The following is an 81,995-nucleotide window of genomic DNA, read 5'->3' as shown; positions in this document are numbered from 1 at the left end:
TGAGCTGTAACCCGTTAGAGACAAACCTTTTAACCCGCAAAACACGACATTTCTATTTAGCTGCGAACGCGACATCTTGAAATGGCTACGACATTGCATGTTAGTCCAAAGTTCAGATGTCGTGTTTCCGCTAAATAGAAATGTCGTGTTCCGTGTAGGTTGAGCGCCGGACATCCACCTGGAGAGCGCCGCCGATAAACGCGACCAGGGTGATCACCACGACGGACTCGCGCGCAAAAGCATAGGAGTATGCGGCGACGATTGCGCCAGGACAAACCACGCATGCATGGACCTATTGCAGGTTTCCTTCTTTGACCGCGCTTCGGCGGCCTGCTGATAATCGGCCGATTACCCGGTCGGTTTTCTTCGCAACGATTCATCGCAACAATCGACCGCATCCCGACAGCACTCAGGCAAAAAGAGAAGCCACCATGCGACATCGGCTAGTGTTTCAAACCCTGCTTTCCGCCCTTGCCTTCCTCGCACTGCAATCGCAGGCGGTTCAAGCGGCCGACAATACCGCGCACATATTGCGCGTGGGCTTCGTACCCGGCCCTTATGCCGACGAATTCCGCGAAGGCGTCGAGCCGCAACTCAAACGCAAAGGCTATACCGTGCAGTACGTGAACTTCAGCACGGGGCTCGAAGCAAATCAGGCCGTGTGGCACGGCGAAATCGCGGCCGATGTGATGCAGCACAGTGTCTATCTGAACGCATACAACAACCGCAACGGCACCGATCTCGTCGGCGTCGTGCAAGTGCCCACGCCGCCCATGGGACTCTATTCGACCCGCCATCATTCACTCGTCGAGGTCAAGCCGGGCGCAACGGTCGCGGTGCCGAACGACCCCGTCAACCTGGAGCGTGCGCTCAAGATCCTGCAGGCGGTGGGCTGGATCCGTATTCGCGAGAATCCCAATCCCGTCGATGTCTCCGAGCATGACGTGGTCGCCAATCCGGCAGGTATCCGCATCGTGCCGCTGGATACCGCACAGGCCCCACGCGCGCTCCAGGACGTGGATTTCGCAGCCATTCAGGGCAATTTCGCGATTTCGAGCGGTCACCGCCTCACCGAGGCACTGGCGCTCGAAAACATGCAGTCGCCCTATGTAAATCAGGTGGTGGTCAAATCGGCGAACCGCAATTCGCAGGCGACCGCCGATATCGTGGCGGCCTATCGCGCAGATGAATTCCGCACGGCGATTCTGCGCAACGCGACGTACAAGGGTTATCGCCTGCCCGATTATTTTCCGCACTGATGTGCGCTGCAACGCCACGGCGCGAATACCGGGTGCGCTTTCCAGCGCTCACGGATTTCATCCATTAAAAGATCGGTTCCTTCGCGCCTGCGGGTTGTCTAGTCTCTGTGATGGCTACGCCAGAGATTCATCAGGCGATCCGGTAACGAATAACTGAACCAAGGATATCGTATGGCTCTCATCAACACCCAGGTCAAGCCGTTCCAGGCAACGGCCTATCACGCCGGCAAATTCGTGCCGGTCAGCGAAGAAAACTTCAAGGGCAAATGGTCGGTGGTGGTCTTCTATCCGGCCGACTTCACCTTCGTGTGCCCGACCGAACTGGGCGACCTGGCCGAGCACTACGCCAAATTCCAGAAACTCGGCGTCGAAATCTATGGCGTTTCCACAGATACGCATTTCACCCATAAGGCCTGGCACGATACGTCGGAGACGATCGCCCAGGTGCAATACCCGCTCGTCGGCGATCCCACCGCCACGCTCGCGCGCAACTTCGATGTCCTGATCGATGACGAAGGCCTCGCGTTGCGCGGCACGTTCCTGATCGACCCGGAAGGCAAGATCAAGCTCTACGAGATCCACGACAATGGCATTGGCCGCGACGCGAACGAACTGATCCGCAAAGTGCAGGCTGCACAATATGTCGCCTCGCATCCGGGCGAGGTCTGCCCCGCCAAATGGACGCCAGGCGCACAAACCCTCACACCTTCACTCGATCTGGTCGGCAAGATCTGAAGTCGAACGCGCGCGCCGCGTGCGTTGCGTCCCGCGTAAAAGCCTGCTTAGCGAAGCATCTGCCGAACGCCCAGCGCAATGATGAGGCCGCCGCACAGGCGGTCGATCCAGGCTTTTGCGCGGCGATACGCCAGCGCGATCGAGGGATGCGACAGCACGACGGCGACGGCGCCATACCACGCCGTCGCCGTCACGCCGACCGTGGCAAGCATGGCGAAGAACGTCGGCACACCAACGTGAGCAGGCGCCGCCGAGGAAAACACCGCCGCGTAAAACGCAATGGATTTCGGATTCGCAATGTTGGTTGCCACGCCTTGCAGGAAAGCACTTCGTTGCAGGGGCGGCCGGGCAACGGTGCGAGAGGCCGGTGCGCCTGCGCGCGCCGATACGATCAGACGCAGACCAAACACGATCAAATAGGCCGCACCGGCCAGCTTCACGCCGAACGCGAGCCACGGAAACACAGCAAACACCGCGCTCATGCCGAGAATCGCGCAAGTGGCCCAGAACAGGTTGACCGCAACGATACCCGCAACAAGTGCGAGCGCTCCGGCGCGCGTATCCGACACCGCCTTGTGCACGACGGCGACGAAGTTAGGGCCGGGTATGACGACGCCAGCCGCATAGACCGCAAATACCGTCGCAACAGCCGATGAATCGATCATTTATCCCCCATTTAAATCAATATGGCCATTCGGGCGCGAGGATTATCTCATTTCCAGTGTTTACGCATGATTGGCGCCACATTGACTCAACACCTGATAACCATATGACGTTTCGTTCTTTTCCAAATCGCCGCGCGAGCGCTAGCGTGAATCATTATGAGTGAACTTTCCAATTCTTCTGCGCCGACTGCATGGATTGCCGGCGTCGGCGCGAGCGCCGGACTGGGTGCCGCTCTTGCGCGTCGTTTTGCGCACGAAGGCTACACGGTCATTCTCACCGGACGCACGACGTCGCGTGTCGATACCATCGCCGCTGAAATACGCGCGCAAGGCGGCCATGCCGTGACGGCGGCCGCTGATGTGACGAACGAGGCACAGATCGCGCAGATCGCCGCGCAGGTCCGCGAGCAAGGCACGTTGCGCAGCGCGATCTTCAACGCGGGCAATGCCGTGCGCGCCCCCACGCTCGAACTGGAAACCGCCCAATTCGAACAGGCCTGGCGCACCAATGTGCTCGGCGGCTTCGTTTTCGCGCGGGCGGCCTTGCCGCTGCTGCTCGATGCGCCCGACGCCACGACCGCCCCAACGGGCGCCGGCAGCCTGATCTTCACGGGTGCAACGGCCTCGTTGCGCGGGCGGCCGCCCTTTGCCGCGTTCGCATCGGCAAAAGCCGGTTTGCGCTCGCTTTCGCAAAGCCTCGCACGCGAGTTCTCGCCGCGCGGCGTGCACGTCGCACACGTCGTCATCGATGGCGGCATCGACGGAGAGCGGCTGCGCAGCGCGGCACCGCAACGCGTGAGCGACGCGGGCCCGGACGGCCTGCTGCACATTGACGCCATCGCCGAAAGCTACTGGCAGTTGCATCGGCAGAATCGCAGCGCATGGACCCAGGAAATCGACCTGCGCCCTTGGCGCGAACCGTTTTGATCGGAGCCTTCATGAGCACTGTGCTTTCGGAATCGCCTTCTGTTTCGCATGTTTCGCATGTTTCGCCCATTTCAGCCATTCCGGCCGTTCATGCGGTCGAGGCCGAACTCAACTATCTCGCGCCTGGCACACCGAGGCCCGTGAACTACACGTTCGAGCCGCCCGAAGGGACGCCGTGGCAAACGGGCGTGCTCGAAGCACGCCGCGTGACCATTCAGGACGCGCGTCCGCTGGCGCAAAGCGGCGAACTCAGGCTCGACCGGCAGGGCTTTCAACTCATCGCGCACCGCAGCGCGCTGAACGACTTCAGCGACGACGAGCGGATTCGCAACATCTACTACCCCGAGGCCGAAGCCTTGCTGCGCGCCACCACGGGCGCCGCCAAAGCCGTCATCTTCGATCACACGCTGCGCGACAGCGCGCAAGGCTCGCGCGCCAATGCGGCGCTGCGCGAGCCGGTGCGGCGCGTGCACAACGATCAGACCTTTGTTTCCGGGCCGCGACGCGTGCGCGATCATCTGAACGCCGAGGAAGCGCGCCAACGCCTCTCGCGACGTTTCGCCATCGTCAACCTGTGGCGGCCCTTGAGCGAGGTCGAGCAACTGCCGCTGGCGCTCTGCGATGCGCGCTCGATCGTGCCGGAGGATCTCGTTGCCTCCGACCTCGTCTATCGCGACAAGGTTGGTGAGACCTACTCGTTTCTCGCGAATCCGCAGCATCGATGGTTCTACTTTCCACGCCTGCGCCCCGACGAAGCGCTGCTGCTGAAAATCTACGATTCGCTGGAAGACGGCACGGCGCGGCTCACCGCGCACACGGCCTTCGACGACCCCGAAACGCCAGACCACGCGGCGCCCAGACGCAGCATTGAACTGCGGGCGCTCGTTTTTTGGGAGTGAGGCGAAATTGAGCCGCCCTGCGTCTCAGTGAGTTCTCCTTACATCACCACGGTCAGTCGTGCGTAGTAATACGCGCCATTGATGCCGTACGGCGAGAGGTGCGGGTACAGATCGTAGTTCGGCCGCGCATTCGGATTGGTCTGGTTCGGATACTTGTTGAAGAGATTGTTCGCGCCGATGGCGATCGTCGTGTGCCGTGTGATGCGATAGGCCACGTCCAGGTCCGTAATAAAGGCCGGATTAATGTTGTCGGCGTAGAAGCCGCTATAGTCGGTCGCCCATTGCGTCTGCGACGACTTTCCGTAATACGTCTCGCGCAGCGTCACATGCCAGGGGCCATAGGTATAGGCGCCCGTTCCCGAAATCACGATACGCGGCGTCGCCGTGGTGAGATTCGAGACCTGGATCGAATCGAGCACCGCCACGCCAGCGGCCGCAAGCGATGCCGGCGTATTGACCGAGCGGATCGTAGTGCGGTTGTAAGTGGCGTTCAGATTCCAGTCGATCCGGCCAAAGCGGCCGAAGTCCGAGCGATAGTCCAGCGCGGCATCGATGCCTCGCGTGCGCGTATTGGCGCCATTGGTGAAGAACTGCGCGTAGGTATTGTCGATGGCGTCTGCGGGCACCACCGTGCCGTTGGCCGCGATGGCCGCCGCGGCCAACGAGCCGGAAATCTGCCCCGAATCGACGATGCGGTTGTTCACGTCGATCTGATAGGCGTCCACACTCAGATGCAGCCCTGTGAGCGGCTGCGCAACGAAACCGATACTGAACTGCTTCGAGGTCTCGTTCTTGAGCGCAGGCGCGCCGAGTATGCGTGCGCCCGCCGAATCGAGCGGGATCTGTATCGTCGCGCCGCCGGTGGTGACGTTCGTTGCCGAGTAGTATTCCTGCACCAGTGTCGGCGCGTGGGTGCCCGTGCCGGCGGAACCGCGCAGCCCCAGCGCGGGGCTGAAGTCATAGCGGGTCGACACCGTGCCGTCCACGGACGCCCCCAGGCGCTGATAATCCTCCCCGCGCACGGCGGCATCAATCTGCCATTTGGGCAGAATATGCGTGGACACGTCCGCGTAAGCAGCAATGCTGTTGCGCTGGGCACTGGCCGCATCGGTGGGCCGGTAGCCCGGAAACGCCACTGCCCCACTGTCGTAATACGAAGCGGCATCGCCCGCATCGAGCGCGAAGGTTTCGTAGCGATGCTCAAGACCCACCGCGACGTTGACGGGCGAGGCCCAGTGCGGGACCGCAAAACTGTGCTTCAAATCGAGGTTCGTCGTGAGTTCGGACGAGGTATAGCTGCCCACCTTGAACTGGGTCGGCGTCGATCCCGTATCGGTCAGCAGGCTGTAGTTGGCCGTATTGACGTTCCACAGGTTGATCTCGTCACGGCCATAGGTCGTGCTCAGATCCCAGTCCCAATGCGAATCCGTCGTGCCCTTCACGCCGACCGTGAAGCTGTAATCGGTCTCGTGGCTGCGCTCGATTGGCGAAAAGCCATTCGGGTAGATGGACTCGAGCCCCGGCAGGCTGCTTGCGATGTACGAGGGTGAACGGTAGTCCTCGTAGGCGTGCACATCGCGGTCGGACACCGTGCCGAAGCTGTAGAGGGTGATATTCGCGTTGAGGGGCTTTTCGAAGTTATAGCCGAACGTGCCCAGATTGGTCTGCGGATCGCCCTGCACGCGCGCGGGTTCGGGACCGCCGCTGTCACTGCTGCGATCGGACGAACTATGGTGGCGCAGCGTCGCGCTCAGGGTGAGCGAACCGTCGTCGCCGATCGCCATGCCATGCGCGAGATCGATCTGCCCGGTCGCGCCACCGCCATTCAGATACCCGCCGCCGGAAGCGGTGATCGTCGTGCCTTCGCTCTGCTTCTTGAGGACGATATTGATCACGCCTGCAATCGCATCGGAGCCGTACTGTGCGGCAGCATCGCCCAGCAGCACTTCCACGTGATCGATCGCGGCAATCGGAATGAGATCGAGGTCAACGGCGTTGGCGCCTTGCGCGGGATCTTCGTCGGCATACAGGGATGCCGACAGATGGCGCCGCTTGCCGTTGACGAGCACGAGCGTCTCGGCCGGGCCGAGTCCGCGCAACTGGAAGGTCCGGGCCAGTGCGCCAGCGTCATAGCCGACGGCAGGCGTGGTCAGTGACGGCACGACGGTTTTCAGCGCGTCGAGCAGGGTCCCCTGCCCCGTGGCGACGAGTTGCTGCGCAGTCACCACCTGCACCGGCGTGCTGCTGTCGCGCTGGCGTTGGCTGCTCGCGCGGCTGCCCGTGACCACGACCGGGTTGAGCGACACGCTGGCTCCGTTATCCGTTGATGGAGCTGACTGCGCAAGCGCGGAGGCAATCGAACCGAGGCCCAGCAGCGAACCGATCCCGATGGTCAGCGTACCCCGTGAATTGTTCTTCTTCATTATCGAATACGGAGGAATATGTTTATTTATTCGGACTGCAAATAATTATCCATCAAAATCTGACCGGCCGAACCCGGCAAACTCGATGCAATAAAATCCGCGAGCGAAATATCAGGTAACGGATGCTACCGGCTTCGGCGCCACTCGCTAATACCTTATTCTGATATCGAAATGCGTATTTTTTCTTGACGGCGCAAGCCCGTCAGCTAGTCGGGCCAGAGGGATTCGCTTATCCTCTTGTTCCTCGCTTATGCCTTCTCCTTTCTCCCGATATCGCACCCACTCATGCCATCGCGCTCGACCCACGGCCATTCCATTGCACTCGAAGCGCGTCACGCCGCACGCTTTCGCGCGCGCGTGGCGCTGACCTGGCTGATCCTGCTGGGTGCGCTGGGCATGGGTTTATCGAGGCTCGGCCTGCAGTTTTCATTGGTCGAATCGAAGCTGCCCTTTCTGCTCGGCTTGCATCTTTCGCCGGATGGCTTCCTCGCAGGCGCGCCGCTCACGCTGCTGATCACGCTGGTTTCAATCGCCGGCAGCACGGCGATTGCCTTGCTGGTCGCCTGGGGCCGCCTGTCGTCGAATCCTTTCGCGTTCGGCCTCGCGACTTTCTACGGCTCTTGCCTGCGCGGCACACCGCTGATGCTGCAGGTGCTTGTCATCTATCTGGCGTTGCCGCAGGTCGGTGTCGTCATGGGTCCGATTACTTCCGGCGTGCTCGCGCTCTCGCTGAACTACGGCGCCTATCTGGCCGAAACGATCCGCAGCGGCGTGCTTTCCGTGCCGCACGGCCAGGTCGAAGCCGCGTTCGCCTTCGGGATGTCGCGTCGTCAGATCACCTGGCGCATCGTGGCGCCGCAGGCGCTACGCATCATCGTGCCGCCCGCCGGGAGCCAGTTCATTTCCATGCTCAAGGATTCTTCGCTGGTATCGCTGATGGGCGTGTGGGAATTGAATTTCCTCGCCCAGTCGTATGGCCGCAGCACCTATCACTACATGGAAATGCTGCTCGCGGCGGCCGCCATCTACTGGGTCATGTCCGTCGTCTGCGAACTCCTGCAGGCACGCCTCGAACAACGCTACGGGCGAGGCTTCGCGCCGCGCCCTTCGACCTGAGCCAGACCACCATGAAACGCCTGTTCCGAGTCCTTCCCGCCGCCTTGTGCCTGACGGCGGCCATCACCGCCGCGCACGCAGGCACAACGCTCCAGCGCGTCGAACAGTCTCATAGGCTGCGGGTGATCGTCGTGGACAACGATCCGCCATTCGGCTTTATCGACGACTCGAACCAGCTCGCCGGCTTCGACGTGGACGTGGCGAAAGCGGTTGCGCAGCGCCTCGGCGCGAAGCTGGTGCTCGACTCGCCATCGTGGGAAAACATCGTGGGAGGCCACTGGAACGGCCGCTGGGACGTCTGCATCTGCTCGATGACGCCAAACGCGGAACGCGCAAAATCGCTGGATTTCGCGGCGCCCTATTACAGTTCGCCCGCAGTGCTCGTCGTCAACCGGGCCGACACGCGCATTCATTCCGCCGCCGATCTCACCGGCCGCAAAGTCGGCGTGGGGTTCGGTTCGAGCTATGAGAGCTATCTGCAGAAGACCTTGTCGATACCGGGCGAAAAGCCCATTGCCTTTCCGTTCGGGGCGGTGCAGATCGTCCCGGACGATGAATCGGTGGCCTTCCAGAATCTGGCGCTCGGACCCGGCGTGCGGCTCGACGCCGTCATCACCGACGAAACCACCGCCAACCTGCGCATCAAGCGCACACCGGTGTTTCGCATTGTGAGCCGGCTCTACGCGGAGCCGAACTGGATCGCGGTCGATAAAGGCGATCCCGAATGGAACGCACGGCTGGCCGCGGCGATCCAGGCGCTGCGGGCCGACGGCACCTTGTCGCGGCTCTCCCTGCAGTGGATGCAGGAAGATACGACCCGCTGAAGCCTCAGCCCGGCAGGCGGAAGGCGTTGACTTCGGCGTGCAGCTTTCTGGCCTGATCGTCGAGCGATTGCGCCGCGGCGGTGGCCTGCTCGACTAACGCCGCGTTCTGCTGGGTCACTTCGTCCATCTGGGTGACGGCCGTGCCCACCTGATCGATGCCCTTGCTCTGCTCGTCCGAAGCGGCGGCAATCTCGCCCATGATGTCGGTCACGCGCTGAACGCTGCTGACGACTTCGTTCATCGTCTGGCCGGCCTCGCCCACCAGCGCGGAGCCTTTGTCGATGCGCGCCATGGAGTCTTCGATCAGCGTCTTGATTTCCTTGGCCGCCGCCGCCGAGCGCTGCGCGAGCGCGCGCACTTCGCCCGCCACCACCGCGAAGCCGCGTCCCTGGTCGCCGGCACGGGCCGCTTCGACGGCCGCGTTCAGCGCCAGGATATTGGTCTGGAAAGCAATGCCGTCGATCACTCCGATGATGTCGGCGATCTTCGCCGAGCTTTCGTTGATCTCGCCCATGGTGGCGACCACTTCGGCCACCACACCGCCGCCGCGCGTCGCCACGCCCGTCGATGCCTGGGCGAGCGCATTGGCCTGCCGCGCGTTGTCGGCGTTCTGCCGCACGGTGCCGGTCAGTTGCTCCATGCTCGCCGCCGTCTCCTGCAGCGAGGCGGCCTGCTCTTCGGTACGGCTCGACAGATCGATGTTGCCTGCCGCGATCTGCTTCGAGGCCGTGCTCACGGTTTCCGCCGAATCGCGCACCGTCGTCATGACCTCGGCAATGCGGGCCATCAACTGGTTGAACGCGCGCGCGGTGCGGCCGATTTCGTCGGCGTTCGTGCTGGGCGCGCGCAGCGTGAGATCGAGCGAGGCGCTTGTGCGCTCCAGCGTGTCCTCGATGCCGGCGAGCGAGCGGCCGATCGAGCGCGAGAGCACCGCGATCCATCCGACGACGATCACCATCGCCAGCGCGAGAGCGGCGATCACCGTGGTGTTGGCGATGGCGCTGGTGTGGTTGGCGCGCGCGAGCGCTTCGTCGCCACGCCGGTGGGCATCGGCGATGATGGCTTCGATCGTCGCGCGCAGCGGTTCGAACCCGGCGTGATAGAGCTCGATCACGCGCGCATTGGCCGTTTTCGGGTCCTGAGCCGCGAGGTCCATCAACTGGCGTGACTTGCCGTCGTAGTCGCTCCAATGCGCCTGCAGATCCTTGAGCCGCTCCTGCTGCTCGGCGGAATGGAACATCGGCGCGATCTTGCCGGTCCAGTCACCGATATTGCGCTCGGCATCGGCAAAGATCCGGCGCGTGTCGTCGGTGGAGGGATCGAGCTGGACGGTCGAAAATGCGCTGGCCTTGATTTCCAGGAGCCCCTGAATCTGCGCCTCGCGGCGGTGCGAATCGTCCTGCGCGTCGCTGACCGCGCTGAAGCCCAGCGCGGTCACGGTAATGCCGGCGCCGATCGAGATCAGCGTGGCAAGCATCAGCAGGCGTAATTTGAATTTGATCGTCATGGTATGTGCGCGAATCGCCAATCTTACGAAATGCTTAACAATAGGCCGAAGTGGCGACTCCTCCATAACGGCATATGCGTAACAGATCTTGAGACAGAATGATTCGCGACGATCGGACACCCTGGCTGACTTGCGAGGTAATCGCTGGTCGCCTCAATTCGAGGATGCCCAGCGCCGGTTGTGCATCGTGCCGCAAGTGCACCAGCAAGGCGTGACCGGGAAAATGAAAACAGCTGCGTCGTGCCCGCGCGCACGTTAATGGTGCATCGACTTTTTGCCGCCGACCATCAACACGATGTTGATGGCCTCACCCGGCGGAATATACGTGGACGCCGCCCATACATCCGGAAGGCCGGTCCAGCTTGTTTCTCGATGTCGCCGCTCAGGGCGAAGGTGCCGATCTCGGACGGCAGACGGTATTCGCCGCCCGCGTTGATCGTCGTATGCGGCGAGCGGGCAAACGAATTGCCCCCGGCCGTCGGCACATAATCGAATTTCGTATAGCGCGTGGACGGGCTGCATTCCAGTTCACGCTAACGCCCGAATTCCGTGCCGCTCACGGCCTCAAGCAGGTAGTCAACGAACGAGGCTATGCGCGCCGAAATCGCAGTGTTGCGATAGTAAACCGCGTTGATTGGCTGCCGGACGTCGTGGGTCTGACGCGAGAAAAGCGGCACCAGCGTCCCGTCGCGACGATCGCGCGCCGTCATGAAATCGGACAGGCACACAATGCCTGCTCCCGCCAACGCAAGCTGCCGAAGCGTTTCGCCGCTCGACGACCAGAGTGCCGGGGCGATCCGGTACAGCTCATTGTCGGGTCCCATAACGGGCCAGACATTGAGCGCCTCCGGCTGATTGAACCCCAGCAACGTATGCTTCGCCAGATCTTCGGTGCGCTTCGGGTGGCCATGAGCTTCCAGATACGCGGGACTCGCCAGAATGCGCAGGCGACTGCGGCCCACGGCCTTGCTGTGCAGCGTCGAGTCCTTCAGCGTGCCGATGCGGATGGCCACATCGGTGCGCCGCTCCAATAGATCGATGATCCCTTCGTTGCTGTTCAGCTCCAGCTCGACCTGTGGATAGCGCTCGCGGTAGCCCTGCACGACCGGCACGATCACATGAAGCATGAAGGGTGTGGCCGCATCCACCCGCAACCGTCCGGAAGGCCGTTCGCGGCGCGCGGCCATCTGCTCTTCCGCCCCTTCGACCGAGGCGATGATCGCCCTCGCATCGATCAGGAACGCACGGCCCTCCTCGGTCAGCTCCAGACGGCGCGTCGTGCGGCGCAGCAGCGTGGTCTTGAGCTTGTCCTCCAGCCTTCCGAGCGTGCGGCTCGTGGCCGAAATGGTGAGGCCGAGCTGCTCCGCGGCAGCGGTAATGGAGCCGGAATCGACAACGCTCACGAACGCCTGCAGTTCATCGAGGGTGACTTTCATTTTTTACTTAAAATCAAAAAATTTTGGTTTATACACGGGTTTTTAGTCAAAACTAAAGAGCGCACACTCCGTTCCGTCTTCAACGAAGCTCAGGACAGGATACGATGCCTCTCGCCCTTCTCGCGCTCACCATCAGCGCTTTTGCCATCGGCACGACCGAGTTCGTGATTGTCGGCCTGATGCCGACGATCTCGTCCGATCTCGGCATCGGCCTGCCGTCTGCTGGCCTCCTCGTCAGCATCTACGCGCTCAGCGTTGCCATTGGCGCGCCCTTGCTCACCGCGCTCACCGGCCGCGTTCCGCGCAAGCTGCTGCTCGTGGGACTCATGGCGCTTTTCACGATCGGCAATCTCGTCGCCTGGCGCGCCCCCAATTTCGAGTCGCTGATCGTGGCCCGCATTCTGACCGGCCTCGCGCACGGCGTCTTCTTCTCCGTCGGCTCGATCATCGCAACGACACTCGTTCCCAGGGACAGGGCCGCAAGCGCGATCGCGACCATGTTCAGCGGCATGACGGTCGCGTTCGTCGCAGGTATCCCGCTAGGTACGTTCATTGGTCAGCACTTCGGCTGGCGAGCCACGTTCCTCGTCGTCGCCGCGTTCGGCCTCATTGCATTTCTCGGCGCGCTGGCCTTCGTGCCCCGCCACCTCGCGCATACGCGTCCGGCGCCGCTGCTTCAGCAATTTCGCGTGCTCGCCCAGCCGCGTCTCGCGCTGGTCTATGCGATGACCGCCGTAGGTTATGGCGGATCGCTGATTGCCTTCACATTCATGGCGCCGCTGCTCGAACAGATCACCGGATTCTCGCCTTCGACGGTCAGCATGGTGCTCGTCGCCTATGGCCTGTCCGTGGCGGTCGGCAACGTATGGGGCGGCAAGCTCGCCGACCGCATCGGCCCGGTGCGGGCTCTCAAGCGCATTTTTCTCCTGCTCGCCCTCGTGCTGCTCGCCCTCACGTTCACGGTGCACAGCCCCTGGCTTGCCGTGCCCACCATGCTTTGCTGGGGCGCCGTGGCGTTCGGCAACGTGCCGGGCCTGCAGGTGTACGTCGTCAAGCAGGCACGCCACTTCGCGCCGGAAGCCGCCGACGTTGCATCGGGCTTCAACATCGCCGCGTTCAATATCGGCGTCGCAGGCGGCTCGTCGCTGGGCGGGCTGATTGTGGCGCACATCGGCCTCGGGCATACGCCGTGGATCGCCGCTGTCGTGACACTCGGCGCATTCGCGCTCACCGCGCTCAGCGGCCGCTTCGACCAGCGCGACGGCCTGCCCGAGCGTACCGCCGAGCCCGTGGCAGTCACGCACTGAGCCCCTGCTTCGTTTTCGAAAATCGCCAGTGAAGTTCTCCTCCCATTTCCATCGACATACTGGAGCCATCCGCATGAACCCCATTCCCGCATTCGGCCTGGGAACCTTCCGCCTGCAAGGCCAGGTCGTCATCGACTCGGTGCGCAACGGCCTGGAAGCTGGCTACCGCGCAATCGACACCGCACAGATCTACGGCAACGAAGCCGAAGTGGGCGAAGCACTCGCCGCCTCGGGCGTCGCGCGCAAGGAGCTCTTCCTGACCACCAAGATCTGGGTCGATAACTATTCCCGCGAAAAACTGATTCCGAGCCTCAAGGACAGCCTCAAGAAACTGCGCACCGACGAAGTCGATCTCACCTTGATCCACTGGCCCGCGCCCAACAACGGCGTCTCGCTCGAAGAATTCATGAGCGCGCTCGCCGAGGCGAAGTCGCAAGGCCTCACGAAGCAGATCGGCGTCTCGAACTTCAACATCGAGCTCACGAAGCAGGCGATCGCCGTGGTCGGCAAGGAAAACATCGCAACCAATCAGATCGAACTGAGCCCGTATCTGCAGAACCGCAAGCTCGTTGCGTTCCTCGCGCAGGAAGGCATTCACGTCACGTCGTACATGACGCTCGCCTACGGCAAGGTACTCGGCGATCCGGTCATCCGCGCGATCGCCGAACGCCGCCACGCGACGCCGGCACAGGTGGCGCTCGCATGGGCGCTGCGTCTCGGCTACTCGGTCATTCCTTCGTCGACGAAGCGCGAAAACCTCGCGAGTAACCTGCTCGCCCAATCGCTGCAACTGGCCGACGAAGACATGACTGACATCGCGGCACTCGAACGCAATGGCCGCGAAGTCAGCCCCGAAGGTCTCGCCGCGCAGTGGGACTAGTCAACACAAACGCATTTCGAACGTTCACGGCGCATGCGCCGTGAACCTGAACAGGAAATACATCATGAAACATGATCCGCTTTTCCAGCCGCTGCAGCTAGGCGCACTGACGCTGCCCAACCGCATCGTGATGCCGCCGATGACGCGCTCGCGCGCGAGCCAGCCCGGCGACGAAGCCAATGACCTGATGGCTCAATACTACGCACAGCGCGCCGACGCCGGGCTCATCGTCAGCGAGGGCACGTACATCGCGCCGCTCGGCAAAGGCTATGCGTGGACGCCCGGCATTCATACCGCGCCCCAGGTCGAAGGATGGCGCAAGGTGACGGATGCGGTTCATGCCAGGGGCGGCCGAATCTTCGCGCAGCTCTGGCACGTTGGCCGGCTGAGCCACACGAGCCTGCTCGGCGGCCAGCAACCGGTGTCGTCCTCGGCGCTTCAGGCGCAAGGCGTGAACGTGTTCATCGCCGGTGAAAATGACGGCGTGCCGGGTTTCGTTCAGGCATCCGAACCACGTGCGCTCGGCATCGACGAGATTCGCGAAGTCGTGAGCCAGTACCGCGCGGCGGCGCGCAATGCGATCGAGGCGGGCTTCGACGGTGTCGAACTGCACGCGGCGAACGGCTATCTCGTCAATCAGTTCATCGACTCCAACGCGAACACGCGCACCGACGAATATGGCGGCTCGCTCGAAAACCGTCTGCGCTTTCTCGGCGAAGTGGCACGCGCGCTCATCGAAGGCACGGGTGACGCGCGACGCGTCGGCATCCGCCTCGCACCGCTCACGACGCTGAACGGCTGCGTGGACGCCGATCCGGAGACGACCTATCTTGCGGCGGCCAGACTGCTCGGCGAGATCGGCGTGGCCTACATTCACATCGCGGAAGCCGACTGGGACGACGCGCCTCACATGCCGCTCGAATTCAAGCGCAGGCTGCGTGCCGCCTATCCCGGCGTCCTGATCTATGCAGGCCGCTATACGGGCGAACGCGCACGCGACGCCATCGAGAACGGCTGGGCCGATCTCATCGCCTTCGGCCGCCCGTTCGTCGCCAACCCCGACCTCGTGCAACGTCTGCATGTGGACGCACCGCTTGCGCAGCACGAGCGCGAAACGCTGTTCGGCGGCGGCGCGAAAGGCCTGATCGACTACCCTCTGCTCGACGGCGCCGCGGCTGCGGCCTGAGCGGCACGCAGGGACACACTGCAACTCATGGGTCCGACGAAATCGGCCTCATGAGGCCAGATGACCTGACCTGAAACATTTGAAGGAGCACTCATGCGCATCACCATTCCCTCGCGGATCGGCTTCGGAACGGCCCCGCTCGGCAACATGTATCGCGACATCCCTGAGGAAGAAGCGATCGCCACGGTTCAGGCCGCCTGGGATAGCGGCATTCGATACTTCGACGGAGCCCCGCTCTACGGTGCGGGGCTTGCGGAACTGCGCCTCGGCCAGGCGCTCGCCGGCTATCCGCGGGGCGAGTACGTCCTCGGCACCAAAGTGGGCCGCCTCATTCTGGACGAGGCCGAATCCACCACGGCGCGCGATCTGGGCGAAAAGGGCGGCCTCTTCGAGCACGGCCTGCCCAACCGCATCGTCTATGACTACAGCGCGGACGGCACGCTGCGCTCGATCGAGGACAGCCTCAAGCGCCTGCGCACGAACTATCTGGACTATGTTTGGATTCATGATCCGGCCGTGGATTTCCACGGCGACGCGTGGCGCAACGTGTTCGATACGGCCATGACGGGCGCGGCCAGGGTGCTCACCCGTTTGCGCGAAGAAGGCGTAATCAAGGGATGGGGACTCGGCGTCAATCGCATCGAGCCATGCGAGCTGGCGCTCGATCGCGCCGACCCCGACGGCTTCCTGCTCGCCGGACGCTACACGCTGCTCGACCACGCAAACGCGCTGGAAAAGCTGATGCCGGCAGCGCAGCAGCGCGGGCTGGGGATTATCGTTGGTGGTCCTTATAATTCCGGCGTGCTCGCCGGCGGTTCGCACTACGAGTACCAGAAAGCGTCGCAAGCCATGCTCGACCGCGTGGCGCAAATCAAGGCGATCTGTGCGCGTTTCGGCGTGGATATCCGCGCGGCCGCGCTGGCGTTCCCGCTTGCGCATGGTGCGGTGGCGGGCGTCATTCCCGGTGCGAGCCGCCCGGCGCGCATTGGAGAGAATCGCGCGCTCGCCAATAGCCCTATTCCCGCCGAGCTGTGGGCGGAACTGAAATCGGCCGGCGTCATCAGCGCCAACGCGCCGACACCGGCAGAACGGAATCGAGAAGGCAATGAGTATGGCAAGCGTTAATATATCCGTCGATATGGCCGCGCCCGTCGAGTGGGTCTGGGCCAAACTCGGTGATTTCAACGGGCTGCCCGGCTGGCTCGAATTCATCCGTTCCTCGCGCCTGTCGAACGGCGGCCGGCTGCGGCATCTGGAAACGATCGACGGCAAACTCATCGTCGAGGAACGGCTTGAGCATAACGATGCGCACAGGATGTACCGATACTCGATCGTGGATGGACCCGATCCGGTGACAGGCTACACGGCCACGCTCTGCGCACGGCAACGCGATGCGGACAGTACGACCGTCACGTGGTCGAGCCGCTTCGAGCCGTTGGACGCGCAAAACGCGGCGGCGCTGGTCGGGCATTACGAGGTGCTGTATCGTGCTGGGCTCGATCGTCTCAAGGTGCTCGTCGAATCACAAGGCTCGGCGCGTTGACGCGCATGGCGGACTGGCTCGCCTACGCGCGGGCCAGAAAACCCGTTTCGGTCAAATAAGAAGCTTAAGCGCATCGAAAAGCACGGTGTCTTCCCGGCGAGAGGACCTGGCCCGTTGCCGGATAACCTCCACAAGGCACTCGATAAAGCAGCGCGCGGACGCACTCGACACGGCATTCCTGCGCTTGATGATGCCGACTGTTTTCGGCTGCAACGCTTCTTTTAACTCCAGCCTGACAAGCGGTGTACCAGGGCCACTTATGATAAGCGGGGCTGGACAAGGTCCAATCATGTCAGCGTGTCCGATCAGGTCAAACAGGAAAGACGCCGAATGAGCGCAATGCAGCCGCCTTGGCTCGATATCGAAACCATGCTGCCAGAACAAATCCTGCATTTGCGCAGGATAGGTTGAGACGGTGAAGTTCACCGCCCAGTTCATTGCAAGCAGTTCGCCGATGGAGCGCGCATCGACGGCGGGGTGATCCGGACGCGCCACAACGTACGTATTGAACGACACGAGCGGTTCATTCTCGAACTCCTGCTCGGGCATGGCAGGAATCAGTGGAACGACAGCGAAGTCCAGCGCGCCGTCACGCAGGCGCGGCAGCGCGACCGCCGAAAGTCCTTCGAACAGTTCGACCTGCACATCGGGCATTTTCGTGCGAAACCGTTCGAGCGTCGCCGGCACAAATGCCCGCATCACCCATGGCGTGACCGCTATGGAAAGCTGGCCAATGTGCTCGCCACGCATCTCGGCCATTTCTTCTTCGGCCCGCTGCAACTGTCCGATTACCTGACGTGCGTGAGAGAGCAGCTTTTGGCCCGCTTCGGTAAAAGTGACCCCGCTCGCGGCGCGCATGAGCAACGTCATACGCTGCGTATTTTCGAGCTCGCGCAGTGCCTTGCTCACTGCGGTCTGTGAAATGGCGATCAGGCGCGCGGCCGCTCGAATGCTCCCCGTATCGGCCACCGCGACTAGCGCCTCGAGGTGATGAAGTTTCATGGCTGCTCAATCGCGTCAAAAGGGGGAAGTTGGCGAAATATAAATGAAAGTATTGGTGAAAACCAATGGTTTTCAGGATAACACTTTTGAGTCTTCCCTCCAAAATTCCGGCTCCCTACCATCCTGCCGAATGACGCCCCTGCGGGCGCAAGCACAAGTCATGAGGAGATGCAGATGGAGTTCGACACGGTTCCTCGCGGGATGCGAGAAATCCAGGATGAAATGATCGCGATTCGACGCCGGATTCACGCGATGCCGGAACTGGGTTTCGAAGAAATTCAAACTGGCAATCTGGTGGCGTCGTGCCTTGAGAAATGGGGTTATCGCGTCCATCGAGGTCTGGGCCGCACCGGCGTAGTCGGAACCTTGAAAAATGGCGAAGGACCGTCTCTTGCGCTGCGCGCGGACATGGACGCGCTACCGATCCAGGAGGAATCGGCGCTCCCTTACGCCAGCGCCATCGCCGGGAAAATGCATGCCTGCGGACACGACGGGCACACAGCCATCCTTCTGGCTGCGGCACGCTATCTGGCGGAGCATCGTCAATTCAAAGGCACGCTGCACCTCGTATTTCAACCCGCCGAAGAAGGGTTGGGTGGCGCGAAGGCGATGCTCGACGATGGGTTATTCGAGCTCTTTCCGTGCGATGCAATATTCGCACTCCATAATATGCCGGGCTTGCCAGCGGGGAAATTTGGCTTCGTTTCCGGCCCCTGCCTCGCTTCGTCCGATACGGTTACGATCCGCGTCTACGGTCACGGCGGACATGGCGCAATGCCCCATGTGGCAGTGGATCCTGTCGTCGTCTGTGCGTCACTCGTGATGGCTCTGCAGAGCATTGTGTCGCGCAACGTCAACCCGCTCGACAGTGCAATCGTCACCGTCGGCGAAATCCGCTCCGGCGACGCGCCCAATGTCATTCCCGACATGGCGCAGATGCGGCTTTCAGTGCGCGCCTTCAATCCCGAGGTGCGATCGCTGCTCGAACGTCGCATTACCGATTTGACGGAATCACACGCGAAGAGCTTTGGCGCGCGCGCAGAAGTCGATTACCAGCGGCGCTATCCCGTGCTCGTCAACCACGAGGCACAGACAGCACTGGCGCGCGAGGTCGCGCTCAACTGGCTCGGCGAGGACGGCCTCGTCCCGAACATGCGTCCGGTCACGGCGAGCGAGGACTTTGCCTTCCTTCTGGAAAAGAAGCCAGGCTGCTATCTGTTCATTGGCAATGGTGACGGCGAAGGCGGGTGCATGGTGCACAACCCGCGATACGACTTCAACGACGCCTGCCTGCCCGTGGCCGCGACTTACTGGGTCAAACTGGTCGAGCGCTTTCTCGGCTGAGGCGCGCTGCTTCCATCCTCGCCCGTCATGTTGCGCCGCGTAGTCATCGCTTCCGTAGCAGGAATTGCCCGCACGTAATACATAACAACGTTCGAACCTGGAGATTCAATTGAAGAAGTATGCGCGCATCTGTCTGAGCGCCCTCGCGCTCATGGGCTCGTTGACCGCCTATGCACAATCTTCTGTCACGCTTTACGGCAGTATCGACAACGGCATTACCTACGTGAATAATCAGGGCGGCAAATCGGTACTGATGGAGCAAGGCGGCGTCAGCAAGGTAAACACACTCGGATTCTCGGGTGTCGAGGATCTCGGAGCAGGCCGCAGCGCGCTTTTCAAGCTCGAAAATGGCTATTCCTCGACCGCAGGCACGCTGGGGCAAGGGGGACTGCTGTTCGGCAAGCAGGCGTATGTAGGACTGCGCGATAGTAGCATCGGGGAAATCACACTCGGCCGACAATACGACTTTACCGTGCAGCTCGAACCCTATATGCCTTGTCTTGGCTGCGGCATATACGCGGTCCAGAATGCCGATCTCGACCGCATTGCCGGCGAGCGGCTTAATAATGCCGTGCGCTTTTATAGCGCGTCTTTCACCGGATTCTCGTTCGGGGGCATCTACTCGTTCGCGCAAAACAGCGGTAGTTTAAGCACCAACGAAGGTCGGGCGTACAGCGCGATAGCAAAGTTCGAGCATGGCGCCTTCTCGTCCATGGCTGTCGTCACCGATATCAACAATGCGCCAATTGCGGTCGGCAGTCTGGGCGTCACGCAATTCCTCGGTCAAAACGTGGTGCCGGGGCAATCCGGCATCATCGTCGACAACCAGCGCGTCGTCTCGGTTGGCGCGCTTTACCATCTCGGTAAATGGACACCATCGTTCACGTACTCCAACACGCGATTGTCGAACAATGGTCTCGCCGCCACTGATCAGGTCTTGCGAGTGGGCACGACCTTTATGCCGCTCCCCACACTTACACTAGCCGGCCAATTGGCATTCGACCGCTTCGAATCATCGCGGTGGGAACAGATCAACCTTGGCGCCGATTATTTCCTTTCCGCTCGCACGGACGTCTACGTTGACGCCGCGGCGCAACGCGCCAGTGGTCCGGGGACCGTCGCTTCAGTGTTCCTGATCGGGCAGTCGTCAACTACAAATCAGATGGTATTTCGCGTTGGCATGAAACATCTCTTCTGATCGCAGCTTGTCGCAGCCCCCTTCCCGCCGAGCAGGCATCACCGAAACGTCGCCTTCTTCTGTACGACTTTTAACCTTCACGACGGCGTTTCGGTCAATCAATATCATGCGGCAAAGTTTTCTTCGCTCACGCTGAATTAGCGTTACGCACACAGCGAACGGAATCAACCGTAAATCGCGTCGGCGGGCCGCCTCGTGGCGCCCCGCCCGATTGTGTTCAACTGGTCGCGGGCTCGTCGATCCGGCGCGGATGGCCGCCGGTCAGTGCGAGTGTCAGGATCGAAAGCGCGGCGAGTCCCACGCCGAAGAACAGGGCGTTGAAGAGACCGAAGCCATCGACGATCCTGCCGCCGAGGAACGAACCCAGTGCAATCGAGATCTGGAAGTTGGCGACGAAAAGCGCCATGCCGCCTTCCCGCACTTCGCGGGTTGCCTGGGCCATCCACATCTGCAGCGCGACGGGTAGCGCACCATACGCGGTTCCCCACGCAGCCAGCGCGACCAGCACCCACGGCCGGCTCGCGCCGAGGGCCGGAAGCATGGCGAGCGGCAAGGCGATAAACAGGATGCTTCCGATCAAGGTCGCCCTGACGTTCCGTTGCGCCGCTGAACCGCCGATGAAATTGCCCAGCAGACCGATGAACGTATAGCCGAGCAGCAGCAGCGAGATGACCTTGCCGCCAAAACCCGACACCGTGGCGAGGAACGGGGTGATATAGGTATAGGTCGCAAACTGCCCGCACAGCGCCAGCGTCATCGCGATCAGCCCGATGCGAGCCGGCCGGGTACCGAAGATGCCGAGCAGATCGCGAGCACCGACCCGATGGGTGACGTGCAGGGACGGCAACGCAACCCACTGGGCCAGCAGCGCCGCAACGGACAGCGCGAGCGCGGCGCCAAACGCGGCACGCCAGCCCGCCAACTCCCCGATCAGCGCCCCGGCCGGGCCGCCGATCAGCATACCGAGCGAGACGCCCGCGAAGATCAGCGACGTGGCCCGGCCGACCTGCTCTTCCGGCACCAACCGTGAGCCGAGGCCCACGCTGATCGCCCAGAATCCGCCGATCCCGAAGCCGAACAGCGCACGCGCCGCGATGAGAATCGTGAAATTCGGCGCCAGCATGGCTGTCAGATTCGCGATCACGAGCAGCAGGCCGAGGCCCAGCAGCACGCGTCGGCGGTCGAAACGCCCGACCGCTACAGTCAAAAGCGGCGCGGCGATGGCGGCCAGCAGTCCGGGTGCCGTGACCATAATGCCGGCGGTCCCTTCGCTGACGCCCAGTCCCTGGCTGATATAGCGCAGTAGCCCGACGGGCAGAAATTCAGTTGTACAGAACACAGTCGCGCTGAGTGCGACCGAAAGAACCGCGAGCCAGTTTCGCGTGCGCGGGGGCTGGATTGAGGGGGTTTGCGTCATGATGTATTCCGGAGCGTGAGCCGTGCTGGGTTGCGGAAAGGAGTATCGCGATCAATGCGCCTGAAGCATCGAGCCGCCGTCCAGATTGAACGTCGTGCCCGTTGTCTATCTGAGGTGGGAGACGGCTTCGTGCGACTGATGGAATCGAACGATAGTTGGCGCTTGCCCGGCCGAAAAAGACTTTGTAAGTTGGACGCCATACCTGGCAGGCATGGCTCCCCGTCAAGGCCCACGCGCGTGGAACGGGTCATTCGCGTTATTTTTTTGCTCTGCCAGAAGAGGACTGCCTGACTGCCTTGAGCCAGGCTAAAGCCGCGAACTGATCAGCCGGGCTGCCGGGATGGGTGTCCGAGTCTTCGAACAGGCCAAGATACCGTCGAATAGTTGGTTGAAAGCGCGTGCGGCGTCCGCTGCTGGAAGCAGGACTACACCGTTAAGCGAGGCGCCTGAAGCACCGCCCGCATATTCCCCACGTCAGGTGCGCTCAAGCTCCGTGCCAGTCGCGCCCACGCGCACACCCGGCCGTTCGAGACCGAGATGCGAACGCAAGGTGTTACCTTCGTATTCGGTTCGAAAGAGGCCGCGCCGCTGCAGGATCGGCACCACGCCGTTCACGAACGCCTCCAGCCCGTCAGGCAGCGCGTCGGGCATGAGGTTGAAGCCATCGGCTGCCTCGCCCTTGAACCAGTGCTCGATATCGTCGGCGATCTGCTCAGGCGTGCCAACAATCACCCGATGCCCGCCGCCGCCCGCGAGCGTGCGGATCAACTCGCGTACCGTGTGGCCGCCACGCCGCGCCTCGGCAAGCGTGGCATGAAAGAACGTATGGTTGCCATTGCCGCCGTTGGGCAGCGCAAGGTTCTCCGGCAGGCGCGCGTCGAGGTCGAGCCGATCTGGCGAAATCCCGAGGATGCCGGCCAGTCGCGCGAGGCTGTAGCGCCAGGGGATCTGATCGACGAGTTCGTCGCGGCGTCTCAGCGCCTGGGCCTCGGTCGCGCCGATGATGGTCGTGAGGCCGGCGAGCACCTGCACGCCTCGCAGGCGCCCGTAGGCCGCGGCGCGCGCATTGAGATCGCGCCGGTACGCCGCCGATTCCTCGAACGATTGCGACGCGGAAAAAACGGCCTCCGCATGGCGTGCCGCAAGATCGCGGCCGTCCCCCGAACCACCCGCCTGCACGAGCACAGGATGACCCTGCGGCGGACGCGGAAGATTCAGCGGTCCCTGCACCTTGAAAAAGCGCCCCTCGTGAGCGACAGGCCGGACCTTCGCCACGTCGATGAAGCGGCCGCTCGCCTTGTCGCCAATAAAGGCGTCGTCATCCCAGCTATCCCAGAGGGCCTTGACCAGCTCCGTGAACTCCGCCGCGCGAGCGTAGCGCTGCGCGTGATCGGGCACCGCGTCGTGGCCAAAATTGCGCGCGGACGGCAGATCGGCCGTCGTCACGACATTCCAGCCCGCGCGCCCGTGACTCACATGGTCGAGCGTGGCGAAGCGCCGCGCGATGTTGTACGGCTCGTTATAGCTCGTCGATGCCGTCCCGATCACGCCGATGTGCGTGGTCGCCGCGGCGATGCTGGCCAGCAGCACCGTGGGTTCGAGTGCCGTGATAGGGCGGAAGTCGATCTGGTCGATGATCGCTGCGTTGTCGGCGAGAAAGACGGCATCGAACTTCGCGCTTTCGGCCAGTCGCGCGACCCGAACATAGTGCTCGACGTCCACGAATGCGCGAGGATCGGCATCGTCAAGACGCCACGCCGACGGCACAAAACCCGAATGCAGGATATTGACGTTCAAATGCAGGCGGCGCGGCGCCTCGGTCGCCGGAGTTCGGCTCATCTCGCGGATACTCCCCGGATCAAGGACAGCGCGGCCAGGACAGGCCGCGCGCGGGTCTTCAGAATACGCGGCCTTCGGTGAGGTGCGTCGTCACGCCGTTCAGGTCATAGTCACCCACCACGCGCGCCTTGTGCAGCAGCGGGTTGTGACTGAAGATCGTGCGCAGGTTGCGCCAGTGCCGGTCGAAATTGTGCGCACGCGAGGTCGCGGACGCGCCGCCCGCCTCGAACAGGCGTTCGCCGGCCTCCAGCGCCAGCTTGCTCACCACGAGTTGCGTGCGCGCCGTCGCCAGCGCGCCTTCGAGCACGAGTGAGTCCGCGTCTGGCGCACCCGAGCGGATCGCTTGTGCCGATCGATCGAGCACGCGGGCGTTTTCGCGCACCAGTGCATCAATCGCATGACTATGCGCGGACAGCGTGCCGACGACCTGCTGAATGAACGCATCCTCGCGCGCCGAGGGCGCCGGGCTGTGCAGCACGGGGCGCCCATGTTCCAGCACATAGCGCCTCGCATCCGCCACCACGTTACGGACGATGCCTGCCGCCACCGCGACCAGATGGAGTTGGCGCAGCGCACCGCCGTGACGCCCCGCGAGCGTGCTCAGGCCGCGTTCCGTGATCTCGTCGGCGCGCACCAGCAGGTTCTCGAACACCAGACTGCCGCTCGCCGTCATGCGCTGCCCCATGCCGTCCCAGTCGTCGAGCACCGTAAGGCCCTCGCGGCCGACCGGCACGATCACCACCACAGGCTGGCCCTCGTCGTTCAGCACACCCACGCGCGCGTAGTCTGAGAAGGCCGTGCCGGTCGAATAGTATTTGCGGCCATCGAGCCGATAATGCTCGCCGTCGCGCCTGAGCGCCGTGGTGTACTCGCCCGGGCGCGACGTACCCCGTTCGGTCGAGGCGCCGCCAAAGATGGCGCCGTCGATCACGCGCTGGATCTGCAAATCGTTGAACGGCGTGCGAGCCGAGAGCAGCAGTGCTTCGGTCTGATCGAAGTGAATGCGCAGCGCGTGCGCGAGATTGCTGTCGGCCGCCGCGAGGGCCGTGATCACCTCGAATTCGTCCAGCAGCGAGCCGCCCAGTCCGCCCCACTCCACCGGCAACCTGAGGCGCCCCAGCCCCGAGCGCCGGAACGCTTCGAAGCCCTCGAAGGGCAATTCGCGGCGCCCTTCGCGCCCGGCGGCGTCTTTGCCAATCGTCTGCACGAGCGAGGGCAAATCGGCGAGCGCATCCTGCAACGTGGCATTGGCCGCGCGATCGCGCAGCGGGAGTTCAGCGGGAAGAGCGGACATCCAGTTTTCCTTTTTCCAGACCCGCGAATGACGTTGATTCCCGGGCAACCGCACGGCGTTTCGGCAAAGGAAAAAGTATAGGGAGCGTATTGCCCGCGACTAACCACAGAATTCGAATTTTGTTATTCGCACATCTGCATTAGCGTGTATGCCCTACCGCCCGCGCGGCACGGCAGAGCGCAAAAACAGCGAAGATCCGCAAGCTGAAATCGCTTTCAGGCAAGCTTCTCATGCAACCGTGCAAGCCACCAACGCCACATTGGCACCTGATAAGGCGGCCGGTGAGTTGTATCGGTTATACAGGTTACGATCTCCACGTATTTCCCGGACACCATCCCGAATCTTGCCTTGGGAATGTCATCGCTGCTCCATTGGCACAACCAGCTATTTGCGTCATGAACTGCGCAGAACGAAAGCTCACGCCGCACACCAGGATCGTCCATCGTCCAGTACGACACGGAATGCTGATCGACCGAAACCTCGTACGTGAAAGGGAGATACGTCTTTTCCTTGCCACGGCAGACGCCGCTCACCGGTGCCCCGTCACAGGACAACATATAGACCGTAACCTCATTTTCGAGCGGAGTACGGCCGGATGTCCCGACGGGAAGGACGCAACATATCGCGGCCACCAGATTCAGACGCGCCGATAGAACGGAGTACATATCAACCCACCTTCAATTCGTCACGCGATACGGCCGCATCATTTCATTGTCTTCATGGGTGAGGACGTGACAGTGCCAGACGTAGTATCCCTGCGTCGGATCGAACTCGTACAGATTCTGTCCCGCGTCGGACTGGTTGGCGGTGACAGGAACGCCCGAAGGTGTCCATCGCACAAGAATTCTGAGGACCTGTCCCGCATGCGCATCCGCCGTGTCCTTCCAGCCCGATTCCGCAGGCGTTGGCGGGATGGTGGCGCCTTCCAGATAGCCGCTGAAGGGCAGATTGCCGCCAAGCGCACCGTCCTTGTTGGGCGTCGCGTAGTCGAGGGGAGGGCCATAGTCGGCGCAGTACTTGCCAGCCGTGCATCCCGTCGGCAGAGGCGTCGGATTGCTGCCTGCCGCACCGAAGGCTTTATTCCAGTCCGCCAGATATTGAGTTGTGTTGATGGCCTGACGATTGAGAACCTGGAACTGCGTCAGATGGAGATGAACCGGGTGACTGGCGCCAGCCATCGTCGACAGATAAACGATTTCCCACATTTCCGTCGACCCCACGCGTGGCAGTTCGCTGATGCCATCGCTCGGGAAATCGTGGGCGATGCCCGGCGACTCCAGGCCGTTCCATGTGGTGTTATTGACATACTCCTTGATATCCGTTGGAACGGGACCACCAGACGTCTCGACGTGATCGTAGAGGACCATCTGCCTGACCCGATCGACTTTGACCCCAGGGAGCACATTGCCATTGCCATCGGTCAGATGAGCCAGCGGGGTTTTCCTGGCGCAACGTCCAGACGCCGCGTCCGGATTGGCGGGATCGCAACTGGTATCAGGCGTCGATGCCGACGCCGCGACCCGGAATTGCATGATATCGGGCAGTTGGACGTCCTGGCCGGGCTGTGAATTTGTCAGTTCGATCGTCTGGCCGGCGAAATTGGAGAAGTCAACGATGATGTCGGCCCGCTCACCCGGCGACACGGGTAGTCCCCCGGAGGCACCGCCCGAAGCAGCCGCAAGGGGAACGGGTTTGTCGAAATAGTTGTCGTCCGCGCCGACCAGATAGACAGGGACGTTGCCAAAGACAAATGTATATCCGCGATTCAGGCTGCCGTTCAGGATATGCAGGCGGTAGCGTCGCGGCTCGACATTCAGGAAAGGGAACGCCGCCCCATTCACGACCGCGACATCACCCTCGAAAATGGGACTCCAAAATGGGTGATCGAGGGAAGCCTGCTGCGTGGGCAAGTAGAGCTGACCGCTCGTGTCGAACATGCGATCCTGTACTGCCATTTCGATTTCGTCGGGACCATCCGGATATCCCTGCGGCTCTGTGGCGGGGTCCTTGAGAAAATAGAAACCCGCGAGCCCCGCGTAGACGTTCAGACGCGTGACGCCCAGAGCATGATCATGGAACCATAGCGTGCCGGGTTCCTGCGAATTGGGATAGTCATAGATCGCCGTGCCAGGAGCAGGGCTACCGATCGTGTGGAAGTCTGTGCCTTTCAGTCCGTTTGGTGTGAACCACGAATCTGGATCGCCGTCGTAGGCGGCGGGAATTTCAGCGCCATGCAAGTGCACGGTAGCGGGCACTGGGCCGATGTAGTTCTGCTTACACGACGAACTAACGCCGGCGCTCTGCATCTGCATCGCGCAACCGCCCTTCAACGGATCAGCCCAATGCACGGTCTGATCGAATGGCAGTTCTCCTTGCACCAGTCCAGGGCCAGTCGGATGCTGCGGATCGAAGCTCGGTAGTTTATTGACGTATGTGGCTTCGGTCGCCGTGCCGCGCTGGGCGACAATGGTGACCGCCGGCCAGTGCGCCGGGCCAAGCACTTCACCGGTGCTGGAATCAGCAGTCTGATATGCCCAGATACGTGTTTGACCCAACGTAACGCCTGCGCCGCATTTAGCGTAGGAACCCGGTGGCAGCACCTGCTGGTTGGTCTCCAGCATGGTTACGGTCAGGTTGGGGTGGGCGGCCGCATCCACGCGCGGTATCGAGCCTGCTGGTCCGAACACCGGCAGGCTGATCGCGAACTTCGTGAAGCAACTCCCGTCCAGTTTCGTCTGCACGACAACAGTGGGAGCGCTATCCACATCGCTATGGCAGCCATGCGCGAGGAGAATCGACGACAAAGCGGCAGCAATCAGAGCGATCATCCCTGGTCGAGACCTGGTTGCCGGCTTGCGATGATCCGCTGCATCGTGGGACATGGTATCTCTCCTTCACACCCTGTTTCCCTGCTGGAGATGACTAACCGCCGAAGTGCGCTCATGGGTTTGATTCGCCGAGCCGCTCGCCGCCGCACAGTTCGGAAACCATGCTCGAACAACGAAGCCCGTCGGACGTTGCGCTCGCGTGCCTGTTGCTTCCACCCTGTAATTCGAGGCACAACCTCAACTGGATGGGAATCGAATGAAGTGTGTAATATTGAGCGTACTTTGCCATCACCAGAAGTGGTGATGGCCACGCTGAATGGCCTCCACAGCCGGAGCCGCCCTTGCGACGCAACGAACTCCTGGAAGCTGTCGATCTGATCTATGCTGCCGCACTCGACGAAGGTGCGAGCTGGCAGGATCTTGGCGGCAAACTGATGACGCTTTTCGAGGCACAACGCGCGACGCTGTGGCTGGCGGATGGAGCCGGCACGCCAGGCAACCTTCTGATGCATCACGATTCGTATGACGAACAATACGCGTCCCGATACGTTCTTCTTGACCCCTATCGCGCCGCTGCGCGCGAGGTGAGCGTCGAGGAAACGGTGCGTCGGCAAGGGGATGTCCGGCTCGGTCACGAGATTATTCCGGACGCCAGCTATGTGAAAAGCGAGTTTTACGCCGAGTTCGGTCGCAATAGCTCGCGACGCTACCTGATCGGAGGCCTGATCAACGTGTCGAAGGTTATTCCGCTTGGACTGCACCGGGATGCGGCATCACGGCCATTCGATGAGGAGGACAAGCGCACCCTCTCCCAGTTGCTTCCGCATTTGCAGCGCGGGCTTCAGATGCGCGCCCGGCTAGCGCCCACAACGTCCAGCCTCGCCACCGGCGCACTCGATGCGCTTCCGGTTGGCGTCATCGTCGTCGACAGGGAAATGCGGGTCCTTTACAGCAACGCGGAAGCCGTAGCGTTGCTAAGCGATTCGCAGTCTGGGCTGTCTTCGGCACGGCCTCGGCCCGGCCCCGTCTCAGGCGCATGCAGACTTTTCGCGAGTCATCCCGACGACGACGCGCAGCTTTGCCGCCTGGTGGGCGCCGCCTCTCGGGGCGGCGCCGGTGGTGGCATGCAGATCCACGCGCGCCCAAACGCGTCGCCGGGCGATTCCGCCGTGCTTTCGGCTTTGGTATGCCCTGCCCTGCGCCACCTGTCTTCGTCAACCCAGTCCAATATGGGCACAAGCGTCATCCACGGCGCGGCGACCGTACTCACGCGCCATCTGCTCAGGCCATCGTCGCCCCCCGTCAGGCTGCTCATCGATCTGTTCGGGCTCACGCGCTCCGAGGCGGAAGTCGCGGTCGCCCTGGCGGGCGGCGTAACGGCTGAAAATGTCGCGCGTACTAGACGCGTATCGCTCGACACGGTACGCAGCCAGATTCGCACCCTTCTGAGAAAAACAGGAGCAGTTGGACTACGAGATTTCGAGCGGATCATCGCATTGAGTTCAACAATGCATAGGAGGGGTTCGCTTTACGCTCGATGCGCCGATAACGACAGCTTTCGACAGAGTCCAGGCGGCGACCCCCGATACATCGATTAAACCCATTGCATCCGTTGCCGTTAACACCCGTTAACACCAGGAATCACGAAATGCATTTTCATTGCCCTTATGGTCGCGATGCCGGATCGCACCACCGACAGTGATCATCAGCGATACCGAAACGATGGAACGACGCCAATCCCACAACCGTGACTGGACTTCCCATAGCGAGTGTCCGGACGAAAGGACTCAGGCCAGTGGCGTGCCCGAAACAGGATCCCCGCTGGATGACCGGAATATCGAGTCAACGGCCGGCAATCTTGACCCTCAGCGCATCGTGCGACGGGACTGGGATGCGCTCGACCCAACGATCCGGTGGGTCGCAGACAGCGCCGGCGTGCTCGGCCAGATTGTCGGACCGGACGGCGCGACGGCCGACTCGTTAAGCCCGCGACTGGTCGGGCGGCATTGGCGCACACTCGTTCCCCCGGACGATCATCCGATCATTGAGCGGGCGCTCGGGGAGTGCCTGTCCGACGGACATCTGCTCGATGTTCGCTGCCGCTTCGCCTTCGGCACCGGCGATGCGCTGTGGTATCGCACGCGGGCCATTGCCTGCCGCGACGCCTCCGGCCGGGTGATGGGCTGGCATGGGCGCAGCGAGAACATTCATCAGCAGGTTCTTGCCGAAGAGGCATTGCGCGGCAGCGAGGAGCATTACCGGTACACGGTCCAACTGAACCCCGGCATTCCCTGGACCGCGACCGCCGACGGCCTCATCGAGGAGGTGAGCCCCCGTTGGATGGAGGCAACCGGACAGAGCGTGGACGCCGTGAAGGGAATCGGCTGGCTGGACGCGCTGCATCCGGACGACGTCGCGCCCACGGTCGCGGCGTGGCAAGCGGCCCTGCGCTCCGGCAATCCCGTCGACGTCGAATATCGCATTAACGGACGGGACGGTGGCTATCGCTGGGTGCGCGCCCGCGCGCAGGCGCGCCGTAACAGCCTCGGCGAGATCGTTCGCTGGTACGGCACGCTGGAAGACATCGACGATCGCAAGGCCGCCGAAAATGCGCTGCGCGAAAACGAACAGCGGTTTCGCCTCGCGGTTCGGGCCGCCGAACTCGGCGTGTGGGACCTCGACCGGCAGACGGGTTGGGAGGTCTGGTCCGACGAACTGAAGGCCATGTTCGGCTTGTCGGCCGACGAGAACCCGCAAGCCGAAACCGTATCCGGGCTCATGCATCCCGATGACAGAGACCGGCTGAAATCGGCGCTCGCCGCACCGGACGACGGCAGCCGGCAACAGGAGTTCGACGCCACGCTCCGCATCCGCCGCGCGGACGACGGGCGGGAGCGATGGCTGAGCGCGCGCGGCTGGAAAACGTTCCTGCCGTCCGGCGCACTGAAGCGCGCGCTCGTCACGTTCCGGGACATCACCGACGAACGGACGGCCGACGAACGCATCCGCTGGATGGCGACCCACGACGCGCTGACGGGTCTGCCCAATCGCCTGGCGTTCCAGCACGAGGTCGAGCGCCTCATCGAGCTGGACGTCCGCGATCAGGATGCCGGCCTTGCGATCCTGATCGCGGACGTCGACGATCTGAAGGGAACGAACGACCAGATCGGGCACGACGCGGGAGACGCGCTGCTATGCGCGCTCGCGGAACGACTGCGCGAGGTGCTGCCCGCTCAGTCATTCATCGCACGGCTTGGGGGCGACGAGTTCGGCATTGCGTTGCCTTCGGTTTCGCGCGCCGACATTCACGATATCGGCACGGCGGTCGGCGCACGCTTGCGGCAGCCGCTCAGCTACGCGCAGCGCGTTCTCGACTGTCGGGCGAGCATCGGCGTTGCCTGTTTCCCCGAGCACGGCACCGATGCGACCGATCTGCTCAAGGCCACCGATACGGCGCTGTACGCCGCCAAGGCGACCGCCCGCGGCGGCATGACCGTGTTCCATCCGGACATGCGCCGCAAGGCACGCGAGCGCGCGGAAATGATCGCGCGCGCCCGGCGGGCCGTCGACGCAGACCGCATTCGCCCGTTCTATCAGCCGAAGGTCGATCTGCAGTCCGGCCGCATCACCGGCTTCGAGGCCCTTCTGCGCTGGCACACGGGCGACGGGCAAATGCTGCCGCCCGCCGGCATTGCCGCCGCGTTCGAGAACGTGGAGCTTGCGGTCGAACTGCATGAACTGATGTTCAGCAATATTCTGGCCGACGTGCATCGCTGGCTCGATGCCGGCCTGCCGTTCGGCCGCATCGCCATCAATGCGGCCGCCGCGCAGTTCATGCACGACGATTTCGCCGAGGAACTCCTCTCGCGACTCGCGACCGAACGCGTATCCGCCGACTGCTTCGAGGTCGAGGTGACGGAGACGGTTTTCCTCGGCCGCAGCGCGGAAGGCGTCGGACGGGCGTTGCGGATGCTCAGCGACGAGGGGGTGCGAATCGCACTCGACGATTTCGGTACCGGCTACGCCTCACTGACGCACCTTCAGGCCTTCCCTGTGCACACCATCAAGATCGATCGCAGTTTCATGGCGGATCTGGACACGCAGCCGGGAAACGTTGCGATCGTCGAGGCGGTGGTCGCCCTCAGCCACAAGCTCGGGATGGACACCGTCGCGGAAGGCGTCGAGCAGGCCAGTCAGTGCGATTTTCTGCGGCGATGCGGCTGCGATAGTGTTCAGGGATTTCTGTTTAGCCCGGCCATCGCTCCGCAGGGTGTCCCGGCGCTGTTGCAGCAGTCGTGGATCACCTGAGTGCCGGCCGGCAAAGTTGGCCGCCTCGCTCCGCTTATCTTCACGGTTGGGCGCAGGATTCCATCGCTGTTACGAAGCCTGGAAATCAATTCGATTGATGCAGGCTTCGTTCAAGCGCTTTCAGGGCATCGGCCTCCCTGCTTTTTACGCCTTGACCGCGCGAGCGGCATTTCTGCCTCGCAGCCACTCGAGCGCGAGCAGTAGACAGGTCGAGAAGACGATCAGGATCGTGGCCAGCGCGGCAATCGTCGGGCTGATGTTCTCGCGGATGCCGGTGAACATCTGCCTCGGCAGGGTAGTCTGATCGGCGCCCGCGAGAAACAGCGTCACAACCACTTCATCGAACGACGTCGCGAACGCGAAAAGCGCTCCCGAAATCACGCCCGGCGCGATCACCGGCAAGGTTACGCGAAAGAACGTCGTGACCGGATTCGCACCCAGCGACAGACTCGCGCGCACAAGATTGTGATTGAAGCCCGCGAGCGTGGCGGACACCGTCGTCACCACGAAAGGCACACCCAGCGACGCGTGCGCGAGAATCAGCCCGATATACGTATTGGCCAGTCCGAGCGGCGCGAAGAACAGATACATGCCGACGCCCACCACGACCACGGGCACGATCATCGGCGAAATGAGGACCGCCATCAGCAACGATTTACCGCGGAAGTCGGCCTTGTTCAGACCGATGGCCGCGAGCGTGCCGAGTACGGTGGCCACCACCGTTGCGAGCGGCCCGACGATAAAGCTGTTCTTCGCGGCCATGCGCCATTCGTCGGACATCACGAGATTTTCGTACCAGCGCAGCGACCAGCCCGGAATCGGATACACGAGGAACGTGCTCGACGAGAATGAGAGCGGCACGATCGCGAGCACGGGCAGAATCAGATACAGCAGCGTGAGCACGGCGAGGCCGCGTAACGTGAAGTACCAGATGCGTTCGACGCCCGAGGTGTGCGGAGCAAAAAGCGGTTTCGCGAATTTCATGTCGTGGCCTCCTTTAGCCGAGGCTCAGGTTCGTGCGCGTGAATCGCACGTAGACGAAATACAGCACGGTCGTGGCCGCGAGCAGCAGCGCGCCGAGCGAGCATGCCATGCCCCAGTTGATCGACACATTCGTGAAGTACGCCACGTAGTAGCTCACCATCTGGTCGGCCGGGCCGCCTAGCAGCGCGGGCGTGATGTAGTAGCCAATCGAGAGAATGAACACGAGCAGCACGCCCGCACCAATGCCCGGATAGGTCTGCGGCACGTACACGCGCCAGAAGGCCGCGAACGGGTGACTGCCGAGCGAGACGGCCGCGCGCTGATACGTCGGCGGGATCGATTTCATCACGCTGTAAAGCGGCAGCACCATGAAGGGCAAGAGAATGTGCGTCATCGAAATATAGACGCCCACGCGGTTGAACAGCAGCGCAAGCGGCGACGAAATGATGCCGGTGTCCATCAACGCCTTGTTGACCAGCCCTTCGCTTTGCAGGATCACGATCCACGCGGCCACGCGCACGAGAATCGACGTCCAGAACGGAATCAGCACGAGGATCATCATGAGATTGGCGCGGCGCTCGGAGAGCGTCGAGATCCAGTACGCGAGCGGATAGCCGAGCGCAAGCGCGAACAAGGTGACGAACACGCTGATGACGAAGGTGCGCCCGAACACGGCGAGATAAATTTGCTGCTCGGGATCGGCGGACACGATACTGCCGAAGGCGTCCTGCTTGTGGTCGAGCGAGGCGAGCAGATAGAACGGCGAATAGCGGCCGCTATTCTTCGCGATGGCCTGCCAGTACGTCACGTCGTTCCAGCGATCGTCGAGTTCGACGATTTTGGCGCGCGTCTGCGCGGGCGTGAGCGTGAGCGGCTTGCCGTCGTCGTCGGAAAGCGGCATGGCGCGCGCGGTCTTCGCCACGAGCGAGCGATAGCCGGCGATCTCCACGTTCAGGCGGCGCGCGAGCGCGCCCATGGCGTCGCCGTCCTGCACCGCCGCGAGGTCCTGCGCGAGCGCGGCGTAGGCCGCGTCGGGCGGCGCGCTTTTGCGGTCCCAGCCGTTGAGTGCCGCAATCGTATGCGGCAGCGCGGTGGCCACTTCTGGATTCTGCACGGCGCGCGTGAGCAGCGCCGCGATCGGCACGACAAAAATCAACAGCAGAAAGATCGCCAGCGGCGCGATCAGCAGCAGCGCCATGGTGCGCTTCTTCGCCTGCGCGAGGCGCAGTTCGCGCTTCAGGCGCGCGCTCGATTCGCCTGCATCGTCAGCGACGTTGGTCACGGTCGTCATCGTTGTCACATCAAGTCTCCTGCACTGCCCCCGTTGCCGCGCGACGCGCCTTGTGCTGCAAACCGCGCGCCGCGCAACGGATACTTCAACGCTTCACGCGCTTACTTCGCTGCCCACGAAGCGAAGCGCTGTTCCAGTTCGTCACCGTGATCGGTCCAGAACGTGAGGTTCTGCTGCACCGCATTCTTGCCGTTGGCCGGCGAATTCGGCAGGTTTTCCAGTGTCTTCGCGTCGAGCGCCTTGATCGCGTTGTCGTTGACCGGGCCGTAGGCGATGTGCTTCGCGTACTCCTGCTGCGGCTTCGGCGAGAGGGTGTAGGCGATGTACTTGAGCGCCGCGTCCTTGTTGGGCGAGCCCTTCGGAATCGCCCAGTAGTCCAGATCGTAGATGCTGCCGCTCCACACGACCCTGAGGTTCTTGCCTTCGCGCTGCGCAGCGTCGATCCGGCCGTTGAAAGCCGTGGACATCACCACGTCGCCGGCCACGAGGAACTGGGGCGGCTGCGCGCCCGCCTCCCACCACTGGATGTTCGGCTTGAGTTCGTCGAGCTTCTTGAACGCGCGGTCCTGGCCCGCCTTGGTCGAGAGCACCTTGTAGACGTCCTGCGGCGCCACGCCGTCGGCCATCAGCGCGAATTCGAGGTTGTATTGCGCGCCCTTGCGCATACCGCGCTTGCCCGGGAATTTCTTCGTGTCCCAGAAGTCGGCCCAACCCGTGGGCGCGGTCTTGAGTTTGTCGGCGTTATAGGCGAGCGCCGTGGACCACACGAAGAAACCCGCGCCGCACGGCTGCTGCGCAGCCTTGATGAAGTCGCTCTTGTTGCCGAGCTTCGACCAGTCGAGCTTCTCGTAGAGGCCTTCGTCGCAGCCGCGCGCGATGTCGCCGGTTTCGACTTCCACCACGTCCCAGTTGACGTGTTTCGCTTCGACCATGGCCTTGACCTTGGCCTGCTCGCCGTTGTATTCGACGGTCGTGATCTTCGTGCCTGTCTGCGCCTGATACGGCTCGTTGAAGGCCGCCTTCTGCGCGTTGCCATTCGCGCCGCCGAAGTTCACGACCGTGAGTTCCGCCGCGTGCGCCGCGCCGAGCGAGAGTGCGAGCGTGGCCGCGACCGCCGCAACGCGCATGTTGCCGATCTTTTTCATGGTGAGTCCCTTCTCCTTGGTGGTTTGTCTTGCCGGGCCTTCAGCACGAGCGGCGTGACCCGGTCGTCTTCACGCGAACACGCGCAGATGTTCGGGCGCAAACTCGAGCGCGACCGGCTGGCCGGGCGCGAAACCGGCGAGCGCCTCAGTGCCGAGCGGCACTTTCACGAAGCACTCGTCCTGCTGGGGCAGACCGCAGCGCATGCGCACGTGGTCGCCGTAATAGATCAGACTGCGCGCCTCGCCCGCAATGGCGTTCGCGCCGTTGCTCGCGCCATGAGCGGCAAGCTTCATACGTTCGGGACGAATGGAGGCGATGGCGTCGGCGCCCGCCTGCGCGCCCGCGACGTTGCGGCCCTTCAGGCGCGTGCCATCGGCCAGGTGGATTTCGCAGAACTCGCCTTCGACCGAGACGATCTTGCCGCGCAGACGATTGCTGTCGCCGATAAAGCTCGCGACGAACTCGTTGCATGGCGATTCATAAAGACGGTCCACGCTGTCGAGCTGCTGCACGATGCCCTTGTCAAATACCGCGACGCGGTCCGACATGGTGAGTGCCTCGCCCTGATCGTGCGTCACGTAGACGAAGGTGATGCCGAGCTTCTCGTGCAGCGACTTGAGTTCGTATTGCATATGTTCGCGCAGCTGTTTGTCGAGCGCGCCCAGCGGCTCGTCCATCAGCACGAGCTTGGGCTGGAACACCAGCGCGCGCGCCAGCGCGATACGCTGCTGCTGCCCGCCCGAAAGCTGCGCCGGATAACGCTTCGCGAAGCTTTCCATGCGCACCATCTTGAGCGCATCGTTCACGCGCGCGGCGCGCTCGCCGGCCGGCACCTTGCGCACGCCCAGCGGATACGCCACGTTCTGTTCGACCGTCATGTGCGGGAACAAAGCGTAGTTCTGGAACACCATGCCGATGTCGCGCTTGTGCGGCGGCACGTTATTGAGCAGCTTGCCCTCGAGGCGGATCTCACCGCCGGTCGGGAATTCGAAACCCGCGAGCATCATCAGGCACGTGGTTTTTCCGGACCCGGACGGCCCGAGCAACGTCAGGAACTCGCCCTGATAGATGTCCAGATCGAGTTGCTTCACCACCAGGGTTTCGCCGTCGTAAGTCTTGCGCACGCCGCGAAAGCTGACGATCACGTCCGAGTGCTTCATCGCCCTGTCTCCTGTCTTTGTTCCTGTATTGCCGCGCCTTGTCGATCCGGCGCGATTAAATAAAACCTGTCGCAGGCATTAACTGGACCTGACGTGCGGATTACTATAGTCGCTTTCGGTTCTATCCAATGGAGCCATTTCATTATTCCGGATGGAACCATTTGACCTCGGGGGGCCGATGGTAATTTTGTCCGACTGGCTGGCCGCGCAGCTTGACAAGGCCGGCGTCGAACCGGTCTACCGCCAGTTGCTGCGCCTGATGCAGCAGGCCATCCTGACCGGCCACCTGGCGCCCGGCACCCGACTGCCCAGCTCGCGCACGCTTGCGGCTGACCTTGGGATCGCGCGCAATACGGTGGTGCACGTGTACGACCAGTTGAGCGCCGAGGGCTACGTGCTCTCGACCACCGGCAGCGGCACCTATGTCGCCGACACACGCCCCGACTCCGCCGCGGTCGGCCCGCGCACCGCCTTGCACGCCCCGGAAGATGCCGATGCGCCCGCCCATGCGACAACCTGCCCGCGCGGTGACATGTCCATGCGCGGGCAGCGTCTGATTGACGAAGCAGGCGTCTCGGCGAAGCAATGGGGTGCATTCATGCCAGGCGTGCCCGACGTGGCCGAATTTCCCGCGCGCACCTGGAGCCGCCTGCAGTCGCGCCTCTGGAAGTCGGTGGGCCACGACCTCCTCACCTACGCACCGGGCGGCGGCTATCGCCCGCTGCGACGGGCCTTGTCGGACTATCTGCGCGTCGCTCGCTCGGTGCGTTGCTCACCCGAGCAGATCATTATCACGACCGGCATTCATCAGTCGATCGATCTCGCGGTGCGCCTGCTCGCGGATCACGGCGACCGTGCCTGGGTCGAAGAACCGTGTTATTGGGGAGCGCGCAGCGTGCTGCAGGCGTCAGGCATCCAGCTCGCGCCAATACCGGTGGATGCCGAAGGCTTGAACCCCGGCGACGCCGATCTGCGTCATCCGCCGCGCATGGCGCTCGTCACGCCCTCGCATCAGTATCCGCTGGGCATGGTCATGAGCCTCGCAAGACGCCGCACGCTGCTCGAATACGCGCGCCAGCACAAGATGTGGATCATCGAAGACGACTACGACAGCGAGTTCCGCTACGGCAGCCGGCCTCTCGCGTCATTGCAGGGACTCGACGAATCGGATCGTGTGATCTATGTGGGCAGTCTCGGAAAGCTGCTGTTCCCGGGCTTGCGTATTGGCTATATGGTGGTGCCCGAGCGGCTCGCCGCCACCTTTCGCACGGGCGTCGCAGAGCTTTATCGCGAAGGCCAGTTGATGCAGCAGGCCGTGCTGGCGGAGTTCATCCTGGACGGTTATCTCACCTCGCACGTGCGTCGTATGCGCACGCTGTACGGCGAACGACGCCAATTGTTGATCGACGCCGTCACACGCCATTTCGGCGATGCCCTGCCTGTTATGGGCGATGAAGCGGGTCTGCATTTCGTACTCGGCTTGCCCGAACATTGCGACGACCGCGAGGTCACGGCCGCAGCCTACGAAGCAGGGGTGATTGTGAGGCCGCTTGCATCGTACTACCTGGGAAAACAACAACGCAAAGGATTGCTAACCGGTTATGCGTGCGTGCCGCACGAGAACATCGAGCCGGCGTTCGCGACCCTTGCGCGCGTAATCGAAGCGCACGCATTCGGCAAGCGCACGGCGTTGCTTTCCGCCACGCAGGCCCCGGCGAGCATGTCGTGACGCATTCGCATGTGCCGGTCGGGTTTCGTCCGGTGTACTGCTTGGGGTGGTAACGCGACAACGGCAAGGTGTGGTCGTCGGCGCAATTCATCACTTTCGCGTAAGCGCCGCGCTTGTTCGAAGGAGGCGCAACGGTTTCCCGCTGCGCCTCCTGGTTGGCTTTTAGCCGCGTCGGGCCGCCAGCCTGCGCACCACCGACACCAGCGCGTCGACTTCGTCGCAGGTGTTGTAGAACGCCAGCGACGGGCGCACCGTGGCCTCCAGACCAAAGCGCCGCAGGATCGGCTGCGCGCAATGATGGCCGGAGCGCACCGCGATGCCCTCTTCGCTGAGCGCACGGCCCACTTCCTCGGTCTGGTAGCCGCGCAGCACGAACGACAGCACGCTCGCCTTGTCGTTCGCCGTCCCCACCAGCCGCACGCCGGGCACGGGCGCCAGCACGCTCGTCGCATAGGCGAGCAGATCGTGCTCGTAACGCGCGATGTTGTCGATGCCGATGCGCGTCACGTAGTCCAGCGCGGCGCCCAGGCCCACCGCGTCGGCGATGTTGCCCGTGCCGGCTTCGAAACGCGCGGGCGGCGGCTGGAACAGCGTGCGCTCGAAGGTGACGTCGGCGATCATGTTGCCGCCGCCCTGCCAGGGCGGCATCGCTTCGAGCACTTCGCGCTTGCCATAGACCACGCCGATGCCGGTCGGCCCGTAAATCTTGTGGCCCGAAAACACGAAGAAGTCCGCGTCGAGCGCGCGCACATCCACGCGCAGGTGCGAGATCGACTGCGCGCCGTCCACCAGCGCCTTCGCGCCCACGGCGTGCGCCATCTGCACGATCTGCGCGACCGGCACGACGGTGCCGAGCGCGTTCGACACCTGGGTGACGGCCGCGATCTTCGTACGCTCGTTAAAGAGCTTGCGGCATTCGTCGAGCTGCACCTGGCCGGACTCATCGACGGGAATCACGCGCAGCGTCGCGCCCTTGCGCGCGGCAAGCTGCTGCCACGGCACGATGTTGGCGTGGTGCTCGAGATGCGAGACGACGATCTCGTCGCCCGGTCCCACGTTCTCCTCGCCCCATGACTTGGCGATCAGGTTGATCGCCTCGGTCGTGCCGCGCACGAACACGATTTCATCGGGCGAGCCCGCGCCGATGAAGCGCTGTACCGTCTCGCGCGCGTGCTCGTAGGCATCGGTTGCGCGGCCCGCGAGCGTATGCGCCGCGCGATGGATGTTGGAGTTCTCGTGCTCGTAGAAGTACGCGAGGCGCTCGATCACGGCACGCGGCTTGTGCGTGGTCGCCGCGTTGTCGAGCCAGACGAGCGGGCGGCCATTCACGCGCTCGGCGAGAATCGGGAAGTCACGCCTCACGGCATCGACGTCGAAAGGCGCGCGCACGGCGGAAAATGGCGCGCCATGTGTCTGATCGCGTTGCTGGTCACGCGGATGCGCAGCGGCACGCGCCTCGTCCAGCACGTAGTGCGAGCCGTGTGCGGGCTTCGCGTCCGGTATGCCGGGCGCGCCCTGAAAGCCGTCACGGTGCAAGGACAGCAATCCGCGCAGATCGTCTTGCGTGGGCAGTCCGAATGCGCGTGGATCGGCGCCCAGCGCGGGTGCGTCGTAACGGGTGTTCTCGTGCGCCGAAGCAGGCGAGCCCGCGCGTAGCGTGTCGTCGAGGAAATAGTACGGCGACGCCCCACTCTGCTGCGGCACACCCAGCAACGCGCCACCCGCGCGCGGTTCGAGCGCGGGCAACACCGACACGGCTTGATCGGGCAAACCATTCTGCGCGGCGGCATGCGGTGCAAGCGCCGGTGCGCGATTACCCAGCGACAGGATGTGCGTGGGGCTGCCAGGCAACAGATTGCCGCCCGGCACACGGCCTTGCGGCAACGTCAAACCCGGCACGCCGGTGCCCGTCCCAGCCGGCCCCGCGAGCGGCGAACCCGCCGGTGCGGGATTGCTGAGAGACGCCAGCACGGGCGCGGCAGCCGGCAATGCGCTCGGCACCCCGCCTACTGCACCGCTGCCGGTCACGACTTCCGGCGCCGCGACACCGCCCGGCGGCGCTCTGAAAAACGCATTGGCCAGTCGCGCGAGCTGCGCCGGATCGGGCAAGCCGCCCGGCAGAGGCGCTGGATTACCGGTAGGTGTCTGCATAGTCATGGTACTTGCCGATTTCCACGTCATCGAGAACTGCGAGCGCGTCCGGCGAATGCACGGCAAGCGAGCAATAAAGCGAGATCAGATACGACGCGATCGCCTGATTGTTGATGCCCATGAAGCGCACCGACAGACCCGGCCCCTGTTCGCCCGCGACGCCCGGCTGATACAGGCCGACCACGCCTTGCCGCTTGTCGCCCACGCGCAGCAGCAGGATCTTGGTCTTGCCGTCGGCAACCGGCACCTTGTCGGACGGAATCAGCGGAATGCCGCGCCACGTGATGAATTGCGACCCAAACAGGCTGACCGTGGGCGGCGGCACGCCACGACGCGTGCACTCCCGCGCGAACGCGGCGATGCCGAGCGGATGCGTGAGGAAGAATGCCGGTTCTTTCCAGACCTTGGTGAGCAGTTCGTCGAGATCGTCGGGCGTCGGCGCGCCGGTCAGCGGAAAGATGCGCTGTTCTTCCTCGACGTTGGCGAGCAGGCCATAGTCGGGATTGTTGATGAGCTGGCTTTCCTGCAGCTCCTTGATCGTCTCGATCGTGAGGCGCAGCTGTTCCTTGATCTGATCGTGCGGACTGCTATACAAATCGGAAATACGCGTATGCACGTCGAGCACGGTGCTCACCGCATTGAGGAAGTACTCGCGCGGATTTTCTTCGTAAGGCACGAACGTGGTCGGCAGCGTGCCTTCGTCCTCGCGCGCGGTGCAGGTGGCGCGCACGGCCTCGGGATCCTTCACCCGGTTCAGGCGATAGATGCCGGCTTCCACCGGCACCCATTGCAGCAGATGTGTCAGCCAGCGCGGCGTGATGGTGGACAGCTGGGGGACGGTCTTGGTGGCATTCGCCAATTGCCGCGCGGCGTTATCGCCGAGCGCGTTCTGGCCGTTCAAATTCGTGGACATTGAATGAGGACTCCGGTTGCTTAGAACGAAAACAGCTTTGCTTATGACGCGTTGTGATTATTAGAGCCCGTGTCGGCGTGCTCAACCTGCTATAGACACCAATGAGGCGGCGACGCGCACGCGCCGGCCGCGCCGATGCGAAACAGCGTGTCAATTACTGCAATAACGGATGGACAGTCTGGGGACTACGGCGATCCGGGCACGCGAATCCGGCTATAGATCGAATGACGCAGGCTGTACGAGATACGAAGCGCGCGCAGGAGGCGCGGTGGCCACGAGCGCGCCCAGCAAATCCGCTACGCTCATGCCCAACGCGTGCGCCAGTTTTTCGACGGTGACAATGGAGGCGATCACCGTGCCCCGTTCGATCTCGCCGACGTAGGTGCGATTGAGTCCCGCATGTTCCGCCAGCCGCTCCTGCGACCAGGCGCGCGCCTCGCGCAGCCGCCGCACCGCCGCGCCGAAATCCTGCACGATGGCGTTCATGACGGGACACCGGCGGGCTGCTGCCCGTGTTGTCCGGCCCGCGCGGACGCCGCCGGGCGCGTTTCATGCCGCGAGATCGCCTGGGTGACATGCGCGCCGGCGGGCACGCTTTCGGTGAGCCAGACATTGCCGCCGATAACGGCGCCGCGCCCCAGCGTGACGCGGCCAAGGATGGTCGCCCCTGCGTAGATCACCACGTCGTCTTCGACGATCGGATGGCGTGCGAGGCCTTTTTCCAGCTTGCCCGCGGCGTCGCGCGGAAAGCGTTTTGCGCCGAGCGTCACGGCCTGATAAACCCGCACGCGCTCGCCGATCACGGCCGTTTCGCCGATCACCACGCCCGTGCCGTGGTCGATGAAGAAAGCGGAGCCGATCTGCGCGCCCGGATGGATGTCGATGCCGGTGGCCGCATGCGCAAGCTCGGAGAGGATGCGTGCGAGCAGCGGCAAACCCAGACGATACAGTTCGTGCGCGAAACGATGATGGATCATCGCGAGCACGCCGGGATAGCAGAGCAGGACTTCGTCGACGCTACCCGCTGCGGGGTCGCCGTCGAAAGCCGCAAGCACATCGCTGTCGAGCAGCACGCGGATGGCCGGCAAACGCTGCGCGAAGGCATGCACGGCCGTTTCGGCACGACGTTCGATTTCGTCCAGATCGGGATCGTCGCGGCGCGCGCGGTAACGCAGTTCCAGCCGCGCCTGCGCGAGCAGTTTGTGCAGGCCGGCGTCGAGCGCGTGGCCTACATAGAAGTTTTCGCTTTCCTGACGAAGCTCGGGCGGGCCGAGCCGCATCGGGAACAGCACGCCCTTGAGCGTATCCACGATTTCAGCCAGCGCCTCGCGCGCCGGCAGCTCGCGTCCGCCGGGTTCCAGCGAACGCTGCTGCACCTCGCGCCACTGCTGACGCACGCTTTGCAGCGCCTCTACGATTTCCGCTACACGAAAGACAGTCACGCTCGTTACTCCCCGTTTCACAAGCTCACAAGCGCCACCGTTTGTGGCGCGTTGTCCGCAGCGGTTATCAGCCTTCAGTCCTGGATCTGGTCCTGAATCGAGTCTTGAATCTAATCCTGCTTCCAGGGCAGATCGTGAAAGCGCCAGCCGTTTTGCCGTCCGCGTTGCCCCGACGCATCGAGGTCGCCTTCGAATCCCTCGCTCACATTGAATACATGCGCAAACCCCGCTTTGGCCGCGGCTTCGGCGGCCTGCGCCGATCGATTGCCGCTGCGGCACAACAGCAGCACGGTAGCCTGCTTGCCCGTTTTGGCCTCAAGCTCGCGCACGAAGCGCGGATTGCGCGTGAGGCTCGTGCCGGTCGCCCAGGCGACGTGCAGCGTATCGGGCACGTGTCCCACGAAACGATGTTCCTCCGCCGTGCGCACGTCGACCAGCACGGCCTCGCCCGATTGATGCAGGTTCCACGCCTGGCGCGGCGTCACGCTGCCTGCGTAAGGCAGACCGGCAGCCTGCGCTGCTTCGTGCGCGGCCGCCAGATCGGCATGCAGCGGCTTTTCCAGAATATCGACCGTCATCACTGTCTCCATGTTCTCAAGATCGCCGCGTTGCCGCCGGCGCGTTTCGCATCGCCGTCTATAGACGGCAGGAGTCCACTATGCGGTGGCTTCGCGCCGGTTCCAACCAACTAAATCTGCTATTTAAATGAGCGGTCTGCTTCGATGCTGATTCGATCCAGTCGGGCGGCACAGCCTGCCGTATCATTCGCTATCGCGCCGAACCCTTTTTTCAATGACACATCTGACTCCCTGGAGCGCTCTTGCCGGCGGCTTGCTGATCGGCCTGTCGGCCTCCCTGCTGCTCTGGCTAAACGGCAAGATCGCGGGCATCAGCGGCATCGCGCGCCAGTTGATCTGGGGCGAGCGCCGCGATTTCGCGTGGCGCGCCGCATTCCTGTTCGGTCTGATCGCGGGCGCCGCCGCCTGCTATGCGCTCGCCCGCGCGTTCGCTCACACCGATCTCGCGCCGCAGGCCCGCGTGGGATTTCCGCCCGTGCTGCTGATCGTCGCGGGCCTCGCAACCGGCTATGGCACCGCGCTCGCGCACGGCTGCACGAGCGGACACGGCGTATGCGGGCTCGCGCGCTTTTCGCGTCGATCGGCGGTCGCGACCGCTGTGTTCCTCATCACGGCGATCGTCATGACCTTCTTCGTACGCCACGTACTCGGACTGCAATGAACGCACTGAAATCGCTGACAAGCTTTGCGTGCGGCCTGCTCTTCGGCGGCGGCCTCGCGCTCTCCGGCATGACGCGCCCGCAAAAAGTGCTGGGTTTTCTCGACGTAAGCGGATCTTGGGATGGCAGTCTGCTGTTCGTGCTGGGCGGCGCGGTGACGCTCGCGGTCATCGCGTTCCATTTCATCCTGCGCCGCAGGAAACCCCTACTGGCCGACCATTTTGCGTTGCCGGACGCCACGGCCATCGACGGCAAGCTGATTGCAGGCGCGGCGATCTTCGGCCTTGGCTGGGGCGCGGCGGGCTATTGCCCCGGCCCAGCGATCGCACTGCTCGCGCATCCGAACATCGAAGCGCTTTATTTCCTGCCTTCGATGATTGCCGGATGGTGGATCTGGCGCTGGACGGCCGGGCGCGCGGCGGGTTCGAAGGGAACGAAATCGGCGACGAGAAAAGCGCTTTCCTGAAAGCTACGATTGCCGCAAGACGAATCGCCGATTACGCGTATGACCGGACGGTTCCGGTGCAGGTTTCGTGTTGCTTCACGCGCACAAAATGCACTGCGGAATTTTGTTCGACTTGCCGTAACGGGCCGCCCCGCTTACGCTTGATATCACAGCACTTAAAACTGCCGTAATCGGATTTGCAATAGCAATCAATAGCAATCGTTGGTCGGGGAATGGTAAATGAAACTCTCCCATAAACTACAAACGCGCTCGGCGGCAACGTTGTGGTTGCTTGCCTTCGGGCTGCTCCTGTCGGTGGTGGGTATAGCGCTGTGGTGTCTTGGGATCACGGCCGCATCGGCAACCCATGCGAGCGAATCATTTGCAGTCACTGCCGTGCTGCTGGGCGTGATATCGACAGTCTATGCGGCGCATGAACTCTCCCAGAGACGTCGCTGAGATCATTCTGGCTCAAAGATAATTAGCCATACTGATCAAGTCAGTGCGGATCGCAGCAGAACAGATCATCGACGAGCTTGCGCGCGGCACTATGTCCTCCCGTGAGCGCGTCGGCTTCGGTCGTGAAAGGCCGGCCGCCGGTTTCGCCAAAACGCAGGGGCGAAAACGTAGCGAGCATACCGGATGACTGGAAAATCCGCACGACGGCGATATAGCCGGGACGCCGCTGCGCGAGCTGCTTTGCGCCGCTGGCGAAATGGGCTTCAACGGATATCTCGAGCCTGAAGCCCTCGTAATCGTAGATACGCGTCATGTGTGTCTCCCGCCTTATTTCTCGTTCCGGCAATCGCGCACGCCCGACATGCTCGCCAGGCGCGAGCAGATTCGTTCAAATTCGCTCGCCGTGACACGCGAAAGAGCAATCTGCACATCGTCGAGTTCCGCATCGTCTTCGGATTGCTGGACGATGAACTGCTTCACGCGCACGCTCCCGCTGCCGAGCGCCTGGTGAACGGAGTCCAGCGACACGCGTCCCCGCTCGGCCAGCAACTGGATAGTGCGCTGTTGCCGCACGGAAATAAAGCGCCGCTCCAGTGGCTTCACGCCAGCCAGAATGATCAGGATAATCGCCGTGGCGCCGATCGCCGCCGTGTACATCCCACCGCCCACGGCAAGCCCGATCCCCGCGACCGACCAGAGGCTCGCCGCCGTGGTCAGACCGCGCACGACTTCGCCGCGCAACAGGATCGATCCCGCGCCGAGAAACCCGATGCCCGACACGACCTGAGCCGCGACGCGCGACGGATCGAGCACGACGTTCTTTTCGCCCAGCACGTCGGCGAAGCCAAAAGCCGACACGAGCATCATGAGCGCCGCCCCGACGCACACGAGCATGTGCGTGCGCAGACCCGCCGCCCAGCTCAGCCGCTCGCGCTCAAAGCCGATCACGCTGCCCAGCAGCGCTGCCATCAGCAGGCGCGACAGTAGTTCGAAATTGCCAATCATCTTCGCCCCTCAAATACGCCCGCGCCGAACGCGGGCTTTGACAAGGGCGGAATTGTGACACTTCCGTGACAGTTTTGCTGAAGCCGGTGCAATTAGATTTCAGGCAGCGCGAGTTCATCAAGTCGTGACAGGAACAACTGCAACGTAGGCGACGCGTTGGCGCGGTTGTACCCCACGACAAGATCGACGGTAGGCGCGTCCCCCTCCAGCGGCCGGCTCACGACCGACCACGGCAGCAGGTTGTTCGCATACTCGGGCATGAGTGCGAGGCCGCGCGTGGAAGCCACCAGCGACATCGCCATCGCCAGGTTGTCCACGCCGTGCTCGGTGGTCACCTGCACGTCGTGGGCCCGCAGATAACCCACGATCACCTCATGCAGCACGCGCGCCTTGTTCGACGCCATCACGAATGGCTCGCCCGCGATGTCCTGCGGGCGAATGACCGCCTTTTCCGTGAGCCGGTGATCGCTCGGCATCAGCACAATGAGCCGCTCGCGGTTCACCACCCGGTATTCGAGGTCGAATCCTGGCTCCGCGCGCAAAAAGCCCAGATCGAGCTTGCCACGCGCGAGCGCATCGGCGACGTCCGGCGAGTAGTAACTCGACACGGTTACGTCGATATTGGGCAACTCGTCGCGCAATACGCTCATCGCGCGCGGCAGCCAGGTCATTTCCTGCCCGGTGAGAAAGCCCAGCGCGAACACCTTGCGCTCGGGCCTGGCCGCGCGCCGCGCCGCCTCCGCGGCGGCATCCACCTGCGCGAGCGCAAGCCGCGCATGGTCGAGAAAAGCCCGGCCGGCCGCGGTCAGTTCCACGCCGCGTGCGCTGCGGCTGAACAGCTCGACACCCACCTGGTCTTCCAGATCGCGGATCTGGCGGCTCAGCGACGGCTGCGACGTGAAAAGCCGCTGCTCCGCCGCGACGGTCAGGCTGCCGGTTTCCGCCACCGCCACGAAATACCGCAAATGCCGCAATTCCATCGACGCCTCCAGTTGAGCCATGCCTCGCAGGTATGCCGGCAAGCCTACAAAGTCTTTTCCCGGCGCGCAAGCGCGCTCTAGAGTACGCCACATGGCAGCCGATGTGGCGGGAAACAAGCCCAGCCCACGCGCTGCCGACACCCGAAAGCCATCGCTTGCGGGTATGGCCTCACTCATCGTCAGGAGATTCGCCATGACCCAGCTTACCGGCAAGACCGCGCTCGTTACCGGCGCTTCCCGTGGCATCGGCCGCGCCATTGCCCTTTCGCTCGCCCGGGCCGGCGCACAGGTGCTCGTGCATTACGGCAGCGCCGAGTCCGCCGCCGATGCCGTCGTCGCCGAGATTCGCGCCGCAGGCGGCAAAGCGCAAAAGGTGGGCGCCAACCTGCGCGACGCCGAAGGCCCGCATCGCCTGGCGCGGCACGTCCGCGCCATCGTCGGCGACCGGCTCGATATTCTCGTGGCCAACGCAGGCATCTCGAAGGCGGCCCGGATCGAAGACACGAGCGTCGCCGATTTCGACGATCTCTTCGCCGTGAATGTGCGCGCGCCCTACTTCCTGGTCCAGCAACTCCTGCCGACGATGTGCAAGGGCAGCAGCATCGTCCTGCTCTCGTCGCTTGCCGTGCGCACCGCCGTTGGCGCGATTTCGGCGTATGCGGCCAGCAAAGGCGCGGCCGATACGCTTGTCACGCATTTCGCCTCGGCGCTGGGTCCGCGCGGCATCCGCGTGAACGCGATCGCACCAGGCGTGGTGGCCACCGACATGTCGAACTTCACGAAGACCGACACCGGACGCGCAACCGCATTGGGCATGCAGGCGTTCAAGCGCATCGCCCAGCCCGAAGACATCGCGGATGCCGTCACATTTCTCGCTTCCGATGCGGCGCGCTGGGTGACCGGCGACACGCTGCGTATCGACGGCGGCTCGCGGCTCTAGTCCCGCGATCGCCCTTTTCCATCCTCGTTCGATTCAATTTATTTCGTATTACGAACCGATAATCGGAGAATACACATGACGTCCCTTTTTAGCTCGACCACGATTGGTCCCTATACGCTCTCGCACCGCGTCGCGCTTGCGCCCCTCACTCGTATGCGCTCGGAAGCCGGCGACGTGCCCGGCAGCCTGATGGTCGAGTACTACTCGCAGCGCGCGAGCGAAGGTGGCCTGCTGATCGCGGAAGCCACGGCCGTGTCGGTACGCGGCAATGGTTATCTGGGCGCGCCGGGCATCTATGCCGATACGCAAATCGCCGGCTGGAAACGCGTGGTCGATGCCGTGCACGCAAAAGGCGCGCGCATTTTCCTGCAGCTCTATCATGCGGGCCGTCAATCGCATAGCGACCTGCAACCCGGCGGCGCGGCGCCGCTCGCGCCTTCGGCGCTGGCCTTCGACGGGCTGGCTCATACAAAGGATGGCTGGCAAAGCGCAACGCCCGCACGGGAAATGACGTTGCACGACATCGAAGTGGCTATCGGCGAATTCCGCGACGCGGCGGCGCGCGCCCAGGCGGCGGGTTTCGACGGCGTCGAGATTCACGGCGCGAATGGCTATCTCGTCGACCAGTTCCTGCAGGACGGCTCCAACCGGCGCACGGATGCTTACGGCGGCTCGCGCGAAAATCGTGCGCGCTTCCTGCTGGATGTGACCGCCGCTGCGGCCTCGGTGTTCGGCGGCGAACGCGTCGGCGTTCGCCTGGCCCCTGGCGGCACGTTCGGCGGCATGTCGGACAGCGATTCCTCCGCGACCTTCGCGCACGCGGCACGCGCATTGAATGAACTGGGCCTCGCGTGGCTGCACGTAATCGAACCGCGCGTGTCCGGCAGCCAGGAAATCGTAGAAGGCGCGCATGCCGTCGCGGCGCGCGAGCTTCGCGAGTTTTTCCACGGGCCGATCATCGCGGCCGGCGGCTTTACGCCCCAGACGGCGGCGGCCATCGTCGAAGCCGGCGACGCGGATCTCGTCGCCTTCGGGCGTCACTTTATCGCCAACCCGGACCTGCCTCACCGCATCCGTCACGGCCTGCCGCTCAACGCCTACGACCGCGACACGTTCTACGGCGGCGACCACCGCGGCTATATCGACTATCCGGCCGCGCCCCAAAGCGTCGCCGCGTAACGCCACCAACATCTAGGTTTGCAGACATGACAAACGCATCTCCCCTGCTTTACGAATCGAAGGCGTCGCCCAACGCGCGGCGCGTGCGGATCTTCATCGCCGAAAAAGGCATCGACGTGCCGACGCGCTCCGTGGATCTAGGCGCAAAAGAGCAGTTCTCCGAAGCTTTCAAGGCGATCAATCCGCGCAGCCAGGTCCCCGCGCTCGTGCTGGACGACGGCACGACTATCGCGGAAGTCCCGGCGATCTGGCGTTACCTGGAGGAGGCCTATCCCGGCACGCCGCTGCTCGGACACGACGCGCGCACCAGGGCGCTCGTCGCAATGTGGGAGCGCCGCGCGGAGCTGGACGGCTTCGCGAGCGTCATGGAGGGCGTGCGCAACGCAGCGGCGGGCCTCAAAGGCCGCGCGCTCTCCGGCCCGCACGCGTATGAGCAGATTCCCGACATCGTGGCGCGCAGCCGCAAGCGCGTTGAAAACTTCTACGACGATTTCAACGCACGTCTGGAGGCATCGCATTTCGTGGCCGGGCAAACGTACTCCGCCGCCGACATCACCACGCTCGCGACGGTGGACTTCGCGACGAAGGCGTTCGCCATGCCGCTTTCCGATCGTCATGGTGCGCTGAAGCGCTGGTACGAAGAGGTCTCGGCGCGGCCCTCGGCCACGGCGTAAATCGCGGCGGGTGGCCGGGTGGCCATGCCTTCCGGGCATGGCCACCCGCTTACAAAGTCTTTTTCATTCGAACGGCCCGCCGCTACATTGGTTTGCAGGCACAGCGTTTTACGGCTCATTGCGCCCCACTCAGCTCTCTGGAGAATGGATCATGTCGAAGCTCAACGGAAAGACCGCTCTCGTCACCGGCGCATCGCGCGGGATTGGACGCGCTAGCGCCCTCGCCCTCGCGCAACAAGGCGCCTATGTGCTCGTGCACTATAACAACGGCGCAGCGGCGGCCAACGAAGTCGTCGAAGCGATCCGGACCGCAGGCGGTCGCGCCGACAAGGTGCAGGCCGACATGGGCGCCGCCGACGGCCCGCACAAGCTCGCCATTAGCGTGCGCGAACTCGTGGGCGAGCGGCTTGACGTGTTGGTTGCCAACGCCGGCATCGCAAAGGAACTGAGCGTCCAGGACACCACGGTGGCGGACTTCGACGAACTCTTCGCCGTGAATGTGCGCGCGCCCTACTTCCTCGTGCAACAGTTGCTGCCCGTGCTGGGCGAAGGCAGCAGCGTCGTGCTGCTCTCGTCGCTCGCCGCCCACTCCTCGGTCGGACAACTCAGCGCATACGCCGCCACCAAGGGCGCCATCGACACGCTCGTGCTGCATTTCGCCGCTGCGCTGGGCGAGCGCGGCATCCGCGTGAACGCCGTCGCGCCGGGTGTTGTCGCCACCGAGATGTCGGCATTCGCCAGCACCGACGCCGGACGCGATTTCACGATCGGCATCCAGGCGCTGCAACGCGTCGCCCGCCCCGACGATATCGCCGGCGCCATCGCCTTCCTCGCCTCGGACGACGCTCGCTGGATTACCGGCGACACGCTTCGCGTGGACGGCGGCTCGAAGCTTTGAAGCCGGATACACACCGCAAAACACTCACTGGAGCCTTATCATGAGCACCCAACCTGTCGTTCTGATCACCGGCGCGCTGACTGGCATCGGCCGCGCCATCGCCCTTGCTTACGCGCGTGACAAGGCCCGCGTGGTCGTTTCCGGACGACGCGACGAGGCTGGCCGCGCATTGGCGGACGAACTGCGCGAACTCGGCGCCGAAGCCGAATACGTTCATGCCGACGTTAGTCAGGAAGACGAAGTACATACCCTGGTCGAGCACACGCTGGCACGCTTTGGCCGCCTCGACATCGCGGTCAACGCGGCAGGCACGGAAGGCGAAGCCGGTCCCATCACCGAACTCACGCCCGAGCGCTACACCGCGGTGTTCGATGCGAACGTGCTGGGCACGCTGCTCGCGATGAAGCACGAACTGCGCGCGATGACGGCGCAAGGCAGCGGCAGCATCGTCAACATATCGTCGACGATGGGTTCGCGCGGCGCGCCCAATGTTTCACTGTACGTAGCGAGTAAACATGCTGTGGAAGGACTCACGAAATCCGCCGCGCTGGAAGCCGCGCCGTTCGGCGTGCGCGTGAATGCCGTAGCGCCTGGCCCCGTGCAGACCGCCATGCTGGACCGTTTCACGCCGAACCCGGAGCGAAAGGCCGCCCTGCTCGCAGGGGTGCCGCTCAAGCGCGCCGGCAACCCCGAGGAAATCGCCGATGCGGTTCGCTTCGTCGGCTCGGAACAGGCCAGTTTCATGACGGGGGAGATTCTGCGCGTGAACGGCGGGCGCACGGCGGCTTGATCCAGACAGGCAACCGGCACGATCACTGCACATTCAGCCCTAGCAGGCGCTGGCAATCGACGTTGCTTTGGGCCGCGTCGCGTTGCTGGGCGGCGTCGAGCTTCGCGAATCGCGCCAGTGCGTCATTCGCGGCAGCCTCGTTGTAGTCGAGCTTCTGCAGCGCGTAGTCCGAGTTGCCATTCTCGATGACGTCCTGCATGTCCTTGCCCGGATCATGGCTGCCATTGGAAACGACGTGGCACAGCAGCGCCGTGTACTGGTCGCGCTCGGCGGGCGTGTAGCGCGGGCGTAGGAAGTGGGCCGCTGCCGCTGCCGAAAGGATCAGGAGCAGCAGCACAATCCAGCGTTTTTTCTTCATGGATTCGAGAATCAAGGCGGGGGGCGCGGGCGAATTTACAAAAGCCCGCCGCCATAACGAGAGAGAGTGTGTGAGACGGCGCTCCCCGAAGCGCCGCGCCATTATAAGGGCACCAGGCGATACCCGGCAGCCAGCCGGGCCATCGGTCTGACACACCGGCGCTCACTACACTCACAAGGCCGCCGCATCGGCCGCGACATCGACCTTACGCCGCACAACCTCGACCGTGAACGTCTGCTCGCCGCGCATCACGTCGAATTTTGCAGCCCCTATCAACCTGGGTAGGAAGGCCTTTTATCGAACTGCGTACCGCTTCGTATCGCCTATATTTTCTTCACAAGAAAAGCGACAGGCCTGGAGGACCACGAGTCTTCACTGCCAGCCAGCCTCATCATGCAATCCGTCACGCAGGACTATCGGGGAAGTCCAGACTACGCGGTGATTCACCGCGACCATCGATCCCCTTCGCTGATCACCCTGCCTGAGTGCGAACTGCCGCGCGCTCGTGGAGGGTCATGTGCAGACCGTCGGCAGACCAACGCGCATCAACTTTAATAAGGATGGCGAATCATGGCTTACAAGAAGCTCGTCAATCAGAGTGGCCTCGCGCTTGCAGTCGAACTGGTTTCGCGTGTCGGTTCGGAGCCGAATCAATCCGGTCCAATCGTGGCGGTGTCATTGCCGCCAGGCGGCAAACAAACCGTCGAATACGGCAATTCGCAGAATCCGTTTCTCAACGGCCTCGTGGTGTCGTCGGGTTCGGATGGCGCATTTTCCAATGGCTCGCAGATCGTGACGTCGCGCGGCAGCGCCTGGGACAATGTGCTGAACACCAACGACACCCTCACCTTCAGCGGCGCCGGCGGCCTGAACGTGACGGGTTCCAATACCTGATCGCCGTTCAGGCGTAGTCATCCAGTTGGCAGCCAAACCGCTGCCGACTGGAGCGCAGCACGTAGTCAGCTTGCCTTACCGGCGACGTGTCTGGCGCCCGGCACCACCACGCTGTCTTCCGCTTCAAGCGGAGATTCCAGGTCCCGCTCGTCCAGTTCCCAGACGATGAGCTTGGGCGGCGTCTGCGCGTAAGCAGGACTCGCGAAATACGCACGCGCCGAGCCACCGAACTTGCCGCCTTCACGCGCGAAATTGCCCACTCCCGTCCCCAGCGCCAAAGCCAGTTGCGGGACGAAATCGGAGGTCGTCGAATACGACGTGCCGATCACGGCGATATTCGGCAGATCGGCGTTGCCGAACAGATCGTCGGCTGACGCGACTGTCTGCGCTTCGTGCAGATACGCGCGGCTCGTCACGATCTCGGGACTGGGCTGCCACGACGGCGGCAAGGCTTCCAGGCCCGCGAGCCGCACGAGATCGCTGGGCCTGCGGGCCGCAGGTTTCTCCACGACGCGATAGCCGGGCTGGCTCGACCCCAGCGGCACATTCATCGCGCGAATGCGCTGCGCCACCGCTTGCGCCGCCGCGCCCGCACCGTTCTGGGTCCAGTGCGTGTCGGTGCGAAAAAACGCGTCACCCGCCACACTGCGCAGCGCAGCGCCCAGATCCAGCACGCTCACATGCCCGGCGGCCAGACGCGCGGTCCAGTCGCCCAGGCGCGCGTTCAACGACACAGGCCGATAGAGACTGCACAGATGCTGCGGTTCGATACGCGACTTGTCGGGCACCACGGCGACGAGCAACGCGATTCCCTGCTTCGCCAGTTCCCGCTGCACGGCCGCGACCGTATCGGCGCGCGTGGCGAGATGGCGCTCGGCATCGGGGTACACGTTCAACTCGTCGCGCAGGAACAGCCAGCCGGGGCAGCCCTGGCGCACGCGCGGTCCCAGGTCGCCGAGCATGAGCCAGCCGAGCGCGCGTTGCACGCGCGCGGCGTCGGCAGCAATCGGCGTATCGGCCATGCGGTTCGCGAGCGCCTTTGATACGGCGCCATCCAGCAGCCCCGTGCGCGTTACGGCTTGCGGCAACAGCGATTCGGCGGTCGCCGCGAAGCGGAGGTTGCACAGCAGTCCCGCGAACAGGAACACCATCAGGGCGACAGCGGCAATCTTGCCCGCGCGCGTGGCGGGTAATTGAGGCAGCGGTTTGGGGTCTTCCATGGCGTCAGAACTGGAAGTAAAGGAAGGGCACGGCGCCGCGCGCGACGATCAGCCCGAACGACAGCAGAAAACCCGCGAGCGGCCACACGGCCTCCCACACTCTGCGCGGCGCGGTGTCGGGCAGACTGTCCCAACGCTGCTGCCAGAGCGGCAATAGCACGCAGACGATACCCAGCGCGGCGGCCAGCGCATGCACGGGCCGCAGCAGCACGACCAGCATGTCACTCAAGCCGATACCGTTCAAACCGAACTGCCCGCCGTACATGGCAAGCGCCGCATGAAAACCCTGCGCGCGGAACAGCGTCCACGCGAGCATGACGAAGACAAGCGTGAGCACATGCGAAAGCGCGAGCGGAACCCCTGGCATACCGAAACGTCGCCACAGACGCGCCACGATCAGCGCCACGCCGTGCGCGAGACCCCACAGCAAGAAATTCCAGCTATCGCCGCCATGCCACAGGCCCGCAATGCCCATCGTCAGCAACAGGTTGCGGCAGGTGTTGAATTCGCCGTGGCGATTTCCGCCGAACGGGATGTAGAGATAGTCGCGGATCCAGCTCGACAGCGACAGATGCCAGCGCCGCCAGAAGTCCTGAATGCTGCTGGCCAGATACGGATGGTTGAAGTTCTCGGGAAAGCGAAAACCCAGCATCTGCCCGAGGCCAATCGCCATCGCGCTATAGCCCGCAAAATCGAAGAACAGTTGCAGCGTATAAAAACCGCAGCCGAGCCACGCATCCGCAAGCGTGGGTGCGTGCAGGCCGAAAGCCGCATCGACAATGGGAGAAAGCGTATCGGCCACCAGCACCTTCATGCTCATGCCGATCATGAGCCGCCGCGCGCCCGCGCTGAAGCCGTCCCAGTCCACCGTGCGCGAAACCAGTTCGCGCTGGACCCACGCGTAACGGATGATTGGCCCGGCGATCAGGTGTACGAACATTCCCTGATAGGCGCCGTAGCGGATCACGCTGCGATCGGCGGACACAGTGCCGCGCTGCACGTCGATCAGGTAGGAAATCGATTGCAGCACGATAAAGGACAGTCCGATGGGCAGCACGGCGTGCTTCCAGGGAAGCGGTCCGGCGTGGCCCAGCGCGAGAACATTGTCGAGGCTATCGACCACGATGTTGGCGTACTTGTACCAGCACAGCGTCGCGACGTTCACGGCGATGAACAGCGCGAGCCACCACCCGCGCGCACGCGCGTTGGGCGCGCGGTCGATCACCACGCCGCCGAGCCAGCCGCAGAACGTCAGCGCGATGAACAGCAGCAGAAAGACCGGACTCCACCAGCCATAGAAAAACCAGCTGCAAAAGAGCAGCACGCCGTTACGCCAGCGTGCGGGCGACGCAACGTAGAGCGCGAGAAAAGCCGGCAAAAACAGCGTCAGGAATTCGAGGGACGCAAAAACCATGCATCGTTCTCAGTCGAAGGAGAAGTCCGGGCCGACGCATCCGCGCGGCGCGTCGTGCTCGATGGGGAGCCACGACGCGCAAGAAGGGCAACGCGCTCAGTGGCTTGGTGACTCAGTGGTTCAGCGCATCGTTGGCGAAGAAGATGCGCGACTGCGCCCCGGCGGGCACGAGGAACACCGTATAGCGCTGCCCCGCCACGAGCGTGCCCAGGCTCAGCGCCTGACCCACCGCCTGGCCGCCGCAGACCAGTTGCACCGAGAGCGTGACCGGATTGACCTGGCGGCGCTTGCCCTGCCCCACGGCCACGCCGTCGAGCAGCACGATGTCGCGGCCCGCTACTTTCAGCGTGGGCGCGGTGCAACGCGCGTCGAGGTTATAGAGCGCCACCGAGGCCTTGAGCGCATTGAAATCGTCCGGCTTCTCGCGCACCGTCACGGCATGCGTGCCGTCGAGCGCCACGATGCTGACGAACTCGCCGGGCTGCACCGTTGCGCTCACATCCTGATGCGTCCCGCCGCTCGCAAGCATCCCGGCCACCGGCTTGCCCGCTGCGATCGGGAAGAAATGACTGGCCGGATTGGCGGCGTCGAGCGCGAGGCGCGCTTTCGATCCCGCCGAGGTCACCTCGACCGGATGCGAGCCGCCATCGACGAAACGCACGAACGAGGAATCCTGCGCGGGTCCGCTCGGGTACAGCGGAATATCGGCAGCCGATGCGAGGCCCGCAATGGACAAGGTGGACAGCGCAAGGCCGCCCAGCAAAAAACCAGACAAACGGGAATAGACGTTTTTCATTTGTTCTTCAACCCTTGAACCGTAGGCGCCTTCTCCATGGCCGCGACGATGGCCTTGCTCCAGGCGACGTAGCCCATCTGCGTGTAGTGCTCGCCGTCGAGCGTCTGCCACTGGCCGGGCCTGGCGAACGTCGTGGAATCGATGTACGAGCAAGGCGCGACATTATTCGCGAGGAACGCGTTCAACTCTCGCACGCGCTCGTCGCTCTTGGCGAATTGCCCGCTGTTGTTGCCCCAGCCCGGTCCCACCCAGACGCATGCCGTGTGCGTGTCGGCGATGGCCCTGGTAAGGCTCGTGACTTCCTGCCACGCCCAGGCCTTGGGGAAGGCGGGCTTGTCGTACGAACCCATGGTGTCGCCCTCGATCACCACCACGACGTTGGGTTTATCGGCGCGGATCAGATCGGCGATGGGCGTCGTCTGCGCCTCCTTGCCGAGCACCGTGGCGGGACGCTTGTCGACCTGGTCGGCGCCGCAATCCACTGGCGTGCTCTTGAGCCAGCGCGCCGGGCTCGCGCCGCACGCGCCGATCACATGCACGTGCGCGGCGCCCTGCGCCTGCAGGCTCTGCACGAGCGGCTCGCGCAGATGGTTGTTCAAGGTCAGATGGCTTTCGCCGATGACCAGTACGGAAAGGCCCAACAAGACCGATGCTGCTGCAGGCACACGAAACTCCTGATCCGGCGCGGCCGGTTATCGAATGGTTCGAATGGTTCGAATGGTTCGAATGGTTCGAATGGTTAGGATTGGAAACCGATAGTGGGGATTACTTATGTTGCTGCACGACCGGCAGCTTCACCAGCGCCTTCATGATGTCGCCGCCCCAGTACTTGTAGCCCGTCGTCGTCAAATGCTGGCCGTCCACCGTCGCCCATTCGCCTGGCTTCGAGAACGTGAGCGAATCGATGTAGGCGCACGGCGCGACGTTGGTTGCGAGGAACGACGAAAGCTGCTTCACGCGCGTGAAGGTCTTCTGGTATTTACCGCCTTCCGTGCCCCACACCGGGCCGACCCACACACACGCCGTCTTGCTGGCAGCCAGATCCTGCGTGAGCGCCGTGACCTGCTGCCAGGCCCAGGTCTTCGGGAAATCGTCCTTGCCATAGCCGCCGATGGTGTCGCCTTCGACGACGATGACGAGATTGGCCTTGTTCGCCGCGATCAGTTGATCGATGGGCTGCGTCTTCGCGTTGTGATCGACGACGAGCGCGGCCTTGCCGTTGCGCGTCGCGCCGCCGCAGGTACCGGGCACCGACTTCACCCAGTCGCCGGGCGTGCTGCCGCACACACCATAGGTATGCACCTGGGCGCCGGCGGCGACCAGTTGATCCTGCAAGGTGTCGATGAGATAGCCCGGTTCGCTCAGATGGCTATCGCCGACGATGAGAATGCTAAGACCCGCCAGTACGGAAGCAAGCATGAATCTTTAACTCCTGAAAACGATCGATATCGGCGACGTCACTGATCGCTGTAATGCGACTGATAAGGCATGACCGGCATGTCCAGCGACTTCGTCTGCGGCGCAAAGCTAAAGCGCAGATAAAGACCCGCGACCCACTGCCGGTAGCTCGACGAATTATTCGCGCCCACCGACGCACCGCCGCTCAGATGGTTGCTGAAGCGGTATTCGGCTGTCGCCAGCAGGTTATAGCCGATGCCGGTCGAGGATTGCGCGGGATGAATCGCGCCGTCGCCCAGTTCGAGCAGCGATGCCGCCGAGGCCGCCGCCGACTGCAGCCCGCTGTCGGTCGGGAAATACGGCGCTGCGGACTGACGGAAATACTGCAGACCCGCGGACCCTTGCAACTTGTAGGTCCAGCGATCCGAGCGCTGCGCCCACGTAATCGGCACGGTGAACGCGTAGTAGCGCTGCGGGCTGAAATAGCCGCCGTTGCCGTACGTGAAGTTGTTCTCGTTGTGGCGGTAGAACTCGCCGCTCAGGTTCAGACCCGCGGTCAGCATGCTGTTGGTATTGCGCAGCAGATACCAGTACGTGCCGCCGCCGACTTCCGCGCCCTCGTTGGACTGCACGTTATGGCCATCCAGATATTTCACCGAGCCATAGCCGTAGAAGCCGTATTCGTGATTGTCGAGGCCGATCGCGCCATGCAGGCCGGTGGCCGTCACGCCGCCCCAGCTCAGGCCCGAGCGCGCATCGCTCGTGCCGGCGAACGAGGTGATGCTGTCGGTCACGGCGCGGCGCGACACGCCCGCGTTGAACCAGCTACCCTGCGTCGCATCGATGGCGCTCTTGTACGACACGCCGCCAACGATACCCGTGTACTGGAAGCCCAACGGCGTCGTGCCGATATCGGCGGCCCAGTTGCGCGTCTCGTAGCCCAGACCCAGTCCGACACCACGGGCGCTCTGCGAGGGCGGCGCCGGCACCGTGCCATTCTTCTGCGCCAGCGCCGCCGAAGGGCCGCCGCCGAACTGGCTGCTGCTATAGACATCGGCGCCGAGCGTGCCGCTTTGCAGGTCCACCGGCGTCACGCGCACGGACAGCTTGCCGTTGCCGGCCGGCAGGATGACTTCGGTTGGCATCTGCACGCTGGTCAGTTGCGAGGTGCCGCCCGCGCTGTTGTTCGTCGAAACGAACAGACCGCTGCGCACTTCCGGCGAGCGCTGCGCGCGAATGTCGTCGAGTTCCTGGTGCATTTCGTCGAGCGAGGTGCTGCCGTCGTCGGGCTGGGTCGTCGCGACTTCGTCCTGGGTCGGCTGCGTGCCGATCGGCGTGCCTGCTACCGAAGGCAACGACGTTGCACGCGCCGCAGAACGCTCGCGCGCAGATGTGGGCGAAGCCACGGCCTGGGACGATGGCCCAGCATCGTTCAAGGCGCTGTTCGAAGCGTTGCTCGCGGACACGCCGTCGCCCGCAGAAGCCGCCAATCCCTGCGAACCAGACGCATCGAGCGCAGCCTGGCGCGTGTCCCGAATCCGGCGACGGCGCTCATCGTCGTCATGAACGAACGGATTGCCCGCGACGTGCACGCTCCGCGCCTGCACGCCCATGCGTTTTTCCTTCGCGGCAATGGCCGATTCCAGCAGCGACTGCGCCTCGCGCGTCTTGCCCTGCATCACGTAGATGCGCGCGGCCCCGGCCAGGATGTCGGGATCGTTCGGTGCCTTCGCGATCGCCTGCTTCAAGGCTGCATCCGCCACGCGGCTGTTGCCGGCCTGCACCGCCGTCATCGCGACGCCCAGTTGCAGGCCCGGATTGTCGGGATCGTTCGACAGCGCCTTCTGGTAGAGCGCCAGCGCGGGGGCGTACTGGCCATCGGCGGCATACATGCGCGCCAGCGCCGCGTTGGCGAGGCTGTCGTTCGGGCGTTTGGCCAAAATCGGCGCGAGCGTGTCGTAGGCCTGCGCGAGGTCGCCCTGCTGACGCTGCTGTTCGGCGAGGCGCACGGCGTAGAGGTAATTCAGATCGTCAAGCTGACGGCGCTGATCGGCGCTCAGCGTCTGCGTTTGCAAGCCGCGCATCACGTCCTGAGCCTGCACGTTCTGGCCGGTCTTGAGCAGCAGGCCCGCATAGGCCAGTTGCACGTCGGGACCGCTGCCCTTCACGCCGTCAGGCATCAGCGCGTGCATCAGGCTCATGGCGCGCGGCAGATTGCCCGCATCGACATAAGCCGAAGCCAGCGCGCTCACACGCGCCGGGTCCTTGCCCGCCGATGCTTCGAGGCGCGCCAGCATACTGCGCGCGTCGTCCAGATTGCCGTCGTGCGCCAGTTGCGAGGCTTGCGCGGCCACCGCCTGGAAGTCGATCTGCTGGGCCGTCGCGACCATGTTCGGCGTGCGCGCGGCGCCGGGAATGCGCGCCATCGTGTCCTGCGCGCGCGTCCAGTCGCCCATCTGCATCGCCAGCAGCGCGCTCGCATAGAGGGCATCGGGATTGTCGGGGTTCGAGGCCAGCAGGCCATCGACGAGTTCGCGCGCCTGGTCCGCGTGGCCCTGTTTCAGTTCGTAGCGCGCCAGTTCCAGACGCAGCCACGGATTGTCGGGATCCCTGCGCTGGGCGTCTTCGAGAATGCGCTGCGCCGTCTCCAGATCGCCGCGCTGTTCGGCGGCATCGGCGCGTCCCGAGGCGACGGTGGCGCGCAGGCGATCGAGGCCGCCGATGCTGGCCTGCTGCGCGGGCGTCATGCCGTCCACCCACTTCTGAGCCTCGTCGGCACGCCCTGTTTCGGCCAGGATATCGACCAGACCGCTCACGGCTTCACGATTGTCGGGATGGCCCGCCAGCACTTCGCGATAGACCTTTTCGGCGCGCGGCAGATCGCCCTGTACCGCGTACAGACGCGCCGATGCGTTGCGCCCGCCAGGCTCCGCCGGGTCCATGCGCAGCGCCTGATCGAGATCGCGCCGTGCGGCGGTGTAATCGCCCACGCTTTGCGCGCCCTCGGCCTGATTCACCAGCAGCCAGTAGCGCGCGGAGGCCAACGCGCGGCTCCAGTTCGCGCCCGCGCCCGGATGCGACGCCGCGCGCGCGAGCAGCGTCTGCGCCTGCGCCAGATCGCCCTGCTGCATGCGCACCAGTCCCAGACCGCCGAGCGCGTCGGTGTCGCTGGGTTTGTCGCGCAGCACGTCGGTGAACTGCTGCTCCGCCGTGGTCACGTCGCCCGCCTTGAAGGCCGCGAAACCGCGCGTGAGGCGCGGGTCCATGACGGGCGCCGCGGGTGCGTTGCCATTCGCGCTCGCGGCACGCGGCGAGAGCATCTGATGACGGATTTCGTCGTCATCGGGATGCAGCTTCAGATAGTCCTCGAACCAGGACTTGTTCTTCGGCGTGGGCGTAATCCACGTCAGCACGGAACGCCACGCTTCCGTGGCCGCGCCGCCGATATCCGCACGCGTGGCCAGCTTTTCCAGCAAGGCGACGCCCGCCGCGCGCTCGCGCTCGTCGCGCACCTGATGCTGGGCCAGCGCCAGCATGGTATACGGGTCGTTGGGTGTTTCGGCGTCCAGGCGCTGGAGGCCCTGAATGCCCTGATCCACACCGCCTTCGGTGTAGCCCAGGTAGGTGTAGTACTCGCGCGCCACGGCACCCTGCGGCACCTTCCCGCCCAGCGCCTTGTCGTACTGCGCGATGGCGGCGGCCAGCGCCTTCGTATCGTTCTGGTTGACCGCGTCCTGCGCCATCTGGCGCGCCTTGGCGAGCGTGGACTTGCCGGGCTCCACGGCCAGACGCAGATCCTGTTCGAGCAGCGGCACGAAGCGGCTATCGGGCGCGGCGGCGCGCAGTTTCGCCAGATAGTCGTTGGCGGCCGAAAACTGCTTCTTGCCGATGGCGACCGACGCCATCCCATACAATCCTTCGGGCTGCTTAGGGTCGGTCAACAGCAGCTTCTGCCACGACTGCGCGGCGAGATCGGGCTTGTCGTGCGCCTGCCAATAGCGGCCCTGTTCCAGCAGCATTCTGGAAGTGGCGTCCTGCGCCCACACGGGATGGCTGGCCGTGGTGAGCAACAAACCCAGAATGCAGGCCTGGCGGCGGCTGACTGACATGGACTTTTCCTGATCCCGGATCAATGTTGTTCGCGCTGAGATTCGTCGCGCTGCGCCTGCTCTTGCTGCGCCTTTTCGCGTTGCGCGAGCGCCGCGGCACGCAGTCGCGCCTCGGACTGGGCATCGCGGCGGGCCTGGCGGCCGCGCAGGAAACCAAAGCCGCCCGCTGCAATCGCTATCAGCGCGATCACACCCAGCGCCTTGAGCAGCCAGGCGAGCGACAGACCGAACGAGGCGAGCCACCAGTCGAGCCCGCGCCACAGGCCCAGACGCCCGACGTAATAGGTGTGCTCGCCCACGAGCGAATCGACTTCCTGGCCGCGAATCGACACGAGGCTGCCCTGGATCGGCTGCTTGTCGTAGCTGGGCACGCCCAGCAGCGCCGAGACCCCATCCTTCAAGCCTTCAGGCTGATTGCTGACCAGCATGACGACGCTGCGGCCCTTCTCCGCTGGCGACTCGAAACCCGCCAGCACGGCGCTCACGCCCGGCCCCGTCCACGCCAGCGAAAGACGGCTGGGTTCGGCGTCCAGACGCGGGTTCGAATGAAACCAGCCGCGCACGCGGCCCGGCAGATCCGACAGCGAGAACTGCGCGCCGTGGCCGTAGGCGGCGGGCATGTACGGCGCCCAGTCCTTGAGCCAAGCCTGATCGGCGCCCGAAGCAATCACGAGCAGATCCTTGTCCGGGGGCATCGCGTCGATGCGCTGACCGCGCAGCACCGTGACGCCGCTCGCCGGATAGCCGGTCGAGTCGCCCATGCGGCCCATCACGGCCAGATAGGTGCTGTACTCCTGCGCGCCCGCGTTGGCGCCCAGCACGACATCGGTGCCGGACAGATCGGCCATGCGCGTGAACGGGAAACCGGCCTGCGCGAAGGCGGCCAGGTTCGGCATCGCCATGTAGTGCGGGTACCCGGACAGATCGATCGTCGATTCGGGATCGATCGCGCCGCGCACGTTGTCGATGATGATGTCGCGGCACTCGCCCTGCTTGATGTAGTCGTACATGTAGCGGAACTGCAACTGCGTGTTCGGCTGCAGGAGCGTCTCCAGCGGCACCTCCAGCTTCGCCTGGCGCGGCAGGCTGCTGTCGGGCAGGACTTCGGCGCGCAGCTTGTCGGCGCCTTCGAGGCGCTCCAGCGCCAGCAGCGGAATCGACTTCATGAACTGGTCGCTGACGCTGAACAGCAGCGACGAATTCACCATATACGGCTGCGGCGTGTAGCGGTAATGCAGGTCGATCGGCACCGCGCTCGCATGCCAGCCGAACAGGTCGGGCGGCACGCGCGTATTGATGCGGATCAGGTCGGGGCTATAGCCCGACACGCCCAGTTGTTTGGCGTCGACCAGTTCGCCGAACGACACGGGACGGTCCGTGCGCAGCCAGCGCGGCGCGTCGTAAGGCTTGCGCGGCGCGAGACCGGTGAAGTGCGTAATGAGCGCGCTCGGCCCCGACAAAGTCTGGCTGCCCGACACCAGCGCATCGGCGGCCTGCTTGAGTTCCTTGCCGTCGCGGCCCATGACGAGCAGCAGCTTGCCGTTGGGGTCGTTCGGATTGGCGACGATGGCGAGCGTCGGGCCTTGCAGCGGCGCGCCCGCGAGCGACGCCTGATCCGCGCCTTCGACGATGACGATCGCGTTGCCCTGCACGGGCACCGTGGACAGCGACACCGGGAAATCCGCGCCGCGATAGTTGGCGAGCGCCCCGAACCACGACGACACCGTGCCCGCCGCTTCCAGCGCGGCGGCATCGGGGTTGCCCGCGAACACGAACGGCAGGTTCAGACGGAGGATGTCATGACCGTCGAAGAAAGGCGTCGGCAAACGCGCGAGATCGTTGGCCTGCGGCAGCGGCTGCGTGTCGATGCTCAGCGTGCTTTCGTTGCTGATGTTGGCCCACAGGCTCGAATTCAGCGGGTCTTCGCACTGCGTCGTGTAGTGGCCGATCAGTTGCAGACGCAACTTGCTGTTGGACGTGAAGAGGTACGGCGGCAGCGCGATCGTGCGCTGCAGGCTCTGGCCTCCCGTCTCCTTCGGCACCGCGATCGAGGCCGCGACCTGGTCGTTGACCAGCACGTTGATGTGCGAGAGATCGGGCGCCAGCGCCGGCGAATAGGCGTAGCGCAGATTCAGGCGCGCGCCGCTCACGACCTGGTCGTCGCGCACGTTCACCGGCAGCGTGTTGCTGCCGTCCACGCCGCGCAGGTTGAGCGCGTATTGCGCGCCCAGTTGCTGCAACGTGTAGGTCACGGTGGTGGCCGGTCCCGTCGATACAGCGGCGGTCGATACAGCGGCACTCGCGTCGGCCGCCGGCTGCGCGGGCGCGTTGACAGGAGCCATGTTCGCCGCAGGCTTGCCGCTCGCGGCCGGTTGCGCGGCCTGGACCACCGGCGCCGCAACGAAGACGCAGCCCAGCAGCAGCGCCGGCCACGCGGACCGCGCAGGTCCGCCCGCCTCCGGAGTCAGGCGACGCGAGAGGCGTGCCCGGGAGATGTCAGGCCGTCTTTTAAACATGAGAACCTCGTCGTCCTTCTTCACGTTGCGATGTCTGGGGAATGTCCAGGTCCAGCCGGTTCAGGGCACGCCGATGCAGCAGCACGCCGCCGAGCAGACCGATGAGCACGACGCTGGCAAGCGTCGCCAAGAGCAGCAGCACGATATGGCTCGCGAAGAACCATTGCACGGCGAGCCGCAGCGGCAGCTTGCCGATGAAATAACTTTGGTCCGCGTTCAGCGTGGTGAGGACGCCGCCGTGCGCGATCACGAGACTGCCGCTGATGGTGTCGTCGGCGCGGTAACGGCGCGCCTGCAACATGCTCACGACCGCGTCGAGGCCGCCCGGCGTGTTGCCCGACACGACCACCACGCTGCGCCCGCGCGCGAGCGGCGACTGGAGACCGGCCACCATGCCGTCATGGTCGTCGCTGCGATAGAGCGCGGCGATGTCCACCGCGTGTCTCGCGCTTGCCTGGCCGCCGGTCAGCCTGTCCCACCACGCGGCAAAGCCATGGTCCGAGCGCGTATCCGGGCCGAAGAAGCCGCGCGGCAGATCGTCGTGCCATGTCTTCAGCCACGGCTGGTTGTCGCCCGATGCCAGCACGAGCAGGTCCTTGTGACGCAGCGCTTCGACCTGTTGCGGACCGGCCACCGTCACGCCGAGCACCGGATAACCCGTCGCCTGACCCATGCTGCCCATCAGCGTCAGGTACGCGGAATAATCGTCGGCGACCGGCTGGGCGGGCAGGATCACCGCGCTTTCGGACAGATCGGCCAGGCGCGTGAACGGAAAGCCCGCATCGCTGAAGGCGCGCAGATCCGGCATGGTGGCATAACGCGGCAAATTCGAGATGTCGATCGTCGAAGCCGGATCGATGGCGCTCAGAAGCGGCCCGCCCGCTACGTCCAGCCAGCGGTCCTGCGTCTTGACGGCCTCGTACTGGTAGTCGAATTGCAGCGTCGTCAATGGCGGCAGCAGATACGGCGGAATGCGCATTACGGCGTGGCCGTCGGAGGCGTCGCCGGGCAGCGCCAGAGTGCCGATCGGCGTGTTGCCCGCCAGCACATGCAGCACCGAGCGCGACGATTGCGGACGCGCCGTATAGCGATAGTGCAGATCCAGCACCGCGCCGCTGCTGTCGAAGCCGAACAGGCCCGGCGGCAGGCGCAGGTCCACGTCGATCGCGCCGGGGCGCAAGCCCTGGACCGTGAAACGGTCGGCCGGCATCAGTTCGCCCAGTTCCACCGGTCGGTCGCTGGGCAGCCAGTTCGGGGCGTCGAAGGGCTTGCGCGGCGCGACGTTGACCGGGCCGTCGATGCGCACTTGCGTGCCGGAGAGCGTCTTCGCGCCGAGCGCCAGCGCCGTCGCCGCCGTGCGGATCTGCGCTTCGTCGCGGCCCGTGACGAGCAGCAGCCGGCCGTTGGGGTCGTTGGGGTTGGCGACGATCGCGATCGTCGGACCGTCCGCCGTCGGCGCGGCGAGGCCCAGGCCAGGCAACTCGTCGCGCAGCGCCAGCACCACGGCCTGACCGTGCGCGGGCAGCGCGCCCAGGCTCGCGCCGAAGTGCGAGCCGCGATAGCCCGCCTGCGCACCCAGCCACGAACTCACGATGCCCGCGGCTTCGAGGCGATCGGCACGCGGCGCGCGCGGCAGCACGACGGACAGGTTCAAGCGGCGCTCGTCGCGCTTGTCGAAGAACGGCGCGGGCAGGCGCGACAGGTCGCTCGCCGGGCTGATCGGCGCGACGGTCAGTTCGAGTGCGCTGTTCGGGCCGGCCTTGAGCCACAGATCGGGACTCTCGGGATCGTAGCCCGCGTCGCTCGCCTTGCTATGGCCGATCAACTCCAGGTTCAGATGGTTAAAGTCGGTAAGCACCGGGACCGGCAGATCGACCGTCGTCGTCACCGGCGCGCCCGGCGCCGGTTCGGGCAGCGGGATGGTCGCGCTCACGACGCTGTTGAGCAGCACGTTCAGATGCGAGAGCGCGGGCAGCAGCTTCGGCGAATAGCGATAGTCGAGCACGAGGCGCGCGCTGACCACGCGTTCGTCCTCGCGCAGACCGAAATCCATGCCGCCGTAGGCGTCGTCGCCGCGCAAGGTCAGCCCTTGCGCGCCGTTATCGCGCAGCAGAGGGACGCGGTAAGTGTAGGTGTCGGCGGCATCGGGCTGCGCCGGTGCGTCAGCCGTCACCGCTTGCGACGCAACTGATGCCGCCGACGCAACAGGCGCAGCTTCGGCAAGCCCCATGTTGACGGCGAGCGCGAGCGCAGCCAGCACCGAACCCCACATGGGCGCCAACCGGCGCGTGCGCGTCAAGGCGCGCAAAGTCGACAAGTAGATGGAACTCACGATTGCTTCGATCCCGTCTCGCCAGTCCCCGCTACACGGCTCAGGCGCGCGCGCCCGCCCAGCAGCAGATGCCGGAACAGATCCTTCAGACCGCGCACGCCCACCGTAAGCACCTCGAACAGGCTGCGCAGCGGCCGGTCCGGACGATAGCGGCCCCACGACGCAATCCAGCTATCGGCGCGCGAGAACGTCACGCGCATGAGGTCGCGTTCCTGATCGATCGTCAGTACAGGGAAGCTCACGCCCACGGTACGGCCACGGCACACCTGGACTTCGGCGGGGAATTTGCCTTCGTAGTCGTCGCGGAACACCGACACGAGGATGCGCTCGCCGCGCTCGGGCATCGGCGCATTCTCCGGCAGCACGAGGCCGAGACCGCCCTGCGAATAGTCGCTGGTCTGGCAGGCGACGTGGCGGCCATCGGCCAGCCGCACGGCGGCCGGCAATTCGATCGGCACGCGCGGCGTGAGGCGCAGTTGTTTCGATTCGGTCGCGACGCCCGCCGCCGCGCTCAGGTTCATGACGTTGTAGATCACCCAGACCAGGTTGAACACGATACTCATCGCTTCGGGCCAGCCGGGACTGCGGATCAGGCCGACGACACCGACCACGAAACCGGCCAGGTTGATGAGCAGCAGGCCGATATAGGGCCGCGCCATCGCCCAGTCCAGGAAGGACTGGCGGATCACGCCGCCCTTGGACGTCACGTTGAAGCCCTTGCTGCCGGGGAAGAACACGGCCTGGAGCGCGGGCACGACGACGTACCACGCCAGCACCGTTTCATAGACCTCGCTCCAGAACGAGTGCCGAAAACGCCCCTGGATGCGCGACGCGCCGACGCTCGAAATTACAAGGTGCGGCACGGCATAGGCCAGCACCATTAGCGCCGACGCGTGGAAGACGTGCGCGCCGAAGAACAGATACGCCATCGGCGTGATCAGGAACACGAGGCGCGGCAAGCCGAAGAAGAAGTGCATCATCGCGCTCAGATAACAGAGCCGCTGCGGCACCGACAGCCCCTTGATCAGAAGCGGATTGAACTGGCGGAAGATTTCGGCCATGCCGCGCGCCCAGCGAATCCGCTGGCCGACATGGCGGCCCAGGCTTTCGGTGGCGAGGCCCGCGGCCTGCGGGATCGCAAGATAAGCCGTGTTGTACCCCTTCATGCTCATCTTGAGCGCGGTCAGCGCGTCTTCCGTGACGCTTTCCGTCGCCACGCCGCCCACATCGTCGAGCGCCGAACGGCGCAGCACCGCACAGGAGCCGCAGAAGAACGCGGCATTCCAGAGGTCGTTGCCGTTTTGCAGGACGCCATAGAACAGGTCGCCCTCGTTGGGCACCTTGCGGAAGGTTTCGAGGTTGCGCTCGAACGGATCCGGCGAATAGAACACGTGTGGCGTCTGCACCATCGCCATCTTCGGATCCTTGAGGAACCAGCCCATGCAGACCTGCAGAAATGAGCGCGTCGTGACGTGATCGCAGTCGAACACCGCGACGAATTCGCCGCTGGTTCGGGCGAGCGCCGCGTTGAGGTTGCCCGCCTTGGCGTACTTGTTGTCCGCACGCGTCAGGTACTCCACGCCCGCCTGCTCGCAGAACTGGCGGAACTCGTCGCGGCGGCCATCGTCGAGCAGATAGACGCGCAGTTTGTCGGCGGGCCAGTCGAGCAGCGTCGCGGCGAGCACCGACTGGCGCACGACTTCCAGCGGCTCGTTGTAGGTCGGAATGAGCACATCCACCGTGGGCCAGAGCGAGGTGTCGGCGGGCAGCGGCACGGGCCGGCGATGCAGCGGCCAGAGCGTCTGGAAGTAGCTGCACAACAGCATCAGCACGGCGTAGCCCTCCGCCGCCAGCAGCAGATAGCCGAAGGTCCGGTCGAGCGGACTCGCGAAGCCGAGCGTCTGCGTCACGCGCCAGTACAGGTAGCGCAAGGACACGAACACCGACAACGCCACCAGCGACACCGTGAGCACCCGGCCCCGGACGCGGCTCAGAAAAACGGCGACGCCCATACACAGGATGGCGAACACCCATTGCTGCGACAAAGCCAGGTGCACGGTCAGCGTGGAGACGAACAGCAGCACGGCCGCCAGCGTCACGAGCAGGCGCGCCCAGCCGGGGGCCAGCAGCGCCGTCCCCGTGTTGAGCAGGGCGTCGTCCCAGTCGCCCGCATCGTCGCTCTGGCCTGTCCCGGCGGACGGCAGTCGGCTTTCCTGCTTCGGCGATATCGGCTTGCGTTTCATGAATGCCATGGCGAGTTCCCTAGCGCGTCCTGATCCACAGCACGATCAGAAGCACCAGCACCGCACACAGCAGTACCGCCATCAACCGATACACGCCCGCTCTGCGCGAGTTCTTCGCGGCTTGCACATCGGGGCGGCCGTCGTCGCCTGTTACGACCGTCGTTTCGGCGGGCGCGCCCGGCTTATCCGCTTCTGCCGCTTCTGCCGCTTCTGCCGCTTCTGCCGCTTCTGCCGCTTCTGCCGCTTCTGCCGCTTCTGCCGCTTCTGCCGCTTCTGCCATTTCTGCCGCTTCTGCCATTTCTGCCGCGTCAGAAGGCTGCTGGCCGAGCGGCGGCAAAAGCTGCAATACCCGTTCGGCGCACGCCATCAGGTCCTGGCGGCCCACGCTGTCCTGCGAGGACTCGACGACGGTTTGCCCGCGCGCCAACGCCTCGCTCACCGAGCGATCCAACCGCACGCGGCCCAGCACGCGCTTGCCGGGAACGCCTTCGATCAACTGCAGCGATTCGCGCGACAGGCGGCTCGTCGCTTCGACCTGATTGACGATGCACACGGATTCGCGGCTGTCGGGTCGCGCGCCGTGATGACGGCGGATCAGATTGTCGATCTGCGGCAACGTGGCATAAGACGCCGCATCGGCCAGCACGACGGAGATCACCAGATCGGCTGTGGCCAGCACCTGGCGAAGGTAATTGGAAACACCCGGCGGCGTGTCCAGGATCACAACGGCATCGTCAGGCAGATCGAGGCTGCGCAGATGGGTCGGGAGCCAGTGCAGATCGACGGCGATGCGGCGCTCCAGCGTCGGCAAATCGGCTTCATTGATCTGACCAAAAGGCAGCACGCGCACGCCCGACGCGGCACGCGTGGCAACGTCGCCCCATGCCGTGCCGGCCACGCTCGCGCGCGACAGACCGCCGATGTCCTGCGGCTGACCGCCAAGGTGCAAATGCAGGGCGTTCTGGGGATCGAGATCGACGGCCATCACCGTGCGCGCGTGACGGCTCAGCGCGACGGCCAGATTGGCGGCTATCGTGCTTTTGCCCACGCCGCCCTTGGCGGAAACGACCGCGACGACGATCATGGCTCTCCGCGTGGCGTAACGTCAGCCCGAGGCTCGTTGCGTTCCATGAGGCGCGCAAACACGCTGCCAAGCGTGGCGGACTGCGGCGTGGGGGTGGCGGGCTCGGGAGCGGGTTGAACAGTGGGTTCAGCGTCGGGTTGAATCGCGGCGGGCGGGAAAACCTCGGCTTGAGGCTGGGCGTGGGCCTCGGGTTGAACGGCGGCTTCGATGGCGGGCGGCGTCTGGACGGCCAGCACGACCGGGGGCGGCTCGGACGCGACAGCGGCAATGGACCATGCAATCAGCGGCTGCGACGCATCGAGACCGGCATCGTCCTGCGCGGCGCGGTCGGGTTCAGTATCGGTATCGGCGTGCGCGGACCAACGCCCACGCGCACCTTCGATCTGCTCCGTCCTCTCCACTTCCCGGTACTGCGCTGGACTTCCGCCTGCTACCTCGAAAAGTTTCGCAATATCCGAAGCACCGCTCATGCGTCGACCCCGTCGTATTCGTTGTGCTGTCAACCAATGCGCGTCATGCGCATCCGCACAACTCGCTTGTCTCCACTTGCCCTTTACTTCCTTTTTTACTTCTCTTTTACTTGCCGAAAAGAAAAACCATCGTTCCCGACGCATCTGCGGGACCGGCTGTGGTCATTCGCAGTTGGGGATCGGCGCCCAGCCGATGCATCCACGTTTCGTAGACCCCTTCGAGGAAAGCCCCGGCCCACGCCACATTTTCCGGGCCGAACGCCGCCTTGAGCGGCGCGTGGTAGTGCGTCATCACGAGCCAGTCCTGGGCCTCGCGAATTTCGACCACGCCCCAGGCGATTGCGCTCCAGACCCGATTCATCGCGTCCTGCATCTCGGCGACGGTGCCCGCGTCCGCCAGCGCGTATTGAACGGCGAACTGCGCGCCCGCGCCACGCATGAGCTGGCTGAGGAGCCGGGGTGTCAGGTTTTGCGTCAGCTCCTGCGAAAAGAACGACAGGAACGGCAGCCATTGCGGTGCAGGCGTGGAATTCATGAAATCTCGATGCGCACGGCCGGGCGGCGCACATTGCGACTGCAGAACTGGGAAAACGGCCCTGAACACCATTCGGGCAGCGACCGAGGTTTTGCGCAATGATCACAAACGTGGCGCGCGCCGGATTATACTTTTTATCCATCCGGTTTTTATTTTTAAATTTGTTCAGAACCGCCCCAACTGTCACGCTCGCGCGACAAATTAATCATAGAAAACGTTTGCGAGTTAAAGGGGCATGTCGGACATATTGACGCGGTAACGCCTCGTCATATTCATCAGACGAGTGAGCGGGTTAGTATGGACCGCTTTGGCCTCTACGTGTTGCCGGGCGACTGGCGCGGCTTCGTGCTCTCGCGGCTCCGCGGACCCGGGCGCCGGGTCGGCCATGCCGTGCTCCCACTGACCCGCATCCAGATCGCCATCCCAGAGCGGGCCGTGAACCGCGAGATCGATTGTGGCCTGCGGATGCGCTTCGAAAAGTTCCGTGTAGATCACCTGCGCTATTGCCAGCCGCGCAAGAACTTCCGCAGGTGCATGCGCAAACGTTTCGTCGTGCACTCTCGGCACAATGAGCGAAAACGGCTTTTCCGAAGAGCCGATTCGAATGAAGGTGACACTGACACCCTGTACGACGATGACGCTGTAACGCGCTTGATCGTTTCCACGCCCCGGGAAACGAACCATGAATTCGGTCGTTTTCATTTTTTATCGCGACGCTCTCTATCCGGCAAGCTGTCCGGACATGAGGTCGATTTGAATTATTTTTATGTGTGCCCCGTATGCGTGCACAAAAAAAGCCGCCGTATCGTGTGACGCGGCAGCCCGGGTATCCAACGCTGTTTGCGGCAGTCATCGGATGCGAAAAATCCTACCATACGATGGACTGCTTATCACATCACACGAATATGAATTCTGAGTTATTTGTCTGTACATAGAGAGCAAACGTTTGCATTTTAATTGTGTGGTTGACACCGTGAATCATTTCTTCTGAACAAAGAGACGGTCTTTCCGTATCGCGACTGCGCCAAAATAGCCTTCCTGCAAGCTGAATCCGCCATCTGCGCAAGGTTTATGTGCGCTAGGTAACAACGGCGATTGACGCAATGTGGGAAACCCCCCATATTTTCTTCAAGCGGCTGCGCCGGTCCGAGCCGCCGCTTTCCAGGTTTTCCTGCGCATGTAGATCGTGAGTTCCGCGATTGTTAGCCGATCGCTTCAACAACGATCCTGAGCATGCCGACATGGCATCGCCATCACGGTGGGGCTACAGCATGTCCGCTCAGACTATTCATGACCAGCATTTCCCCGCAGCGTGCAAACACTGTGGCGGTATGCTCAAGGAGTACGTCGATAGCTGCCCTTATTGCGGCGCGAAGCGTCCGCTCGAAAGGGCCGCGCTACGCGTGCGCTCCAGAAACCCATCCCTGCCGTCCGTCGCCTCGCGAGCACCTGCCGTACCGGCGATCGATCATCCGTCGGTGAAGCCCGAATTCCAGCATCACACGGCGATCGAACATGAATCGTCGCCCGGCCAGATCGGGCGGCGCAGCTTTCCCAAAGTCGTCCTGCTCGTCTTCCTGTTTCTCGCGCTGGCCTATGCGGCGTATCTGATCCTGGGCGGCAACCGCAAGCCCGACAGCGCGGGCGACGAACAAGGCGCGCACTCGCTGGTCGGCTCGATCCTGCCCTACCTGCCACGGCAACTCGCGAAGGGGGTGGCGCCTTCCGACAATAACGCCAATACCGCCCATCCCCCCGATACCGCGCAGCAAGCCGACACGCCGAGGCCCGTCGCCGTGCCTCAATTCAAGGATGTCCCCGACAGCCTGCGCGCCGCGCACGCGGGTCTCGCGGCAAACAATTTGTCCGATGCAAAGGCCGCCGACAATGCCGCGCTGTCCAGCGATGCAGGCAACGCCGACGCGCAGGCAATCCGGCGCGATATCGCAGGGCGCGAGCAACGTCGCGACAATGCGCTGCAAAACGCAAACCAATGCGCGAACCAGAATAACTGGGCCTGCGTGCAGCAACAGGCATCGGAAGCGCTCGCAATCGATTCGAGCAGCGAGCAGGCGCAATCCTTGATGGAGCGCGCCATTCTGTCGACGGCCTGGGCGCCGCAAGCATCGGCGACTGCAGCCACCAACGCGACGCCGGCGAGCGGCGAAAACGCTGTCGATGCCCGCCAGCAAGCGATCCTGCAAAACGGCTGGAAGCAAGCCACGCCTTCTGGCGCGACCCACTAAGCCGGTTTCTCCTTTTATCGAAGTCAGCCTTCCATCACATCCCGAGCGGGAGAGATACATGCTGAAGACGACTCTAGCGGCACTGGCGGGCCTGATCGCCCTGCTTTTCTCGACGCTCGCCGTCGCCGCGCCAGCCGACGCGCACTACAAGATCACGACCGGGCCGGAGCGCGGCACCTATATCCAGATCGGCCAGGATCTCTCGAAATGGGTGGCCCAGCCGGCCGGCATCGACCTTGAAGTGCTGCCCTCGAAAGGCTCTGCGGAAAACGTGCAGCGCATGCGCTTCGAACCCGGCGTGAAACTCGCGCTGGTGCAGTCCGACGTCTATCAGGCCTATGTCGACATGGCCAATTCAGGCAATGAGGACGCGGGCACGACGATACGGCCGCTGCGTCTCATCATGCCGCTCTACGACGAGGAGATTTATTTCGTCGTACGTAACGACTCGCCGATGAAGGCGATCAATGAGATCAAGGACAAGACGATCAGCGTCGGGCTGATTGGCAGCGGCACCGCGCAATCGGCCACGACGCTGTACCGCCTGATGTTCGGCCAGTCGATTCCCGAGCAGAACGTGCAGCACTTGAGCAACGAAGACGCACTGGCCGCGCTGATCGTCAAGAAGATCGACGTGGCGATCATCGTCGCCGGGCAGCCCGCGAAACTCTTCACCGACATGAACCCCAATCTGCTGCAGCAGATCCGTTTCCTGCGTGTCGATCCGAACGCCCCCGAAACGGCGCGCGCGAAGCAAACCTACTTCCCCGCGACGATCCACACTTCGAGCTATCCGAACTGGCTGAAGGAAGACGTGCCGACCTGGACGGTCAAGGCCTTTCTGGTCACCTATGACTACAATCTGCGCGATACCGTCGGCAACCTGAGGCGCTTTGCCGATTCGCTATGCGAGAACTTCGACAATCTTCAGGAGCATGGCCACCCGAAATGGAAACAGGTGAAGCTCGAACTGCCCGGGCTCGGTAAAGGCTGGCAATACTATCAGCCGGTCGAACGGCGCCTGAAGGCGTGTTTCGCCCATCGCGCGGCGATGCAGGCGGCTGGCGGCACCGGCGCCGCGCAGCACGCCACTACCGAGCAAAGCGCCAATGGACGGCCCTGCACGGACCAGGAACGCATGCTCTTACTCTGCGGCAAGCAATAAGCAGATCGCGTGCATCATCCACGTGCGGTGCACGCGATTTTCATCAGCGCCTTGGCTGGGGCAACAGGCTTGCGAGTCCTCTAAATAGCGGCTTTTTCAGCCTGTCCGCCCTGGGATCATTCATGCAAGGCGTCATGCCGATTCGCTTCTAGCCCGTCGCTTTCGTCGAAAGCAGGCAAGCGCCAGCCTCGCCAGATGGCGATCAGATGCAACGCCAAACCCAGCACAAAACTCACTGCGGTATTCAAATCCTGATCGACTCCGGCAGTGAAAATCGCAGCCTCTCTCCAGTCGGCGAATATCTTTCGTGGTACGTCTGCCTGAGCGATTCCGGGAGTTTGCGCCTTCGGCGGAGGCGGCTTCGCCTCTCTCTCCCACGAAAGGTTCGGCGCAATTATGGGTGTCACGGCGTATTCATGTCATATCGCTGACTTAACCATGAATGTTTCATAACTGCGTGCTAACTGAAAGCTGTCTGCACGCTCAGTGAACGATAATCACCGCTGATGCCGGACACCGGCGCCCGTCTTTCCTTCCGTCCCTCCTTCAATCGACAGCCCCTTCGCCACGGCAAGGAAACTTCATGCCAGATGCCGTTCCCCGCTCGACACGCGTCGCTCCGCTCTTCGCGCTACTGCCCTTTCTGCGGCCTTATGCCGGACGTTGGGCGCTTGCGTTTCTCGCGCTCCTGACCTCGGCGGGCGCGACGCTGGCCTTGCCCGTCGCCTTCAAATACCTGATCGACCGGGGTTTCGCCAGCGGCGACCGCACGCATATCGATCGCTATTTCATCGCGCTATTTATCGTCTCGTTGATACTCGCGGCGGCGACAGCCCTGCGCTTCTATTGGGTTTCATGGCTGGGCGAACGGGTCACGGCCGATTTGCGGCGCGCCGTCTACGACCACGTGATGCGCATGAGCCCCGAGTTCTTCGAAACCACGCAGACCGGCGAAGTCCTCTCGCGCCTCACGACCGACACGACGCTCATCCAGGCTGTCGTGGGCACGAGCCTGTCGCTCGGCTTGCGCAACGCGCTGCTGACGATCGGCGGCGTGTCGATGCTGGTCGCCACCAGTCCGGTGCTGTCCGGCTACATCATCGCGACGCTCGTGGTGGTGGTCGCGCCCATCGTCATCTTCGGTCGGCGCGTGCGCAAGCTTTCGCGCGCGAGCCAGGACAAGGTCGCCAACGCGAGCGCACTCGCGGGCGAAGTGCTCAACGCCATGCCCACCGTGCAGTCGTACACGCAGGAAGCGTTTGAGACCCGGCGCTTTGGCGGCGCGGTGGAAACGGCCTTCGACACGGCACTCACGCGTATCCGCGCGCGGGCGAGCCTGACCGCCGTGGTCATCGTTTTCGTATTCGCCGCCATCGTGTTCGTGCTGTGGCTCGGCGCCCAGGCTGTGCTGGCCGGGCGCATGACGGCGGGCCAGTTGTCGCAGTTCATCCTCTACGCGGTCTTCACGGCAGGCGCCGTGGGCGCCGTCGCCGAGGTGTGGGGCGATCTGCAACGCGCCGCCGGCGCCACCGAGCGCCTGCTGCAATTGCTGACCGCGCGCTCACCGGTCGTTGAGGCCGCAACGACTGTGCCGCTGCCCGCGCACGGTGACGGGATCCGCTTCGACAACGTGAGCTTTTCGTATCCGTCGCGGCCGGGCGTGGCCGCGCTGAGCGGATTCACGCTCGACGTGCGGGCGGGCGAGCATGTCGCGCTGGTCGGGCCTTCGGGCGCGGGCAAGACCACGCTGTTTCAGCTGCTGCTGCGCTTTTACGATCCGCAATCCGGCCAGATCCTGATCAACGGCGTGCCCACGCAACAGGTCTCGCTCAACGCGTTGCGCCAGTCGATCGGCGTGGTGTTGCAGGAATCGGTGATTTTTTCGGGCAGCGTGCTCGACAACATTCGCTATGGCATGCCGCACGCGTCCCTCGCCGAAGTTCGGCGCGCCGCCGACATGGCCGCCGCCGCGGGATTCATCGAGGCTTTGCCGCAAGGCTACGATACGTTTCTGGGCGAACGCGGGGTGCGTTTTTCGGGTGGCCAGCGGCAACGTCTGGCGATTGCGCGGGCGATTCTCAAGAACCCGCCGATCCTGCTGCTCGACGAGGCCACCAGTGCGCTCGATGCGGCAAGCGAGCGGCTCGTGCAGACCGCGCTCGACAACGCCGCGCAGAACCGCACGACGCTCGTGATCGCGCATCGTCTGGCCACCGTGCAGCAGGCCGACCGCATCGTCGTCATGGAGCACGGGCGCATCGTCGCGCAGGGCCGTCACGCGGAACTGCTGCACAGCTCGCCGCTCTACGCGCAACTTGCGGCGCTGCAGTTCGAGATGACGTCGGGGGAGTTGCCAGCGCGTGTCTGAAACGCAGCCCGCCGGAATTTCAACCGTTTTTTACGCGAACCGGACGCAATTGCGCCCGTCTTTCTTGGCCTCGTAGAGCGCGTCATCGGCCACGCCGAACGCCTCGCGATAACCATGATCGCCGGGCGCATGGCGCCAGGTGTGCGTCGCGCCCATGCTCAGCGTGACGACGCCAAGCGGCGAGCCGCGATGCTCGATACCCAGCCGCTCCACGCCCGCGCGCACGCGCTCCAGCGCGTAGCCCATTTCCGCGCGCTCGACACCGGTGAGCAACAGCGCGAACTCCTCGCCGCCCACGCGGCCCGCGATCATGTTGTGCTCGTCGGCGGCCTCGCGCAGCACTGCCGCGACGGCGCGCAGGCAGCCGTCGCCGGCCGGGTGGCCGTAGGTGTCGTTGTACTGCTTGAACCAGTCGATATCGACCATCACCGAACCGACGCCCTCGCCATCCGGCGCGTCCTGCCAGCGACGATGCACGCTTTCCAGCGTGCTGCGGCGGTTGAACAGTTGCGTGAGCGGATCGACGGCGGAGGCCATGCGCAGGCGCAGATCGTTCTCGATCATCTCGCCCAGGTGGCGCAGCACGCCGCGCGCGTTTGCATCCATGCGGCGCGGCTCGGGGTCCATCGCGCAGAGCGCGCCGATCGGCTCGCCGTCGGGCAGGCGGATCGGCACTCCCGCAAAAAAGCGCACATGCGGCGGATACCGCACGAGCGCGCAGCTTTGTACGTCGTCGCGCTCGCGCGTGTCCTCGACGACGAACACGCTGCCGTTGCGCAACGCGTGTTCGCTCAGCGAGCTGTCGCGCGGCGTGTTCGTCACCAGCGCGCCCAGATCGCCGCAAAAATGCTGATGTGCGGCGTCGAGCAGCGTCACCGTGGTATAGGCGGCGCCCGTCACGAACTTGAGGATGCCGGTCGCGTGACCGAAGCACTCGCGCATGACCTGGTCGTCATGCAGGAGCCATTCGACGACCGACGGTTCCGCATGGGTCGGCTGGAAGCCGGTCATGAAGATCTGCGGGCGCGAGGCGGGGCGAGCGGAGCCGATGAGCAAGGACACGTTAGCTTCAGTTGAGTGCGATGCCCTCTTAACGGCCCGACGCCGCCAAAGTTTAGCGAAATCCGTACCCGATCTTTTTTACCGTATTTGTCGGAGGATTGTCCGTCTGATGCGCTATTGGAAGCGGGATAGCTTATGGCCCGCGCCTCCTTTATAAGGATTCCATATCGAATCGGATGCGTGTGGGCCGTGGCGGAAACTTGACTCGTCGGCGCATCGCCTCGGGGTGCCTGCGCACCGTGAATCCCGGTCCGCTGAGGTCATTTCGTTCGCGCCCTCAACACTACCCGTTAAAATCCCGGGTTTTCTTCCTTCCGGCCTTTCCCGATGCAACCCGCTTCGCCCACGCAACACCCGCCACAACCGGTTCATCACGTCCCCGACGACGCCCCCGCCGCCCGCGACCTCGTCTACGGCCCCGACGACCGGCCTGCGCCCACGCTCGCCTTCGTGGCCGCGCTCCAGCATCTGCTGGCCATCCTCGTGCCGATCGTGACACCCGGCCTGTTGATCTGCCAGTCGCTCGGCGTCTCCAGCCGCGACACCACGCTGATCGTGTCGATGTCGCTCGTGATTTCGGGCATCGCCACGTTCCTGCAATGCCGCCTCTTCGGCCCGCTCGGCGCGGGGCTGCTTATCGTGCAGGGCACGAGCTTCAACTTCGTCGGCCCGCTGATCGCCGGCGGCAGCCTGATGGTCAAGCAGGGCACCCCGGTCCAAACCGTGATGGCCGCGATCTTCGGCGTGGTCATCGCGGGTTCGTTCGTCGAAATGGCCGTCTCGCGCATCCTGCCCTTCATCAAGCGGCTGATCACGCCGCTCGTCACCGGCATCGTGGTGCTGCTGATCGGCCTCACGCTCATCAAGGTGGGCCTCATCAGCATGGGCGGCGGCTACGGCGCCATCGCCAAGGGCAATTTCGCGAGCGTCGACAATCTCACGCTGTCGGGCGTCGTGCTAGGCACCATCATTCTGCTCAACCGCGTGCCCATCGTCTGGGTGCGCAGCACGGCACTGGTCATTGCTCTCGTGGTCGGCTATCTCGTGGCCGCCGCGCTCGGCAGGCTCGACTTCACGGGCGCGCGCGAAGCCGCGCTGTTCCAGATCCCGACGCCATTGCACTTCGGCATCGGCTTCTCGTGGTCGCTGTTCGTGCCGATGCTGATCATCTATCTCGTCACCTCGCTCGAAGCGATCGGCGATGTGACGGCCACCAGCAAGATCTCGCGCGAACCCGTGGAAGGGCCGTTGTGGATGCGACGGATCAAGGGCGGCGTGCTGGTCAATGGCGCGAATTCGCTGCTGGCCGGCGTGTTCAACACGTTCCCGAGTTCCGTGTTCGCGCAGAACAATGGCGTGATCCAGTTGACCGGTATCGCCAGCCGTCACGTGGGCGTGTGGATCGCGGGCATGCTCGTGGTGCTCGGCCTCTTTCCGCCCGTCGCGGGCGTGCTGCAGGCCGTGCCCGAGCCGGTGCTGGGCGGCGCGGCGATGGTGATGTTCGGCGCAGTGGCCGCGTCGGGCATCAACATTCTCGCGGGTGTCAAGCTCGACCGCCGCGCGCTGCTGATCATCGCGGTGTCGCTGGCGCTGGGTCTGGGCGTCTCGCAGGTGCCGGAGATTCTCACCAGCCTGCCGCACGCGCTGAAGAACGTGCTGGAATCGGGCGTGGCGACGGGCGGCCTCTGCGCCCTCGTGATGAACTGGTTCCTGCCGGAGCGCAATTAATCCCGGCAATCGCGCGCCGGGCGCCCCCGAGGCATCGGTCATTGCACAAACGCGCGTGACCGATGCCGCCCGGGCCTGTGCCCTTCGCGGAGCGCCCGTCGTCCAGGTCCCGTCCCGCTGCCTTCGCGCGACAGGCAGCGGCGCCGCCGCCCCGCATCGGCCCTAGTGCTTACCCGGCGTCAGCACCACGCGAAAACGCGCCTTGCCGCTCATCATGCGGTCGTAAGCTTCGGCGGCGCGCTCGAGCGGATACTCCTCGATCATCGGCCTCACGTCCGAGATCGCGCTGAACGCCAGCGTTTCCTGCGAATCCGCCGCCGTCCCGGACGGCCAGCCCTGCACCGACTGACGCCCCATGATGAACTGCATCACGGGCACTTCCACCGGCTCCTGCGCCACGCCCACCATGATCAGCTTGCCGTCGACGCCGAGACCCGCGAGCGCCGCGCTCATGGCCTCGCCGTTCGTGACGGTCGCCAGAATGACGCGCGCGCCGCCCAGCGCCTGCAGGCTTTCGCCGACGTTCTGCGCCGAACTGTCGATGTAGTGATGCGCGCCCAGTTGCTTCGCAAGCGGCGCCTTGTCCTGACCGCGCGCGATCGCCACCGTCACGAAGCCCATCTTGCGCGCGAACTGCACGCCAAGATGACCCAGCCCGCCGATGCCGAGGATCGCCGCCACGTCGCCCGCGCGCGCGCCGCTGTGGCGCAGCGCGTTGAACGTGGTGATGCCGGCGCAGAGCAGCGGCGCGGCGTCGACATCGGCGAGATCGTCGGGCATACGCGCGAGCACTTCCTGCGGCGCCACCATGTATTGCGCGTAGCCGCCGTCGTAGCTGATGCCGGGAACCTGTGCGTTCTGGCAGAGCACGAAGTCGCCGTGGCGGCAGCGCTCGCAATGGCCGCAATGACCGCCATGCCAGCCCACGCCGACGCGCTGGCCCACGCTCCAGCCTTCGACACCCGCGCCCGTGCGCTCGATCACGCCCGCGATCTCGTGGCCGGGCACGCGCGGGAACTGCAAACCGGGCCAGTGGCCCTCTTTCGTCAGCGAGTCGCTGTGGCAGATGCCGCACGCCTGCACCTTGATCAGCACGTGGCCCGCGTCCGGTTCCGGGATATCCCGCTCGACGAGTTCGAGTGGTCCGCCTGCATTCGCTACCTGCACTGCCTGCATCGTTGGCATCGTCTGCTCCTTGAATGGGGAAAGCGCGCGGCGTGCCGCTGACTGTGGCTGAGGCCGCGTGTGAGTGACGCGCTAGCAGACTACCGCAGCGAAAAAAACGCCGCGCATGGGCGGCGCGGCATAGACAGGGTACGAGCGCAGCGCACGCGTCAACGTGCCGTGAAATCCTCGGCGTAATCAAATTGTCAATGCAGTTGATTATCATTTGCACTTTTCAATCGGCACGCAGCGGATGGAAACGGTCGAAAGTACATTGGCGCCCAACGTAGTTGACGCGGACAAAACCGGTCCTGCTGCCAACCGATACGACGGCCTCGCACGCCTGCTGCACTGGATCTTCGCGGCCGCGATTCTGTACGCCACGGTGGCGGGCTACACGCTCGCACAGCTTGCCGATGGCCCGCTGCGCGAGTTGCTCTCGCGCCTGAACATGTCGATCGCCACCGTGCTGATCGTGCTGTTTCCCCTGCGCGTCTGGTGGGCTTGCGTGCGCGTCGCACCGCGCGAGTTGCCAAGCGTTTCTCTCACGCAGCGCGCGATTGCACATGGCGTCCATCGCCTTCTCTACCTGACGATCTTCGCCGTGCTCGTGAGCGGCTATCTGATGGTGCCCAAAGGCTATTCGTTTTTCGGCCTGATCGAAATTCCGACGCCGTTTGAGCAAGGCACGGTGACAGCGGAACTCTTCGCGTTTCATCGCGCAAGTTGCGCCGTGCTGGCGGGGCTAGTCGTGCTGCACATGCTCGCGGTCATCAAGCATCAATGGATTGCGCGCAATAACGTGCTTGCACAGATGCTTTAAACACCGATAAACATCGGCGGCAGCGCGCGAGAGCAGCACGAATTACGACTCGTCGCGCACGGAGTTTCGGCCGCCGCGCCAATTCGCATTCGGACTCCGTCGACCCGAGGGCGAACACATGGCTGTCGTTGTGTTGCTGGAATGCACAGGCGTCGAAGAGGAAAAATACGTCGCTTTCGCCGCCAGTCGATCCGTTATGTCCGCCTCCTGAATGCGCATGGCGCGACAGAATCTGCTGACCTGTCTGCATCTTTTCTCTCCTCATGCAAATTACGCATGATGCTATGTGTATTCAGCATTGGACGTGAAGTTTGCGTCGCCCGAGTATCCGCGTTCGGCATTCAAGCCAGGCCTTGCCGCCGCTATCCGCAGGCGGCCACGCATCGCGCATAACACGCGTGTCATGCATGTAAAAGCCAGCGCGAATGCCCGTAACGACGACGAGAATCGCCGCGCAACCCGCAGCGATATCTCGCGATCTGGACATGAGGAGATGACGTGAGCAGTTCTGTAAAACGACATATCGGCCCGTTCGCGCTGATGTTTACCGGCCTCGGGTCGATCATCGGCTCCGGCTGGCTGTTCGGCGCGTGGAAAGCCGCCAAGATCGCCGGTCCCGCTGCGATCTGCGCGTGGGTGATCGGAGCCGTGGTCATTCTGGCCATCGCACTCACCTATGCCGAACTCGGCGCGATGTTCCCGGAATCGGG

The 81,995-nt window shown here is 63.9% G+C and carries 68 protein-coding genes, 1 pseudogene and 1 riboswitch; of the genes and pseudogenes, 31 read left to right on the top strand and 38 right to left on the bottom strand.

The genetic code is table 11. The features are described from left to right. Nucleotides 1–431: 431 nt before the first annotated feature. Together B0G62_RS26420 and ahpC are read left to right on the top strand one after the other, a co-directional pair. Complete coding sequence (locus B0G62_RS26420; RefSeq protein ID WP_103707127.1) at nt 432–1,259, top strand: MetQ/NlpA family ABC transporter substrate-binding protein; 828 nt, start codon at nt 432–434, stop codon at nt 1,257–1,259. 171 nt (nt 1,260–1,430) lie between these two features. Next, complete coding sequence (gene ahpC, locus B0G62_RS26415) at nt 1,431–1,994, top strand: alkyl hydroperoxide reductase subunit C (RefSeq protein WP_103707126.1); 564 nt, start codon at nt 1,431–1,433, stop codon at nt 1,992–1,994. A 47-nt stretch (nt 1,995–2,041) separates the two neighbouring features. Here the strand turns inward: ahpC and B0G62_RS26410 are convergent, their stop codons facing one another. Then, the gene (locus tag B0G62_RS26410; protein ID WP_103707125.1) at nt 2,042–2,659 is read right to left on the bottom strand and encodes a LysE family translocator; all 618 of its coding nucleotides are present in this window, start codon (nt 2,657–2,659) and stop codon (nt 2,042–2,044) included. Between the two features lie 150 nt (nt 2,660–2,809). On the opposite strand from B0G62_RS26410, the gene B0G62_RS26405 reads away from it, so the two are divergent. Next, complete coding sequence (locus B0G62_RS26405) at nt 2,810–3,586, top strand: SDR family NAD(P)-dependent oxidoreductase (RefSeq protein WP_181315647.1); 777 nt, start codon at nt 2,810–2,812, stop codon at nt 3,584–3,586. 11 nt (nt 3,587–3,597) lie between these two features. Further along, nucleotides 3,598–4,485 carry a CmcJ/NvfI family oxidoreductase gene (locus B0G62_RS26400; protein ID WP_167401343.1) on the top strand — a complete coding sequence of 296 codons (888 nt, stop codon included), beginning with the start codon at nt 3,598–3,600 and terminating at the stop codon, nt 4,483–4,485. A 38-nt stretch (nt 4,486–4,523) separates the two neighbouring features. Here the strand turns inward: B0G62_RS26400 and B0G62_RS26395 are convergent, their stop codons facing one another. Beyond that, complete coding sequence (locus B0G62_RS26395; RefSeq protein WP_208624249.1) at nt 4,524–6,791, bottom strand: TonB-dependent receptor plug domain-containing protein; 2,268 nt, start codon at nt 6,789–6,791, stop codon at nt 4,524–4,526. A 402-nt stretch (nt 6,792–7,193) separates the two neighbouring features. On the opposite strand from B0G62_RS26395, the gene B0G62_RS26390 reads away from it, so the two are divergent. Next, nucleotides 7,194–8,024, top strand: coding sequence for an amino acid ABC transporter permease (locus B0G62_RS26390; RefSeq protein ID WP_103707122.1), 831 nt, complete (start codon nt 7,194–7,196; stop codon nt 8,022–8,024). A gap of 11 nt (nt 8,025–8,035) precedes the next feature. Beyond that, nucleotides 8,036–8,848 carry a transporter substrate-binding domain-containing protein gene (locus tag B0G62_RS26385; protein ID WP_103707121.1) on the top strand — a complete coding sequence of 271 codons (813 nt, stop codon included), beginning with the start codon at nt 8,036–8,038 and terminating at the stop codon, nt 8,846–8,848. A 4-nt stretch (nt 8,849–8,852) separates the two neighbouring features. Here B0G62_RS26385 and B0G62_RS32530 read toward each other — a convergent pair whose 3' ends face one another. Together B0G62_RS32530 and B0G62_RS26370 are read right to left on the bottom strand one after the other, a co-directional pair. Beyond that, entirely contained in the window at nt 8,853–10,355 is a 1,503-nt protein-coding gene (locus tag B0G62_RS32530) for a methyl-accepting chemotaxis protein (RefSeq protein ID WP_103707120.1), read from the bottom strand. Nucleotides 10,356–10,888: 533 nt separating this feature from the next. Next, nucleotides 10,889–11,791 (bottom strand): LysR family transcriptional regulator, encoded by a 903-nt coding sequence (locus B0G62_RS26370; RefSeq protein ID WP_103707118.1) that lies wholly within the window; start codon nt 11,789–11,791, stop codon nt 10,889–10,891. Between the two features lie 104 nt (nt 11,792–11,895). Between B0G62_RS26370 and B0G62_RS26365 the strand changes: the two genes are divergently transcribed. The 5 genes from B0G62_RS26365 (at nt 11,896) to B0G62_RS26345 (ending at nt 16,707) form a co-directional block, all read left to right on the top strand. Next, a complete protein-coding gene (locus B0G62_RS26365; protein WP_103707117.1) occupies nt 11,896–13,098 on the top strand; it encodes an MFS transporter in 1,203 nt (400 codons plus the stop codon). Between the two features lie 73 nt (nt 13,099–13,171). Then, nucleotides 13,172–13,978, top strand: a complete 807-nt coding sequence (gene dkgB / locus B0G62_RS26360; protein ID WP_103707116.1) for a 2,5-didehydrogluconate reductase DkgB — start codon at nt 13,172–13,174, stop codon at nt 13,976–13,978. 64 nt (nt 13,979–14,042) lie between these two features. Further along, on the top strand, nt 14,043–15,164 hold the full coding sequence (locus tag B0G62_RS26355; RefSeq protein WP_103707115.1) for an alkene reductase: 1,122 nt from the start codon (nt 14,043–14,045) through the stop codon (nt 15,162–15,164). A 93-nt stretch (nt 15,165–15,257) separates the two neighbouring features. Beyond that, nucleotides 15,258–16,289 (top strand): aldo/keto reductase, encoded by a 1,032-nt coding sequence (locus tag B0G62_RS26350; protein WP_103707114.1) that lies wholly within the window; start codon nt 15,258–15,260, stop codon nt 16,287–16,289. Further along, nucleotides 16,276–16,707 (top strand): SRPBCC family protein, encoded by a 432-nt coding sequence (locus tag B0G62_RS26345; RefSeq protein WP_103707113.1) that lies wholly within the window; start codon nt 16,276–16,278, stop codon nt 16,705–16,707. The genes B0G62_RS26350 and B0G62_RS26345 overlap by 14 nt, the downstream gene beginning before the upstream one ends. A gap of 51 nt (nt 16,708–16,758) precedes the next feature. On the opposite strand, the gene B0G62_RS26340 is transcribed toward B0G62_RS26345, so the two are convergent. Further along, nucleotides 16,759–17,709 (bottom strand): LysR family transcriptional regulator, encoded by a 951-nt coding sequence (locus tag B0G62_RS26340; RefSeq protein ID WP_103707112.1) that lies wholly within the window; start codon nt 17,707–17,709, stop codon nt 16,759–16,761. Nucleotides 17,710–17,883: 174 nt separating this feature from the next. Here B0G62_RS26340 and B0G62_RS26335 point away from each other — a divergent pair, with 174 nt between their 5' ends. Further along, nucleotides 17,884–19,053, top strand: coding sequence for a M20 aminoacylase family protein (locus tag B0G62_RS26335; RefSeq protein ID WP_103707111.1), 1,170 nt, complete (start codon nt 17,884–17,886; stop codon nt 19,051–19,053). Nucleotides 19,054–19,162: 109 nt separating this feature from the next. After that, the gene (locus tag B0G62_RS26330) at nt 19,163–20,251 is read left to right on the top strand and encodes a porin (protein ID WP_103707110.1); all 1,089 of its coding nucleotides are present in this window, start codon (nt 19,163–19,165) and stop codon (nt 20,249–20,251) included. 217 nt (nt 20,252–20,468) lie between these two features. Here B0G62_RS26330 and B0G62_RS26325 read toward each other — a convergent pair whose 3' ends face one another. From B0G62_RS26325 to B0G62_RS32525, 4 genes are all read right to left on the bottom strand, one after another. Next, nucleotides 20,469–21,668 (bottom strand): MFS transporter, encoded by a 1,200-nt coding sequence (locus B0G62_RS26325; protein WP_103707109.1) that lies wholly within the window; start codon nt 21,666–21,668, stop codon nt 20,469–20,471. A 474-nt stretch (nt 21,669–22,142) separates the two neighbouring features. Next, nucleotides 22,143–23,507, bottom strand: coding sequence for an LLM class flavin-dependent oxidoreductase (locus B0G62_RS26320; protein ID WP_103707108.1), 1,365 nt, complete (start codon nt 23,505–23,507; stop codon nt 22,143–22,145). 58 nt (nt 23,508–23,565) lie between these two features. Then, a complete protein-coding gene (locus B0G62_RS26315; RefSeq protein WP_103707107.1) occupies nt 23,566–24,801 on the bottom strand; it encodes an acyl-CoA dehydrogenase family protein in 1,236 nt (411 codons plus the stop codon). Nucleotides 24,802–25,478: 677 nt separating this feature from the next. Beyond that, nucleotides 25,479–27,683 (bottom strand): multicopper oxidase domain-containing protein, encoded by a 2,205-nt coding sequence (locus tag B0G62_RS32525; protein ID WP_146055364.1) that lies wholly within the window; start codon nt 27,681–27,683, stop codon nt 25,479–25,481. 287 nt (nt 27,684–27,970) lie between these two features. Here B0G62_RS32525 and B0G62_RS26305 point away from each other — a divergent pair, with 287 nt between their 5' ends. Together B0G62_RS26305 and B0G62_RS26300 are read left to right on the top strand one after the other, a co-directional pair. Continuing rightward, nucleotides 27,971–29,227 carry a hypothetical protein gene (locus B0G62_RS26305; protein ID WP_103707105.1) on the top strand — a complete coding sequence of 419 codons (1,257 nt, stop codon included), beginning with the start codon at nt 27,971–27,973 and terminating at the stop codon, nt 29,225–29,227. Between the two features lie 202 nt (nt 29,228–29,429). Next, nucleotides 29,430–31,937, top strand: a complete 2,508-nt coding sequence (locus tag B0G62_RS26300) for a sensor domain-containing protein (protein ID WP_167401342.1) — start codon at nt 29,430–29,432, stop codon at nt 31,935–31,937. Nucleotides 31,938–32,081: 144 nt separating this feature from the next. On the opposite strand, the gene B0G62_RS26295 is transcribed toward B0G62_RS26300, so the two are convergent. The 4 genes from B0G62_RS26295 to B0G62_RS26280 form a co-directional block, all read right to left on the bottom strand. Continuing rightward, nucleotides 32,082–32,921, bottom strand: coding sequence for an ABC transporter permease (locus tag B0G62_RS26295; protein WP_103707103.1), 840 nt, complete (start codon nt 32,919–32,921; stop codon nt 32,082–32,084). 13 nt (nt 32,922–32,934) lie between these two features. Further along, nucleotides 32,935–34,212: an ABC transporter permease gene (locus B0G62_RS26290; RefSeq protein ID WP_103707102.1), complete on the bottom strand. Its 1,278-nt coding sequence runs from the start codon at nt 34,210–34,212 to the stop codon at nt 32,935–32,937. A gap of 101 nt (nt 34,213–34,313) precedes the next feature. After that, nucleotides 34,314–35,339 (bottom strand): ABC transporter substrate-binding protein, encoded by a 1,026-nt coding sequence (locus B0G62_RS26285; protein ID WP_244193380.1) that lies wholly within the window; start codon nt 35,337–35,339, stop codon nt 34,314–34,316. An 87-nt stretch (nt 35,340–35,426) separates the two neighbouring features. Continuing rightward, nucleotides 35,427–36,518 (bottom strand): ABC transporter ATP-binding protein, encoded by a 1,092-nt coding sequence (locus tag B0G62_RS26280; RefSeq protein ID WP_103707100.1) that lies wholly within the window; start codon nt 36,516–36,518, stop codon nt 35,427–35,429. Between the two features lie 178 nt (nt 36,519–36,696). Between B0G62_RS26280 and pdxR the strand changes: the two genes are divergently transcribed. Then, the gene (pdxR, locus tag B0G62_RS26275) at nt 36,697–38,247 is read left to right on the top strand and encodes a MocR-like pyridoxine biosynthesis transcription factor PdxR (protein ID WP_103707099.1); all 1,551 of its coding nucleotides are present in this window, start codon (nt 36,697–36,699) and stop codon (nt 38,245–38,247) included. Between the two features lie 162 nt (nt 38,248–38,409). Here the strand turns inward: pdxR and B0G62_RS26270 are convergent, their stop codons facing one another. From B0G62_RS26270 to B0G62_RS26250, 5 genes are all read right to left on the bottom strand, one after another. Next, entirely contained in the window at nt 38,410–40,404 is a 1,995-nt protein-coding gene (locus tag B0G62_RS26270; protein WP_103707098.1) for a family 2A encapsulin nanocompartment cargo protein cysteine desulfurase, read from the bottom strand. Further along, on the bottom strand, nt 40,379–41,311 hold the full coding sequence (locus B0G62_RS26265; RefSeq protein WP_103707097.1) for a family 2A encapsulin nanocompartment shell protein: 933 nt from the start codon (nt 41,309–41,311) through the stop codon (nt 40,379–40,381). Before B0G62_RS26265 ends, B0G62_RS26270 begins: the two co-directional genes overlap by 26 nt. 213 nt (nt 41,312–41,524) lie before the next feature. Continuing rightward, nucleotides 41,525–41,797 (bottom strand): helix-turn-helix domain-containing protein, encoded by a 273-nt coding sequence (locus B0G62_RS26260; RefSeq protein ID WP_103707096.1) that lies wholly within the window; start codon nt 41,795–41,797, stop codon nt 41,525–41,527. Then, a complete protein-coding gene (gene epsC / locus B0G62_RS26255; RefSeq protein ID WP_103707095.1) occupies nt 41,794–42,753 on the bottom strand; it encodes a serine O-acetyltransferase EpsC in 960 nt (319 codons plus the stop codon). Before epsC ends, B0G62_RS26260 begins: the two co-directional genes overlap by 4 nt. Nucleotides 42,754–42,863: 110 nt before the next feature. Continuing rightward, on the bottom strand, nt 42,864–43,331 hold the full coding sequence (locus B0G62_RS26250; RefSeq protein ID WP_103707094.1) for a rhodanese-like domain-containing protein: 468 nt from the start codon (nt 43,329–43,331) through the stop codon (nt 42,864–42,866). Nucleotides 43,332–43,506: 175 nt separating this feature from the next. Between B0G62_RS26250 and B0G62_RS26245 the strand changes: the two genes are divergently transcribed. From B0G62_RS26245 to B0G62_RS26235, 3 genes are all read left to right on the top strand, one after another. Continuing rightward, a complete protein-coding gene (locus tag B0G62_RS26245) occupies nt 43,507–43,992 on the top strand; it encodes a YeeE/YedE family protein (protein WP_279629770.1) in 486 nt (161 codons plus the stop codon). Further along, a complete protein-coding gene (locus B0G62_RS26240) occupies nt 43,989–44,456 on the top strand; it encodes a DUF6691 family protein (protein WP_103707092.1) in 468 nt (155 codons plus the stop codon). The genes B0G62_RS26245 and B0G62_RS26240 overlap by 4 nt, the downstream gene beginning before the upstream one ends. Nucleotides 44,457–44,675: 219 nt before the next feature. Then, nucleotides 44,676–44,894 (top strand): hypothetical protein, encoded by a 219-nt coding sequence (locus tag B0G62_RS26235; protein WP_103707091.1) that lies wholly within the window; start codon nt 44,676–44,678, stop codon nt 44,892–44,894. A 40-nt stretch (nt 44,895–44,934) separates the two neighbouring features. On the opposite strand, the gene B0G62_RS26230 is transcribed toward B0G62_RS26235, so the two are convergent. The 3 genes from B0G62_RS26230 to B0G62_RS26220 all read right to left on the bottom strand — a co-directional run bounded on the left by B0G62_RS26230 (nt 44,935) and on the right by B0G62_RS26220 (nt 46,879). Further along, a complete protein-coding gene (locus B0G62_RS26230; protein WP_103707090.1) occupies nt 44,935–45,207 on the bottom strand; it encodes a hypothetical protein in 273 nt (90 codons plus the stop codon). Between the two features lie 14 nt (nt 45,208–45,221). Then, complete coding sequence (locus tag B0G62_RS26225; protein WP_103707089.1) at nt 45,222–45,899, bottom strand: MgtC/SapB family protein; 678 nt, start codon at nt 45,897–45,899, stop codon at nt 45,222–45,224. 92 nt (nt 45,900–45,991) lie between these two features. Further along, the gene (locus tag B0G62_RS26220) at nt 45,992–46,879 is read right to left on the bottom strand and encodes a LysR family transcriptional regulator (RefSeq protein WP_103707088.1); all 888 of its coding nucleotides are present in this window, start codon (nt 46,877–46,879) and stop codon (nt 45,992–45,994) included. Nucleotides 46,880–47,072: 193 nt separating this feature from the next. On the opposite strand from B0G62_RS26220, the gene B0G62_RS26215 reads away from it, so the two are divergent. The 5 genes from B0G62_RS26215 to B0G62_RS26195 all read left to right on the top strand — a co-directional run bounded on the left by B0G62_RS26215 (nt 47,073) and on the right by B0G62_RS26195 (nt 51,360). Continuing rightward, nucleotides 47,073–47,819, top strand: a complete 747-nt coding sequence (locus tag B0G62_RS26215) for an SDR family NAD(P)-dependent oxidoreductase (protein WP_103707087.1) — start codon at nt 47,073–47,075, stop codon at nt 47,817–47,819. A gap of 75 nt (nt 47,820–47,894) precedes the next feature. After that, complete coding sequence (locus tag B0G62_RS26210; RefSeq protein WP_103707086.1) at nt 47,895–48,998, top strand: alkene reductase; 1,104 nt, start codon at nt 47,895–47,897, stop codon at nt 48,996–48,998. 26 nt (nt 48,999–49,024) lie between these two features. Next, nucleotides 49,025–49,672 carry a glutathione S-transferase family protein gene (locus B0G62_RS26205; RefSeq protein WP_103707085.1) on the top strand — a complete coding sequence of 216 codons (648 nt, stop codon included), beginning with the start codon at nt 49,025–49,027 and terminating at the stop codon, nt 49,670–49,672. 151 nt (nt 49,673–49,823) lie between these two features. Further along, nucleotides 49,824–50,570 carry an SDR family NAD(P)-dependent oxidoreductase gene (locus B0G62_RS26200; protein ID WP_103707084.1) on the top strand — a complete coding sequence of 249 codons (747 nt, stop codon included), beginning with the start codon at nt 49,824–49,826 and terminating at the stop codon, nt 50,568–50,570. A gap of 40 nt (nt 50,571–50,610) precedes the next feature. Then, the gene (locus B0G62_RS26195; protein WP_103707083.1) at nt 50,611–51,360 is read left to right on the top strand and encodes an SDR family NAD(P)-dependent oxidoreductase; all 750 of its coding nucleotides are present in this window, start codon (nt 50,611–50,613) and stop codon (nt 51,358–51,360) included. 22 nt (nt 51,361–51,382) lie between these two features. Here B0G62_RS26195 and B0G62_RS26190 read toward each other — a convergent pair whose 3' ends face one another. Next, the gene (locus B0G62_RS26190; RefSeq protein ID WP_103707082.1) at nt 51,383–51,718 is read right to left on the bottom strand and encodes a hypothetical protein; all 336 of its coding nucleotides are present in this window, start codon (nt 51,716–51,718) and stop codon (nt 51,383–51,385) included. Between the two features lie 570 nt (nt 51,719–52,288). Here B0G62_RS26190 and B0G62_RS26185 point away from each other — a divergent pair. After that, the gene (locus B0G62_RS26185) at nt 52,289–52,612 is read left to right on the top strand and encodes a hypothetical protein (protein ID WP_103707081.1); all 324 of its coding nucleotides are present in this window, start codon (nt 52,289–52,291) and stop codon (nt 52,610–52,612) included. A gap of 65 nt (nt 52,613–52,677) precedes the next feature. Here B0G62_RS26185 and B0G62_RS26180 read toward each other — a convergent pair whose 3' ends face one another. The 13 genes from B0G62_RS26180 to B0G62_RS26115 form a co-directional block, all read right to left on the bottom strand. Then, on the bottom strand, nt 52,678–53,832 hold the full coding sequence (locus B0G62_RS26180; protein WP_103707080.1) for an alginate O-acetyltransferase AlgX-related protein: 1,155 nt from the start codon (nt 53,830–53,832) through the stop codon (nt 52,678–52,680). A gap of 4 nt (nt 53,833–53,836) precedes the next feature. Then, a complete protein-coding gene (locus tag B0G62_RS26175; RefSeq protein WP_103707079.1) occupies nt 53,837–55,246 on the bottom strand; it encodes an MBOAT family O-acyltransferase in 1,410 nt (469 codons plus the stop codon). A gap of 112 nt (nt 55,247–55,358) precedes the next feature. Then, nucleotides 55,359–56,042: an alginate O-acetyltransferase AlgF gene (locus B0G62_RS26170; protein WP_103707078.1), complete on the bottom strand. Its 684-nt coding sequence runs from the start codon at nt 56,040–56,042 to the stop codon at nt 55,359–55,361. Continuing rightward, nucleotides 56,039–56,707, bottom strand: coding sequence for an SGNH/GDSL hydrolase family protein (locus B0G62_RS26165; protein ID WP_167401341.1), 669 nt, complete (start codon nt 56,705–56,707; stop codon nt 56,039–56,041). Before B0G62_RS26165 ends, B0G62_RS26170 begins: the two co-directional genes overlap by 4 nt. Before the next feature lie 100 nt (nt 56,708–56,807). Continuing rightward, complete coding sequence (locus B0G62_RS26160) at nt 56,808–57,461, bottom strand: SGNH/GDSL hydrolase family protein (RefSeq protein WP_103707077.1); 654 nt, start codon at nt 57,459–57,461, stop codon at nt 56,808–56,810. Between the two features lie 38 nt (nt 57,462–57,499). Continuing rightward, nucleotides 57,500–61,549, bottom strand: coding sequence for a cellulose biosynthesis protein BcsC (locus B0G62_RS26155; protein ID WP_103707076.1), 4,050 nt, complete (start codon nt 61,547–61,549; stop codon nt 57,500–57,502). A 20-nt stretch (nt 61,550–61,569) separates the two neighbouring features. Continuing rightward, entirely contained in the window at nt 61,570–64,065 is a 2,496-nt protein-coding gene (bcsB, locus tag B0G62_RS26150) for a cellulose biosynthesis cyclic di-GMP-binding regulatory protein BcsB (protein ID WP_244193379.1), read from the bottom strand. Then, entirely contained in the window at nt 64,058–66,397 is a 2,340-nt protein-coding gene (gene bcsB, locus B0G62_RS26145; protein WP_244193378.1) for a cellulose biosynthesis cyclic di-GMP-binding regulatory protein BcsB, read from the bottom strand. Before bcsB (B0G62_RS26145) ends, bcsB (B0G62_RS26150) begins: the two co-directional genes overlap by 8 nt. After that, the gene (bcsA, locus tag B0G62_RS26140) at nt 66,394–68,649 is read right to left on the bottom strand and encodes a UDP-forming cellulose synthase catalytic subunit (protein WP_244193377.1); all 2,256 of its coding nucleotides are present in this window, start codon (nt 68,647–68,649) and stop codon (nt 66,394–66,396) included. Before bcsA ends, bcsB (B0G62_RS26145) begins: the two co-directional genes overlap by 4 nt. 10 nt (nt 68,650–68,659) lie before the next feature. Further along, nucleotides 68,660–69,724, bottom strand: coding sequence for a cellulose biosynthesis protein BcsQ (gene bcsQ, locus B0G62_RS26130; protein ID WP_181315645.1), 1,065 nt, complete (start codon nt 69,722–69,724; stop codon nt 68,660–68,662). Continuing rightward, nucleotides 69,721–70,194, bottom strand: a complete 474-nt coding sequence (gene bcsR, locus B0G62_RS26125; protein WP_103707075.1) for a BcsR/BcsP family cellulose biosynthesis protein — start codon at nt 70,192–70,194, stop codon at nt 69,721–69,723. The genes bcsQ and bcsR overlap by 4 nt, the downstream gene beginning before the upstream one ends. 106 nt (nt 70,195–70,300) lie before the next feature. After that, nucleotides 70,301–70,729, bottom strand: coding sequence for a cellulose biosynthesis protein BcsD (gene bcsD, locus B0G62_RS26120; protein ID WP_103707074.1), 429 nt, complete (start codon nt 70,727–70,729; stop codon nt 70,301–70,303). 225 nt (nt 70,730–70,954) lie between these two features. Continuing rightward, the gene (locus B0G62_RS26115; RefSeq protein WP_103707073.1) at nt 70,955–71,431 is read right to left on the bottom strand and encodes a hypothetical protein; all 477 of its coding nucleotides are present in this window, start codon (nt 71,429–71,431) and stop codon (nt 70,955–70,957) included. A gap of 569 nt (nt 71,432–72,000) precedes the next feature. Between B0G62_RS26115 and B0G62_RS26110 the strand changes: the two genes are divergently transcribed. Beyond that, nucleotides 72,001–72,975: a hypothetical protein gene (locus tag B0G62_RS26110; protein ID WP_146055363.1), complete on the top strand. Its 975-nt coding sequence runs from the start codon at nt 72,001–72,003 to the stop codon at nt 72,973–72,975. Nucleotides 72,976–73,033: 58 nt separating this feature from the next. Beyond that, nucleotides 73,034–74,140 carry a TAXI family TRAP transporter solute-binding subunit gene (locus tag B0G62_RS26105; RefSeq protein ID WP_103707071.1) on the top strand — a complete coding sequence of 369 codons (1,107 nt, stop codon included), beginning with the start codon at nt 73,034–73,036 and terminating at the stop codon, nt 74,138–74,140. A gap of 116 nt (nt 74,141–74,256) precedes the next feature. Here B0G62_RS26105 and B0G62_RS32520 read toward each other — a convergent pair whose 3' ends face one another. After that, nucleotides 74,257–74,388, bottom strand: a complete 132-nt coding sequence (locus B0G62_RS32520; RefSeq protein ID WP_279629769.1) for a hypothetical protein — start codon at nt 74,386–74,388, stop codon at nt 74,257–74,259. 50 nt (nt 74,389–74,438) lie between these two features. Next, a riboswitch (glycine riboswitch) is annotated at nt 74,439–74,527 on the bottom strand. 196 nt (nt 74,528–74,723) lie between these two features. Here B0G62_RS32520 and B0G62_RS26100 point away from each other — a divergent pair. Further along, nucleotides 74,724–76,508 carry an ABC transporter transmembrane domain-containing protein gene (locus B0G62_RS26100; protein ID WP_103707070.1) on the top strand — a complete coding sequence of 595 codons (1,785 nt, stop codon included), beginning with the start codon at nt 74,724–74,726 and terminating at the stop codon, nt 76,506–76,508. A 30-nt stretch (nt 76,509–76,538) separates the two neighbouring features. On the opposite strand, the gene B0G62_RS26095 is transcribed toward B0G62_RS26100, so the two are convergent. Then, nucleotides 76,539–77,570, bottom strand: a complete 1,032-nt coding sequence (locus tag B0G62_RS26095) for a sensor domain-containing diguanylate cyclase (protein ID WP_244193376.1) — start codon at nt 77,568–77,570, stop codon at nt 76,539–76,541. 327 nt (nt 77,571–77,897) lie between these two features. Between B0G62_RS26095 and B0G62_RS26090 the strand changes: the two genes are divergently transcribed. Beyond that, a complete protein-coding gene (locus B0G62_RS26090) occupies nt 77,898–79,298 on the top strand; it encodes a uracil-xanthine permease family protein (protein WP_103707069.1) in 1,401 nt (466 codons plus the stop codon). A 162-nt stretch (nt 79,299–79,460) separates the two neighbouring features. On the opposite strand, the gene B0G62_RS26085 is transcribed toward B0G62_RS26090, so the two are convergent. Then, the gene (locus tag B0G62_RS26085) at nt 79,461–80,483 is read right to left on the bottom strand and encodes an alcohol dehydrogenase (protein ID WP_103707068.1); all 1,023 of its coding nucleotides are present in this window, start codon (nt 80,481–80,483) and stop codon (nt 79,461–79,463) included. Between the two features lie 232 nt (nt 80,484–80,715). Here B0G62_RS26085 and B0G62_RS26080 point away from each other — a divergent pair, with 232 nt between their 5' ends. Next, nucleotides 80,716–81,285, top strand: a complete 570-nt coding sequence (locus B0G62_RS26080) for a cytochrome b (protein ID WP_103707067.1) — start codon at nt 80,716–80,718, stop codon at nt 81,283–81,285. Between the two features lie 498 nt (nt 81,286–81,783). Beyond that, nucleotides 81,784–81,995: pseudogene (locus tag B0G62_RS26075) on the top strand (amino acid:proton symporter); the annotation flags it as partial.

The organism is Paraburkholderia eburnea, from assembly GCF_002917095.1.
In the GTDB taxonomy this organism is placed as follows: domain Bacteria; phylum Pseudomonadota; class Gammaproteobacteria; order Burkholderiales; family Burkholderiaceae; genus Paraburkholderia; species Paraburkholderia eburnea.
This window is presented reverse-complemented; position numbering and strand designations above follow the sequence as displayed.

Coding starts and splice junctions, on each gene's coding strand:
- B0G62_RS26235 (WP_103707091.1), top strand. CDS start 44,676: ATGAAACTCTCCCATAAACTACAAACGCGCTCGGCGGCAACGTTGTGG.
- B0G62_RS26270 (WP_103707098.1), bottom strand. CDS start 40,404: ATGACTATGCAGACACCTACCGGTAATCCAGCGCCTCTGCCGGGCGGC.
- B0G62_RS26155 (WP_103707076.1), bottom strand. CDS start 61,549: ATGTCAGTCAGCCGCCGCCAGGCCTGCATTCTGGGTTTGTTGCTCACC.
- B0G62_RS26195 (WP_103707083.1), top strand. CDS start 50,611: ATGAGCACCCAACCTGTCGTTCTGATCACCGGCGCGCTGACTGGCATC.
- B0G62_RS32530 (WP_103707120.1), bottom strand. CDS start 10,355: ATGACGATCAAATTCAAATTACGCCTGCTGATGCTTGCCACGCTGATC.
- ahpC (WP_103707126.1), top strand. CDS start 1,431: ATGGCTCTCATCAACACCCAGGTCAAGCCGTTCCAGGCAACGGCCTAT.
- B0G62_RS26180 (WP_103707080.1), bottom strand. CDS start 53,832: ATGGAAGACCCCAAACCGCTGCCTCAATTACCCGCCACGCGCGCGGGC.
- bcsQ (WP_181315645.1), bottom strand. CDS start 69,724: ATGATCGTCGTCGCGGTCGTTTCCGCCAAGGGCGGCGTGGGCAAAAGC.
- B0G62_RS26240 (WP_103707092.1), top strand. CDS start 43,989: ATGAACGCACTGAAATCGCTGACAAGCTTTGCGTGCGGCCTGCTCTTC.
- B0G62_RS26320 (WP_103707108.1), bottom strand. CDS start 23,507: ATGAGCCGAACTCCGGCGACCGAGGCGCCGCGCCGCCTGCATTTGAAC.
- B0G62_RS26175 (WP_103707079.1), bottom strand. CDS start 55,246: ATGGTTTTTGCGTCCCTCGAATTCCTGACGCTGTTTTTGCCGGCTTTT.
- B0G62_RS26090 (WP_103707069.1), top strand. CDS start 77,898: ATGCAACCCGCTTCGCCCACGCAACACCCGCCACAACCGGTTCATCAC.
- B0G62_RS26325 (WP_103707109.1), bottom strand. CDS start 21,668: ATGACGCAAACCCCCTCAATCCAGCCCCCGCGCACGCGAAACTGGCTC.
- B0G62_RS26335 (WP_103707111.1), top strand. CDS start 17,884: ATGGAGTTCGACACGGTTCCTCGCGGGATGCGAGAAATCCAGGATGAA.
- B0G62_RS26285 (WP_244193380.1), bottom strand. CDS start 35,339: ATGCGCGTTGCGGCGGTCGCGGCCACGCTCGCACTCTCGCTCGGCGCG.
- B0G62_RS26280 (WP_103707100.1), bottom strand. CDS start 36,518: ATGAAGCACTCGGACGTGATCGTCAGCTTTCGCGGCGTGCGCAAGACT.
- B0G62_RS26265 (WP_103707097.1), bottom strand. CDS start 41,311: ATGTCCACGAATTTGAACGGCCAGAACGCGCTCGGCGATAACGCCGCG.
- B0G62_RS32525 (WP_146055364.1), bottom strand. CDS start 27,683: ATGTCCCACGATGCAGCGGATCATCGCAAGCCGGCAACCAGGTCTCGA.
- pdxR (WP_103707099.1), top strand. CDS start 36,697: ATGGTAATTTTGTCCGACTGGCTGGCCGCGCAGCTTGACAAGGCCGGC.
- B0G62_RS26315 (WP_103707107.1), bottom strand. CDS start 24,801: ATGTCCGCTCTTCCCGCTGAACTCCCGCTGCGCGATCGCGCGGCCAAT.
- B0G62_RS26420 (WP_103707127.1), top strand. CDS start 432: ATGCGACATCGGCTAGTGTTTCAAACCCTGCTTTCCGCCCTTGCCTTC.
- B0G62_RS26080 (WP_103707067.1), top strand. CDS start 80,716: ATGGAAACGGTCGAAAGTACATTGGCGCCCAACGTAGTTGACGCGGAC.
- B0G62_RS26350 (WP_103707114.1), top strand. CDS start 15,258: ATGCGCATCACCATTCCCTCGCGGATCGGCTTCGGAACGGCCCCGCTC.
- B0G62_RS26105 (WP_103707071.1), top strand. CDS start 73,034: ATGCTGAAGACGACTCTAGCGGCACTGGCGGGCCTGATCGCCCTGCTT.
- B0G62_RS26210 (WP_103707086.1), top strand. CDS start 47,895: ATGACGTCCCTTTTTAGCTCGACCACGATTGGTCCCTATACGCTCTCG.
- B0G62_RS26365 (WP_103707117.1), top strand. CDS start 11,896: ATGCCTCTCGCCCTTCTCGCGCTCACCATCAGCGCTTTTGCCATCGGC.
- B0G62_RS26220 (WP_103707088.1), bottom strand. CDS start 46,879: ATGGAATTGCGGCATTTGCGGTATTTCGTGGCGGTGGCGGAAACCGGC.
- B0G62_RS26410 (WP_103707125.1), bottom strand. CDS start 2,659: ATGATCGATTCATCGGCTGTTGCGACGGTATTTGCGGTCTATGCGGCT.
- B0G62_RS26250 (WP_103707094.1), bottom strand. CDS start 43,331: ATGACGGTCGATATTCTGGAAAAGCCGCTGCATGCCGATCTGGCGGCC.
- B0G62_RS26205 (WP_103707085.1), top strand. CDS start 49,025: ATGACAAACGCATCTCCCCTGCTTTACGAATCGAAGGCGTCGCCCAAC.
- B0G62_RS26085 (WP_103707068.1), bottom strand. CDS start 80,483: ATGCCAACGATGCAGGCAGTGCAGGTAGCGAATGCAGGCGGACCACTC.
- B0G62_RS26190 (WP_103707082.1), bottom strand. CDS start 51,718: ATGAAGAAAAAACGCTGGATTGTGCTGCTGCTCCTGATCCTTTCGGCA.
- B0G62_RS26110 (WP_146055363.1), top strand. CDS start 72,001: ATGTCCGCTCAGACTATTCATGACCAGCATTTCCCCGCAGCGTGCAAA.
- B0G62_RS26100 (WP_103707070.1), top strand. CDS start 74,724: ATGCCAGATGCCGTTCCCCGCTCGACACGCGTCGCTCCGCTCTTCGCG.
- B0G62_RS26115 (WP_103707073.1), bottom strand. CDS start 71,431: ATGAAAACGACCGAATTCATGGTTCGTTTCCCGGGGCGTGGAAACGAT.
- bcsR (WP_103707075.1), bottom strand. CDS start 70,194: ATGAGCGGTGCTTCGGATATTGCGAAACTTTTCGAGGTAGCAGGCGGA.
- bcsD (WP_103707074.1), bottom strand. CDS start 70,729: ATGAATTCCACGCCTGCACCGCAATGGCTGCCGTTCCTGTCGTTCTTT.
- B0G62_RS26260 (WP_103707096.1), bottom strand. CDS start 41,797: ATGAACGCCATCGTGCAGGATTTCGGCGCGGCGGTGCGGCGGCTGCGC.
- B0G62_RS26200 (WP_103707084.1), top strand. CDS start 49,824: ATGTCGAAGCTCAACGGAAAGACCGCTCTCGTCACCGGCGCATCGCGC.
- B0G62_RS26185 (WP_103707081.1), top strand. CDS start 52,289: ATGGCTTACAAGAAGCTCGTCAATCAGAGTGGCCTCGCGCTTGCAGTC.
- B0G62_RS26370 (WP_103707118.1), bottom strand. CDS start 11,791: ATGAAAGTCACCCTCGATGAACTGCAGGCGTTCGTGAGCGTTGTCGAT.
- B0G62_RS26385 (WP_103707121.1), top strand. CDS start 8,036: ATGAAACGCCTGTTCCGAGTCCTTCCCGCCGCCTTGTGCCTGACGGCG.
- B0G62_RS26295 (WP_103707103.1), bottom strand. CDS start 32,921: ATGAAATTCGCGAAACCGCTTTTTGCTCCGCACACCTCGGGCGTCGAA.
- B0G62_RS26345 (WP_103707113.1), top strand. CDS start 16,276: ATGGCAAGCGTTAATATATCCGTCGATATGGCCGCGCCCGTCGAGTGG.
- B0G62_RS26390 (WP_103707122.1), top strand. CDS start 7,194: ATGCCATCGCGCTCGACCCACGGCCATTCCATTGCACTCGAAGCGCGT.
- bcsA (WP_244193377.1), bottom strand. CDS start 68,649: ATGGCATTCATGAAACGCAAGCCGATATCGCCGAAGCAGGAAAGCCGA.
- B0G62_RS26160 (WP_103707077.1), bottom strand. CDS start 57,461: ATGCTTGCTTCCGTACTGGCGGGTCTTAGCATTCTCATCGTCGGCGAT.
- B0G62_RS26340 (WP_103707112.1), bottom strand. CDS start 17,709: ATGAAACTTCATCACCTCGAGGCGCTAGTCGCGGTGGCCGATACGGGG.
- bcsB (WP_244193379.1), bottom strand. CDS start 64,065: ATGTTTAAAAGACGGCCTGACATCTCCCGGGCACGCCTCTCGCGTCGC.
- B0G62_RS26400 (WP_167401343.1), top strand. CDS start 3,598: ATGAGCACTGTGCTTTCGGAATCGCCTTCTGTTTCGCATGTTTCGCAT.
- B0G62_RS26215 (WP_103707087.1), top strand. CDS start 47,073: ATGACCCAGCTTACCGGCAAGACCGCGCTCGTTACCGGCGCTTCCCGT.
- B0G62_RS26355 (WP_103707115.1), top strand. CDS start 14,043: ATGAAACATGATCCGCTTTTCCAGCCGCTGCAGCTAGGCGCACTGACG.
- B0G62_RS26290 (WP_103707102.1), bottom strand. CDS start 34,212: ATGACGACCGTGACCAACGTCGCTGACGATGCAGGCGAATCGAGCGCG.
- B0G62_RS26230 (WP_103707090.1), bottom strand. CDS start 45,207: ATGACGCGTATCTACGATTACGAGGGCTTCAGGCTCGAGATATCCGTT.
- B0G62_RS26225 (WP_103707089.1), bottom strand. CDS start 45,899: ATGATTGGCAATTTCGAACTACTGTCGCGCCTGCTGATGGCAGCGCTG.
- B0G62_RS26170 (WP_103707078.1), bottom strand. CDS start 56,042: ATGAAAAACGTCTATTCCCGTTTGTCTGGTTTTTTGCTGGGCGGCCTT.
- dkgB (WP_103707116.1), top strand. CDS start 13,172: ATGAACCCCATTCCCGCATTCGGCCTGGGAACCTTCCGCCTGCAAGGC.